This is a genomic window from Belliella calami, from assembly GCF_022549695.1.
Lineage (GTDB): Bacteria > Bacteroidota > Bacteroidia > Cytophagales > Cyclobacteriaceae > Belliella > Belliella calami.
On record NZ_JAKZGS010000013.1, the window covers coordinates 8,841 to 124,183 of the forward strand.

91 protein-coding genes and 3 tRNA genes (1 of these 94 only partly in view) are annotated in these 115,343 nt (G+C 35.6%); 36 read left to right on the plus strand and 58 right to left on the minus strand.

Features of this window, described 5'->3' with window-relative positions:
* Positions 1-1,482: 1,482 nt before the first annotated feature.
* Both MM236_RS14210 and MM236_RS14215 read right to left on the minus strand, forming a co-directional pair.
* Positions 1,483-1,998 (minus strand): DUF2911 domain-containing protein, encoded by a 516-nt coding sequence (locus MM236_RS14210; RefSeq protein ID WP_241275655.1) that lies wholly within the window; start codon positions 1,996-1,998, stop codon positions 1,483-1,485.
* Positions 1,999-2,096: 98 nt separating this feature from the next.
* Positions 2,097-3,242 (minus strand): Gfo/Idh/MocA family protein, encoded by a 1,146-nt coding sequence (locus MM236_RS14215; RefSeq protein WP_241275656.1) that lies wholly within the window; start codon positions 3,240-3,242, stop codon positions 2,097-2,099.
* Positions 3,243-3,549: 307 nt separating this feature from the next.
* On the opposite strand from MM236_RS14215, the gene MM236_RS14220 reads away from it, so the two are divergent.
* Together MM236_RS14220 and MM236_RS14225 are read left to right on the plus strand one after the other, a co-directional pair.
* Entirely contained in the window at positions 3,550-4,008 is a 459-nt protein-coding gene (locus MM236_RS14220) for a (2Fe-2S)-binding protein (RefSeq protein ID WP_241275657.1), read from the plus strand.
* 2 nt (positions 4,009-4,010) lie between these two features.
* Positions 4,011-6,173 (plus strand): molybdopterin cofactor-binding domain-containing protein, encoded by a 2,163-nt coding sequence (locus tag MM236_RS14225; RefSeq protein ID WP_241275658.1) that lies wholly within the window; start codon positions 4,011-4,013, stop codon positions 6,171-6,173.
* Positions 6,174-6,398: 225 nt separating this feature from the next.
* Here MM236_RS14225 and MM236_RS14230 read toward each other — a convergent pair whose 3' ends face one another.
* A complete protein-coding gene (locus MM236_RS14230) occupies positions 6,399-6,749 on the minus strand; it encodes a hypothetical protein (protein ID WP_241275659.1) in 351 nt (116 codons plus the stop codon).
* A 307-nt stretch (positions 6,750-7,056) separates the two neighbouring features.
* Here MM236_RS14230 and MM236_RS14235 point away from each other — a divergent pair, with 307 nt between their 5' ends.
* A complete protein-coding gene (locus MM236_RS14235; RefSeq protein ID WP_241275660.1) occupies positions 7,057-8,196 on the plus strand; it encodes a cysteine desulfurase family protein in 1,140 nt (379 codons plus the stop codon).
* 147 nt (positions 8,197-8,343) lie between these two features.
* Here the strand turns inward: MM236_RS14235 and MM236_RS14240 are convergent, their stop codons facing one another.
* Complete coding sequence (locus MM236_RS14240) at positions 8,344-9,567, minus strand: serine hydrolase domain-containing protein (protein WP_241275661.1); 1,224 nt, start codon at positions 9,565-9,567, stop codon at positions 8,344-8,346.
* A 169-nt stretch (positions 9,568-9,736) separates the two neighbouring features.
* Between MM236_RS14240 and MM236_RS14245 the strand changes: the two genes are divergently transcribed.
* The 4 genes from MM236_RS14245 to MM236_RS14260 all read left to right on the plus strand — a co-directional run bounded on the left by MM236_RS14245 (position 9,737) and on the right by MM236_RS14260 (position 14,441).
* The gene (locus MM236_RS14245; protein WP_241275662.1) at positions 9,737-10,978 is read left to right on the plus strand and encodes a protoporphyrinogen/coproporphyrinogen oxidase; all 1,242 of its coding nucleotides are present in this window, start codon (positions 9,737-9,739) and stop codon (positions 10,976-10,978) included.
* Positions 10,979-12,361 (plus strand): NmrA family NAD(P)-binding protein, encoded by a 1,383-nt coding sequence (locus MM236_RS14250; RefSeq protein WP_241275663.1) that lies wholly within the window; start codon positions 10,979-10,981, stop codon positions 12,359-12,361.
* 72 nt (positions 12,362-12,433) lie between these two features.
* Positions 12,434-13,390: an aldo/keto reductase gene (locus MM236_RS14255; RefSeq protein WP_241275664.1), complete on the plus strand. Its 957-nt coding sequence runs from the start codon at positions 12,434-12,436 to the stop codon at positions 13,388-13,390.
* Positions 13,391-13,502: 112 nt separating this feature from the next.
* On the plus strand, positions 13,503-14,441 hold the full coding sequence (locus MM236_RS14260; protein ID WP_241275665.1) for a YihY/virulence factor BrkB family protein: 939 nt from the start codon (positions 13,503-13,505) through the stop codon (positions 14,439-14,441).
* 186 nt (positions 14,442-14,627) lie between these two features.
* Here the strand turns inward: MM236_RS14260 and MM236_RS14265 are convergent, their stop codons facing one another.
* From MM236_RS14265 to smc, 7 genes are all read right to left on the minus strand, one after another.
* A complete protein-coding gene (locus MM236_RS14265; RefSeq protein ID WP_241275666.1) occupies positions 14,628-16,361 on the minus strand; it encodes a phospho-sugar mutase in 1,734 nt (577 codons plus the stop codon).
* Positions 16,362-16,711: 350 nt separating this feature from the next.
* On the minus strand, positions 16,712-17,806 hold the full coding sequence (hppD, locus tag MM236_RS14270) for a 4-hydroxyphenylpyruvate dioxygenase (RefSeq protein ID WP_241275667.1): 1,095 nt from the start codon (positions 17,804-17,806) through the stop codon (positions 16,712-16,714).
* Positions 17,807-18,081: 275 nt separating this feature from the next.
* Entirely contained in the window at positions 18,082-19,092 is a 1,011-nt protein-coding gene (locus MM236_RS14275; protein ID WP_241275668.1) for a 1-acyl-sn-glycerol-3-phosphate acyltransferase, read from the minus strand.
* A gap of 29 nt (positions 19,093-19,121) precedes the next feature.
* Positions 19,122-20,018 carry a bile acid:sodium symporter family protein gene (locus MM236_RS14280; RefSeq protein WP_241275669.1) on the minus strand — a complete coding sequence of 299 codons (897 nt, stop codon included), beginning with the start codon at positions 20,016-20,018 and terminating at the stop codon, positions 19,122-19,124.
* 68 nt (positions 20,019-20,086) lie between these two features.
* Positions 20,087-20,740 carry a hypothetical protein gene (locus MM236_RS14285; protein WP_241275670.1) on the minus strand — a complete coding sequence of 218 codons (654 nt, stop codon included), beginning with the start codon at positions 20,738-20,740 and terminating at the stop codon, positions 20,087-20,089.
* 149 nt (positions 20,741-20,889) lie between these two features.
* Positions 20,890-22,299, minus strand: a complete 1,410-nt coding sequence (locus MM236_RS14290; RefSeq protein WP_241275671.1) for a TlpA family protein disulfide reductase — start codon at positions 22,297-22,299, stop codon at positions 20,890-20,892.
* A gap of 251 nt (positions 22,300-22,550) precedes the next feature.
* Complete coding sequence (gene smc / locus MM236_RS14295) at positions 22,551-26,090, minus strand: chromosome segregation protein SMC (RefSeq protein WP_241275672.1); 3,540 nt, start codon at positions 26,088-26,090, stop codon at positions 22,551-22,553.
* 70 nt (positions 26,091-26,160) lie between these two features.
* Here smc and MM236_RS14300 point away from each other — a divergent pair, with 70 nt between their 5' ends.
* The 5 genes from MM236_RS14300 (at position 26,161) to MM236_RS14320 (ending at position 29,906) form a co-directional block, all read left to right on the plus strand.
* Positions 26,161-26,712 (plus strand): hypothetical protein, encoded by a 552-nt coding sequence (locus MM236_RS14300; protein WP_241275673.1) that lies wholly within the window; start codon positions 26,161-26,163, stop codon positions 26,710-26,712.
* A 91-nt stretch (positions 26,713-26,803) separates the two neighbouring features.
* Positions 26,804-27,304, plus strand: a complete 501-nt coding sequence (locus tag MM236_RS14305; RefSeq protein ID WP_241275674.1) for a QcrA and Rieske domain-containing protein — start codon at positions 26,804-26,806, stop codon at positions 27,302-27,304.
* On the plus strand, positions 27,304-27,852 hold the full coding sequence (locus MM236_RS14310; protein WP_241275675.1) for a YceI family protein: 549 nt from the start codon (positions 27,304-27,306) through the stop codon (positions 27,850-27,852). Before MM236_RS14305 ends, MM236_RS14310 begins: the two co-directional genes overlap by 1 nt.
* Before the next feature lie 3 nt (positions 27,853-27,855).
* Positions 27,856-28,719 carry a DUF5777 family beta-barrel protein gene (locus MM236_RS14315; protein WP_241275676.1) on the plus strand — a complete coding sequence of 288 codons (864 nt, stop codon included), beginning with the start codon at positions 27,856-27,858 and terminating at the stop codon, positions 28,717-28,719.
* A 269-nt stretch (positions 28,720-28,988) separates the two neighbouring features.
* Complete coding sequence (locus tag MM236_RS14320) at positions 28,989-29,906, plus strand: helix-turn-helix transcriptional regulator (RefSeq protein ID WP_241275677.1); 918 nt, start codon at positions 28,989-28,991, stop codon at positions 29,904-29,906.
* Between the two features lie 399 nt (positions 29,907-30,305).
* Here the strand turns inward: MM236_RS14320 and MM236_RS14325 are convergent, their stop codons facing one another.
* From MM236_RS14325 to MM236_RS14440, 24 genes are all read right to left on the minus strand, one after another.
* A complete protein-coding gene (locus MM236_RS14325) occupies positions 30,306-30,683 on the minus strand; it encodes a GxxExxY protein (protein ID WP_241275678.1) in 378 nt (125 codons plus the stop codon).
* Between the two features lie 625 nt (positions 30,684-31,308).
* Positions 31,309-35,223 (minus strand): phage tail protein, encoded by a 3,915-nt coding sequence (locus MM236_RS14330; RefSeq protein ID WP_241275679.1) that lies wholly within the window; start codon positions 35,221-35,223, stop codon positions 31,309-31,311.
* 7 nt (positions 35,224-35,230) lie between these two features.
* Positions 35,231-36,694, minus strand: a complete 1,464-nt coding sequence (locus tag MM236_RS14335) for a contractile injection system tape measure protein (RefSeq protein WP_241275680.1) — start codon at positions 36,692-36,694, stop codon at positions 35,231-35,233.
* On the minus strand, positions 36,691-40,674 hold the full coding sequence (locus MM236_RS14340; RefSeq protein ID WP_241275681.1) for a hypothetical protein: 3,984 nt from the start codon (positions 40,672-40,674) through the stop codon (positions 36,691-36,693). The genes MM236_RS14335 and MM236_RS14340 overlap by 4 nt, the downstream gene beginning before the upstream one ends.
* Positions 40,675-40,692: 18 nt before the next feature.
* Entirely contained in the window at positions 40,693-43,338 is a 2,646-nt protein-coding gene (locus tag MM236_RS14345; RefSeq protein ID WP_241275682.1) for a baseplate wedge protein, read from the minus strand.
* Positions 43,339-43,342: 4 nt separating this feature from the next.
* Complete coding sequence (locus MM236_RS14350) at positions 43,343-46,510, minus strand: baseplate J/gp47 family protein (protein WP_241275683.1); 3,168 nt, start codon at positions 46,508-46,510, stop codon at positions 43,343-43,345.
* 7 nt (positions 46,511-46,517) lie between these two features.
* Positions 46,518-46,928, minus strand: a complete 411-nt coding sequence (locus MM236_RS14355; protein ID WP_241275684.1) for a GPW/gp25 family protein — start codon at positions 46,926-46,928, stop codon at positions 46,518-46,520.
* A gap of 2 nt (positions 46,929-46,930) precedes the next feature.
* A complete protein-coding gene (locus MM236_RS14360) occupies positions 46,931-47,221 on the minus strand; it encodes a PAAR domain-containing protein (RefSeq protein WP_241275685.1) in 291 nt (96 codons plus the stop codon).
* Between the two features lie 11 nt (positions 47,222-47,232).
* Entirely contained in the window at positions 47,233-48,975 is a 1,743-nt protein-coding gene (vgrG, locus tag MM236_RS14365) for a type VI secretion system tip protein VgrG (protein WP_241275686.1), read from the minus strand.
* Positions 48,972-49,637 (minus strand): CIS tube protein, encoded by a 666-nt coding sequence (locus MM236_RS14370; protein WP_241275687.1) that lies wholly within the window; start codon positions 49,635-49,637, stop codon positions 48,972-48,974. The genes vgrG and MM236_RS14370 overlap by 4 nt, the downstream gene beginning before the upstream one ends.
* 26 nt (positions 49,638-49,663) lie before the next feature.
* Positions 49,664-49,816, minus strand: a complete 153-nt coding sequence (locus MM236_RS14375; protein ID WP_241275688.1) for a DUF5908 family protein — start codon at positions 49,814-49,816, stop codon at positions 49,664-49,666.
* 3 nt (positions 49,817-49,819) lie between these two features.
* Entirely contained in the window at positions 49,820-50,260 is a 441-nt protein-coding gene (locus MM236_RS14380; protein WP_241275689.1) for a phage tail protein, read from the minus strand.
* Positions 50,261-50,262: 2 nt separating this feature from the next.
* Positions 50,263-50,691 carry a phage tail protein gene (locus MM236_RS14385; RefSeq protein WP_241275690.1) on the minus strand — a complete coding sequence of 143 codons (429 nt, stop codon included), beginning with the start codon at positions 50,689-50,691 and terminating at the stop codon, positions 50,263-50,265.
* A 28-nt stretch (positions 50,692-50,719) separates the two neighbouring features.
* A complete protein-coding gene (locus tag MM236_RS14390; RefSeq protein WP_241275691.1) occupies positions 50,720-52,708 on the minus strand; it encodes a phage tail sheath family protein in 1,989 nt (662 codons plus the stop codon).
* A 14-nt stretch (positions 52,709-52,722) separates the two neighbouring features.
* Positions 52,723-53,538: a hypothetical protein gene (locus tag MM236_RS14395; RefSeq protein ID WP_241275692.1), complete on the minus strand. Its 816-nt coding sequence runs from the start codon at positions 53,536-53,538 to the stop codon at positions 52,723-52,725.
* Between the two features lie 12 nt (positions 53,539-53,550).
* A complete protein-coding gene (locus tag MM236_RS14400) occupies positions 53,551-54,123 on the minus strand; it encodes a Pvc16 family protein (protein WP_241275693.1) in 573 nt (190 codons plus the stop codon).
* Positions 54,124-54,135: 12 nt separating this feature from the next.
* Positions 54,136-55,431, minus strand: a complete 1,296-nt coding sequence (locus MM236_RS14405; protein WP_241275694.1) for an ATP-binding protein — start codon at positions 55,429-55,431, stop codon at positions 54,136-54,138.
* A gap of 551 nt (positions 55,432-55,982) precedes the next feature.
* Entirely contained in the window at positions 55,983-57,494 is a 1,512-nt protein-coding gene (locus MM236_RS14410) for a DUF4301 family protein (RefSeq protein WP_241275695.1), read from the minus strand.
* A gap of 234 nt (positions 57,495-57,728) precedes the next feature.
* A complete protein-coding gene (locus MM236_RS14415) occupies positions 57,729-58,592 on the minus strand; it encodes a 5-oxoprolinase subunit C family protein (protein ID WP_241275696.1) in 864 nt (287 codons plus the stop codon).
* Positions 58,585-59,295: a 5-oxoprolinase subunit PxpB gene (pxpB, locus tag MM236_RS14420; protein ID WP_241275697.1), complete on the minus strand. Its 711-nt coding sequence runs from the start codon at positions 59,293-59,295 to the stop codon at positions 58,585-58,587. The genes MM236_RS14415 and pxpB overlap by 8 nt, the downstream gene beginning before the upstream one ends.
* 4 nt (positions 59,296-59,299) lie before the next feature.
* Positions 59,300-60,028 (minus strand): 5-oxoprolinase subunit PxpA, encoded by a 729-nt coding sequence (gene pxpA / locus MM236_RS14425; protein WP_241275698.1) that lies wholly within the window; start codon positions 60,026-60,028, stop codon positions 59,300-59,302.
* A gap of 35 nt (positions 60,029-60,063) precedes the next feature.
* The gene (locus tag MM236_RS14430; protein ID WP_241275699.1) at positions 60,064-60,981 is read right to left on the minus strand and encodes a carbohydrate kinase family protein; all 918 of its coding nucleotides are present in this window, start codon (positions 60,979-60,981) and stop codon (positions 60,064-60,066) included.
* 2 nt (positions 60,982-60,983) lie between these two features.
* Positions 60,984-62,156, minus strand: coding sequence for a glycoside hydrolase 100 family protein (locus MM236_RS14435; RefSeq protein WP_241275700.1), 1,173 nt, complete (start codon positions 62,154-62,156; stop codon positions 60,984-60,986).
* Complete coding sequence (locus MM236_RS14440; protein ID WP_241275701.1) at positions 62,141-63,730, minus strand: sodium:solute symporter; 1,590 nt, start codon at positions 63,728-63,730, stop codon at positions 62,141-62,143. Before MM236_RS14440 ends, MM236_RS14435 begins: the two co-directional genes overlap by 16 nt.
* A 418-nt stretch (positions 63,731-64,148) precedes the next feature.
* Here MM236_RS14440 and MM236_RS14445 point away from each other — a divergent pair, with 418 nt between their 5' ends.
* Both MM236_RS14445 and MM236_RS14450 read left to right on the plus strand, forming a co-directional pair.
* Entirely contained in the window at positions 64,149-65,186 is a 1,038-nt protein-coding gene (locus MM236_RS14445; protein ID WP_241275702.1) for a LacI family DNA-binding transcriptional regulator, read from the plus strand.
* Between the two features lie 324 nt (positions 65,187-65,510).
* Positions 65,511-65,723: a hypothetical protein gene (locus tag MM236_RS14450; RefSeq protein WP_241275703.1), complete on the plus strand. Its 213-nt coding sequence runs from the start codon at positions 65,511-65,513 to the stop codon at positions 65,721-65,723.
* A gap of 493 nt (positions 65,724-66,216) precedes the next feature.
* Here the strand turns inward: MM236_RS14450 and MM236_RS14455 are convergent, their stop codons facing one another.
* The 8 genes from MM236_RS14455 to MM236_RS14490 all read right to left on the minus strand — a co-directional run bounded on the left by MM236_RS14455 (position 66,217) and on the right by MM236_RS14490 (position 77,152).
* Positions 66,217-66,627, minus strand: a complete 411-nt coding sequence (locus tag MM236_RS14455; RefSeq protein ID WP_241275704.1) for an HNH/ENDO VII family nuclease — start codon at positions 66,625-66,627, stop codon at positions 66,217-66,219.
* Between the two features lie 28 nt (positions 66,628-66,655).
* Positions 66,656-67,240 carry a hypothetical protein gene (locus tag MM236_RS14460; RefSeq protein WP_241275705.1) on the minus strand — a complete coding sequence of 195 codons (585 nt, stop codon included), beginning with the start codon at positions 67,238-67,240 and terminating at the stop codon, positions 66,656-66,658.
* Complete coding sequence (locus tag MM236_RS14465; protein WP_241275706.1) at positions 67,209-69,203, minus strand: dynamin family protein; 1,995 nt, start codon at positions 69,201-69,203, stop codon at positions 67,209-67,211. The genes MM236_RS14460 and MM236_RS14465 overlap by 32 nt, the downstream gene beginning before the upstream one ends.
* Positions 69,196-70,959: a dynamin family protein gene (locus MM236_RS14470; RefSeq protein ID WP_241275707.1), complete on the minus strand. Its 1,764-nt coding sequence runs from the start codon at positions 70,957-70,959 to the stop codon at positions 69,196-69,198. Before MM236_RS14470 ends, MM236_RS14465 begins: the two co-directional genes overlap by 8 nt.
* Positions 70,960-70,961: 2 nt before the next feature.
* Positions 70,962-72,827, minus strand: coding sequence for a dynamin family protein (locus MM236_RS14475; protein WP_241275708.1), 1,866 nt, complete (start codon positions 72,825-72,827; stop codon positions 70,962-70,964).
* 23 nt (positions 72,828-72,850) lie between these two features.
* On the minus strand, positions 72,851-73,075 hold the full coding sequence (locus MM236_RS14480; protein ID WP_255742733.1) for a DUF6140 family protein: 225 nt from the start codon (positions 73,073-73,075) through the stop codon (positions 72,851-72,853).
* Between the two features lie 344 nt (positions 73,076-73,419).
* Positions 73,420-76,428: a sensor histidine kinase gene (locus MM236_RS14485; RefSeq protein ID WP_241275709.1), complete on the minus strand. Its 3,009-nt coding sequence runs from the start codon at positions 76,426-76,428 to the stop codon at positions 73,420-73,422.
* Complete coding sequence (locus tag MM236_RS14490) at positions 76,421-77,152, minus strand: LytR/AlgR family response regulator transcription factor (RefSeq protein WP_241275710.1); 732 nt, start codon at positions 77,150-77,152, stop codon at positions 76,421-76,423. The genes MM236_RS14485 and MM236_RS14490 overlap by 8 nt, the downstream gene beginning before the upstream one ends.
* Before the next feature lie 264 nt (positions 77,153-77,416).
* Here MM236_RS14490 and MM236_RS14495 point away from each other — a divergent pair, with 264 nt between their 5' ends.
* The 3 genes from MM236_RS14495 (at position 77,417) to MM236_RS14505 (ending at position 81,355) form a co-directional block, all read left to right on the plus strand.
* On the plus strand, positions 77,417-78,229 hold the full coding sequence (locus MM236_RS14495; RefSeq protein ID WP_241275711.1) for a hypothetical protein: 813 nt from the start codon (positions 77,417-77,419) through the stop codon (positions 78,227-78,229).
* A 350-nt stretch (positions 78,230-78,579) separates the two neighbouring features.
* A complete protein-coding gene (locus MM236_RS14500; RefSeq protein WP_241275712.1) occupies positions 78,580-80,385 on the plus strand; it encodes a TrkH family potassium uptake protein in 1,806 nt (601 codons plus the stop codon).
* A 283-nt stretch (positions 80,386-80,668) separates the two neighbouring features.
* Positions 80,669-81,355: a potassium channel family protein gene (locus MM236_RS14505; protein WP_241275713.1), complete on the plus strand. Its 687-nt coding sequence runs from the start codon at positions 80,669-80,671 to the stop codon at positions 81,353-81,355.
* A gap of 71 nt (positions 81,356-81,426) precedes the next feature.
* Here MM236_RS14505 and MM236_RS14510 read toward each other — a convergent pair whose 3' ends face one another.
* Positions 81,427-81,855: a hypothetical protein gene (locus MM236_RS14510; protein WP_241275714.1), complete on the minus strand. Its 429-nt coding sequence runs from the start codon at positions 81,853-81,855 to the stop codon at positions 81,427-81,429.
* Between the two features lie 88 nt (positions 81,856-81,943).
* Positions 81,944-82,180: a hypothetical protein gene (locus tag MM236_RS14515; protein WP_241275715.1), complete on the minus strand. Its 237-nt coding sequence runs from the start codon at positions 82,178-82,180 to the stop codon at positions 81,944-81,946.
* Between the two features lie 557 nt (positions 82,181-82,737).
* On the opposite strand from MM236_RS14515, the gene egtB reads away from it, so the two are divergent.
* The 4 genes from egtB to MM236_RS14535 all read left to right on the plus strand — a co-directional run bounded on the left by egtB (position 82,738) and on the right by MM236_RS14535 (position 86,471).
* On the plus strand, positions 82,738-83,892 hold the full coding sequence (egtB, locus tag MM236_RS14520; RefSeq protein ID WP_241275716.1) for an ergothioneine biosynthesis protein EgtB: 1,155 nt from the start codon (positions 82,738-82,740) through the stop codon (positions 83,890-83,892).
* Between the two features lie 4 nt (positions 83,893-83,896).
* Positions 83,897-84,823 carry an L-histidine N(alpha)-methyltransferase gene (gene egtD, locus MM236_RS14525; protein WP_241275717.1) on the plus strand — a complete coding sequence of 309 codons (927 nt, stop codon included), beginning with the start codon at positions 83,897-83,899 and terminating at the stop codon, positions 84,821-84,823.
* Positions 84,824-85,193: 370 nt separating this feature from the next.
* Complete coding sequence (locus MM236_RS14530; protein WP_241275718.1) at positions 85,194-85,772, plus strand: nitroreductase family protein; 579 nt, start codon at positions 85,194-85,196, stop codon at positions 85,770-85,772.
* A gap of 138 nt (positions 85,773-85,910) precedes the next feature.
* Positions 85,911-86,471, plus strand: coding sequence for a type 1 glutamine amidotransferase domain-containing protein (locus MM236_RS14535; protein WP_241275719.1), 561 nt, complete (start codon positions 85,911-85,913; stop codon positions 86,469-86,471).
* A gap of 176 nt (positions 86,472-86,647) precedes the next feature.
* On the opposite strand, the gene MM236_RS14540 is transcribed toward MM236_RS14535, so the two are convergent.
* Positions 86,648-86,998, minus strand: a complete 351-nt coding sequence (locus MM236_RS14540) for a hypothetical protein (RefSeq protein ID WP_241275720.1) — start codon at positions 86,996-86,998, stop codon at positions 86,648-86,650.
* A gap of 350 nt (positions 86,999-87,348) precedes the next feature.
* Between MM236_RS14540 and MM236_RS14545 the strand changes: the two genes are divergently transcribed.
* Complete coding sequence (locus MM236_RS14545) at positions 87,349-88,509, plus strand: DUF4221 family protein (protein WP_241275721.1); 1,161 nt, start codon at positions 87,349-87,351, stop codon at positions 88,507-88,509.
* A 190-nt stretch (positions 88,510-88,699) separates the two neighbouring features.
* Here MM236_RS14545 and mnmE read toward each other — a convergent pair whose 3' ends face one another.
* The 3 genes from mnmE to MM236_RS14560 all read right to left on the minus strand — a co-directional run bounded on the left by mnmE (position 88,700) and on the right by MM236_RS14560 (position 91,433).
* Positions 88,700-90,079, minus strand: coding sequence for a tRNA uridine-5-carboxymethylaminomethyl(34) synthesis GTPase MnmE (gene mnmE / locus MM236_RS14550; protein WP_241275722.1), 1,380 nt, complete (start codon positions 90,077-90,079; stop codon positions 88,700-88,702).
* A 2-nt stretch (positions 90,080-90,081) separates the two neighbouring features.
* A complete protein-coding gene (locus MM236_RS14555; RefSeq protein WP_241275723.1) occupies positions 90,082-90,531 on the minus strand; it encodes a thioredoxin family protein in 450 nt (149 codons plus the stop codon).
* 239 nt (positions 90,532-90,770) lie between these two features.
* Positions 90,771-91,433, minus strand: a complete 663-nt coding sequence (locus tag MM236_RS14560; RefSeq protein WP_241275724.1) for a metal-dependent transcriptional regulator — start codon at positions 91,431-91,433, stop codon at positions 90,771-90,773.
* A 376-nt stretch (positions 91,434-91,809) separates the two neighbouring features.
* Here MM236_RS14560 and MM236_RS14565 point away from each other — a divergent pair, with 376 nt between their 5' ends.
* Positions 91,810-92,292: a hypothetical protein gene (locus MM236_RS14565; RefSeq protein WP_241275725.1), complete on the plus strand. Its 483-nt coding sequence runs from the start codon at positions 91,810-91,812 to the stop codon at positions 92,290-92,292.
* Positions 92,293-92,383: 91 nt separating this feature from the next.
* On the opposite strand, the gene MM236_RS14570 is transcribed toward MM236_RS14565, so the two are convergent.
* Complete coding sequence (locus MM236_RS14570; RefSeq protein ID WP_241275726.1) at positions 92,384-93,508, minus strand: glycosyltransferase; 1,125 nt, start codon at positions 93,506-93,508, stop codon at positions 92,384-92,386.
* Between the two features lie 36 nt (positions 93,509-93,544).
* Between MM236_RS14570 and MM236_RS14575 the strand changes: the two genes are divergently transcribed.
* Both MM236_RS14575 and MM236_RS14580 read left to right on the plus strand, forming a co-directional pair.
* A complete protein-coding gene (locus MM236_RS14575; RefSeq protein ID WP_241275727.1) occupies positions 93,545-94,360 on the plus strand; it encodes a 2,3,4,5-tetrahydropyridine-2,6-dicarboxylate N-succinyltransferase in 816 nt (271 codons plus the stop codon).
* A 21-nt stretch (positions 94,361-94,381) separates the two neighbouring features.
* A complete protein-coding gene (locus MM236_RS14580; RefSeq protein WP_241275728.1) occupies positions 94,382-94,981 on the plus strand; it encodes a tetratricopeptide repeat protein in 600 nt (199 codons plus the stop codon).
* 64 nt (positions 94,982-95,045) lie between these two features.
* On the opposite strand, the gene MM236_RS14585 is transcribed toward MM236_RS14580, so the two are convergent.
* Complete coding sequence (locus tag MM236_RS14585) at positions 95,046-95,792, minus strand: molecular chaperone DnaJ (protein ID WP_241275729.1); 747 nt, start codon at positions 95,790-95,792, stop codon at positions 95,046-95,048.
* 546 nt (positions 95,793-96,338) lie between these two features.
* On the opposite strand from MM236_RS14585, the gene MM236_RS14590 reads away from it, so the two are divergent.
* The 3 genes from MM236_RS14590 to MM236_RS14600 all read left to right on the plus strand — a co-directional run bounded on the left by MM236_RS14590 (position 96,339) and on the right by MM236_RS14600 (position 99,093).
* Positions 96,339-97,454: a Gfo/Idh/MocA family protein gene (locus MM236_RS14590; RefSeq protein WP_241275730.1), complete on the plus strand. Its 1,116-nt coding sequence runs from the start codon at positions 96,339-96,341 to the stop codon at positions 97,452-97,454.
* A gap of 72 nt (positions 97,455-97,526) precedes the next feature.
* Complete coding sequence (locus MM236_RS14595) at positions 97,527-98,750, plus strand: BaiN/RdsA family NAD(P)/FAD-dependent oxidoreductase (RefSeq protein ID WP_241275731.1); 1,224 nt, start codon at positions 97,527-97,529, stop codon at positions 98,748-98,750.
* On the plus strand, positions 98,743-99,093 hold the full coding sequence (locus tag MM236_RS14600) for a hypothetical protein (protein WP_241275732.1): 351 nt from the start codon (positions 98,743-98,745) through the stop codon (positions 99,091-99,093). Before MM236_RS14595 ends, MM236_RS14600 begins: the two co-directional genes overlap by 8 nt.
* Positions 99,094-99,166: 73 nt before the next feature.
* On the opposite strand, the gene gap is transcribed toward MM236_RS14600, so the two are convergent.
* Positions 99,167-100,171, minus strand: coding sequence for a type I glyceraldehyde-3-phosphate dehydrogenase (gene gap / locus MM236_RS14605; RefSeq protein WP_241275733.1), 1,005 nt, complete (start codon positions 100,169-100,171; stop codon positions 99,167-99,169).
* A gap of 672 nt (positions 100,172-100,843) precedes the next feature.
* On the opposite strand from gap, the gene MM236_RS14610 reads away from it, so the two are divergent.
* Both MM236_RS14610 and MM236_RS14615 read left to right on the plus strand, forming a co-directional pair.
* Positions 100,844-100,915: transfer RNA gene (locus tag MM236_RS14610), tRNA-Glu, on the plus strand.
* Positions 100,916-100,943: 28 nt separating this feature from the next.
* Positions 100,944-101,015 (plus strand) — tRNA-Glu (locus MM236_RS14615).
* Positions 101,016-101,149: 134 nt separating this feature from the next.
* Here MM236_RS14615 and MM236_RS14620 read toward each other — a convergent pair.
* Positions 101,150-103,354, minus strand: coding sequence for a B12-binding domain-containing radical SAM protein (locus MM236_RS14620; RefSeq protein ID WP_241275734.1), 2,205 nt, complete (start codon positions 103,352-103,354; stop codon positions 101,150-101,152).
* Positions 103,355-103,531: 177 nt separating this feature from the next.
* On the opposite strand from MM236_RS14620, the gene MM236_RS14625 reads away from it, so the two are divergent.
* A complete protein-coding gene (locus tag MM236_RS14625; RefSeq protein WP_241275735.1) occupies positions 103,532-104,290 on the plus strand; it encodes a 3-keto-disaccharide hydrolase in 759 nt (252 codons plus the stop codon).
* On the opposite strand, the gene MM236_RS14630 is transcribed toward MM236_RS14625, so the two are convergent.
* The gene (locus MM236_RS14630; protein WP_241275736.1) at positions 104,291-104,899 is read right to left on the minus strand and encodes a nucleotidyltransferase family protein; all 609 of its coding nucleotides are present in this window, start codon (positions 104,897-104,899) and stop codon (positions 104,291-104,293) included.
* Positions 104,892-106,013 (minus strand): XdhC family protein, encoded by a 1,122-nt coding sequence (locus MM236_RS14635; RefSeq protein ID WP_241275737.1) that lies wholly within the window; start codon positions 106,011-106,013, stop codon positions 104,892-104,894. The genes MM236_RS14630 and MM236_RS14635 overlap by 8 nt, the downstream gene beginning before the upstream one ends.
* Positions 106,014-106,241: 228 nt before the next feature.
* On the opposite strand from MM236_RS14635, the gene MM236_RS14640 reads away from it, so the two are divergent.
* The 4 genes from MM236_RS14640 (at position 106,242) to MM236_RS14655 (ending at position 111,416) form a co-directional block, all read left to right on the plus strand.
* Complete coding sequence (locus tag MM236_RS14640) at positions 106,242-106,700, plus strand: cold-shock protein (protein ID WP_241275738.1); 459 nt, start codon at positions 106,242-106,244, stop codon at positions 106,698-106,700.
* The gene (locus tag MM236_RS14645; RefSeq protein ID WP_241275739.1) at positions 106,697-107,179 is read left to right on the plus strand and encodes a hypothetical protein; all 483 of its coding nucleotides are present in this window, start codon (positions 106,697-106,699) and stop codon (positions 107,177-107,179) included. Before MM236_RS14640 ends, MM236_RS14645 begins: the two co-directional genes overlap by 4 nt.
* 189 nt (positions 107,180-107,368) lie before the next feature.
* Positions 107,369-109,564, plus strand: coding sequence for a S9 family peptidase (locus tag MM236_RS14650; RefSeq protein ID WP_241275740.1), 2,196 nt, complete (start codon positions 107,369-107,371; stop codon positions 109,562-109,564).
* Positions 109,565-109,760: 196 nt separating this feature from the next.
* On the plus strand, positions 109,761-111,416 hold the full coding sequence (locus MM236_RS14655) for a M1 family metallopeptidase (protein WP_241275741.1): 1,656 nt from the start codon (positions 109,761-109,763) through the stop codon (positions 111,414-111,416).
* A gap of 612 nt (positions 111,417-112,028) precedes the next feature.
* Here MM236_RS14655 and MM236_RS14660 read toward each other — a convergent pair.
* From MM236_RS14660 to MM236_RS14670, 3 genes are all read right to left on the minus strand, one after another.
* Positions 112,029-112,101: transfer RNA gene (locus MM236_RS14660), tRNA-Thr, on the minus strand.
* Positions 112,102-112,228: 127 nt separating this feature from the next.
* Positions 112,229-114,145 (minus strand): DUF349 domain-containing protein, encoded by a 1,917-nt coding sequence (locus MM236_RS14665; RefSeq protein WP_241275742.1) that lies wholly within the window; start codon positions 114,143-114,145, stop codon positions 112,229-112,231.
* Between the two features lie 51 nt (positions 114,146-114,196).
* Positions 114,197-114,766, minus strand: a complete 570-nt coding sequence (locus MM236_RS14670) for a YqgE/AlgH family protein (RefSeq protein WP_241275743.1) — start codon at positions 114,764-114,766, stop codon at positions 114,197-114,199.
* A gap of 153 nt (positions 114,767-114,919) precedes the next feature.
* Between MM236_RS14670 and pdxH the strand changes: the two genes are divergently transcribed.
* Positions 114,920-115,343, plus strand: partial view of a pyridoxamine 5'-phosphate oxidase gene (gene pdxH / locus MM236_RS14675; protein WP_241275744.1) — the 5' portion only. The gene runs 212 nt beyond the window's last position; the window shows 424 of its 636 coding nt (coding positions 1-424); it begins with the start codon at positions 114,920-114,922; its stop codon lies off the right edge, out of view.

Here is a 115,343-nt window from a genome sequence, read left to right on the forward strand (position 1 = left end):
TTCGCAAAGGGGGGATTGTTATTCATTTTATTATATAAATCTTTGCGTATCTCAGCGTTCCCTTGCTGATAAAATAACTAATAAGGTTTTGCCGCTAAGTAACGCGAGGGTTCGCAAAGGGGGGGGGGTTATTCATTTTATTTTAAAAATCTTTGCGTACCTCAGCGTTCCCTTGCGGCTAAAACAGCTAAGAAGGTTTTGCCGCTAAGTGGCGCAAGGATTCGCAAAGGGGGAATTGTTATTCATATTTTTTAAAAATCTTTGCGTACCTCAGCGTTCCCTTGCGGCTAAAATAACTAATAAGGTTTTGCCGCTAAGTGACGCAAGGGATCGGAAAGGGGGAATTGTTATTCATTTTATTTAAAAATCTTTGTGTACCTCAGCGTTCCCTTGCGGCTAAAATAACTAAGAAGGTTTTGCCGCTAAGTGACGGAAGGATTCATAAAGAGGGAATTGTTATTCATTTTATTATATAAATCTTTGCGTATCTCAGCGTTCCCTTGCTGATAAAATAACTAATAAGGTTTTGCCGCTAAGTAACGCGAGGGTTCGCAAAGGGGGGATTGTTATTCATTTTATTATATAAATCTTTGCGTATCTCAGCGTTCCCTTGCTGATAAAATAACTAATAAGGTTTTGCCGCTAAGTAACGCGAGGGTTCGCAAAGGGGGGGGGGGTTATTCATTTTATTTTAAAAATCTTTGCGTACCTCAGCGTTCCCTTGCGGCTAAAACAGCTAAGAAGGTTTTGCCGCTAAGTGACGCAAGGGTTCGCAAAGGGGGAATTGTCATTCATTTTATTATAAAAATCTTTGCGTACCTCAGCTTTCCCTTTCGGCTAAAACAGCTAAGAAGGTTTTTGCCGCTAAGTGACGCAAGGGTACGCAATGGGGAAATTATTAATCACATTATTTTTAAAATCTTAGCGTACCTCAGCGTTCCCTTGCGGCTAAAACAGCTAAAAAGGTTTTGCCACTAAGTAACGCGAGGGTTCGCAAAGGGGGAATTGTTATTCATTTTATTTAAAAATCTTTGCGTACCTCAGCGTTCCCTTGCGGCTAAAATAACTAAGAAGGTTTTGCCGCTAAGTGACGCAAGGGATCGCAAAGGGGGAATTGTTATTCATATTTTTTAAAGAATCTTAGCGTACCTCAGCGTTCCCTTGCGGCTAAAACAGCTAAGAAGGTTTTGCCACTAAGTAACGCGAGGGTTCGCAAAGGGGGGATTGTTATTCATTTTATTATATAAATCTTTGCGTACCTCAGCGTTCCCTTGCGGCTAAAATAACTAAGAAGGTTTTGCCGATAAGTGCCGCTAGGATTCGCAAAGGGGGGATTGTTATTCGTTTTATTTTAAAAATCTTAGGTAATTCAAAACCACTTTGCGGCAACAAAATCTCTAAGATTTTAATTGCCGCAAAGTAATTCAAGCTTTTATAGATTTGTAAGTTTTCAATTTTAATTTAAATTTTCAAAATTGACTATTATTCAACCCTTGCAGCTGCTCTTCCATATTCCCAACGAACTTCGAAGCCTCCTTCAGTCACTTCGTATACCAATCTTTCTTCCATTTTAGAACTTTGTCCAGATGGAACACTTACTCGTAAAGCATCTTCTGCATCGTCATAAGAATAAGAGCCCCATTGTTTTGCTACTTTATTGAAGATGAAAGTAGATTCCATTTCTCCTGGAATTACAAAGAAACTGTATTTTCCTGCAGGTAAATCCTTACCTTGGATTTTGACATCTTTGCTAAATTCAATCGTGGTAGCGTCATTTGCTCCTGCTCTCCATACCTGACCTAAAGGTACCAAATCACCCCAGATGGTTCTGCCTTTCACAGCTGGGCTGCTATAGTTGATGGTGATTTTTGAACCATTGATTTCCCCTTCGGCTGTTTTTGCTGGACTAGGCTTTTCATCTTGCGCATTTGCAAAAAGACATACTGTAGCAAACAATAAGGTCAACAAGCCAAATTTTTTAAAGATTGATCTTTTCATATAATTTATTTGAGTTTATAATGAGTTATTTAAACTGTTGAAATTTAGTCTGTTTTATTATTTATAACAAGATAAAATTTCACACTTCATATTTGATCTCATATTTTCACCCAAATTTGCTTTCTGTGGCTTTCAATAATCCTTTCACAAATCAAAAGTTCTCTAAGTCCATCTTTGAAAGTTGGGAAAGTTGGCGCTGATGGTTGTTTTCCTTCTCTTACAGCAGCATATACTTCTTTGAACATTTGTTTTGAGGTATCAGGAAATCCTTCGTTGTGCCCGCCGGGAAAACTTATCAATCTTGCCGCTTCTGTAGAAAAAAGAGCAGGATCTTTCATCAAATGCTGATTTGCTGATTCTCTCTTTCCAATCCACATTTCGTTTGGTTTTTCTGAACACCATTCAAAATTTGATTTACTTCCAGCGATCTCTATGTTTAGGCGGTTTTTTCTTCCAGCATTTACTTGGGACACTGTTACAGAACCTTTGTTTCCATTGTCAAATCTCAAAAGAACTGTAGCGTGATCCTCCGTATTGATTGGAACCTCTGCATAATCAGATGGACTGAGCATCTTGCCTGAGTAAGTTTCAATTGGTTTCAAGGGCTTCAACCTTGTCTTATGCACTGTAGAGAAATCAGCTAAAACTTCAGTTATTTTCAACCCCGTCACATACTCAGTCAAGTCCAGCAAATGTGATCCTATATCAGCTATTGCTCTAGAGTCTCCAGATTTATCAGGCTCCAATCTCCAGTTATAATCAGTTTGCAAAAATAACCAATCCTGAAGATAAGAACCCATAATGCTATAAATATCACCCAATTCACCATTTTCTCGCATGGTCTTCATTTGTCTCACCATCGGGTAATAGCGGAGATTGAAATGCACGGCATTCACGAGACCTTTTTCTTCGGCTAATGCTACAAGCTCTTCTGCTTCTTCAATCTTTGTTGCAAGTGGTTTTTCACAAACTACATGCTTGCCTGCTAACAAAGCCGCTTTAGATTGGGAGTAATGAAGAAAATTTGGCGTACAAATATGGACTACATCTATTTCAGGATTTTGAAGCATTTCTTCAAAAGTATATGCATTTGGAATTCCAAGAATGGCTGCTTTTTCTCTTGCCAAATCAATATTGACCTCACAAAGAGCAACTACTTCAATGTTTGGCAATCTTCTCAATGCTTCCAGATGAGCTGGCCCTATAAATCCAGTACCAACGATTGCAGCTTGTATTTTTTTCATATTAAGGTTTGATAGTTTGTAAATTGAATTGATTTTAAAAAATAAATATAAGCCAAGTTCTTTTTTTAACCTTTAAATCTCCACATTTTCTTCAACCAGCGATTAATTTCAATAGATAATTTTAGAAGATTAAAATAGACATGGGATAAGAGATTAAGAAGTTACAGTCGATTATTAAATTTATAAGGCTTTCCATTTAAATTTCAATACTGCGGTTTATAAAAAAAAACGGCAACAAAATATGAACTGGCTTAGTTTGAAAATTATAATTGCTTAAATTGATATACTGAATAAATCAAAATAAACTATGGCAAACTATAATCTCCGAATAAACGGTAAGAAGTATGAAGTAGATGTAGAAGAGGACACCCCTTTGCTATGGGTGCTGCGAGATCATCTTGGACTAGTTGGAACCAAATACTCCTGTGGCATAGCACAATGTGGAGCTTGTACAGTTCATATCAATGGAGAAGCTACATTTTCTTGCGTTCTGCCTGTTTCGAGTATAGGAGATGATAAAGTGACTACGATAGAAGGACTCTCAGAAGATGGAGATCATCCTGTACAAAATGCATGGAACGAGATAGATGTAGCACAATGTGGCTATTGCCAAGCTGGTCAAATCATGAATGCAGCTTCATTTTTGAATAAAAACCCGAAGCCGACATTAGACGAAATAGATGACGCCATGAATAGGAATATTTGTCGTTGCGGTACCTATCATAAAATCAGAGAAGCAGTTGCCTTAGCTACAAAAACTAAATAACCATGGCAGATATATCAAAAACAAACAGACGTGATTTCCTTAAGTTGGCAGCTACTGCGACTGGAGGATTGTTTATTGGTTTCTATTGGTCGGGCTGTGATTCACCAAAGATGCAAGTTCTTAGCAATGAAGAAATACTTGCAAAAGTTACAGATTTCAACAGTTTTCTCTCTATCACACCCGATGGCGATATAGTCATCTATTCACCGAATCCCGAATTGGGACAAAATATAAAAACATCATTTCCGATGGTGGTTGCAGAGGAATTGGATGCAGATTGGGCAAGGGTCAGGGTTTTGCAAGCTAATTTGGATACTGATAAATTTGAAAGACAGTTGACGGGTGGATCAGGTGCGATGCCTCATTCTTGGGAAAGATTGAGAAAAGCTGGTGCAACAGCAAGAGATCTTCTTTTGACTGCTGCGGCAACACGTTTAGAAGTAGATAAAAATTCACTCACTACAGAAAAAGGGGTGATTTACCATAAATCAAGTGGTAAAAAACTTAATTATGGGGAAGTGGTCCTAGATGCAGCACAGTTGGAAGCTCCTGAAGAAGTGATTTTCAAGGATCCAAAGGATTTCAAAATCATAGGAACTCCAATCAAAAATGTGGACAATAAGGACATTTTTACTGGGAAACCACTTTTCGGATTGGATTTTTACAGAGAAGGTATGCTTCATGCAATGGTACAAAGACCACCTTTTGGCATGAAAATCAAATCTGTAGATGATTCAGAAGCGCGTAATGTTTCAGGAATCCAAGAGGTATTTGTATATGATAATAATGTTGCACTTGTTGGATCCTCTACTTGGCCGATAATGAAAGCCAAAAAGCTCCTGAAAATCTCATATGAACCTGAAGGGAATGTAGAAAGCACAGCCGATCACGATCGCATTTTCAAAGAACTCTTGGATTCCAAAGATGCAAGAGTGATGCGTGAGGATGGTAATGTGGAAGTTGCATTCAAAAATGCATCAAAAGTTATCACGAGTGAGTACCAGTGCCCATTTTTATCCCATTCACCAATGGAGCCGATGAATTTTTTCGCCCACGTAAAAGAAGATCATGTGGAGCTAATAGGTCCTACACAGACTCCAGATTCAGCTCGAGTACAAACGGCGGATTTATTGGGTATTCCAAAAGAAAATATTAGTGTAGAAATAACAAGACTTGGTGGTGGATTTGGTAGAAGATTGAGAGCTGATTATGTATTAGAAGCTGTGCAAATTTCCAAAAAGATGAATGCTCCAGTGAAGGTGACATGGAGTAGGGAAGATGATATGACCGGTGGAGCTTATAGGCCTGCGGTTAGGTATAGATTTTCTGCAGCTTTGGATGTAGAGGGAAATATGATAGGTTACAAACTCAGAGGGGTAGGTATGAATGCCGGAAACTCTGTAAGGCAGGACAATTTCCCTTCAGGAGCGGTTGAAAACGTCTTGATCGAAAATGTCAATTATGAATCTTCGGTAACAACCAATGCTTGGAGAGCGCCTATTACTAATTTCTTGGCTTATGCTGAACAATCATTCTTAGACGAAGTTGCACATGAAGTTCAAAAAGATCCTGTTAAGTTTAGATTAGACCTTTTACAAAAAGCAAAAAGCTCACCTGTAGGGTCGGTAAACTATGATGTGGATAGAATGATCGGAGTGATTAAAGATGTGGCTGAAAAGTCAAATTGGGGTAAAAATAGCAATGTAAAACAAGGATTCTCAGTTTACTTTTCCCACAGATCTTATGTCGCTCAGGTAGCTAATATAGAAATGGAAAACAATCAGCCAGTTCTCAAAAAAATCATCGCAACTACTGACTGTGGTATCGTAGTCAACCCAACTGGAGCAAACCACCAAGTAAGAGGTGGGATAGTAGATGGGATGGGGCATGCGATGTTTGGAAACCTGACATTCGAAAATGGACTTCCAAAACAGAAAAACTTTGATTCATACAGGCTGATAAGGATGAAGGAAGTTCCTGAGGTTGAATTGCATTATGTAGATAGTGGCTATGACCCAACAGGTTTGGGAGAACCAGCTTTACCACCTACTGGAGGAGCTATTGCTAATGCAATTTTTGCAGCTACAGGCAGAAGACTAAGAAGTCAGCCTTTTGTAGAGCAAAAAGAGTATTCAGATATGAATTTGGAGATTAGGAGAGGTTAAGTGATACTTTAGGTGAGTACCAAGAGATATAAAGCTAGATGCAAAATAAAAAAGTGATACCACAGAGTCATATCGAATAAAGTAAAATGTCTATCCGCATTTTTACGGAACAATCTACTCAAGTTCGATATGACTTTGTAAAAAAAGAAGGATATCGAAGGTCTTCTAGATGAAGATTGATAATAGATTTCTTTGAGATAGAAAAAAATACCAATTATTTCTATTTCAAATTTCATCCATTCCTCTTTCGGGAAAAAATGGCCCAATTAACTTGATTTCATTTTTCTCTTTTGAAATCTCAAAATTAATCTGAATTTCGTCTCTTTTCGTGTCGTGGATATTCAGACATGCATTGTAATGAACTAAATCAAAGTCTAATTTGAACTTACCATGGTTTTCATCGAGAAAATCTATATTATCTTTCAATCTTGCATTCTCTGCCAATGCGCCTTCCTTTTTGAAGTAATAAGAAAGAAAAATCCCAAGTTCCTTGTGCTCTCGTTCTAAAATAATTTTGAGTTCTTGTTCTTTTATAATTTTACCAGATTCTAATTTGAAAATCCAAGTTTCTTGCATAATTCGGAATTGTTTGATTTTTTTACTGAAATTTGAAGTAAATATTTGTTGGAGATTAAATTTAAAACAGTGCACTTATCAGAATAATTCAATGCTGAATTTTTATAAACATTGAATTGAATGAACTTCTATTTAATAGTATTCTACCAGGATATTAAGTCAAAAAAATTTTAGGATAAACTTTGCAATTTATAGACTAAAATGAAAACTTAAGCACTTTAAGAATAACACAATATAAGTGAGTCAATAAAAATTTTTAAAACTCATTAATTCTCAAATACAATTATCCAAATATTAAACTATTCAAATGAATTATCCGATTTACCTTGATTATAATGCTACAACTCCTTGTTCAGATGAAGTAGTAAGTGCGATGATTCCATATTTTTCTCATCACTATGGAAATGCAGCAAGCAAAAGTCATCCTTTTGGTTGGATGGCTGAAAATGCTGTTGAACATGCAAGGGAATGTATTGCATCAATGATAGGTGCGAGAACAAAAGAGATTATCTTTACCTCTGGTGCTACTGAAGCCATCAATCTTGCAATAAAAGGGGTTTTTGATCACTATGGAGATGAAAGACAGCATTTTATCTCTTGTCAAACAGAACATAAAGCCGTAATTGACACCCTAAAAAGTATAGAAGAAAGAGGAGCAGAGATTACTTTTTTGCCCGTAGATTCTCAAGGACAAATTGATTTGATTGAACTAGAGTCAAGTATTAGGCCATATACGAAAATGATAGCTTTGATGTGGGCTAACAATGAAACTGGTTTAATTCATCCTATCGATAAGATTGCAAAAATAGCAGAGAAGCATCAGGTAATATTTTTCACAGATGCTGTTCAAGCTGCAGGAAAGTTGCCAATCAATGTTTCTGGAATCCATATGCTGGCACTATCCGGACATAAAATTTACGGACCGAAAGGGGTAGGTGCACTTTACATTAGACATAATCATGAACTACCGAAACCTGTTTCACAAATAGTTGGAGGCGGTCATGAAAAAGGTTTTCGAAGTGGCACACTCAATGTGCCTTCCATTGTAGGATTTGGTAAAGCCGCTGAATTAGCAGATAGTCATTTTAAAGAACGTTTTGAAAAAATTGGAAGTTTAAGGAATCATTTAGAAAAGGGTATATTGGAAATTGAAGGAACGACTTTGAACAGTGGTCAAACAAATAGGTTGAACAACGTTTCCAATATTTCATTTCAGGGAATTGAAGGAGAAGACTTGCTTCGTGAACTTAATCGTGAAGTTGCAGTGAGCTCAGGTTCAGCTTGTACCAGCATTTCTCCAAAGCCATCTCATGTATTGGCTGCAATGGGAATTGATTCTGATTTGGCAAGAGCATCAGTTCGATTTAGCATAGGAAAAACAACTACCAAAGAAGAAATTAATAGTGTCATTTCCATCGTCAAAGAAGTAGTAGGAAGATTAAAGTGATATATTTCATAATCAAAAACACGGCACAGTTGTAGAATTTCACAGAAAATAAATTGGCTAACCTAAGATTCAAAATCCAATACAAAAGACAAGTTTTTCCAATCTTACAATCTACCATGAAGAACAAGTATTTTCATTCTCAAAGACTCAAATCTTCCCAATAGCCTTCAGAACAATTTCAATCAATTCAGCTTTTTTGCTATTTTCGATCCATCTAGTTACGATCACAAGATCATTTTCTGGATCAACATAAATCATGTTAGTCCCAGCACCAAGATGAAAGAAAGCTGACTCTGGAGCAGCTGGAATTTCTTTTTTGTCTGTGTTGAGAAAATAATTCATAAATCCATAATTTGTTTGAACAGCAGTAGGAGTAAGTGATTTTTCTATCCATGACTTAGAAATTATTTGATTCCCATTCCAATTTCCCATGTTTAAAGTCAAATAGCCAAACCTTGCTTGATCGTATGCAGAAATAAACATTCCACCTCCCCAATGGGATCCTCCGCTTACAGCTTGCATAATTTGTCCATCGATGATCACAAAAGAATTTTCATAGCCTGTCCATCTCCAAGTTGGTGATGCGCCAATTTTATCCATTACATATTCTTTTAAAACTACCGGAAGAGGTTTTCTCCAGACATTCATAGTTGCAAGTGCGAGAACGTTCACTCTTGTGTCGTTGTATTTGTAAACTGTACCTGGTTCATTTCTTTCTCTATCCAGCCAAGTAGAAGAATTCCCTTGTGGACGATCTGCCCAGTCAGGTTTCCCCCAAAGAGTTCCTTCCCAATTTGAAGTTTGGCGGAGAAGATGTTCCCAAGTAATTTTCTTGTTGTGATCTGAATCAAAAAGCTCAAAGACATCTTCACTATTTACATGATCAGCTTTGTTCATCAAAATTTTGTAGGGATCATAGGGTATAATTGGCGCCATGTATGGATAGACTAAATCTTTTTCATTTTTTATCAATCCCTGATCCACAGCCAAACCAACAGTTGTGGAAAGAATACTTTTGGCAACGCTAAATGTTAGGTCTACACGCCTTGGGTCTCCCCATTCTGCTATGACATAACCTTTGTAGATCACCAATCCCGTAGCAGATCCTCTTTCTTTCATGGGGCCGATAGGGAATCCAAAAGGTTCACGTCCAAAAGCACTTTGATAATGTGCCATTTTCAGGTTTTTATCAGCATTGCTCTCTGTATTAATCGCAAAATCAATGGCTTCTTTTAATAGCTCATGATCAACTTTTAGTTCTGAAGGCTCTTTTTTGATCCAAGAATCGGTATCAGGAAAGTACCTTTTTTGTGAAAAACTATAGAAGGAAACGAATAGAAAGAAGGCGAGTAGGAAGGACTTTGATTTCATATAGAAGCGTTTGAAATGAAATTTAGATGGAAAAGGAACATCATCAAAAGATTTTTACAGGATAATCCAGATATGAGTTTAATTGGTAAGATTTAAAACTTAATTTAGAATTGCGAAACAATTTGAGTTGAATTTGGTCTATTTGTTAAACAACAGCAGAAAAAAAAGTATGAAAGTTATTGTTATTGGAGCCGGCATATCTGGACTTATCGCTGCTTATGAACTAGAGCGAGCTGGGATTAGTCCAATTTTATTGGAAGCATCAGATAGAGTTGGAGGAAAAGTTACGACTGATGAAGTAGATGGATTTTTATTGGATAGAGGTTTTCAGGTTCTCCTCACAGCCTATCCTGAGGCCAAAAGGTATTTGGATTTTGAACTGTTAAAGCTTAAGAAATTTGATCCTGGAGCAATAATTTTGAATCCAGGGAATTCATTTACCATTCAAGATCCGATGAGACAGCCAACGGCGATTTTGGGTATGGCTTTTTCTCCTGTAGGTACTTTATTTGACAAACTGAAGATTTTCAAGCTCAATAGGGAATTGAAGAAAAAAACAATTGATGAGATTTTTGAGTCACAAAATATCTCTACAATTTCATATCTCAAGGAATACGGGTTTTCGGACAAAATTATCGAGAATTTTTTCAAGCCATTTTTCAAAGGTATTTTTCTGGAAAACGAGTTGAGCACATCTTCAAGGATGTTTCAATTTGTTTTCAAAATGTTTGGAGAAGGCTTTGCTGCAATTCCTGAAGGTGGGATGAAGATGATTTCAGAACAATTGAAGGAAAAATTACAGCAAACAGATTTAAGGTTAAATACAGCTGTTAAAAAGATTGAAGGCCATCAAGTAGTATTGGAAAATGGGGAAATTCTTCAAGCTGACAAAATCATCATAGCCAGCCGTCCAGATAAGATTTTGGCACAAATGCAAGGGCAATTGAAGCCATACAGATCTGTTTATAATATGTATTTTTCTCTTGAGAAATCTTTTTTGGCAAGACCGATTATTGGTTTGATTCCTGATGATAAGTTTCTGATTAATAACTTGGTATTTATGACTGATTTAAGTAAAGTCTACAGTAAAAATGGAAAAGCTTTACTGTCTGTTTCGGTTGTAAAAAATGTAGAAACACCCGCAAGTCTGGAAAAATTGGTAAGTGTAGAGTTGGAAGCGCTTTCCGGAATCAGCTCAGAATATTTTAAGCATATCAAGACCTATAAAATCAATGAAGCTTTACCAGATGTAGATGATATGAAATCAAATTTACCCTTTACAAATTCAAAAATTTACGATCATATATTTCTTGCAGGGGATTATTTGCTAAATGGCTCTATCAATGCAGCAATGACTTCGGGAAGAAAAGCTGTAGAAGCAATGTTACTCACCACACAAGATAGACACTAATTGAAAAAGACAATCGCAATAGCGGGAGCAGGGGGCTACGTAGGAAGATGGTTTATCAACCAATTCAAAGATAAATACAATATCATTGCACTAAGTCGAAGAGAAGCCATTTCCAATCCTGATCCCGGAGTGGAATGGAGAAGTGTAGAATTGTATTCTATCACATCTACAATCGAAGCCTTGAAGGGTGTTGATTATGCTATTTATTTGATTCACTCTATGAGTGCTTCCACAAGGTTGAATCAAGGGAGTTTTGAAGATACAGATTTATTGTTGGCAGATAATTTCTCAAGGGCAGCTGAGAGCAATGGGATCAAACAAATCATCTACTTGGGAGGAATTCTCCCTAAAGAAGTCGAGGAAGTCGAGATGTCCAAACATTTACGGAGTAGGCTAGAAGTAGAGCAAACATTGGGGCAGCGGGGAATTCCTGTGACAGCGCTACGTGCGGGAATTGTGGTAGGTCCAGGTGGATCTTCTTTTCAGATGATTTACAATTTGGTCAAACGCCTGCCTGTCTTGGTTTGTCCAAAGTGGACACTCTCCAATACCCAGGCCATTTCTTTGAGGGATACACTGACTATCATCGACACTTGTATTGGAAATGAAGAAGTCTATGGAAAATCCTTCGAAATTGGAAATCCTGAATTGCTGACCTATAAATCTATGCTAGAGCAAACGGCAGAGATCATGAAGGTGAAACGACTCGTATTTTCGGTTCCAGTTTTTTCTGTCGGTTTCTCAAAATTGTGGGTGAGTTTTTTTGGAAAAAGTCCCAAAACACTTGTTTACCCACTTGTAGAAAGTTTGAAACATACCTTGACGGTTGGAAAAGATTTGGAATTTAATGTTAGGGAAATAGACTACTTAAGTTACAAGGAAAGTGTCGCAATCGCGATTGATCCGACGATTTCTCTTCCACCACTACCTAAATTCAAAAATAAACAAGAAGTCAAAAATACTGTACGGAGTATACAAAGGATGCCCAATACAAGACATCACAGTGCGCTTTGGATTGCAAATAGATACAAGATTTGGTTGCCATTTTTCTTCAGGTTTTTGATTAGGGCTCAGGCAAACGAGAAAGGTGATATTAGTTTTCACTTGTTGAATATCGAAAAGCCGATGCTACAGCTAACTTGGATACCTGATAGAAGTGATATTAAAAGACAACTTTTTTATATTACAGGAGGATGGTTGGTAAAGCGGTTCGATTATGGATGGTTGGAATTTAGAGAGGTATTAGGCGGAAAATTTATGATTTCGGCAATTCATGAATTTGTACCACGGCTTCCGTGGCTTCTTTACATCAATACGCAAGCGAGGGCACATTTATTCGTGATGAATAATTTCAAGAAATATCTTGTAAAATTTAAAGATTAGAAGTTTGGGCTATCCCAACCAAACATTTCGTAAATTACAGAAGATTTAACCCAATTTTGATTAAATATAAATATGAAAACTTTGACTTTCAATAATGGTGATAAAATACCAGTCTTAGGTTTAGGAACGTGGAAATCTAAGCCAGGAGAAGTTTATCAAGCCGTATTATGGGCGATTGAGGCAGGATATAGGCATATTGATTGTGCAGCAATATATAATAATGAAAAAGAAGTCGGTGCAGCATTGAAAAAAGCAATGACTGATGGATTGGTAAAAAGGGAAGATCTTTTTGTTACTTCAAAGCTCTGGAATGATTGTCATAGAAAAGAGGATGTCAAAAAAGGTTTTCTAAAGAGTTTATCGGATTTACAGTTGGATTATGTCGATTTATATTTAATTCATTGGCCTATCAGTTTCAAAAAAGGAGTAGGCTTTGCAGAGAACAGAGAGCAATATTTCACTTACTCAGATGTGCCTTTGAGCCAAACCTGGCAAGGAATGCAAGGTCTGAAATCTGAAGGATTGACCAAACATATTGGCATGTCCAATTTCAATATTTCAAAGTTAAAAGAAGTATTGGCAATAGGTGGGGATGGTCCTGAAATGAATCAAGTAGAAATGCACCCTTTTCTGAGGCAAGAAAAGCTTGTTGAGTTTTGTAAATCAAACAATATTTTGATGACTGCTTATTCACCTCTTGGTTCAGGAGATAGGTCAACATCTTCAAAAAAAGCAGACGAGCCAAAGTTATTTGAGAATGAAATCATTTTATCGATTGCCTCAAAATACGAAGTAAATCCTGCAGCAGTATTAATAGCCTTTTCTACAAATAGAGACATAGCTGTTATTCCAAAATCAGTTAATCAGGAAAGAATAATCCAAAATTTCCATTCTGGAAATTTGATACTTGATAAAGGAGATTTGGATCAATTGTTGCAAATAAAAGATCAATATAGATTTATTGACGGGACTTTTTTCACTGGTACGAAAAGTCCCTATACATTGAGTGATCTTTGGGAATCAGATTGATTTTTGAATTTATCGATTGAAATTTTTCAATAGGAAATCAATCATTCTATTGTAGAAACAAGGAAAGTTTAGGCTCGCCGACATGTAACTTTCAATTAAGGACCAAAATATTATGATCAAAAAACTAAAAAAGCTTACCTTTTTTCAAATTATCATTGACAGTGTAAAGGATTTTGGAAAAAGTGATTCCATGAGTTTTGCGGCAAGTACCGCATTTTATACAATTTTTAGTATGCCTGCTTTATTAATTATAATATTGAATATAGGCACTGCATTCTATCAAGAATCAGAAATTCAGGAGGAAATTATTCTTCAAGTGGAAAATCTTGCAGGAAAAGAAAGTGCTGCGACTTTAGCAGACATTATGTCCAATTTCACGATGCAAAGTGAGGGAGTTTTGTCAAATTTTATCGCATTTGGAATACTTGCATTTAGTGCCACAACTGTTTTTGTGAGTTTACAGAATGCTATAAACCATATATGGCACATTAAGGCAAAACCTGAAAAAGGACTTTTGAAATTTGCAATTAATAGACTTTTAAGTTTTTCTATGGTTGCATCTATAGGGTTTATCTTATTGGTTTCACTCGTTTTGGACGCATTGATTATTGTGATTTTCAATTATTTCAGTGAATTCCTTGAGTCGATTGCCGTAATACTTGCTTCGGTCGGCCATATAATTATTGCCCAAGGAATCTTGGTGGCTGTATTTGCATTGATGTACAAAATCCTTCCAGATGCCAAAGTTAGATGGAAAGACACATGGACAGGTGCATTTGTCACAATGCTGCTCTTTGCATTGGGCAAGTATCTGATCGGGATATACATGGGGAATTCAAATCTTGGATCTGCTTATGGCACCGCAGGATCACTTGTAGTGTTATTGATTTGGGTTTATTACTCAGTGGTAATTTTCTTATTTGGAGCACAAATAACCTATTATATCGCTGAAAAAGTAGGGAAAGGTGTTATTCCTTATCCTCAGGCTGTTAAAGTTGAATTAAGAGAAATATCCCAAGAGGATGGATCTGAAAAACCCGTAGATAGGTAATTAAGCTAGTATCCAAAAAAAGGATCTTAGTATTTCCGAGTTTACTGAAAATCAGTTTCAATTCGAAATTACTAAGATCCTTTCCTATGATCAGCTATTTTATAGAAACAAAAAACTTCCAGATTTTATCCTATCTGATTCTTTTAATAAAAAGAGAATCAACTAAATCTAAAAAGTTTGAGGATTTTAGCTGAAAAATGTCATCAAACCTTGAATTTTCTTGTCCAATGATTCTTCAACAGCTCTATATGCGTCACGATTTGGAAGCTTTTCATTTACAGAGAAGTAGTATTTGATTTTAGGTTCTGTACCGGATGGTCGTGCAGAAATTTTGCTACCATCTTCCAAATAAAACTGAATCACATTTGATTTATCCATCTCCAATACTGACTCTGTATTGTTTTTTAGATCAAATACTTTACTTTCTTTTACATCAACTATTTTGACAACTTTCACACCGTTGATTTCACTTGGTTTATCATTACGATATCCAGCCATCAAAGCTTGAATTTGCTCAGCCCCATCTTTACCTTTTTTAGTAACAGAGATCAGGTGCTCTTTGTAAAATCCATATTCCATATAGATTTCGGCTAACACATCTTGTACAGATTGACCTTTGGTCTTATAATATGCTACCAATTCGGCAAAAATTGCTGCAGCTGAATTTGCATCTTTGTCTCTTACAAAGTCACCAACCATGTAGCCATAGCTTTCTTCCCCACCAGCGATAAATTGCTTTTTACCTTCCAATTCTTTGATAATTGCAGCAATATTTTTGAATCCGGTAAGGACATTGTAACAAATCACATTGAATCCAGCACAAATTTCATTGATCAATTCAGTGGTCACAATGGTATTGACCATAAACTGATCTCCTGTTAATTTTCCATGCTCCCTCCATTTGCTCAACAAATAATAGGTGATCAGTGAACCTCCTTGGTTTCCATTCAATAGTTCGAATCCACCATTTCCATCAGGAACGCACGCTGCATACCTATCGCCGTCAGGATCACAAGCCAAGACCAATTCAGCATTTACTTTCTTACCCAATTCAATCGCCATGTTTAGCGCTTCTTTTTCTTCGGGATTAGGATAAATAACTGTAGGGAAATTTCCATCAGGTTCTGCTTGTTCTTTGACAATATGAATGTTTTCAAAACCATAAATCTTCAATGCAGCAGGTACAGTTTTTCCAGATGCTCCATGGATAGGGGAGAACACGATTGGCATATCTTTCTGCAACATGATTTCGTTCGGTGAAAGACTCATTTTTTTGACTTCATTGAGATATACGAAATCAAAATCAGTTTCAATAAATTCTATCAATGCGTCATTTTTGTTCCAATTGACATCATCTACTGAAGTGATTTTTTGTACTTCTGCAATGATATTTACGTCATGAGGAGCGACTACTTGACCTCCATCTGACCAATATGCTTTATAACCATTGTATTCCTTAGGGTTGTGAGAAGCTGTTACCATCACACCACTTTTACACCCAAAATGACGAATGGCAAAAGAAAGCATTGGCGTAGGCCTCATTTCTCGATAATATTTTACCTTGATACCATTAGCTGTAAAGACATTTGCCGTAGTGTCTGCAAACAAGGTGTTATTAATTCGACAATCGTGTGTTATTGCAACTGAGATCACTTCGCCAGGAAAGCATTTCAAAAGGTAGTTAGCCAGTCCTTGTGTAGCCATTGCTATGGTATAGACATTCATTCTATTGGATCCTACACCCATGACACCTCTCAATCCACCTGTGCCAAACTCCAAATCTCTATAGAAGGAATCTATCAATTCTGTATGGTCAGGCGATGCCAGCAACGCTTGGATATCTGATTTGCTTTTTGCATCAATATTACTGTTTAGCCAAGACTCTGCTTTGGCGATGATCATTGGATCTGTATTTGTCATTTTTGGAAAAAGTTTGAATGAATTTTAAATTTAGAAATTATAGCAGGAATGTAAAAGGTTTAAATGAATTTAACTTAGAAAAATAGCTTTTCTTACTAAGAGACATTCAAAATGAGATTCGAGACAAGAGGCAGAAGGCAAAAATTAGAAAAGCAAGACTTGCACTGAAAAGTCTGTTCCGTATCCTTATTGGAAGGCTTATGACATTATAATCTCAAACAAACATCCCTCAGCGTCTTTGCTCACTCCTTTGTCTGAAACAAACACCAAACAAAACTCAACATCCTTTACACCTTCTCAACCTTTGTGAGAAAAAAAACTCCGAGAAAAAATCCCCGGAGTTTATCATTTTACAAATTGCCTCTCAACTCTTGTTCTCTTTCTATAGCTTCAAACAGCGCTTTGAAATTACCTTTGCCAAAAGATTTTGCACCTTTTCTTTGAATGATCTCGAAAAATAGGGTAGGCCTATCCTGAATCGGTTTTGTGAAGATTTGGAGCAAATAACCTTCATCATCCCTGTCTACAAGGATATTGAGGTCTTTCAGAGGTTGGAGATCTTCATCGATTTCACCAACTCTGTCCAACAAATCATCATAATACGAGCTAGGTACTTCCAAGAACTCAACGCCTCTTTTTCTCAATTCGGTTACTGTATGGACAATATCATCGGTTGCAATAGCCATATGTTGCACACCAGCACCATTGTAAAAATCAAGGTATTCCTCTATTTGTGATTTTTTCTTTCCTTCAGCAGGTTCATTAATCGGAAATTTGATATAGCCATTTCCGTTGGAGACTACTTTGGACATCAATGCAGAATACTCAGTAGAGATATCATTGTCATCAAATGTGATCAACAATTTGAAACCCATGACATCTTCATAGAATTTCACCCATTTGTTCATCTCACCCCAGCCTACGTTTCCAACACAATGGTCGATGTATTTCAGGCCGATTGATGTGGGTTTATATTCGCTTTTTCTAGGTTTATATCCAGGTAGGAAGATACCTTTGTAATTTTTTCTTTCCACAAAAGTGTGGATAGTTTCTCCATATGTTCTGATTGATGCTATTTTGACTTCACCATTTTCATCAGAAATTATTTGTGGTTCTGAATAGGATTCAGCACCTCTGGAGGTTGTTTCTTTCCATGATTTTTCTGCATCATCTACCCAAAGAGCCAGTACTTTGACTCCGTCACCATGTTTTTTGATATGGTCAGCGATTGGGTGATCTTGGTGAAGCGGTGATGTTAACACAAGTCTGATTTTGTCCTGTTTCAAAACATAAGAAGCTCTGTCTTTGATGCCAGTCTCTGGACCTGCATAAGCGATCAGCTCATAGCCAAAAGCATATTGATAATAAAGTGCTGATTGCTTTGCGTTTCCTACATATAACTCGATGTAGTCTGTCCCTAACAATGGGAGAAAATCTTGTTCCATTTTTCTAAGAATTTGGGTTTATACTAATACTACAAAGATAAAAAAATATACTTAGGAGTGGGGGAATCTATTTAAAGATTAGAAAATTTCAAGATTGGAAAATTGGCTGGCGCAACGATCTAAGATCGCTTTAATCTCTTTGTACATTATACTTTGTACTTCGTACAGATTTAAGATTAGAAAATTTCAAGATTGGAAAATTGGCTGACGCAACGATCTAAGATCGCTCTAATCTCTATGTAAATTATACTTTTTACTTTGATCTTCGTAAACTTTTAAGCTTGTCCATTTTTGTTTGTAAATAGGAATAAGATGGCTAAAAACAAATAGGTTATAGCCCAGTCTTGATGGCCAATAGCAGTCAGTGAAAAATAAACTGTTGCGTACCAAACTGGAAGTCCTACCAAACCTATGACAAACTTAAAAGTTGCAATAAATGCAATATCCTTTACCTTGGGAGACATCCACAACCAAATCCAGTAGATTGGAAGGTGAAAAAGTTTCATAAGTTTGTTTCGCAGATATGGTTTTTTCACCTTCTTTGATGGCTGTTCAATACTTGTTTTTTGATTCAAAAAACCTGAAACAGCTTGTGGTGAAGTGATGTCAATTTTATGGTCAATCAGTGATTGTAAATCTTTATGATAGCTATGTTCTGGTATTTCTACAATCAATGGTGCAAGTGAGGCAGAGGTAGTTTTAATCAATGCGTCATGATTGGGGAAATATACTTTTGGGTCAATCACTTTCCCAAAGCTGATTCGAACATTCGTTCCAGAATGATTGTGATTGCTATAATTGATAGCGACTGGAAGTATTACCAAATCCAAGGCGTCATTTTTTTCAAGCGCTTGAAATGCAATTCGAGAGAACCCTTTTTTCAAAGATCTCAAGTTTCTTAAGGTGCTATGACTCCCTTCTCCAAAGATCAACATTGTTCCTTTTTTCAACAGAACATTCACACTTTTGTCAAAAGTGACCTGATTTTTCTCCATGTTTTTGACCCCGTCCCTTACTCGATAGATTGGAAACATTTGGATAAAATCTAAAAGCTTGGCAACAAATGGACTTCCAAAGACTGAAGCTCTTGTCAAAAAATATGGTTTTAAGCCTGCATGCGTGGCCAAGAGTAGAGGGTCAATCAATGCATTTTGGTGATTGCTAACAATTAATACAGCTTTTCCTTTTGGGATGTTACTCTTTCCTTCTACATATATTTTTTTATAATATATGTTTAGTGCAATTTTGACAATTATCCTCAGAAATTCGTTGACAATATATTTCATGTATTAAAGATGATGATCTGTAGATGGATTTATATTGAATTCTTCCATAGAAACGCAATACTCATTCCTGAAATGATGTGCCAAATTCCCCACCATGCAGCAATAATAGCCATTCCTCCCAAACCATCAAAATAGGTGAATATCAAAACTAAACCTAATCCTGAGTTTTGTATTCCTGTCTCTATAGTTAATGTCTTGGTATCGGGCAAGTTGAGCTTGAAAAATTTTGCCAAAGAGTACCCAGAAAAAAGAGCCAAGAAATTATGCCCTAATACCCAAAGGAAAATCAATCCAATAAACTGGATAAATAGCTGGTAGTTACCAAAAAATGCTATCCCAACAAATCCTGCAAAAATCAAAATACTTAATGGTTTAAGGATTTTGGTCGCTTTATTACTCCAAGTCGGGAATTTTTTATTTATCAGGATTCCTAGAATCAATGGAACTCCAAGAATGAGTGCTACAGTTTGGAAAATGTCTAAGTATTCGAGGTTGATTTCCCGAAGAATCTTTGCTGTAGGATCGTAAATACTAGACCAAAACTTAAAGTTGAATGGGGTAAGAAATATAGAGAAAAGGGTAGAAAAGGCTGTCAAGCTTACAGAAAGTGCCGAATTTCCTTTTGCTAGGTGGCTTATAAAATTGGAGACATTTCCACCTGGACAAGCTGCCACCAAAAACATCCCTAAAGCTACAGATGGCGGAGGTTGAATAATCAATATGAATATCCACGTCAAAAATGGAAGAAAAAGGAACTGACTTAGAATTCCTGCAAGGAATGATTTTGGCTCTTTCCATATTGCAGTGAAATCAGAAACCCTGAGATCCAAGGCAACCCCAAACATAATGACAGCCAGTGAAATATTCAAAAGCAAAAGGGAATCCTGATTAAAATTCAGGGTGCTATTATCAAGAGCTTCAAGCATAATTTTATTTCAAATCAGGCTCCCAAGATACTGCTTAACTTGTATATGACAAAAAGAAGTATCACCGATTAAAATCTAAACCCAATACCTGTAGATACATTTATTCTATCTAAACTTTCTTTCATACCAGAATAAAAATATTGATATTCCAAATTGCTGATTATTGTCCATTTTTTTGCAAAATTATATCTTAGGCTTATTCCAGCATCTACTGAGAGATTGTAGTAATTGAATTCATTCTTGAATTTTCCATTACCATAACCATAATCTACTTCATGTGACGAACCAAAATATGAACGTCCAAACCTACTTTTCAAGTCAATTGTCAATTCTTCATTTAGATAGATAGAATACATTGGACCAACCATAATTCCACCGTAGTTTACTATTAAATTTTCATTGTATTTTGAAATTACATAAGCTCCACCTTGCCATCTAAGGTTGAGCCCAATTCCTTTCCAAATATCATATCCAGCATCTATCAAGTTAAGATTGAGTCCAAATGTACCTGGTCTAATAGCTAAAGCTGGGCGGAAAGAATCTGTGCTATTGCCATAACTTGGAGTATTTACAACATCATTTACAACCCTGTACTCACTACCCACATAAATTGATGTACCCAAACTGATTCCAATAAATCCTTTTTTGAATTTGATAGTTTCTTGGCTAAACAACTGATTTGTAAGCAATATTAAACTAAGTAGAAGTAGCGTTTTTTTCATAAATGATCTTTAAAATTTTACCGAAAATCTACCACAAAAATTTTATAGAAAAATGCATTGACCTAAAATTTTTTTCATAAAAAATAAGGGGAAAAGTTTTAAAGCTTTTCCCCTTTGCTAGTTAATGTTTTAAATATTAAGAGTTTCTATTAGAGATGTTTATCAACAGTTTCTCTGATTTTCCCAGATGGTCTATCAGCAGATGGATCTAGGACTTTTCCTTCTTTGTCCAAAAGTAGAAATCTTGGGATTGCATTCACCATAAAATGTTGTGCGATTTCAGATCTCCAAGCGTTTTCTGTGAACCACTGCAATCCTTCCATATTTTTGGCTTTGACCATTTTTTCCCAAGGTTCTTTACTATCATCAATAGACACCGTCAAAAATGAAATGTCCTTATCTTTGTATTCCTCTTTCATCTTGTCCCAATGTGGGTGCTCAGCGATGCAAGGTCCACACCAAGTTGCCCAAATATCTATATACACCAAATTTCCTTTCAAATCGCTCAGTTTCACTTCATCTCCTTCCATATTCACAAAATTGAAATCAGGCACTTCCTGTCCAGGCATGATTGGATCCCATTTTTGCTTGATGGCTTCAAGTTTTGATTGAAGTTTTGGACTTTGGTTTTCAGCTATAAACTTGTCATAGGAAGATTTGACATGAACAGGACCTCTGTATTCTAAGTTAGATTTGATGTAATCAAACAAAAACTGATCTTTGACTTCTTGGTTTTGTAGCAAGCTGTCCATCGCCATAAATCTCGCTTTTTCATATCCCTCTGAGCTTTTTGCTAGTGTTGTATCTTGCTTCATTATTTCGCTTACCGTGTCACCTATTCTACGGTCTATCAATGCTTTGTAGGATCCTGACTTCAGCAAATCTGATCTGTTTAGATCCAATGCAGCAATTTTTGTTTTCACTTCCTCTTTCGGAAAATCAACAGAATCTTGACTAACCTTATTGACATATGCGTGATACATAGGATATTGACTATCCAAAAGTAATGGCTGATATTCGATGTAAGCTTCTTCTAATTTTACAAATTCTTCATCAATTCCTTCTTTTTGGTTAAGATCTTCCAATTGTGAAGTAAGCGTAGCAAAGAATTCATTCTTTTTTGCAAAATAAGCCTCTTTATCCAACTTCATCAATTCCATCATGTTGCCCATTCCACTGTCCCTGTAGAGTTTATCCTTCTCGAAAATAAAAGTGTTTTCAGAAACATGATCTCCGTGAAGTTTAAATGAATTTTTGAAATCTTCAGAGTCAACTTCAACAAATACACTGTCTCCGGGACTTAAAAATAGACTAAAACCTTCGCGACCTGCTCTTACCGAATAATTTTCGGATGATTCTGCATCAAATTCAAGTTGAAAACTTCCATCTTCAGATACTGAAGTCTTTGCAATCTCTTGATCTTGATAAATGTTAATCTCTTTTACTTCTGTATTTAATAATTTACCAGCAATAATGACTTTAGGGTTGAAAACTTCTTCTTTTCCGCAACTAAAAATCAAAAATGTCAAGGCCATCATTAATATTGAATGCTTTTTCATAGTGTTAGGTATTAAGATGAGTTAATTTTGGTTTAAAATTTAACCAGTAAATGTTAAAAATCATAATTATTATTGGTTTTTAACAAATTCTGGAATTAATGGTGAAAATTCATAGGATTACCTGATTAGAAGCAAGGGTTAAAGTCAAAAGTCAAATTCATGAAGAATTCGCCAACCTTCTGCTCTCATTTTATTGGATGGATTTTTTTTAGAATAACATTTCGCTTGGGTGAACCCTTAAATATGCTAACTTAAACCAATTCTCTCAAATCAACTGGTACAACTCTGGAAACGCCAGCTTCAATCATCGTGATTCCATAAATAATATCCGTACTTGCCATGGTGCGTTTATTATGGGTGACAATGATAAATTGTGACTCTTTCGAGAAAGTTTGTATGATATTGTTGAACTTATCAATGTTTGCGTCATCCAACGGTGCATCCACTTCGTCAAAAATACAAAATGGCGCAGGCTTCAATAGATAAATTGAAAATAGGAGTGAAGTGGCTGTCAAAGTTTTTTCACCACCCGAAAGTTGGTTGATTGTCAAAGGTCTTTTGCCTTTTGGCTTTGCCATAATCTCAATTGGACTCTCCAATGGATTATCTGGATCTACTAGTTTCAAGTCGCAATCATCTTCCTCAGTAAACAAAGACCTGAACACTTTGACGAAATTCTCCTTGATTTTCCCAAAAGCATCCAAAAACGTCTCTTTTGCTACCTGATCGATTTCTTTGATTGTTTCCATCAATGAATTTTTGGCTTTTACCAAATCTTCTTTTTGAGCAGTGATAAAAGTATGCCTTCCTTTGATTTCATCATACGCTTCCATTGCCATTGGATTGATTGGGCCAATCTTATCGAGTCTTTCTTTACATTTCTGCACAATCTGACGGATTTCGGAATCATCCAAACTCAAGTACGTTTCGTCCACCTCAGGATTTTCTTCCATCAAGCTGTCCAAGTCTATCTCAAACTCAACGCTCAATCGTTCTTTCATACTATTAAGTTTCAGCTTGACTTCATTGAGTGCATTGTGCAGTTCTTGGATAATGGTATCCATACTTTCCTTACTCTTCTGCAGTTCCCTGATCTGCTTATCAGCCGTATCTATTTCTCCCCTTGAAGCATAATATTCCTTTTCTGCTTCATTTACTCCCTTTTCTATGCTTTCTTTTTCTGTATATAGCTCAATCAATTCATCATCTTTGATTTCATTATTATCAAGCAATGACCTGATTTCCTGATCTATTGAACTGTGTTCAACTTGAGATTTTTCAATTCTTTCTTTACTACCTTCGAAAGCACTTCTTTTGAACTCTATTTCTTGCTCAAGACTTGTGACTCTATTGAGGTGCTGATGATAAAGAATATTTTCTTGATTGAACGCGGCTGATTTTTGTGAGAGGCTCTCAGATTCACCTTGAAGTTGCTCTGTCAAGGTTTCTAATTCTATTTCCAAATATTCAAATTTCGCCTTTTCATTTTCCAATTGGGGAATGATCTGTGAAAGACTTTCTTGCAATTCTTCTATTCTATCGAGAATATCCTCTTTTTTATTGGCATTAGAAGAAAGCATTTCACTGAGCTGCTCTTTCTTCGTTCTAATCGAAACATACTCCTGATTTATTTCATTGATTTCCAGTTGTAATGCTTCTATTTTTGATTTATACGAAACCTCCTTCAACTTTAGAAGATCGCTTATTTTTTTATCAAGATTTGATCTTGTGGAGCTTACTTTTTTGTTGAGTTCTTTAATTTCTTTTTCCAGTTTCTCCAAGTTCTTGGCTCTACCGATTCTTTTTCCTTCAAACAATCCCACTGATCCACCCGAAATACTGAATTTCCTTTTAGTGAATTTGCCGCTTTCAGTAATGAATATTGCATTGTGGTCTTCTGGAAAGTCATGGTACTCACCTTTGACGATATAGACATCATCAAGGATGAAACTGATAAGTTTGGCGTATTTTTCATCAAACTCAATGATTTCAGTTGCTGCTATAGCATTTGAAAAAAGCTTGTTTTGGGACGCTTGAAACCTGTCAAAATGCTCCAGAACAAAGAAATTAGCCTTACCTCTTGCTGCATCACTTAGAAGGTTGACAGCCATAATGGCTTGGTCTTGTGTATCGACTACATAATAGTTCATGTAACCTTCCAGATAGTTTTCTATCGTCACTCTATATCTTTCATCAGTTGTCAAAATATCAGAAAGCAGGGGAGTGTCTTTGCCCCAATTTGAGTTCTTCTTTAAGAATTTGATCGCTTCTGGAAATCCTTCCAAATTCTCTACAAGTGATTTGGTTAGGTTAAATTCATTTTGTTTTGCATCTAATTTTCGTGAAGTTTGAGTGACTTCCTCACGGATCATTTCGATGACTTTATTATGATCTTCGATTTTTTGGTTTTGATCTTCTTCCTTGGCTTTGATTTTGGCCAATTCTGATGATTTATTGTCCAAATCTTCTTTTAGCAAATGTAGTTTATCTTCAAAATCCGCCAAATTTGCTTCTTGGCTATTATCATCTGAAGCAGTTTTTTCCAATTCTTGCTTCAGTGTTGATAGTTGGATTTGCTTGATCTCCTGATCTTTGGATAGCTGATAGACAGCATCCTTTTTGATGGAAAAATCTTTGCTTATCTCTTTTTGTTTTTCCTGAATGGAAGTTTGTGAGTTCTTTTGGTTTTCAAATGCTTCCCGCAATTGTTCCACAGTTACTTCTTTTTCAGCAAGCAGCTTATTGGCACTATCCAGCTCTTGTTCCAATGACCTGATACTGAATCCTGCACGATCATTTGACTTTCGGTCAGTATCGATTTGTTCTCTCAGTTTTTGGGCGCGATCTTCAAGAAACCTTAACCTTTCATTCTTTATCTTTTTGTCAGATTCAAATTGACGGATTTTGTTCACATGATCATTGAGCGTCTTTTGTCTAGAGGAAAGTAGTTTTTCCTTTTGGAGCAAATCTGCCTTGCTAAATTCCAAAAATGCTTCTTTTTCAGAAACTTTGGCATTGATCATGACTTTGTTGTCACTCTCTGATTCAATTTTTTTACTGAGTTCTATCAGAGTATCGCTGTGTTTTGCTACAGATTTTTTTGCTAAGTTGATACTTGCTTCTTTGTATTCCTGCTTGATTTCAAAGTATTTGGCAGTTTGCTTAGCTTGTTTTTCTAGGCTTTTGAGGTTTTTTTCGATTTCAAAAAGTACATCTTCCACACGATCAAGATCGCCATCGGTATCTTCTAGTTTCCTTAGTGTTTCTTTTTTTCTAGCCTTAAATTTTGAGATTCCAGCCGCTTCCTCAAATAGATCCCTTCTTGAATTATTTTTGTCATTCAATAATTCCTCGATCATTTTCAATTCAATAATCGCATAACTATTGGAATTGATCCCTGTGTCCATGAAAAGGTTGGTGATATCCTTAAGCCTACAAGCGATACCATTCAGCAAATATTCACTTTCACCGCTTCTGTAGTACCTTCTTGTAATCGTGACATGGGTATATTCTGTAGGAAGAAGGTTTTTTGTGTTTTCAAAAGTCAATGAAACTTCCGCCAAATTAGTTGGTTTCCTATTTTTTGTTCCATTAAAAATAACATTCTCCATCTTATCAGATCGGAGCATTCTAGATTTTTGCTCACCCAAAACCCAGCGAATAGCATCGACTACATTGGATTTTCCACACCCGTTAGGACCTACCACACCAGTAATTCCTTTGTCGAAGTGGATGACCATACGATCACCAAAACTTTTGAAGCCTTTTATCTCTAGCTTACTTAATAGCATGCTTTATTCGGATTAATTGTGAACAAGAAACAAATTTATAACTATATTAGAATCATCAAAAAGAAAAATCGTGGACGCAGGTAATATAATTTATATAGTAGCAGTAATCATTTACTTTATTTACACCGCTGTAAAGAAGGGGAAAAAGAATGAAGATGTCAATTTGCCAGATCAAGTTCCTAATGAAGATACAGGACAAAGACCTGTTTCTTTTGAGGATCTTCTAAAGGAAATAAGAGGAGGTCAAAAAGAAAGAGAGAGAGATTTGGAACATTCTGGGCAAGGTACTGTCATAGAAGAGAGAAAATGGTCAAAACCTGTAATGTCTCCAGAACCCGAAAAATATGTAACCAGTGCTGATAAACTACGGAAAAATCAACCTGAAAATGACAAGTATGGAGATTATTCAGGTTCTATTTCAAGTAATGAAGTTCCAAAGTTGAAAACACTCGATGAGCAAGTAAGTATCAATTCTTCCCTAACAGGATTGAAAGTAAGTGAATCAAGAACTTCCAAAAGGAAATCGACAAAGAATAATCGGTATCAAAAAATGCTCTCAAATCCAAAATCAGTAAGAGATGCAATTATTTTAAGTGAAATTCTGAATAAAAAACATTTTTAATTTTTTGTTTAACATTTTCATTTAAACTTTCCACAATATTTTTTGTTGAAGTTTGTAATCCGAAGCAAACTTTAAACTCGTAATTGGGGACATGGAAGAAATAAATACAAACAAAATAGGCAATCTTTCGGTACAAAGAAGAGATTTCCTTAAAAAAACAGGCTCTTTGGCAGTAATGTCCATGTTTGGAGTTGGATTTTTTACTTCATGCGCAAGTGATGATGATACCAATCCATCTGGAAACAATCCAAATCAACCAACTCCTTCAGAAGGAATTACTGTAAACAGTGATTCTGTAGTTATAGATTTAACAAAAGTTTCAAATCTTAACAATGCAGGAGGATGGATTTTGATCACGTCAGCAAGAATGCTTGTTGTAAACACAGGAAATGGATTCAGTTCTTTGACGTCAGTTTGTACTCATTCGAATTGTGATAGGAACTGGGCACTAAACAATGATCAATTTATATGTTCATGTCATGGCTCTAGATTTACTACGGCTGGGGCTGTAGTCCAAGGTCCCGCTACAAGACCATTGGCATCTTTCTCCAATAGCAGGTCAGGTGATATACTTACCATAAATAGAGGATAATGAAAAACCAAATCGTTTTTTTCTTTTTCCTTTTTGTACTTACAATTTCAAGGGAAGCTTTTGCACAAGTGTATAAGACTGAAGGTGGTAATGTGGAGTTCTTTTCGAAAGCTCCCTTGAATGAGTTTACAGGAAAATCTGATAAACTCAATGGATTGATTGATCTTGAAAAAAATGATCTAGATTTTTTTATTGATCTAAATACATTGAAAACTGGCATTGGGCTTCGGGATCGACATATGAGGGAGAATTACCTTGAAACGAAGAAGTACCCCTTTGCAGAATTTGTTGGAAAGATAAATGAAAAGGTATCACTCAAATCAGGTGAAAGCAAGGACGTAATAGCGGTTGGTACATTCAAAATACATGGTGTAGAAAAGCAAATTAAAGTACCAGGTAAAATCACGGCTATTTCAAGCAATGAAATCAAACTAGAAGCAAGTTTCAAAGTTTTGTTGTCAGATTATAAAATTGAAATACCAAAAGTTGTTTTCTATGAACTGGCAGAAGAGCAAACAGTGAGCATTTCGACAACACTTAAAAAATAGGTTATGAAGATAAGATTTATACTAATGATGTTTTTTCTTTCTCAGCCAATAATGGCACAGTTGGAAAGGAAATTGGCCAATGAAACCCAAGAGGTAGATTTGATTTTTCATGCACCTAGACATATTAATTTGCTTACAGTAGAACCACTGGATAAGAAAACCTTGCACTTTGCAATTATGCACACTTTTGGGCCTTTGAATGGAGGAGTTCAAAATCTATTTGGCTTGGACAATGGTGCGAATATTCAATTTAGTTTTGAATATGCATTAGGAGAAGATTTTTCATTGGGTGCATCAAGATCTAGTAGAGATAAGTTTTACAATCTTTATGGAAGATATCATCTTTTGAAGCAAACACAAGACGATGCCATGCCCATTTCCCTTTCAATGATGGGAGGTGCCGGTGTAAATACATCTGATTATACTTTTCTACAAACCGAAAACCCAAGCTTTAGTGAAAGAACAAGTTTCGCAGCTCAGCTGATGATGGCTAGAAAATTCAGCGATAAATTAAGTGTGCAGGTTTCGCCAATGATGGCATACTTTACAGACCCAAATCCAATATTTTTTATCGAAGGAGATCAAAATTTATATCTGGCAGTAGGTCTCAGTGGGAAATATAAAATTACAGGAAGATCTTCCTTAACTTTTCAGTATATCCCGAATCTAAATAATGATCTAAGAAACAATGTGGGGGTAGGCATTGATGTAGAAGCTGGTGGACACGTATTTCAAATGTACTTTGTAACATCCCAAGCACTCAACGAGCAATACCTCCTTGCGGCAGGAAATGGAAGAATTGGAGAAGAATTCAGAATTGGATTCAATGTGAATCGAGTTTTTGCCACGGGAAGGAAGAGAAGATAATTAAATTTTAGTGGAATGAGTTATTGGTTGATTGGGTGATTTGGTAATTAATTTATTAGGGTATTGAGTTATTGGTTGAATGGGTGATTAGGTTATTGAGTGATTAGGTTATTGGTTGATTGAGTAATTTTTTTATGTGGTAAATCTTGGTACTTGGTACATTGCTTTAGAAGCATTGCTTTTTTTCAAGTAGCAAGAATTCAATTAGGAATTGAGATCTATGGGAATTTAGATTTTTTAAAAGTATCTTTTGGCTTTAAAATTTACCTATGGCACAATCATCCCAAGTAGAACAACAGAAGATCCTCAGAATATTTAAGTTAATCAATTTGCTTAGAAGCAATATCGGGAAGCCTGTTCACAAGCTTGCAGAGACTTTGGGTACTGATACACGTACAATCTATAGATATTTCAAATTGTTGGAAGCACTTGGTTTTCAGATTGAAAAAAAACATTCGAAATTTAGAATAATTGATAGAGTTGAAAATCCTGATGATTATAATTTGGGGACTTTTTCAGAGGAGGAGATAAATTTTGTTGGCAATCTGATCAAAAAACAACCGAAGAAAAATCTTCTTAAAGATTCTATTCTTCAAAAAATCACTTTAAGATCTGACTTTCAAAAAAGTGTAAATCAATTGTTTAATGCAAATCTAGGGAGGTTTGTAGATTTGATTGTAAATGCCATCAAGGGAAAAAATCAAGTGATACTAAAGGATTACTACGCACCCAGCAGTGATTCTATTTTGGATAGATTAGTAGAACCAGTTTCATTCAACAAAAATTTTGATGCCATCCATGCTTTTGAGATAGAAAGTAAAATGATGAAAGTTTTCAAAATAGAGCGAATTGGTGAGATTCAACTGACCAGTACCAATTTTGAATTTGAGGCACTGCATGAACCCTTAGAGCAAGGGTTATTTGGGTTTTCGGGAAAGAATAATTTCCATATTCATTTGAGATTAAGCAAGCGGGCGTATCAACTGATGATGGAAGAATATCCCGATGCAAAGCCTTTCGTGTACACCAAAAACCGCAATCAGTATTTCTTCGAAGGTGACATTCCACAACTCCCTGGAATCGCAAGATTTATTTTAGGATTACCAGGAGAAATAGCTGTGATAGAAGGAGAGGAGCTAAAAGAATATTTGGAAGTGCAGATTGGAAAGATGAAGTATTGGCTGTGAGTTTTTGAACCGCAGAGGCGCAGAGGACGCAGAGGGTTAACTTTGCGTCTTTTGCGTCTTTGCGGTTTATCTTTTCAAAAAGCAGCAAAGAATTCCTTATAAGCAACTCGTTATAAATTATTTATTTCCTTTTTAAAATATCTAAATTTGAACCGCAGAGGCGCAGAGGACGCAGAGAAGGTTAACTTTGCGTCCTTTGCGTCTTTGCGGTTTATCTTTTCAAAAAGCAGCAAAGAATTCCTTATAAGCAACTCGTTATAAATTATTAATTTCCTTTTTAAAATATCTAAATTTGAACCGCAGAGGCGCAGAGGACGGAGAATGTTTACTTTGCGTCCTTTGCGCCATTGCGGTTTATCTTTTCAAAAAGCAGCAAGAAATTACTTTATAAGTTACTGGTTATAAATTATTAACTATCCTTTTTAAACCATCAATTACCCTTACGCTGTTAAAGTTTATAAGCAATCCAAGCTTCAAGTCCTTTAATCTCAAATAAGTTAAAATCTGTGCTGTGTGAATATCGGCAAGAGCATCAACAGCTTTGATTTCTATAATGACCTTATTTTCTACTAATATGTCTATTCTATAACCAGCATTTAATTGCACCTCTTTATAAATTACAGGAAGCGTTACTTGAGTTTGAATATTCAATCCTAGTTGCCTCAGTTCATAGGCCAAACATACTTCATAACTGCTTTCTAATAAACCAGGTCCTAACTGTTTATGTACTTCTATAGCAGCACCAACTATTTTTTGTGAAATTTCATTTTCGGTCATAATTTATTTTTTTGAACCGCAGAGGCGCAAAGGACGCAGAGGGATTTCTTTTCGAACTCTGTGTCTGTGCAGTTATATTTTTATTTGAATCAGAGAAATTTTTTTACAATCATTATTTACCGCAAAGGCGCAAAGGACGCAGAGGGATTTCTTTTCGAACTCTGTGTCTGTGCAGTTATATTTTTATTTGAATCAGAGAAATTATTTTACAATCATTATTTACCGCAGAGGCGCAAAGGACGCAGAGGGATTTCTTTTCGAACTCTGTGTCTGTGCAGTTATATTTTTATTTGAATCAGAGAAATTATTTTACAATCATTATTTACCGCAAAGGAGCAGAGGACGCAGAGGGATTTCTTTTCGAACTCTTTGTCTGCGCAGTTATATTTTTATTTGAATCAGAGAAATTATTTTACAATCATTATTTACCGCAAAGGAACAGAGGACGCAGAGGGATTTCTTTTCGAACTCTTTGTCTCTGTTGTAATTTATTCCTTAATTAAAGTTTTTCTCTGCATAATTTAGAAAAACAAAGCTGTTAAATCAAAAAGTCATTATTTTGAAATCAATGCAAAGGTATAATTAGATGTGATTCTTTTTGGTCTATGAGATTTACTTAAAGATGTTATACCCCTCTGTTTTTACTTATAAATTCCTCAACCGATTTTTCATAATCTTCATCTTTACCTATTTTTTCATTTATTCCATATTGTGGAGAGTGGTAATCAACTCTTACAAATTGACCAGGTAGATCTTTTAGATCTTTATTTATGTTTGCTTGCATTTCATTTTTCAAATCTAATTCGATATTTGGATTTTGAGGATCTGGATTTTGGCTATCAAATTTTTCAGTAAGGAGCTTTTGAAGATTTGAAGCTCTTATAAAGTTCCTTTCTTCAATATATGCAGATATTTTTAGGTTGTAAGGCATATTCCTAGGAAGTCTTAATGCCATCAAATTCTCTTTACTCAACATTATTTGCCTATTGTATTTAGGAGAAGATGGATAAATATTCAATGCTGCATTTCTTCCTGAGCCACCAAATCTGTCACCAACCAAATGCGCATTATCAAAACCTCCGCCAGCTGAATCTGTTGCTCCACGGGGAATGCCGTTTTCTTTGAATCTTAAATCCTTTCCTTCAACTATTCTGTTTTGGATTTGGGTAGGTACCTCTTTAGAAATCTCATCAAACCTGACTTTCACTTCAAAGCACGGTCCTTCTTCTCCTCTAGATGTTTTGGTTTTGTATTGGGCCTTGAATACCTTACCTTCCTTAGAAACCGAGATCGTCTCTGGAATATAATTTCTATGATATCCTTCTTCAGCCACTACCAGCTTATTATCTACAATTGCTAATTTTTCATAGCCTTTATCCGCCATGTTTGCTCCTCTCATAATCAAGATGCATGGGATTCCGCCCACAACTCTTTCTTGGGTAAAATAAACTTTTTTCCCTTCAACAAGATTTCCTTCACCATTTACTGCATTCGAAAAACTTTGGGAAAGGCCACCATTATTTTCATCAAATATCACCTTCTTAAGATACATATCTAACAATGGTAAGCCATTTGGATTACTGGTGCTATCTCCATCTGTTTTTGAACCTGGTTCAGTTGTTCCATCACTTCCTTTCCAGTCGTATTTCCATTCTTTACCTTCAAGCCTCGGAGTAATTGACTTAAATACTGGATGTTGGGCTTTTGTTTTTCTGGCTACTTCTTGAACTTGATCAATTGTCAACTTACCATCACCATCTCTATCTTGGCGCTTATCTTCTTCAATTAGGAATTTTTCACCATCAGCTATTTTTTTGTCTTTCTCCGGATCATTCTTTGAATCTTTATCTCCTCCAAACCCTAATCTCTTCAAGAAGCTCTTACCCAATTCCTTAATCTTCATCCAAAGTTTTGTAATTGATTTTGCGACTCTTTCTTGAATTTTGGTGATGATGGCGACTACTTTGTTGGCGAGATCTCCGATTCCTAGAAGGTTTGCCAAGAACCCAATTACCAAAGGAATGGCTCTGGCAAGTGCGCCTTCTATGGCGTTGGCTACTGCTGTGATGCTTCCTGATGCTACAGCTCTTACGCTTTCCACAAATGCACTGACCAATTCTATAATCTGTGCCGCTTTTTGAACAAAGAATGTGACCACATCTATGATTGCCATCGCAGCTTTGATAAATGCACCAACAGGAGATAGCAAACCAAGGAGCCACTTGATACCAGCGCCAATGATAGTGTCTCGGATCATGGTCTTGATTCCTTCGATCACCAGTTCTTTGAGGTCATTGAACTGCTCTTTGATGTATTCCCAAAGTCCAGTCAGGCCTTCATTCTTCAAAATCATGATGATTTCAAAGCCAGTTTCGAATGCCTTCATCACTGGCTCACCGATTACCTTGACTCCAATAGCCCTGACTCTGTCCCATGTGAATCCAAGGATTTGACTTGCCAAAGAGAAGATTCCTTTCAGGGAGAATATGTCCTCTGGCATTTGGATTCCAACATTTCCCATGGCTCCTGTGAGCCAACCTATCAATCCTGCCTGAAGGTGAGTGAGAATGTTTTTCCCGAAGTTTTCCAATCCCAAAGCTATACCACTGAATAAGTTTTTCAAGAAACCAATTGGATCTTCAATGATGGTATTTACGACATCCGCAATAGCACTCAAAAGATTCAGGAACATATCCTTCAGTGCAATGATGACTCCAATTACTTCACCAATGGCATCCATAGCCATATCTATCAAACCTCGATTCTCAGCTTGCATTTCTTCAATACGGGCATCTACTTCCTGCAAACTTTCCATGTATTGCGCAGCTAGACTATCTACCAATGCTGTTTGTTTTTCATTGACACTGTCATCTAGGCTATCAAATTGACTTTGGATAGTTTCGGCAGCTTCTGTACCGATACTTTGTAAGTTTTCAGGCAATTCTGCTACATATTTCGCAATTTCATTTCGCCCTTCCTGAATGGTGTTCTTAGCTAGATTGAGTTCATTGGCTACTTTTTCCGCTATAGGATCGAGAGCCTTGTCTATGTAATCTATGTAAACTTGTCTTCCTTCAGTGAAAAAATCATTGACTTCATCAGGCATGCCAGCCAGCTTATCATAGCCCCACCTCAAAGCTCCATCAGCCCCACTGTATCTTTCTGCTTTATATGCGCGCATTTTTCTATCCACATATTGCTCAAATAGTTGCTTCGCTTTGGTAGCGGCTTCGGTGAACATCTGCGTGACTTTTTCTTCCAAAGTATGGAGAATGCCTTCCACTTTGGCTTTTGTCTTTTCATAAATCGCATTGATGTCAGCTGCAATCCTTGTTCTTTCAGCGGAATCATTTGCACCTGTTTGCTCTTGTGTCTGTGCCAATCCTTCGAAAGAAGCTTGCCTGTCTCCATGCATCTCTTGAAGCTGGCTTTGACTGATATTTTCGGCAGATTCTGCCGTAGCACCTAGGGTGGATTGCTCTCCAGCTCTAAATTGGTCAGGAGCTGAGTCGGCATGTTCTCGAACTGATTCGGTGCTATTTAAAGCATTTGTGAAACTAGGTTCATTTGCATTTGCAAGTTGCTGTTCACTGATATTATTGCTCTCCATCTGTTGCTCTACTTCCTGAACATTGTCTTGAAGTGGAGTGCTCACCTGACCCTCTGGTCTTGGGCTTGGCATTGATCGATTTGCAGAGATGCTCGCTGGAGTTTCACCGATATTTGGATCAGGGATTTCTTCGATTTCACGCGCTACAACTGCATCCACAGCCGGTTCAGCTTCGCTTGTTGCTGCTATTGGCCCAGCTGATTGTTCTTGCTCTTGGTTTACTTGTGAAGTAGCGTTATTTTGAATTTCTGAGAGGTTGTTGTGCTGATCAAATTCTGTAGCTTCTTCGGCATTTGCAGGTAGCTGCATCTGCACAATCTGAGCCATCAAGGCTGCTTTGAAACCAGCTGCATCAAATTCATTAGGCTCTTGGGCAGCCATCGCTTCAACCTGACTTGTTTGGGCAGCACCCATACTTTCGTTTGCTGCGATAGGAGCAGCTCTTTGGGCTCTTTGAGATTCTACTTCAGGATTTTCATGTTGGGAAGTCTGTGTTGCAACTTGCTCACTGGCATTGACTAGCGCGTTGAAAGATGGGTCTTCATAAGGAGAGCTTGGATAGGAAATAGCTTCTTCATTTGAAGTTTCAAGGGCTTGACCTTCAGTATTTGATTCGCCTTGCAAAACTTCCATTTCTGGAATTTCTACAGTTGGTTGGTTTGTATTTTCTGAGGAAGAACTTGCTGCTTCTGAAGTAGGAGAGGAATTTGCTTTACCACTTGATGCATCAGATTCGGTAGCAGGAAAAAGGGAATCTTGGAGCAAAAATGAATTGGATGTATCATCCAAGAGCGAATCTTGATCCAAATTCATTGAGTTTTCAGACCATATAGGTTTTGAATCGATCAATGACTGACTTTCCTTATTTGGAGAATTAGTTGACCGATTTTTAGTTTTTGGTTTTTCTATATGGCTTGCTACAACTGACATTTTTTATTTACCAATGAACAAATAGGCTATTCTTCAACCAAGGAAACTTTACGATTGTAAGATTCCAGGGCAATGATTCAAGTAGAATATCTTGAGACATTCTCTTGATCGTTAATCTTTTACTTTCTAATTCAAGTTTTCCTTCTCTTATGAAAAACATCTCTCTCAAACCCTCAGGTGATGTGTTTTTTAATTTCCCCCAATGACCTATTGCAGCCATCAAAAGACTATTTGCTTCCTCCTTTATATTCGTTTCTAATTCAAAAAATCTATCAACCGCAAAATCTATTGGAACACCACATAGGAATTTTTCAAACAACAAACTATTCTCATATGCATAGGTTTTTCCAGTTGAGAGATAATGCAACGAATGAATTACGAGGTCATAATTTTCTTTTGGAATTCTATTTTTCTGATCTAAAACACCGATGTTTTTATAGAAATTAAGGAGAAAAGGATGGATGATAATCAATCCTGCATTTTCAATATAAATTGTTGCTTGTTTTTCAGTTGCTTTTTTCTCCTCAATTTTTTCTTTTGGTTTTTCTTTGACTCTACTTTTGTTTTCACTTTTGAAAAATTCAAAATACTCTTTTTCTCGTAACCTCGGGTTGAAAAGTTGCTGAAAAATTACAAAGTCAGTTAACTTTAGTAAGGATGAATTTGGACTGAAAGAATTGTCTTGTGCATTATTGCCTATAAAAGATAGTGACTTTATCAATCTTATGAATTCCTTGTACTCAAGTGTTATGAAATCTGGAATGATATCGTTTAAAATTGCTGTTGATTTGAGAGGAAAAAACCAAGATTTATAAAATACGAATGCCCAAACCAAAACTCTATTTTTTGATTGAGTTTGCTTTAAGATTGTTTTGCTTTCTAATGAAGAAAATGCAGTTTCTTGACCAAAAGTCAAAATTTGAAGTAACAACTCATTTTCAATCTGTTTGATGAATCTTAGAAAGGTTTTAGGATTCTTTTGGAAGGTGATTTTTAATTGTGAAATCAACTTCTTTTGGGAGGTTTTTGGATTTTTAATTTTCAAAAACAGCCTTAATTCCGTATCCAAATTATAATTTCTTGGCGCAAACCATGGTAGGGAGCCATTTGACAGAAAGTATATCAATATTTCAATAAAGCTATTTGAAGTTTCAGCTATCGGCTTTTTTAAATCAATTTTAGAAAGGATTAGTTGGTCTAGCTTTCTTTTCAATTCTGTTTCAAGCTGTGCTTCATTAAACCCAAAAACAGTTTTATTTGTGATCAGACTTTTGAGATCAATCTCAAGTTCAGCATTATTTATCCTTAAATTTCCTTTAAACTTATAATTGAGTAGAATCTTTTCTAGAAGGGGTAGGACATGTTTGTATACAAACAGCTCTGCATCCTTCATAATTTGTTTTGAAGTTAATTTGGACTGATACTGTAAGTCAATTGCCAATTTTTCAACAATGATCCTCTCTTCTTTCATCCCAGTTCTTTTAGAATAGAAAGAAGCCTACGTAAATGGATGATCAAAATATCGGCTTTATCATTTGCTCCATTTTTTATTCTGAATTCAATTAACTCTTCGATTAGATTTCGCAATGCAAGCAACATCTTAGTGTATTCAGGGTTTTTGAGATGGTTTTCAAGGGTATTGAAAAGCATATTAAATGCCCATGACATTTCTTCCAAAACTTTCCCATCAATGCACGTTATCATGGCATATACCATTTCCATGCTTATTTTATAAACTTCAAAAATCAATTCTTTTTGATTATTGAATTTTTCATCAAACAGTCTGCTATTCAAACTCTCAAAAGTGTATCGGATCATATCAAAATTCCCCAAATTATTGCCTTTAATATGATTATCTGGGTCCTTTTCAAAATCTTGTACAACTTGATTTAGGAAGCTTAGATCATTTTCAATGGTTTCTCTTATCGGTGATCTACCCACTAGTCTTGCAAGCCTTGATTTCGAATCCTTGATCTGACCTAGGGCCTTGGAAGAACAATCACCTTCTTGTTTTCCCATATGTTCAAATGTTATTTCATTGGTCAAATTTCCACATTTGGTCTGAACAGTTAAGGTCACTAAATTTGATCCTGGAGCAATGTCAGTGATTTCTAATTTTTCGGAAGTTTCAGCAGCGATTTTACTTTTGTTAAACATCCATGAAAATTTCTCTGATTGGATATTTGACGTAATTACATGAATGTTTTGATCTGGATAAAATTTATGGTAAAGCTCCAAAACATCTTTCTTGATTATGGTAATACTCTGGCTCGAAACTTCATCATTGATAATAAACGTAATTGGGATATCATAGGAATTGAAAGCAGCGGTTACAGTGAGTTCGTTGCCACTGATGTTTAATCCAGGATAGGATTTTTCAAGTTTAATTTCTGTGCTTTTTGGAGTTAATGTGAATGGAATAGAAGCTGTAGCGTCAGCATCTTTGCAAATAGAAGGTTCAATACTAAATCGAACAGATTCTTCTTCGGCAATTGGAGTGATTGATATTTGTGCTTTTTCTTCTCCACAAGCAGTCACAACTACCAAAGAAACGATAATTTCTTTTTGGAATTCTTTCTCTATTACAAGGGTTTCTGAGCTTTTACTTTTAAATTCCTCTTCATTTATCGTCCATTGGAATTTTTCCGAAAATACATTTGATTTGACAACATGGGATTTTTCCTCTTTAACATATTCGTAACTAAGTTCAAGTGTTCCTTTTTGAAGAATAGTGATTGATTTTTCAAGTAACTTCCCTTTTGACTGAAACTGAATTGGGATCTCAAAATCCTTAAAGCTCGAATCTATGATGAGTGTATTTTCTTTGATCACAATTCCTTCATACGCTCTAACTGTGGCAATTTCAGCATCTTCCGGAATGATTTCAAATGGAACTTTAACAGTTTCTTTATCTTGCTTACAGATCGTAGATTCTATATCAAACTGAACGTCTTTTTTGTTTTCGATAGGTGGCGTGACCATAAATGCAATCGGAGCATTTTTGGAGCAGCAAATATAGGGGAGGGCAAAATCCGCAATAACCCTATTGGTTTTGGGATTGTAGAGCAAAACAAAAGTACCTGCATTTGGCACACCGGCCATATGTTCCATACCTGGATGCTTGGCTACAAAATTTGTAAAGCTGGAATCTTCTAATACTCTCTTTTTTCTAGAAATTGTTTCTTGGAATATCACTTTCAAAAAATCACCAGCGCAACAATTCTCTTTCAACCTATTTAATATAGCTAAATAATGGTCTTCAAAATCCTTTTTGACATAATTATTTCCTGCGTCATTGATAGTTTCTGAAATGAAATTAAATGCTTCATTGGTCAATTTGCATAAGTTTTCCAATGCAGCTTCAAAAGCCCCAAGTTTAGCTTCGTTGATTGAATTGATATTTGTTGGAAATTCCTTATTCAAAGTTTGAATAGCTGCCATCAGCTTGGTAGGGAAGGTAACTCTCATTTCCTTATCTACACCAGCCCAATTTTTCAAATCTGGTATTACACTGACTAGCTGACCTTCATAAATGGCGACTAAATCATGGAATGAATAATTTCCTTTTACCTCATTGAAAGACTCGAATCCCTTTCCTATGTCTTCTGCTCCTTTTGTAATTGGGAAATAAGAAGTAGGTTGTTTGTAATAATGAACTTCTTCAATTACATCAAGTTTTCTAGTACCTGCAATGTTGACTACATTGTATAAATCAGCGTTTGATATACTTTCTTTTCTTGATTCTTCTTTCAGTTTTTCAGATTTAACCTCAGTTGTTTTTGCCTTTTCAATACTGGAAGTCATCCCATAAATATCCCGAAATGAACCAACTGGATTTTCGTATACACTACTCACAAAAGTTTCTCTTATAAAATAGTCCCTAATATGATTATGGCCACCATTTGCTTTTGTGCTGAAACCTGTCAAAAATGTAGTTGCTGTTTGAAGTAAGCAAATCTGTTGTGCCCTCCAAGCAGATAGATTTGTCTGAAGATCTTGAAATAAAACCGGGAAATCATTTAAATCCAAATCCTTCATTTCCATTTCAGAATTGAGGCAGATCACATCGAAATTCAATCCATATTCTACCTTTTTCTTAAGGATAGCATCCAATGCGGTAGCCCAGTTTAAATCAAAAGCTCCTTCAATTCTGAAGAAATCATGGCAAGAAAGGTCAAAACCTAAGTTTTTTTCACTATTGATTTCTTGTTGCTCACTTTCAGTTGTTCCAAATTTCCAGTTTTTTCTTATTTGAGAATCATCTTGATAATATGTTGGTATTGCTTTATCACTGAGTTTACCACAAAGTTTAGATGCCCGAATCTGTATATCGTTATTTCTTTTTCCATTAAAATTCTTTAGCAAGGCATCAAACCTGTTTAACAACAATTTAATTTTACCCTTGATGTTTTGGTCATTTGCCAAAGCTGAAGATTTGTAAAAATTGTGCCTTAAAGAATCATCATCCAAAGACCCCAGTATGATGTGTTTTGGAAATGATTCAATATTATGGTTGCAAATAGAATCTATTTTAAGTGTCAAATCTTTGATTTCATCATAAGTAGCCAATAAGTCAAGCAAAAAATCATAGTTGTATTGAGCATTTGGGAAAGATTTTGGAACAAAAATGTCTCTAACTTTCAAAGATAAAGGCAAATCAAAACCAAGTTCGTTACTTAAAACTTCAAATAATTCTTTGCAAGCTTGATTGAATATAAGTCTAGCGTTTGTAGCTATATCATTGTATTTTTCCAAATAAATGGACTCTTTTTGAATAAGCGTAGGAGCAATCACTCTTTCGATTTTTACATTTTTTCCTGAGAGCTCTTTGATATTTCTAAATTGTTTGAAAATAGTGTCATTTTTTAGAACAGCTTTATCTACATTTTCTTTATCTATCAAAAAATAACGAAGTCTAGAAATCTCAGGAATTCCCTGGCTATCACAATCAGATTCGTTGCAGACATCATAAGGTTTTGTATAATTTTCCAGATATAGAACGACTACATAATTATTGATTTTGATTTCTGATATATTTTTTGAAGATGGAAAACTCTTGGCTTCTTCTTCTGTGAGCAATTCCAAAATTGGGATGTATGATTCCTTTGATTCCATAAATGGTTCATAATGAACCTTGTGATTACTGAAAGGTAAATAGGCTACGAAATCAACATTCTGAATAGCTATAGGTGATTTTTTTGAATTTGAGCTTTTATTTCTAAGCTTGATCAAATCTCCATCTGTAGTCAAAGCAGTACCTTGACTTATGGTCAAAACAGAATCGGAACCAGAAACTTCCATGCCACAGACAATACCAGCACCCGTAAGGGCAAGTCTAGATAACCTGTCTTGATTGTCCAGATATTGTACAAGCAGATTGAGCTGTGCTGCTGTCAAAAGCTGATTATCTGCAAAAGATTTATAGTCTGAAGTGATATTTTGAAGTTTCATGACTTGATGGTTAAAATTTTAAATATTGGTTCTACCAAGAATAATTTTTCCTTCAATCTCATTAGAATCGCAATCATGCAATTGACCAGGGAGGTAGAAATTATTCAGGTTATTTATAGCTTTGATGAGTAGAGGCAAGGAGTCTTGTTTGCCATTGGTTTTTTCTATCAGGAATTTCCTGAGATTTTCTTCAAATTGAAGCAAATCGTTATTGCTATCTTCGACAGTGTTTTTTCTATGACCAACCCAGCATATTTTAGCCAAAATATGGGCTGGAATTTCTTTACGAATCAGGTCTTCGGCAAATCTCCTGAAATTGATATCTGAAAATCTTTGGGTATAACCTGGAAGAACAATACTAAGTCTAAATGTATAAGGGTCGGCATTACATCCTTGACCACAATCATCAGCACAAATAGGAAGATAATAGTTTTCATCTTTCTGATTTTTACCCTCAGGAAGCATAAGCACATGTTCTATTAAGTGAATTCCTTCATCTGAAAATTCTTTCACAAAAAATTCTATTGTCTCCAACACTGCATCCCTCACTTTATCAATAGAATTGAAAAATCGGTACTGACGGGCAATTATTCTTTTTGGATCACTGAAAGATTTAATGTTTGGGTTGATGATATTGAAAGAATACTTTCCAGAATCTGATTTTACAATTTCGATTACGTTGACTGTTTTTCTTTTGAAATTCGTGTTTTTGATATTTGAGATTGCTATTTTGTCTGTGTTTATGGCTTTGTAAACACTCTGATACATTTCTCTTTCAGCTGCCCGATATGTGTTGTAATTTTCTGTAGCAGTAAGAACGATCTGGTTTTCACTGTTTATTATTCTCCATCGGTACTCACTGGCATTGACTTTATAGATTTCTACAAATTTTTCAGTGATGGTTTCCCTTCTGTATGAATTTCCTTCAGCCATTTTGATTCCCAAAAGGCCAGCAATTCTATTCTCCAAGCCAGACACATTCGAGCTGTTCCATATTGTCTGATCTGTTTGTTTGTAATAGTTGAAAGCTGATGCTCTGCGACTGCTTATATGGTCGTAATTTTCCAAAAATGCCTGCTTGTTGTCATGAACAATTTCCTCTGACGCATCGCCATATATACTTTTCATAAGAAAAGCATAGTTTCCGAAGTTTTCTGAAAATCTAGCAATCAAATGATCCTTGATCTTGGAATTTCTTACTTCTTGATCATCAAAATTTTGGAGTAAATCTTTTGGATCAAAAGTTTTAAAATCTATAATCAAATCCTCTATTCCTTTGATATCAGCAACTGTTTGGGAAAAATAGCTATTGGAAAGTCCTCCTGAAATTGAAAGCTGATCTTTTACATTTTCAAGATGTTTGAAATAACTTGCCAAAATTTGATCGAAAAAAAGTAAATACGTCTTCAATTGTTTTGCTTGGGCGTGCCTGAAACGGGGTTGATTCTTCGAAAGCCCATGATTGCCGATCCCATAATTTTCAGGAAAATTATGAGTGATACTTTGATAATTCCCAATTTTGAAATTATTCCCTTTGGGAAAAGAAAGGGTATTGTTAGCTGCTGTTATTTCTAGATTATTAGCTATACTTTGCATCAAAATCTTCCTGTAATTTTGGATTTTTTGGGAATCCATATTAATTGGAAGACCTTGCTTTTTGAAGGAAAAGACACTCTTGCCTTTACACAAAATCGGCTTGTGGTTGGCTTTGATACAAAGGTTCCAAAGGTCATCTTGCTCTTGTTTATCGTTGCAAAAACTAATGCTCATATCATTGATCAAGATTACACCTTCTACTTTGAGTATGATATTCATCAAATCACTCATTCGAACCTCTGATCTCAATTCATTTTTTCTAAGCTCTTCATCGATAATAAACCCATGTTTCAAAAGAGGACCCTCAAAAATCGCTTCTGTTCCATATCCTTTAGCTGTCATTTCTGCCAAAGAATGGAATCTTACCTTTGGTGAAAAATAGTTTTCAATTGCCAAAAGTATTTTCGCATTGATTAGGTTTTCATCTGCTTGTGGATTGATTTCAATATCAGCACAAATTCTAATTTCTTGTTTTTCCACCGTTTTGATCTCAATAAGGTCCTCACAGAGATTTCTGTTGGCATGATAAGTCTTTCTAATTTGTTCAATCAATGGCTTTGGATTGACCACATCATCGGCAAAATCCACCCAAAGTGTATGCAATCCCTTGATCTGAGTATCCCTGCGTAATTCTCTAGGTACATCTTCAAAAGCTTTTGCCAAGAGATTGACTTTTGCATCCCGACAGTTGATAAATAGTTTTTTGGAAAAAGGCCTCAAAAAGCAATTATTGATCTTGAGAGGGTCAATATCCAAGAAAAGTTTTCTGTAATCGAGTGCAGTCAAAGCTTGATTACTCATAATCCTATGTGCTTCAAAAAACTGATCTCCACCTTTATCAGAATTCAATAAATCTTGAATAGGCATGCTAATCCTTAGTCCCAAATCAGTAATGGCGTAGCACAATATCTCAAGCGTAGTAATGCCAGGATCATGGGTGTTATAATCCGTCCAAAGTTTTCGGCCAAACTGCTCGATATATTCTATTCCCTTTTTCTTGAGGAAATCAAAGTCTAGATCATCTTGGGTCTGTATATTTTTTGATATTTTGAGATCTGGAATAGCCATACTTTTATACTTTTGAACAATTATCAATGGACGGAGATACCAAATGAGATTCATCACTCACGATAATATTACTTGGGGAAGTTGCCCTTACAGCGTTCTCTATTGGCTTGTTGTCAAGCCTCAATTCAAGCTTTGATATGTAGTCTATATAATTCAGATTTTCAATGAAGTATAAAATCTGACTTTTATGGAATTCTTTGTTAAAATTGAGTAAAACATTGTTTTCAAAAGCCCATGGAGAAAGAAAATTCGTTATGTCTTTTTTGAGTTGATTTTGATAAAAATTAAAATCCAATCCTTGATGAATCTTTATATTTACCGTTACGCTTAGCTTTTCATATTCAGGATTGATTACATGGATTTCCATGGCAGGGCTGATGAATTTGCTAACAAAAATTTTTATTTCCTCGAGCTTTCCACTACTTACCCTTGGGTAGACTATCTTCTCCGTATCAATCTGCTTAATGCTCGGAACAACTACGATTGTAACATGACCCGGAGCATTGAAGCAGGTGGGTCTTGTATGATTGAGGCACTTGACAAGAATCAAATCTGGAAACGCTTCTAAAATCAAATGTTCATAATCCCATTGGGTTACAGCTCTATTTTTATGTCTGAGCCTTTCAGAAACTCTTCTGTAAAAATCGCTGTCATTTTCCAGTCCTCTACCTCCGAAACTAGCATATGGCTGACTTACACTTTTAAATTGAGAAACTCTTTTTTCAAATTTGGAAATCACACCATTTTCTAATCTCCCAGGAAGGTGGGTAGCTTGAAATGAATCTAAAGCTTGAAGCCTGACTGCTTGTGAATGGATATTTATACAACGGCAAACGGCATCATGCGCTCCCAAAAGCTGAGCTCTAATCCATAATAAGTCAGGAGCAAACGAAGTATTATTTGTATTGATTACAGATGGTAGCTCAATTTTGACTATTCCAGTTCTCAGAAAATTTGATGTTTCATTCAACAAAATGGATTCCTTAGGTAAATCTTGCCAAGTATTGTTACTTAATATCGCCCATTGAATTGGTTCCATATCCACAGAAAGTGGGTTTTCTGTGCCTTCATCCAATTGAAAAAGAAGTGATAGAATATCACGAGGCTTGGCATTTTCTAGACCAATAAACAAAAAGCCATCTTGGTGATATTGAGAACTCAATAGACACTTATTATCTTGATCCCCAAATCCAAAAGGATGGATATGAATAATTCTATTCATCTCTGAATTATTGGAAAAATCAACTTCGGCGGAATACGAAAGGGTTAAGTCTGCTCCAAGAGGAGTGTAGGGTTCATTGGGGATGATTTTGTCATCTTTATCAGAAGTCAACACCATTGCATAGATTTTAGGAAAAATCTCATGGAGAAATGACTGCTGAAGATTTACCCTAACTTTGGCATTTGGAATTTTGTCAATTTGATTTGTTAAGATGCAAGCAAATGAGAAATTGTTGTCTTCACCAGGATTGAACAGGATTGAATTTGAATTTGATTGATTGCCAATAGCTATACCATTTTGGATAATTTCATATTTGTATTTGAAATAGGAATTTCCATTTACAATCTGATTTTCACTTTGTGTTTGAGCTACTGACGCTTCTGGTTGTTCGATTTTTTTGTTTGCCTTTCTACTTCTTAGCCTCAATAAATTCCGTTTTTGTTCAGAAGTAGCCTCAATTTCCTTTTTATCTAAGTCATTTAGCAACTTGATAGTAAGGTCATTGAATTTGTAGGCTGACATTTGATGTAAAATAAAAATATTGGAAGATATATTGCTTTTGGCTTCTTCTACATAAGTTTCATAGTGTTCGAAAAAATCTTCAGGTGTATTTTTCCAGTCAAATTTCAATTCAACCCTAGTACATTTTTTGCCAAACGCCTCAGGATATGAGAAGCTGAAGCTTGATCCCTTGAAAGGTCTGGTAGTAAATGGGTAAAAGGGCTTTTGCGGGTTTAAGATGGTTTGATCATTTTCTAAGTGAATGTTTTTGACTCCTTCTACAGTTACTTGGATTTTTAGATTTTTGAGTTCGTTGGTATTCAATTCTTGAAAAATTTCATAGCCCACTGGGGAGGAAGTATCAAATATGAATTTTATGGATGGAAAAGAATTAAGCTTGTCAAATATTAAATCATCGGATAAAAATGGCGCTATAGGAGGGAAGCTACTCGCAAATTCAATCTTCAATGCAAATGGATTGGTCAAATCACCAACTTTACTTAGATGTAAATTATCTACTTGAGTCCATTCTTTTTCTGTTGTTATATAGATTTCGGTAAATAAAATAAACTGATCAAAACTGAATTTTATATCAGATGCAAAAGAAAAAGTTAAAATAATTGTTCTTTTACCTTCATTCAAATGGAGAATATTGGATGATACAACAAAGCCAATTGTTGGATTTCCAGACTGAACATCATTTGTATCAGCGTTTCCAAATGTCCACCAACTTTGTTTCTTCTTTAACGTTTCGCTTTGACCATCATTTTCATCCAATAAAATTGATTGTTTGATTTTTTTTCTTTTTCGATCGTGGTAAATGTTTTTGATGGATTTTACAGCAATTGAATTGATACTACTTTCTTCAGGATTAACATATAAAAGTGGTTTTCCATCTTTATTCTTTCCTGCATTGAAGCGTGTTTGTGCTTCAATTCTTTGGTTTAGGGCATTTTTTGCCAATTCCAAGATCACATAAACACTATCAGATGATGGAGGTAATTTTTCCATTTTCAGTACTTCAGTGTAGTAGAAGTCCAAGTGCTTTTTAGTCAGTTGATTGAATTTACTTCTACTTGTTTCGAGAACATTCAAAAATGAAACAAATAAAGTCAAATGTGGAGAGAGCTCTCCGTTGATTTGGTACTGACTAATGATTGACCTAAGTTGAGTTTTGGTTTCCTCCAAATCAAAATTGCTCTGATAAATTAACTTAGAAGGGTTTAAATCAAATTCTTGAAAAAACTTATCCCAGTTTCCTTCAATTTCATTGTTGTTATTATAGAAATTTAATTTTTGGGCAAAGTTGTAGGCAAATAAAATCCAATCCTCTACACCAAAGCCCATAAGCTCAAGTTGATCAGGATCAAGATCTTTTCTGTAACGGCTAGACTGACTACTTCCGTTTCGTTTCAAAATGCTCAATATTTTGCTATCGCTACTGCTCATATTTGCCTTAGATTTCTATTCCTTCATCTTTATAATAAGGGAAAACCTTATTCTTTCTTGAATTTGTAGCTCTGACGAGATACTCTACATCGATAATGATCTTCCCATTGATGATGTCATCCTCGTAGATATCGATTTTCTGCACTTCTATCCTTGGTTCGTAGTACAGAATTGCCGTTTTGATCAAATCAGACACATAAGTTATCAAAGTCCTGTCAAGTGGGTTGAATAACAATTCCTCCAAATTGCATCCAAAATTGGGATGCATGATTCGCTCGCCTTGTTTGGTAGAAAGTAAGATTTCTAAACTACTGTCTATGTCTTCCTCACCACTCAGCATTTTAAGCGAGCCAGATCGGTTATTGAATGTAGGTGGGAAAGACCATCCTCGTCCCAAAAACGGCTTGTTATCATCCATGATTATCCAATTAATACTGTAAACTCACCCAATACGATAGTGCCACCATGCGCTGTACTATCACCCAATCGAGCAGCTGGCATTCCTCCGATCAAGACTGTGGCCGAACCCGCTACTATGCTATCTGGTGGCCCAGTACAAGTAGCCATGTCACCAACTCTCGCTGCTGGCATGCCACCAATCAAGACTGTTGGCTCTCCAGGTGGAAGAATAGGGCCTCCCACATGCGGGACAGTTCCTGTTACCATAGGACAAACATGCATGTCATTGATTCTAGCTGCTGGCATTCCCATTTGAATCTTGTTTAATTGATTTGAACAATACTTCCTTTGACTACTGTTGAGGCACTGCTACTGATTTCAGCACCGCCGCTGCCTTCGACTGTGAGTTGTGCACTTGCTTTGCCTGTCACATTCGTCCCTTCGATATTTATGTCTCCTGACGCTTTGATTTGAAGGTCTTTACCTGATATGATCTGAATTCCATCCGCGTCTAAGATGATTTGGTTGTTGTTTTCATCTTCAATGGATATATTTTGGGCATCTTCATCCAGTATAATTTTTTTTCCTCCTGGACTTTCTATCGTGATTGCCTTGGTTTCATCATTGAAAGTAATTTTCAACTCACTCCGAGTTATAATTCCTTTCTCGTGATTATCATCATTTGCAGTTATGGGGGCTGGTTTGGCACTGCTATGCAATCCTCCTAATACAATTGGTTGGTTTGGATCTTCATTCAAAAAGCCAACAACCACCTCGTCACCAATTTCAGGCCTGAAGAATACACCTCTGCTTTCACCTGCATCTAGGGAAGAAACTCTACACCAAACACCTTCATCTTCAGCGTTGATAATGGGTATTTTGACTAAAATCTTATCTTCTCCATCGGGATCTTCCAACTGGCTTACTAAGCCAATTTGCAAGCCTTTGACAGCCGGAAGTAGGGAAGAAGCTGGCGATGAATGGATTGGATAGGTCTCTGAAAACCATTCTGGATTCAATCCAAACTGTACATCAACAGTCCAGTTGCCATCATTAATTTGATGGAAAACACCAGAAACCCACGCTTTTCCAGAAAATCTTTCTCCCAAACCTTCGAGTTCTATGCAGGTGTTTGGAAGGACATCTGGAATTCCTTGGAATTTCACTCTTCCCCTTACTTTTGAAAGGGATTGATAAAGCATGGTGGCTTCAGTCCAATCTTGCAAAAGTTCGTCAGGAATATTTCCACCATTTTTTAATTCGAGTTTTTCCAAACCTATGACATTTGCCAAGTCTGAATTGCTGAAATTTCCATGAAGGGAAAGGTTTTCAAGCTCTTTTTCTACTTCAATAATTTCTTGTCTAGGACCATCCCAAGTTTGTGCAGTGATTTTTTTAAATTGATTTCTAGCATCCATTTCTGCATCAAAATCAAGAATGTTTGCTCCATAGGTTACCTTTTGGATTATATCTGCATCCACATCAGGAGCAGACACTTTGATCTCTCCATCAGACACAAAACACAATTTTCCACAAGCTTGAGCTCTTGATACTAGAAAATCCCAATCCGTACTGTCGTATTGCACCAATTTTTTATTCGAAAAATTTGTTGAGGCAACTTCAGAAGTCAAAGAATAATTGGAAAGTATAGCTTCGATAGCATCGCTATCGCTCATGTCATGAAATGTCTTGGACTTTTTGCCTACAGTCAATTTGACTGCTTGGTCTTTGCATTCTACAATCAATAACGAGGATGTTCCCTTGACTTTGATCTGATGCTTGATGATGATGCCTTTGAATATTACAGCTTCATCTTTGTGGTATCCAGCGGAAATTTCAATCTGTTTTCCAGGCATCATTTCCTGCATATTGCTCAATTCAAAATCCCTCATAGCGGGATCACCATCAGAAAATATAAGCTTCGCCATCGGAATTCTATTGACCTCTTTGTGGACAGTGACATTCAGCAGCTGAAATACACTCGACAGTTCTGTTCCATCGATAGCAACAGTGACTGTAACCAAATCTGCACTTCTACTTGTATTGATGGTTTCGGAATTACTCATTTACTTAACTTTTCTATTGGTGGAAAATAGATTTGTGTTCCAACTTTCAGACCTCTAAAATCATAGATCCTATTCGCTTTAGCTACTTCCAAATAGTACTTGGAGTCTCCATAGATTCGATTTGTCATCAAGGGCAGTGTATCTCCGTGCTTGACCTCTCTGAAATGGGTCAAGTCTGGAGACTGATTATTTTCCAAAGCCACTCTCAAATTGTCCTCTACAAAACCAGTTACTGCAAGACTAGCTGTTGCTCTTAGCGGTGTTCCATCTGCCCTGAACAGCTTGAAGTTGATATCCAGACTGCTTAATACACCTTTGAAAAGCAAAGAACCCCAGGCAATCTTCAGGTAGTTTGGCCGATGCTGATCACCTTGATAATCGAATGTGACTTTCTTGAAATGCTCAATGTCATCGATTATGCCATTGGGATCGGCTGGACTGTCTTTGATGGCGCCAGTTCTGTCGAAAAGAAACTCAAATGTCAGCTCTTGGGGAAGGATTTTGTTAAACCTCGGAGGTGTGCTGCTTGTTCCTGGAGCTTGATCTTCATTTTGTACCGTAGTATAATTGAAAGAGTAACTTTCAGGATTGACAAGTGCTGTATAGGTTCCATCTGGAACTTCATTTTTGAATTCCTCATCGCTAAAAGCTTTGATGAACATTTTTTTTAATGAACCAGAATTTACCATCACCTTTCTTTTTTACGTTCTAAAGTTTCCAAAACAGCTTCTACTACTTCCTGAACCATTTCTCCATTAGAGTTGGCTCCTTTTGATTTTGGCTTTTCTTTTTCAGGAGACACATTGATTTTGATGTGTAGTTCTCTGATTTCTATAGGCATACACTACTTGATCACTTTGAAATAATTATACTTGAGTTCCAAGGACTCCATCATTACTTTACTTTCCATCGCATTGAATTCATCAACTTCCCATTTGACAGGGATTGCATTGGCAACAGACCAACTTAAAAGTGGCTCGTGATTTTCATTGAGAAGTTTGATTGTCAAATCAATAGGTTTGAATTCAAAATCTTCAATAGCTTTTTTGCACCAATCTATAAGTTTGGAATCAATGACAATTCCCCGCTTTAGGACGAGATTTGAATACTTGCTTTTGACAGGTAAAGTATGCTTGAACCTATTTTCACCTCCTTCTGCTAGTTCTTCTACATCAAGTTCTGCTGTCAGCCCAGAAACTGACTGAAACTGCATATCAAATTCTTGGGCAGTAATACCCGAAAATTCTACATTGAAATGAAAGCTGACAGGAGGGTAGTAGGTCATGATTATTCGTTGTTGATGGTAAGTCCTTCATGTACCAATTCCATGGATTCGATTGCGACTTCGTTGCCATCAGCTTTCAAATCGGTGGATTGGATTTTTGTAGGCCAGGCATTTTTCACTTGCCAAACTACTACAGGTTCATGTTCCTCATTGAGTAGCGAAATCGTGATATCACGTCGCTCTACTTTGTTCATGGAGATAGTTTTATACCAAGCAAAATATTCATTGTCAGAAGCAAAAGTTCCTCTTTTTAAGGTGATGTTGGCTTCTTTTTTCAACCCTGGCATTTTTATTTTGCCATATTCTTTGCTGGCGCCATGTCTGTACTCAATGACTTCTGTTTCTAAATCTAGACCTGAGACTTCTGTAAAGCCTATTTTTGTTCCACCCCATTCTACAGAGAAATGAAACTTGGATAAAGGATAGCTCATTTGAATTATGTTTAAATGAATTTAATGATTATGATTCCTGCATTTTGTGGGAGAAATTCAAAACGATGAATTCAGCTGGCCTGACAACAGCCATTCCTATTTCGACGATCATGTAACCGTTGAGGACATCCATAGAAGTCATCGTCTGGCCAAGACCGATTTTGACATAAAATGCATCGTCAGGCGTAGCTCCCGCAAGTGCTCCAGCCCTCCATTGAAGAGTAAGGAAATTTTCGATCATTGCACGGACTTTCACCCAAGTGTTTGCATCATTTGGTTCGAATACGAATTGCTCAGTTGCTTTTTTGATGGATTCTTCAGCCATATTAAAAAACCTCCTTACAGGCACATATCTCCATTCATTGTCATTGCCTGCAAGTGTACGGGCACCCCACACCATAATTCCTTTTCCAGTAAATGGGCGAATGGCATTGATGGATTTCCCAGCTACTGTATCTACATTTAATCCATCTTGAATTTGTCTGTCTATCAATGTAGTTACATCAGCTACGCTGTTAAGAGATACATTTGCAGGAGCTTTCCATACACCTCTTTCGCTATCTACTGTTGCATAGACACCAGCAATGGCAGCACTTGGAGGAAGTGTTAAATATTCTTTGGAAACAGCGACAAAAATATTTTTTAATGCAGGAATAGCATTTACCGCTGAACCTTCAGTAGTACTGATCATGTTTTTGGCAGTGCTGGTAATTAAATCAACTGATGATCTTAAGACTGGCCAAAAACCAATTGTAGAGTTTACATGAGGCATGATTCTTTCGGCATCTGTATCACCAATTCCAAAATAGGAAACTGATGAAGTATCATCTGCACTTAAGTCTAAACCAGAAGCAGAACTTACCACCACTGTTTGTGCCAATGTAGCATCTGCTGGAGTACTATCAAAAATCATTTTTCTGATTTCAGAAACAATGTGATGAATAGATCCACTATCTTCAGATTCCTCTAGCTCGGAAACCAAGTAATCAAACAAATTCCCTTGACCTGAATTGTTTCTTATGGTAATATTTTCGAGATCACCTACTTCTATGGTATCTCTGATCATATCAATCACTTGAAGATAGAAATTCAACAAGTTTTGGAGATTAGCCCTGGAAGGTGTCGCTCGCAAAGTAGCCCCCAATCTTTCATGTCTTGCATCCAAAGAGGAGAAATTTGCTGTTTTGATTACACTTATAGAATTTTCAATTTCATCAAGGTCATCTATCAGATTGTCTAGGTTATTGGCTATTTGCTTTGCATTTGTATCTTGAATCAAACCTTCAAGTGACACTAATGACCCTCCGGAGGTAATGCTTCCCTTGATGTTTCTGTAAGAAATTTCCCTTGGCAATTTTGCTTTTACCCATGGAGTATACGCAGCACCATATTTTAGAAAATTCATTCCAATACCATTTCTGAAATTCTCCACGATCACAGGGTAGTCATCTCCTGAATTTTCTTTCAAATCAAAAATGCATACTCTGTCTTGAAGGTCGTTACATTGCCTTAGCATGGCCGTGTGCAATGCATTCATGTCTCCTTGATCCATCATGGCAGCATCAGGAGATAGAAGTATTGTGGGTTCGTCTTGTTTCTTGATAGCAGCCAAACCTCTTAGAAGTCCAGGGCTATTTACTCCATCTCCATTCACTATAGCATCTCCATATTTTCCTACAGAGACGATATAGCACGGACCGCCACCATTTGCATAAAAAAGTCTGAGGGCTTCATACATGTAATAATTATCTTCAATATCGACCGTAGCTACTTCATTTGTGGCATTCAGATCTATCGAATTTACGTTTACTTCTGGAGCTCCACCGAAATAGGTAACATAGTCGAGCACAGAAGTGATCCGGGTAGGTTTGTTCAATAAATCATCATTATTGACCTTTTTTGCCTTTTCGGTATATCCTATAAATGCAGGAATAGCCGTTTCTACTTGTGCCACGGATGGAGGAAATTTTGAAATTTCCCGCACATAGACACCTGGGGTTTTATACGTACTTGCCATAGACTATTGGTTTTTTAAATGTTGATAAATATTTCTGAAAATGCTTGGTTGCCTTCTAAGGTTATTTTTGAATTATTAGGGTTTGGAAACTCCACCTCATAATCATCAAAATCCACTAAATGCTCTTCTGTGATTGGTATGAAGCCATTTTTCGTGAGCGGCAAAGATTGAACTGTGGTCAATTCAGCTCCGGACTTTAGGATATATTTCCAGAAAGTAGCTCTATTTCGAAAACGTATGGTGAAATTTTGGCTTGGTCTGAGTTTGCCATCACCTTCTAAGAGACTCAGTTGATCATAAATTGATTTGCTTGCTATTGAGATAACTCCAATACATTTATTGGGGAGTATTTTTCCTTCTTTTAAATTGTTGATTAGTATTTCTTTACTTACTAAGTGAAGGTCACTGATAGGATTATCATCTAGAGTTGCCAATTCTGGCAAATATTCCAAAAGAGGATGATTTGTGAGCATCAAATAATTCTGATTGTCCAAAGAAAGTGAGGTATAGTTTAAAAATTCAGCGTCATTCAGGATAAGATAAAATTGGAAAAATTCAGTTGGTGCAATCTCAATAAGTGAATTATGATCTTCATCAACTTTTCCAATTATTGTATAATTGGACATGGACTGCTTGGTAATCAGTCTGTGATTGATAATCATTTTTGCTGTCTGAGAAGTAGGTTTTAAAGTCAAAAAAGAACTGAAATCATACTGCTGCAACCTTTTGGATTTCTCGTCTTCAGTGGCATCAATGTAACTTGATTGACCTTTGTTCAGAAAGTAATCGTGGAAAATATGAAAGTCAAAAATCGTTCGATATGTAAACATATTGCTTAAGATCTATTTTGTTTTCAATATTATATCTCTGACAATTCCAGATTGAGATTGAGGCTTTCTCATCTCAAGCTGCAATACGCTCACTTTATAGATCGCAGAAAGAATCTGCTTTCCACCGATTGTACCCCAGATTTGATTCAATTCATCAAATGATGGGCTATACAGTTCTACTGTAAATTTGAAATCCCCAAGGTTTCTTAACTCTTCACTATCTCTGTTGAAATGTGTGTTTTTATCTGTAAAGACTCTCTTTGATTGGAAGAATTCTATAATGAAAGAAAGGTTCTTCAGTGCATTGTCATACCCTGTGAAATTGCTACAGAACATTACAAATAGGTTTAATGGGACTTTCTTATTCATCTGTTGCATCCTCGTACCCACAGGAACCACATTTGGGATATTCTTCAAAGTGGATTCTTGCATCATGTGGAGAAGAGAGACAACCACTTTGTCAGCATTTCCTTCAGCATCGAGTTGGCTGATATGGTTTATATCTACAATTCCTGATTGCTCAGTCATTTCACTAAAAGCATTGCTTAAGTCAGATGAGAGAATATGGATTGTTTCGTATAGCATGGTTTTTATTGACTAGATGATTTTACCTTCCTTTTTATATTCCCTTTTGATACCGCTGATCAAGGTCTTCGTTTTGATTTCTTTTTCTTTTTGAGACAAAGACTGTAGTCCAGCGTAATGCACGATATTGATGATGTTTGCTCCATTGAGTTCATATTTTTTTGCCACTTCCTCCAAAATCTCATCGTTTTCAAAAGGCAGTTCCTCAGGCATTGATTTTTGCCAGATCTTTAATCTTTCTGGAACTTTAGGCATTTCGAATTCAATGATGGAATTGAATCTTCTTGTAAATGCACTATCAATATTTCCTTTATAATTCGATGCTAGGATAACTAAGCCATTATGGCTTTCGATTTTTTGTAATAGATAGGATACTTCTTGGTTTGCATATTTATCATGTGCATCTTTTACATTTGTTCTTTTTCCAAAAATTGCATCAGCTTCATCAAAAAATAAAATCCAATCCCGCTCTTTTGCTTCATCAAATAGCAGAGAAAGGTTTTTCTCCGTTTCACCAATATACTTTGAGATTACTTGAGACAAATCAATTCTATACACATCCTTACTTGTATGTCTGCCTAGTAGGGAGGCGGTAAGGGTTTTGCCTGTTCCAGATGGTCCGTAAAATAAGGCTACATATCCTTGCTTGATTTTTTTTCCGAAGGACTTGTCTTTGAGTAATTTATCATTGTAAGTTAGCCAAATCTGAATTTCCTTGATTTGATTCGAAGTGGTATTACTGATCACCAAATCAGACCATTCAAGCCGAGTCTCTAATAACTGAGCAGGGAACTTGTTGCTTAAGACAGGTTTATATTTCTTGCCTAAAATGAAGAGCTCCAAATACTCTTTTGTCATCAACATGACTTCGCTAGTATATGGCTCGTCAGCTGATGAATTTGAGTTAGAAATTATATTTTTCTTAAAAAATAAATGGCTTTCATCCAATAACCTAAAGTACTCCATTCTCGCCTGAAAATCTTCACCTGCAAGCAAAAATAAAAGTAGTTCTGCATTGGGAAGAATTCCTCGATGGTTTTTTCCCTTTACACCGCCCATGAATGGATTATCTGAATTTTGAGTATAAGATTCCTTGAATACTGTCATCAAAAAATTGGGGTTGATAAATGGGATCATCGTTAAAAGAAGAAAAATTACTTCCTCGACAGAAAGCTTGTTTTCAGAAATAAAGTCATCTAAATCCTGACTTCCTGACTTCTTAAACGTAGAACTGATTTTCAATTTTGGATTTTTGATCCTAAAATTGAATATGTCCTTCAAAAATTGATTTACATAATTAACATCCATATATGATGTATTAGAATTTTAAGAAAATATTTGAGCAACACTCAAAAAGCAATATTCCAAAATCATCTTTTGTGATGAACCGAAATTGATTGGAAAAGCGATAACCTCGAGCTGGGATTCGAGGACCAGAAGCTTACAGTGCCTGAACTTTCACTGTCTGAAGCATATAGACAAATCCCTAGGAAGGATTATGTTAGTTATTGTTTAAACACAAAAATTGCAAAATGAAACATTAGTAGCAGATCAAAACAATCAACTAATAATCAAGATTCATTATTCAAATAAAAATTGAAATTCCTAAAATTATAATTAGGATATCTTGTGGTTCACTAGAAAACAAAATTAATTTTTGTATATCAAATATACGTATGAAATTATTTATAAAAAAAATGGTATCTAATATTTTATGCTTTTTTCCCAAATTAAAGTAAAGAAAGCAATTTACTATTTAAGTTATTTGCTTGACCAATAACTGATCCGCTAATAACTATGAACAGCAAGTCTATTATTTTAGAACTAATTGACTTGCTGTTCATGAATTTATCAACTTTTTACTGATGTTCGTCTCTTAATAGATCATTTACCGTTTTCACTGGATTGAATGTAATCAGGGGAACTTCTACGAAAATTGTATTCCAACCTGCCATTGCTCCATTCCAAAGACCTGGTAGCTCTTGTGCTTTGAGTGTTCTGCCACTTTTTGATTTTTCTGTAACAAATCCAGTTTTCATATCCCTGAATTCAAGTAGATTGAATTTCTTTCCTTTGTAATCCTTGATAGCGCAAACCAAGTCGACCGGATTAAAGTGAGTGGATGATTGCATGATTTCTTTTTGAAGGGAATCATCTAAGTCAATCTGTGCAGTCTCTGCAATCTGCAATGATAAAGAGCCATTTTTATCTTGTACCCAAAACGGACCTCCACCTGGTTCGCCTGTATTCTTTACCATTCCACAAACCCTGATAGGTCTATTGAGCTTTTGATACAAAAATCTTCCTTTCTCTTTAGAATCAAAATTAGAGTAGTCTTCAGGAAGTTTTCCTCCAAGAATTTCTATGATTGCGGATTCGCCTGATGCAATGTTATGGTCAGAATAGTCATTTTCCAATTTTTCCAAAGCTTCGAACACAATTTCCTGAATTTCCAAAAGCAATGAACCAATCGCTATCTTGTAGTTTTTTGTAGCATCTTTTAATCTATCTGGAACCACGTTATCAATATTTTTGATGAAAATCAGATCTCCATTTATTTCATTCAGGTTTTCCAAAAGGGCTCCATGACCAGCAGGTCTAAATAGAATCGTTCCATCTTCTTCTACAAATGGATTGTTGTCCATATCCACAGCGATCGTATCAGTTGATTTTTTTTGTTGGGAATAGCTGATTTCAAACTTTACCTTAAACTGTTCTTCCAAAGGATTTTGAATTCTTGAAACCTCTTCCTTGAACTTTGATTCATGTTCAGGAGATACAGTGAAATGCAGCCTTACAGTATTGTCTTTTCCAACAGCATACATGATTCCTTCTATGAAATGCTCATAGGTAGGGGTTCTGTTATGATCCTTATATTGATGGAATTTCAAAAGACCTTTTGGCAATACGCCATATCCCAAACCTTCTTCATCCAAGAGAGCTGCAACAATTTCCTTGTAGTTTTTTGATTCGAGCGCATTTTCAATACTTGAGCCTTTTTTTTTCAGGACTTCCTGAAGGTCTCCGTAAAATGCAAATTTGTTGATTTGATCGATAAACTTTTTCGTAAATGGACTTTTTTCCAAATCGCCATCTCCATCAAGGAAAGCAAAGAGATCTTTGAACATTCTAGATGCTGCACCACTTGCTGGCACAAACTTCACTATCTCAATTTTTGAGGCTTTTCCTCCATAAGTTTGCCCGTAATTGAAAATTTCTTCGGGAGTCAACTGCCTGATCCCATCTCCGATTTTTGCAGCTGAAACAATAGGCAAAAAAGGGAATCCGCTTTGAAAATTACTGATTTGTACTTGTGCATCTTCCAAGGACATGCCTTGTTCTAAAATTTGATTTTTGATTTGTGGATCCATGCTCCGGTTTTTAGGTTTATGAAAGCTTTAATATAGAAATATATTTTTGCTATTGGAAAAATTAATCAGGATTCAGTGTAATATTCTAAAATTGAGAGAATACCATTAAATGCAGAATGAAATAGCAATCCATAAAAGAAACCAAATCGAAGTCTAACAATACCTGTAAGGAATCCCCCAATCAGTTGAGGCAGGAAGACGATGGGGAAAATATACCATGGAAGGATTTGTGGATCAAATTATACTAAACTTTACTTTTTCACCAAAATTTTTCTGTGAAATAATATTGATTGCTTGATCAGAAAGTTGAAAAACTCTGGGGTAGCCACCTGTGACTTGTGCATCTCGCATCAACACAATCAGTTTTCCTGAAGGAGTGAGTTGTACTGTGCCTGGATAAACTGGTGAAGTAAGAATCTCCTTAAGCTGATTGGAAACATTCCCTTCCAACTGAATTCCCATTCGATTTGAGACAGGAGAAATTTTAAATTCAGAATTCATAAGCAAACTTTGTTGTTCCAAAGTCAAGTCTTTCCATTCAGGTCCTTTATAGACCTCGATTTCCTTGCCTTTAAACCAAGAGCCGTCTAGTTTTGGATGGGAAAAATGATCCGAATGGTATTTTTCTTCTGAAAGGTAACAAATAGAATCTCCTTTTTTCAACCGTGATTGCGAACTAATACCTGGATACCAACTTCTACTTTCCATGAAAATTGGTGTTTCCAAACCTCCTTCCAAAGCCATGTAAAGCCATTGTCCTCGAAAGAATTTACCAATTTTGATTTCATCATCACAAGCTATATTTACTATTTGTCCAAGTTGAATAGGTTTACCGTTGTGAAATATTTCTGCCAAAGCACCTGTAAACACGATTCTTGTAGGCATTTCAAAAACCATTGAAGGACCAGAGATTCCAATTTCCAATGCAGCTGCTTCCTTTTGATTTCTTAAGAGGACATTTCCTTGCATAAGAGAAAATTGATCCATAGCACCTGAATAGGGCACACCATATTCCGCAAAACCAAATCTTCCCTGATCTTGAACAGTACTTAAACCACCAGCTTTGAGAAAATGTATGTATGCAGTCGTCTTAAGCATATTCCAATTCATAATTGCCCGCAAGGAGCTGGTTGGAAATAGACTTAAACTCATCTTGATCAATTTGGTAAAATTGAATAAAATCTCCTTGTTTTGCGATGGTTGGAATTGGTTTTTGAGGATCGAATAGCGTCAAAGGAGTTCTCCCAACTACGTGCCAACCACCTGGACTGTCCATTGAGTAAATCCCCGTTTGTCGGCCTCCTATGGCTACAGAACCCTTTGGAATCATCAAGTCAGGAGTCGATTTTCTTGGGCTGTGCAACTTTGGATCCAAGCCACCCAAGTACATAAATCCTGGTAAAAAACCATAAAAAAACAGTCTATACTTCTTTGAAGAATGTAACTCTACTAATTCTGAGACGGATAGCTTTTTGGATTTAGCCAGATTTTCCATATCAACACCATATTCACCTTGATAACAAACTGGGATTTTGAAAACCTTTGGTTCAAAGTGTTGTATATCGGTTTTCAAATTTTCTAATTCATTCCAAATGATCGACCATTGTTCTTTCTTTATGTCTTGATCAAACAATACGGAAAGTGAATTAAAACCAATTCTAATTTCAAGTACACAATCTCCATGATGTTGCTCCAAGTAATTTTTATACCTCAACTGATCCTGCAAGATTTCATCCGAAATTTCCTCTGGCCAGTTGATTTCTAAAACATTGGGTTGTATCTGAAAAAAGCGCTTTTCCATAGTTTTAAGCAGAAAATTGGGAGTTGATCATTTTTAAGATTTCCAATGCGTTAGGATTGTCTCCATGGATACAAAGTGTGTCAGCCTTTATTTTGACTTTCTTTCCAGAGATTGTTTTGATCGATTGATCGAGGATCATAGATTTCACATGTTCATAAACATCATCTACATTAGTTAAAAGTGCCATAGGGTGATTTCTTGAAACCAATGACAAATCATCCTTATAACTTCTGTCTGCAAAGATTTCAAAGGCAACTTTTACTCCAAATTTTGGTGCAAGAAGTGAAATGATGGATTTGGGAGGGCAATAGAGTAATTGATCAGGGAAATTTGCTTGCATCAATTTCAAAAATAGGATAGCGAGCCTTTCATCTCTTGCCAATTCGTTGTAAAGAGCTCCATGCGGTTTGATGTGATGGATATGCAAATCTAGAGAGTTACAAGCATTTTTGAAAACTTCAAGTTGGGAAGTCAACGAGTTTATGAGCTCTGTATCCTTCAGGTCCATTTTCACCCGACCAAAGTTCATGACATCAGGATAGGAGGGATGGGCACCTATTTTCACATGATGTTTCATTGCTAGCTGAAGGGAACTCTTGATGCTTGAAGCATCTCCATAATGTCCACCACAGGCAATATTACAACTCGCAAGAAAAGGCATCAACAGAGAGTCATTGGGCATACCTTCACCCAAATCACAGTTAATGTCGATTGCCATTTTAATCTTGCTCATCTGCTCAAAGTTAGCTTTTTTGAGCAAAATCAAAGCTATTTCAAAGTAACTTTTTGGGGAAGTGGGCCATCTATTGAAAGTTTGTAGGCTGCCATTTTTGAGGCTAATTTCACACATTGAACCCAATCATCTCCATCCAACCATGCGGATAAAAATCCAGCCCAGTATGCATCTCCCGCGCCCGTGGCGTCACCGACTACTTTTACCTCATCAGCAGGAACGATAATACTTTCATTGTTTTCCAATCGAAGATGACTACCTTCTTTTCCTTTTGTAAAACAGATGATTTTTGCTCCCCAATTTTTAAAAATATCAATCGCTTTTGTTTCTTCTATTTCTTTTTGAAATATTCGATTGCAGTCATCCTGACTGACCTTCACAAATGGAGACAAAGAGCAATATTCTTTGATCACCGTAATAGCCTCTTCATGATCTGGCCAAATAGTAGGTGCATAATTTAAATCTATACTTAACTGAATACCAAATTTATAAGCTCTTTTTGCTCCTTCGATGATTGAGTATTGGGCTGGCTGTTTGCTCAAGGCAAAACAAGTGGTATGGTAAAGCCTCGTTTTGTGAAGATAGTCATCCGGAATATCTTCTGGAAAAATAAAATGATCAGCTTCCCTATATGCTATGAAATCAGGTGTACCATGAGATCGGGAGAGTAAAACCAAGCTTGTGGGAAATTCTTTTCGCTCTTTGACACCCGAGGTAGAAAGTCCAAGTTTGTTCAATTCATGGATCAAGTATTCACCCATGCCATCTTTGCCAACACTCGCGATCAGATGGACATTTTTACCTAGCCTTTTGAGATTTGCTCCAAGGTTAGCCGGGCTTCCACCTTGAAATCTTCTAAATGAATGGGTTCTGAAAATTTCATCTCTGACTTCATGCCCTATAAGGTCCACCAGAAGTTCCCCAACTACGATGATGTCGATTTCTTTATTCATTTTTAATCTAGTAGGTAAAAGCCTTTGCTAATTGTGTTACTAAGTATAATTTGTCCCGCAGCGCTCCAAGTGCAAGCATGCACACCGCATGGCGACAATGTTTGCCCATGAAAGCATTCATTGAACCCCCAGTTATCTTTGCTGTTTAGTGTAATGATTTCATTCAAAATATCTTCAGCAGGTTTTTTTCCTGCTGAAATATAGTTTGCCACCCCCCAAAAACCATTCACCATCGGCCACACACCTCCATTATGAAACTCATGGGGTATATTCCTAAATTCAAATCGATAATTTTGTTTCAATAGATTGAAATCAGGATTATCCGAGTCGATGGTTGGATAAAATGCCGGAATCAATGGTGTATTTCTATCTGTAGCCCAAGAAAGACAAGCTTGAGGATCTGGATGGATTTTGAAAATCATAGCCAAAGCATTTCCCAAACCATCAAAGTAATCTTGGTATCCGGCTGGATTGAAAGAAGCAGGTAGATAAGATTTTTTGGAAAAGTTACTCAGCAGGTTTTTTTTTGCTGTTTGATGTATTCCTGCATGCTTCCATTTATCAGAAATGTCAAAATTTTGAAGAATGGCCAGCTTTACAAATTCTGCTTTTTCTGACCATTGTTGATTTTGAAGTAAATCTCCCGATAATTTCAAAGCAGCGTAGCGCAATACTTGGTCATAAAGTACATAACCACTTAAGATGTATTCATCTGCCCAATCGCCAGCTAGAGGTACATAAATAAGGTCTTTGTTGTTATATTCCCATGCTTGATAAAGTTGGTGGATTTTGTCTATATTCTTCTTATAGCGATTTAGGAGCATTTTATCCCCAGTATATTTGGAGTATAGACAAAGTCCAATAATCCACCAACTTCCTGTATCTGCTCTTCCTGCAAGTCCGCCAAAACTTACTTCATTTGTTGTCAACTTTACATTTGAAGGAATATGTCCTTGAGGACTGATAGCATCTCCTAGGGTGATCAAAGTGTCTCTGAAAGTAGCAATCAAATCTTCTTCACGAGAAGCCAAAGCAGCGATACCAGTAATCACACCGTCTCTTGCCCATACTCTTTGGTAGTTATCTTTCTTCAATGCCGATGCGAGGAAACCTTTATTATGGGAAGATTTTCTAATTAATTCCAGTGCTTTTTCATTTGCTATCTGTATATCCATACGATGATAAATGTGATGATCAATAAAAAGATTGATAGGATTCTATAATTTTTGTACCAAGGCATGCCTTTAAGAGAGGCTGTCTCATCAGTGTAAATCTTATTGTTCCAAGTATAATCTGCTACAGCTTCTGTACTAGGTGGTGTACCGTTGATACTAGCTATCACATAGACCATTGAACAGAATACGAACAGTAATGGTGCTGTATGTAAGAAATGCCACTGACTGATTCCAATTTCAGGCATAAATACTTTTAAAATAATCAACACAACAGCAACCAAAAAACCAGATATCAAACTATAAAACGATCCGTCAGCATTACCTTTTTTCCAAAACATGCCCCAAATAAATACAACGACAACCGGTGGAGCTATCAAACCTACTACCATTTGTAGGTATTTGAAAAGTGAGTCAAATTTCTCAATCTGAGGTGTCCATGCTGCTGCCAATAATACCAAGATTACTGTAGCAAACTGTCCCACTCTGACCAAATGCTTGCTGTTCAAACCAGGTTTTAAATTCTTCACAAAATCCATAGTAATAAGAGTAGATGCTGAATTTAAGGTGGCACTGATGCTTGATGACATCGCTGCCAATAAACCCGCCATCAATAAACCTACTAGTCCTGCTGGCAACAAATCAAAAACCAAAGTAGGGAACACGGTGTCAGGATTTTCCAAATTTGGGTAAAGTACCCGAGCCATTGTGCCGGGGAATACCATGAAAAATAAAACTGGCAATTTCAACAATCCTGCAAAAAGCGCTCCCCATCTACCGTGATTCAGATCCTTTGCCGTCAAAACCCTTTGAACCATAAACTGATTGTTTGCCCAAAAATAGAATCCCAATAAAGGAACGCCAAACAATAATCCTGTCCATGGGACAGAAGGGTCATCCATAGGTCGGATCAAACTCACCATTTCTGAAGGAGTCACTGCCATGACATTTTCCCAACCTCCCACAGCCTGATAGGTGACATAAGTCAAAATCAATGAACCTGCAAACAAGAGTATAGCTTGGACTACTTCAGTGTGTACCACAGACGAAAGTCCTCCAGGGATTGTATATGCTGCTGCTGCAAAAGCCAAAATCAAAATAATCACAGTCATGCTTATATCTGGAAATACCAATTTCAATATCAAACTTCCTGCATAAAGCCCTGCGGCAGTTTCTATCAAAATATTTCCAACCAATGTAATAAATGAAAAATAATATCTGCTCCTTCTGTCATACCTTCTTTCCAGAAATTCAGGCATGGTAAAGACGCCAGATCTTAGATAAAAAGGAAGAAAAAAGATGCTGAAAAATACTAAGATGACTGCTGCCATCCATTCATAATTGTAAACAGAAATACCAGTACTGTAAGCATCTCCAGCGAGTCCGATCAATGTGGTACTTGAAATATTGGCTGCAAATAACGAAATGCCGACAATCGGCCAAGTCATGCTTCTACCTGCAAGGAAATAATCCTCAGAGTTTTGCCTTTTTGAATGATAGAGTCCGTAGAAGATCATTCCGATCAAATAGACAACCATAATCAAAAGATCAAGGTTGTTGATTAAATCTTTATTCATGCAGTGTTCATTTTGGGTAAATTGGTTGATCGCTAGAAGTTCCTTTTGTGAAAATTCATTGGGCGAAATAAAAACATATGAAAAGTAAAAGAAAAAATAATTATATCGCAAGGCCAAAATTTTCGCAAAGGATTGTGCAACCGTTTGCGGTAAATTTATTTAAAACCTGTCTTAATAATATTGTGATAATCGGTAATGCCACCAGGAAGTACATTTTAATTAGAAATCATATTTTGTAATTTTAGATTTATCAAAATACATCACCTGATTCTACTAAAACTCATAATTAACCTAAAGGCAATTGAACTTTTTTTTAAATAATTTTAGATTTAAACATATATTTAATTGGTTTTTGACGTATTTGATTGTTTGAGAAAAGAACAAGGGCAAATGCAATAAATCCATATTTACTTGTACCATGAATGAAAAGAAGAAATTAACATTAAAAGATATAGGAAGGGAGTTAGGAATATCAGTTTCGACAGTTTCAAGAGCGCTCAAAGAGCATCCTGATATTGCGCAAGAAACTATCAAACTGGTCAAAGATTATGCAGAATCAAATAACTATGTTCCAAATTTACTTGCGGTAAATTTCCGTAAAAATAGGACATTCAATATAGGTCTGATAGTACCAGAGTTGGTACATCATTTTTTTTCAACAGTAATTAGTGGTGCAATTTCAGAGGCCAATAATCAAGGGTATAATCTTATGGTTTCTCAATCTAATGATATACTTAAAGACGAGGTTTTGGCAAGTCGAGCTATGCTCAATAGCAGTGTGGATGGTTTGTTGATTTCTATTTCCAATGAAACCCATGAAGGGAAACATATTTTGGAGTTTTTAGAAAAAGGAAAACCTGTGGTGCAATTTGACAAGATCACAGAAAAACTTCCCACACCAAAAGTAATTGTGGATGATAAGGATGGCGCATCCGCAGCTGTCAAGCATTTGATAGAGGAGGGGTTTACCAAAATTGCCCATATAAGAGGTCGTGAAGATGTGAAAAATGCATCAGAAAGATGTGAAGGATACAAAAATGCATTAAAAGTCGCAGGCCTAGAAAACCATGATTACTGGATCAAAACCTGCATCAAAATTTCAGAACAAGAAGGTTATGATTTTACAAAAGAGCTGATGGAAGGGGAGAACCCACCAAATGGGATTTTTTGTATTACTGATTTGGTAGCTTTGGGATCCATGCGCTATCTCAAGGAAAATGGGTATGCTATTCCAAAAGAAGTTGGAATTATGGGTTTTAGCAATTGGATGCTTTCTTCTGTAGTCTCTCCTCGATTGAGTTCTGTAGAGCAACATGGATTTCAGATGGGAGTAGAATCAACTAAACTGCTTTTGGAAATGATCAAAAAACAAGACGTAGAAAGTATTCAAACAGTTGAATTAAAAACTGAATTGATTGTAAGAGAATCTTCTCGGATGTCAAATTCTGAAATGTAAATCCTATAAAACAGAATTTTATTACAAATACTTACAATAGTATATGAGTATCCGCAATGTTGCACGTTGGCTCAGAAGAGGCACTATGTGTTGCGGATTCTCGTCAACAGACAACTGTCAACTGTCAATAGAACCTCTAATCATTTATCAAACATTCTATTGATTGGCTACGTGCAATCAAGCGGATAGACATACAATAGTAATATTGAATTCATACCAGCAAAAGAATTGATTTGTAAACAGTAAATTTTACGGAAATTAATGTTTAGAATTATTTTTCATTCCCCTATAAATATTAACTTTGTCCAGCCCTAGAAATTACTTATGGAAACACTATTTTCACTTGTTTTGCTGACAGCAATTTATGGACTTGCATTTCTGTCAATTATGCCAGAAAGGTATATCAAAAAGTTAAGTCCATCATATCACCACAAGCATTTACCTGAATACAAAAAGTTTGCTCTTGGAGGATCAATATTTCTTTGTTTTTTGGTAGGTTATATCTGCGCTTCGGCTATGCTTTACTTTTTTATATAAGGAATTCTTTTTCATCATCATACCGATCCTCTAGATAAATAATGTCAATCTTAGAAGTTCCTAAATATTCAATAGAGTTGTAATACTTGAATATGAATATCCGCAATGTTGCACGTTAGGTAAGAAGAAACTTTGTAAGTTGCGGATACTCGTTAGCAAATTTTACGCCGTGGCGTAAATCACAGTACCCAGTCAACAGAACCATGAATCGTTCATCCGACAATCTATTGTTTGGCTGCGTGCAAGAAAGCTGATAGGCATATGATAGAAATAGGAGAGTAGACTTTCAGTGTAGGATCGCAAATATTAACAAAAGATAATTTTATAATTTTTGGATATTTTCGTTTTGGTTCAATTGGGACAAAATGAGAAATCAAGAAGTTGACTTTGATTCAAAAAAAATCCTGAATACAAAAAGTATTCAGGAAAAAATGAAGATTTAAAAGTAAACGATAAACCTGTAGATTCTTAGTGTAGATATTAGCTAAGATTTTTACCCTTTTACCAAGAGCCTGACATTTTTTTCAATAGCGGCTTTGGCATTTTTGATATTCTCCATGGCAAGCTTGCCATCAATACCATGTTTTTGGAGATTGCCTGAAATCGCAAACCAGATTTCTGGATTTGTTTTTCCTTTGGATTGATTGATGGATCGAAGGGTTACAGCGACATTTTCAGGGCAGTTGACAACTTTGGCGATCTGCTCATCAGTCAGCAAATGCTTGTAGGTAGAATGTACCCATTCAGAACCATAGATATGTTCATAATCATAAGGATCCCCACCAATCATTGTTTGACCAGTGTAGCAATCTTTATAAAGTGCCCATCCATTGCCTCTTTTCAAGGCCTCTCGATGCATGGCAGCTTTCACAAGGTTGAAGACTTTATCAATTTCGGTTCGCATGTAGGGGCGGAGGGGGTTCATTTATAAACTATGATTTCAAAAATTCTAATTCACTTTCAATTTGTTTAAAAACCATTTGGTATTTTTCATAAGAAAGTTTATCTAATTCGTAATCAATTCTAGCCTCCTCTAAAGCTTCTTTTTTACCTAAAAAACTATAGTAATCTTGGGCTAAAATAAAGGCTTCAGAATTACTAAGGTCATTATTTGGTTTTAATACTTTTAACAAGTTACTCTTAATGTATCCATAAACCAATTGGGATTCATCAAAAGATAACCCTAATTCATAAGGACCTGATATTCTTTCGCTTTTGGTATTTGAAACTTTATCTTCAGAAAGGTTCAAGTCAAAATAAAAATTCAAATAGTTTCTTTTGTAATAATTTTTTTCTTCATTTTTTAGTTTTTCAAAATATAAAGTGATTTTCTCTTTTCCTTCATTGCTAAAAGAAGCAGAAGAAAAATCTTTGTTTTTGGAATCTACTTTTTCTGAATGCTTACTTTTTCTGTATAAATAAATTCCTCCAAGCACTACTGTCCCAATTGCAATTCCGATGGCTAAATTCATTACTATTTCATTTTCATCCATTTGTTGTGATCTTTTTAAATTCATGTTCAAACTTTTCTAATTCGATATGCAATGATTTTATTTCCTCAATTATTTTTTTTCTTTCAGATACATGTTCGCCATCTAATTCAATTATTTCAGAATATGATTTTTTCATTTCATATAAATGTTTATTGATCACTTCGGTATATTTTTCAAAAAAATCATTGAGTTTATTTGAAAATTTGACAGGTAAAGTTTCTATCAATTGCGTTTTGATATTATTAGATAGGCTTTTAATAGCATTATAAATAGTTCCGTCAAAACCATCCATTCTAATATTAAAAATATTTACTTTTGCACCTTTTTCTAATAACGATTTATCACTTAAGGAACTAAAAGAAAATTCTTTTATTAACTCTTGTACAGAAATTAATTTCGGTACGAAATATCTTATTTTTTCAGGTTTTAAAATTTTGGAAACTTTTGACAGGTCGTCCTCAAATTTTTCTAAGAGGATATTCGCCTCTTTATCAATACGTAATTCAAATAGTTGCTCTTGAAGAGCGAAAAAACCTTTCTCTAAATGATCTTTATATTGCCATTCAACATATTTTCTCGAATTTTTTGCGCCTTCAATAGATTCGAGTGACCTTTTTGTATTCTTTTCAACTTCATCAAGCATAGATCGAATATGCTTTAAAATACTGGTTTCAAGTTTAGTGTTAAAGTTATCTCTTTCTTCTTTAAAGGCAATCTGAAATTTGTCAATTTCCGCTAATGTCTCATCTATTTCCTTTTTTTTCTCTTCAAGCTCTTCACTACTTTTACTGATATTTCTTTCAAAATCTTCCTTCTTATTTAAAGCAATTTTGATAGAATTAATCTTTGTTTTTCCTAAATCACCAATAATTTGTTCTCCTTTGTTTAAAATAGAAATACCTTTTCCTTCCATTAAGTGAGATTTAATCCCATTAATTAAATCTGGTATGTACCCTTCTTTTTCTATAAAATCACCGTTTAAGTCATTCAACCTATCATAATGATATTCTTCATCTTCAGTAAGGCCTATCCCCTCCTTAATTTTGTAATTTAGCAGTGCTGCATAGGTAGAAATTGGATATACTTTTGATCCATTTGAAAATAGTTTTCTATTTTGAAGCTCAGGATCATTTTTGATTGATTGCTCTACATAATTGACAGCACTTTGGTAGTCTCCTGAAGTGTCTGCTTTGGTTATCACAAACATGATTTTATCAGAAGGTACAGAACTTAAGTGTATATCAATGAAGTCATAGTCAGCACTTGATAAAGGTTGTCCTGTATAGAATAAGTAAATGACTGCACTTGATTTACTAATCCAATCAGTTGTAACTTTCGACCTTAGTTCATTACTATCATTTATCCCAGGAGTATCCACGAAAACCACTCCTTTACATAATTCATTATTTACCTTTATATCAACACATTTGACAAAAGGAGTAAAAACACCAGGTTTCGTTACATAATTCTCTAATTCATTTAAAGAAATTCCATTCTCAACTTTATTCTCAAGGTGGATAAAGCTATCCTTATATATCCCTTTTAAAGCTGAGTTATTAACATCTTTTTTTAAAAACTTCTCAAAGTAGGTGGTTGACTCTCCTGAGTCTTCATCTTTTAACTTTAAATTTTTTAACTCTTCCCATTCTGATTTACTATAATATGTCACTTCTGCTTCTGTCTTTTCACCGTATCGAATAGTGCTTAGTTTAGCTGTCCAAGGCGTATCGTCTGCAGGAAGAATTGTTTTTTCAGCAAATAATAAAAAATTTAAAAGGCTTGATTTTCCAGCATTAATTTGACCACATACGCTAATTGTAAAATGTTCATCATTTAAATCTTTGATAATTTCATTTATTTTCTCCTTTGTGTATTCTTTCCCATTCGCTGTTGAAGGGGCAAAACCCAAATTAACCATATGGTTTAATTTGTTATTTATTGAATTCTTCTTCTCCAAGAATTCTTTAAAAATATTTAGATCATTCATAATTTTTTAGATTTTTAATTAACTCAATGTTTTCTGTTAGTTCCATAATAAATTCTTCATGTTTTTTTATCTGATAAAAATATGCTCCATAAAAATCATCATTTAAAAAATAATGTGTCAGTCTAGAGACCAACTCTAAAGGAGAAGTGTAAAAAAAATCTTCAATTATAGATTTTTTTACGTTTTCTCTATTTGAGATCTCGTCAATATATTGATTACCAGCTGTTATTGCAATAGTTATAGAGGTTTGACTCAAAACATTATAACAAAGATTTTTTAAATAGTAAAAGCTGTAGCTTTCCTCTGAAAATAATATTGAATCTGATTTTATTGATAGTTTTTGTAATAAGTCAGAGTATTTTTCAAAAATCCTAGTTAAATAAATTTCAAATTTTTCAATAAGTTCTTTTTCAAGAACTTCTATTTCTATGTTTTTTATTTTTAATGAGTCGGTGCTAGAAAACCAGCCATTTTCATTGTGAAATTCAAAAAACTTTGAAAAAAGGTTACTATAAAATTCATTCCCGAAATAAACTTCGAAAACACTTTGTTGAATTTCTTCTACATTTTTAAATAATTCTTCCTCACTTTCTTTTAATCTATGGAGTTCTGATTCATAATCCTTTAGTAAATTACTCTGATCCCTAAGAAGGGTTTCTATTTTTTCTCTTGCTTTGTAAATTAAGTTTTCTAATTCATCATTGTAAAGTGATTCAAATATTGATCTAAGTTCATACCGCAAATTTTCAAGTTGAATGGAAAGAAGAGAATGATATTGTTGAAATCCATTTTGATTAAAATTTTTAATATCAAAATTATTTTCTCCGATAGATAGCTCATTCTCTTTAAATTTGATAGAAATCTCTTTAAAATTTGACTCTTGATTTGATAATATTTCTTCTATCAACGAAGACCATGTTTCTCTTATTTTTTTTTGTCCCTTTGTGCTTTCAAAGACTTTTTTTGAAGAATATAGGAAAACCTCCTCAAAGGGATACCTCGATTTTAGATCTAATAAAATTTTCTCTCTGGCACTAGGGGGTTTTAAATCAATCTTATTTATTATTGCAATAATCTTGGTGTCCTTTCCTAAATCATTTATCAATTCCATTTCATCAGCATCTCCAGTTTTGTTGGCATCAAAAAGCCATAGTAAAACATCTAATTCAGGAATCATTGATTTTGTTAACTCATCATCTTCTTTACTGGTAGAGGAAAATCCTGGAGTGTCAATTAGGGTAAACCTTTCTAAAAAAAAGCTAGGATATTCAACTTTAAAATACTTTATGTCAGATAATGTTTTTTTTATTTCGCTTGAATTTTGGTTTTCAATGCTGCCATGAACACTGTACTCTTTATATTCAGGTAGGGTTATTTCATCAATTTGTTCATCTTTAAAGACTTTAAATAGTCTAAGTCTTTTTCCATAAATAAGTTTTGTGATTTTAGCCGTAGTGGGCATTAAATCAGTACCTAACAAATCCTCTCCTATAAGACTATTCAGAAAAGATGATTTTCCTGTACTAAATGATCCGACAACCCCAATTTGTAAATTTATATTGCCAAGATTTGCATCCTTTACTTTTGCTTCAAGACTTATCCTTTTGTCATGAATTTGTAAGTAAGTATTTTGAATTTCTTTTATTTTTTCATCAGAAACCTTACTACTTAAAACCAATTCTGTTCTGTGTAGGTAATTTTCAATTTCCTGAAGCTCTCCTGTATTTATTTGAATGGTTTTTAATACCTTACTCATTTTTAAATAGATTTAAGTTGAATCAAATCCTGATATATATCTCTTGCCTTCTTTTCATTTAAATAATTTTTTTCGTCTCTATTTTTACGTAATGTGTCTAGAGCTTCAATTTTTGAATTAAGTGGCATTTTGAAATATTCTTCAACATGATCATTTGCCTTATTTTTTATAGTACTATAGGTTTTCGTGACAATTAAATTAGCCTTAGACCTCAACTCTCTTCTTAATTTGTCTGTTTGTGTATTTTTATTATACGCGTTTGCGGCATGTTCAAACAAGTTTACCTTTTCAATAATAAGTGTTGTAGCTTTTAAAAATCCTCCACCAATTCTTAGAGCTTTTTGCTTTCCACTTAATTCATGCCAGGCTTTAGTTTGAATTGGAGCTGAGTTTGAGACCAGACTTTTAGATGTAGGTGCGTCTGTTTTTTGATTACCATCCATGGGCTGAGAGGAGGATGTTTTTGATTCAATATTTTTAGATTCATTTGGCTCCCCATTGCTTCCACCAGAAGTCTGTATTAAATAACCAGCAGCAAACTCTGCAACGTTTAAAGCTCCTTGAGCTGGAAAAACAACTGCAATAAGACCTGACATTGCAAGTTTTGAGTACTCTTGCCCCCTTTGAAATTTTGAGCCTATTTTTGAAGATATAGTTGATATGGTTTTAGCTAATTCAGTATCTTCTATCGTTGAAATTTCAAAGTTTTCAAAATCTGGAAGATTATTTATCAAGTTCATCTGAATCTCCTGAAACATATCAGCAATATTTTCTGCATAAGGCTCTTTTTGGATGAATTTCTCAATTAATTCGTCGACATATTGATCGGCAATATCTGTGGCTTCCTCAATTGCCTTATCCTCCATTTTCTTGATAGAGTTGAAAAATGATTTTTCGGCCATTTCTAGCTGATTAATCTCATTCCTTAATTCTTTAATTCTTTCACTTAACCCTTCATCGTCTTTATCAAGATTATCCTTAATTTCTTCTAAAACATTAATTAATGAATCCTTGATTTCTAATAAAAATTCTTTTTCTCTCTGCTCCTTAATACCAGCCTTCATTAAAGGCAATTCCTCAATAATTATTTTTTCAATCTGCTCGATACCAGATTTTTTATACAATTCTTGGTCACCAGAATTATTTGCTTTAATAGCATTTAAAGCCGAAACTTCATAGATTTTTGGAGAATCGACAATGATACTTACTGACTGAGTAAATTCCTCAATTAATTTTTTTCTTTCCGAAGGGGCTTTGGTATCAGCAAAATTTAAAACAAAGAAAAGTTTGTTCTTTATTTCATCTGGATATTGGTTAATAAACTCTGTGAGGCTTTTTGAGATACTTCCCATATTTATGTTTACAACCAAAAAAGCAACATCAACCATTGGAATATAACCGTATGTCACATCTGAATGCGTTTCGTTTATGGATGAAACACCTGGAGTGTCAATAATCAATGTATCGTCACTAATTAATTCTGAATCAGGAACTGAAATTTTCAACATTCTATCTGCTCCGGATTTTTGAACTTCATCTACTAAATCAGATGGTGAGATTTCAGTGATTTTATCTTCCCCATCAATTCTTTCCGCAACTTCAAACTTGTATTCTGCACCTTTTTGTAATTCTGTAATTATAGCTGTCGTGGGCTTATCAAAAGTTGGCAAAAAGTTTTTTCTCATTAATGCATTAACTAAAGTACTTTTACCTGCAGAAAACTCTCCTAAAAATGCAACTTTAACTTTATAGTCTGAATTTTTATATTCAAGAATTTTTTTCTTCAAAGATTCAATTTGAAATTTTTCTATGATCTTTAAAAGTTCGTTTTTGATTTCGATTAGATTTGTGTTTTTAGATTCTATCATTGTTTTATTTTTTTGTAAATACCCTACCCAACCTTCACCACATCCAAATGTGCTGAATTTACTGCATTGGCTTTGCGGATATCTACATCGTACATCCGTTTGAAAGCATCGACTACGCGTTCACCTCTTTCGTGATTGAGTGGGTAGTGGGCTGCGTGATCCATGACCACATCTACTGACATGCCTTTTATAAGACGAACGCCGTTGCGGAACATGGGATTTTTTACAGTAACTTTAAATAGGGCCATGGGTTGGTGGTTTTATAATTTCAAATATATTTTATTCATCCATCTGATGTGGATACAATGTACAATCGCTAGCATATTTTGGATAAGTGCACTTATTTCGATGATATCCGTATTGTTTCTTGTATGCAAAAGTAATCTTCAACTATGCCAAGGCATGTCTGAGGGTAGGTATGAAGTCAAAAAAATTAAATTAATTCTATAATTTCATTTAGGTAAGAATGGCAGGTTTTCGACTTACCTAAGGCTTGGATTTTGTTTGAAAAGGAAGGGTATAAGAATGATTGCACCTGTCAGGTTTCGCCTTTTTACTAAACAGCATTAAGTTAACTTATTGAATAGATTTTTTATCTAAATGGTATTTCAATTTCAACCTTTGTTCCTGAATCAACTGTAGTGCTAAAGGTGACATATTCTTTTTCTTTGCCCTTGATCAAGGATACACGGCGATTTACTAAATCTATTCCTTTGGAATCGTGAAGTGGGTTTTTCTTAACCTTTTGCATTCCGACACCATTGTCCTTTACAGTACAGACTAAAGTATCGAAATCCATGGCTTTAAGATAGATACTCAAGGTTGGATTAGGATGGTTGTGTGAAAAAGCATGAATAAATACATTCTCTATAATCGGCTGAATAAGCATAGGTGGGACGCTTACTTTGTCTATTTCGATACTAGGGTCAATTTCTACGGACCAATTGATGTGTCCACCTTTTCGCTCATTCTCAATTTCTATATATGTTTGCAGATAAGTCCACTCCTCACTTAGTTTTATGTAGGGTTTTGAGCTGTTTTTGAGCGTTTTGCGAATTAGAATTGAGAATTTACCTATAAACTCATTCGCTTTGTCTATGTCTCCTGTTAAGATGTAATACTGTATTGAATTGATTGCATTGAAGATAAAATGTGGGTTCATCTGACTTCGAAGAGCTTCCAATTCTGTTTCTGCAAGTTGCCTTTGGATTTTTTGTTCAGAAGCTTTTTGATCATTCAACTTTTTCATTCTGGCTCTATAGGACACGAATGAAATAGCAAAAATGCTGACCATGAATAGAACTATGATCCATGGATTTTGATAAAATGGTCTTAGAATTTGTAGTTTGAGCAAAGTTGTAACGGTATTTTTTCCCGAAAATTGATCATATACCTCGACTTCAATCGAATAGTTTCCAGCTGGCAAATACGATAGAAATATCTGGGGTTCTGAGCTGTAGGGACTCCATTCATCTTCCATAAGCAACCTATACCGGTAAAGCAATTTTTCCGGAAATTTATGACCTACTGGTTTGAATTTTAGTAGAAGTGTATTTTCCCCAGATGGGAGTTTCAACTGATCATGCTTGAGAACAAACCATGAAAAATTTTCCTCGCCAATAGGTTTTTGATTGATAGAAACCTGGGAGATAGATAATTGAAATTTCACAGATTCAGCTTGAAGTATTTTTGGAAGATCTAGGACGTAATATCCTGAATTTGTGCCTATATATAGAAGTTCATTATCCACTTTTGCAGTTTTAAAAAGCATGTGGGACAAGCCTTGTTCATCATCCAAGACCCTCACATTTCCATTATGGTATATGTTGAGACCTTTTTCTGTTCCTATGAGAATATGATCTTGATAGCTTTCCAAAAACAAAACTGTTTTACCGACTATTTGACTTCTTTCAATGGTATCCTGTATTTCAAATGTTCCTTTGTCTTCGGCTATGTAAATAGCGTCAAATTCTGTAGCCAAAACCAACTTACCATCTCTAGTGATATGCATTTGTTTGATTTTGGAAAGTGGCAGTTCTGCTGTGTATTTGTATGAATGGAATTCTGAACCATTCCAATGAAACAAGCCTTCAAAAACTGAAGAAAAATACGTCTTATCCTTAGCACGAATCACTTTGCTGACTGTAGTTGGGATATTTTTGTTTTGTTCGAATGAAAAATATTCATAATCCATTTTGCTAACATCATTATAAATACGAACTCCTCCATAAGGATTCGTCTCTATAAATTTACCATCAGGAGTAAAACCTATTTTGTAGGAATGTATGGGTAAATAATTCAGAAAATCACCTTTTTCACTTAACTCAAATATGCCAATATTGCTACAAATCCAGTAATTTCCATCATTCGATTGCATTTCATAAAATAGGATCTCGTCAATTCCTGTTTCAAAATCCAATTCAAAAAAGTCGTCTTCATGTTTTGGTAATTGGTGTTTGCGAGACTTTACATAGTTTTCTGATACTCGCTTAAAATTATGTCTTTCTATGATTTTTATAAGTTCACTTTCCTGCGTGAATATGGAAAATCCATCTTGATGCAGAATAGCTTTTTGATTGTTTTCAAAAGATAAATCCAAAATTTCTTTATCTCCAAATGGATGATAAATGATGTCTTGATTGATACTGACAGCATAAACTCCATTATCAAGTGACCCAAGGTAAATAACCTCTTTATCAGCGCTATATACAATCGAGTTTATTGATTTCGAATCAATATCAAATGTGGTGGATAGGTTTTCAAATTGTTGATCCTTGTATAAATAAGCACCGCCATTGTTCGCATAGATTCCCCATGCTGCCATGTATATTGCCTTTTGGTCAATGCTTAGATAATCCCAAACGATAGACTTACCGAAAGTATTTTTAGGTTTTTCTCCAGCAATAAAATCATCGAGCAAAAATTCATCTACAAAGCCTTTGTTACTTGAATAAACTTTGCCTCCGATTTTTTTCATAGCATAGATGAAGCTATGTTCATTTACAAGATTGATGTTCGGATTAGCTTCATTAGGATCAAAACTATAAACTCCCATTCCATAAGTGGAATAGAAAATAATCCCTTCATGCTCAAAAAAACCAGATACATAGCTTTGAGGACTATTCAAGACAGAGTTTTCTATTGATGTGATTTTTTCTGTATCAATATCTATGATTGAGATTCCATTTTCTGTACCTACAAAAATTTTGTTTTGGTAAGGGTAGAAATGTCTGATTCGGGAATCTATCAAGCCATTGTCTAAGGGAAAAGAAGTGAATTTTTCTCCATCAAATTTTGTGATACCTCCACCATAGCTTCCAAACCACATTTGGCCTTTGCTATCTTCTGTGATTGCCCAGCAGCTTCCATGGGCAAGGCCATCATCCGTATAGAAGTTTTGAAAATTTCCATTTTCTTTCAACGAAACGCCATGTTCTGTTCCAACCCAAAGAAAACCTCTGGAGTCAATAAAAAGTGACCTTACGGCATTGTTTGCCAATCCATCCAAAGTAGTATGATGGATTAATGGAAATTGCTGACTGATTGACCAAAAGGGCAGGAGTAAGCAGATTATAGCCAAATAGAATCCTTTTTTACTCAAAACTCTTCAATAATTTTGATTTGAATCTTGTAGAAACTGAGATAAATTCCTTGTTTTTAAGCCTTAGCATACTATCCGATTTATCGAACTCCTCAATGAAATTGATGTTGACTATATGTGATTGGCTTACTTTGAGAAAGCTTTGATCTTCCAAAAAGCATTCATATTTTTTTAGGTTTTTGCTGGATATGAATTTTTTAGAATCATTAATTACCACATTTGTATAGCTTCCATTTGCTTCGAAATAGACTATATCATTTTTATTTACAATACGATCACTTTTTTGGGAAGTCAGTTTTATAATTCCTCTATTCAAAAATGAGGGAACTTCTGAAACTTTCTTACCTATCGAAGATTTAGGTTTTTGCTTTTTTTGAAAGTTGAGCAGTGTTTTTTTAAATTCATCAGGATCAATAGGTTTCAATAAGTAATCAACTGGCTGGTGTTTAAAGGCTCTTTTCATATGATCTTCGTATGCAGTGCTAAAAATGACTGAAAAATCAACATCAATGAGCTCTTCCAAAAGTTCAAATCCGTTTTTTTGCGGCATTTGAATATCCAAGAATACCAAATCTGGATCATATTTCTGAATTTCCACAAATGCATCGTCTGCAGAAAAACATTTTGCTACAATTTCGAACTTGCCCGGAAAAAATTTCTTTATGCTTTCACTTAGAATTTCTTGGGCGTGCAGTTCATCATCCACTATGATTACTTTATACATTTTTTTATATAAGTCTGATTAGTAACAACTTTTAGTTAATTAATTTCCTAATGATCGTAAATAAACTAAATATTACAAGTCAATTTCTAACAAAAGTAGAAGGAAATAATCTGTTTAAGGTAAAAATTCAAACAACAATCATAATGGAAATATATGGATTGAAATCAATAGTTGAAACAATAGGTTAATAAAATTTCCTTCGTTATTCGAAAACTTAATTTTTATTTTCCGTTAAGTTAATTAAGATTTTAAAAACCAAGAACTATGTCGAACTACCTGAAAAAGTACTTACCCTTGTTTTTTTTACTCCCTTTTCTTTTTAGTTGTACTACGCATTACATTTCTCAATGGCAAAATTATGATGAAGAAAGTACATTGGCAGATGATGGAACAGTGATGATAAAAAATGATACAATTGGTGTTTCCCACGCCTTCAACAATCAAGATGGCACTGTTCTAGTCCGTATTGAAAATTATTCACAAACCCCTATTCTCATTAACTTGACCAAGTCAGCTCTAACTATCAATGGGAAAACTTTTGGCTATGTAGATGGGAAATCAACCATCAGTGGTTGGCTAGATACTTTTGGATCGGCTAATGGAGGTCAAGTTGGATCCTTTGGTGGAGAGATTGTAGGAAAACCCAATACTTTGTTTGTACCGCCACTTTCCTATGTGGAAGGCTCTTTTGCTAACATCCAACCAGAAGTCAGAAATATAGTTGGAAATAGATTTATTGGAAATCAGACATACTATCCTTTGTTCAATTATCCGATCAATACAAACCTTGTTTTCTATGAAGACTCAAAATCTCCCATGAAGCTCAATAGCTTTATCAATTACTCCTTAATCGATTCCAATAACAATCCAATTATCACAAAAACTGTAAACCAAAATTTCTATTTGTCAGGTTTTTTTAAAGTAAGAAATATGGGACAAAAAGAGCTAAATCAAAATTTACTCACTCGTGAAGATCTGGGAAGTTACAGCATTACAAAAGGACAAGGAGCGGGTCTTATTCTGTTCTTAGGTGGGTTGATTGGTTTGGCTGCTATTGCTGCAGATGTGGAAGAATGAATAAATAATAAATATATAAGTAGTAGCACTGAATCCATACTTTTTATTCTTGCTTAAATTTAGGTAAAAGATAAACATAATTCAGTGCTACTTTTCAGAATATGAGTATCCGCAATGCTGTACGTTGGCTCAGAAGAGGTATTATGTGTTGAGGATTCTTCTCACCGGACATCTGCCAAAAGTCAACATCATTTATTAAACATTCTATTGATTGGCTACTTGAAAATAAGCGGATACACATATTACAAAATTAATCTTTCGGAAAACATACTTGGTCAAGAAAGGATTTCATCAAAAAAAATCTTTTGTCTATCTGTTCTATTTAATACCTTTCGAATTCTAATATGAATATGGAAAGTAAATTTTTCAAAAGTCCAGATGAAAGGATCTTAAAGATCCGGAAATTGTTTGAACTGAATAATAGCATTATTCAAGTCATTAGCACGCTAGCTTTTGGGATCCTGGTGTTTGACCTTGGGTTTAGGGATGAGGTACATTCAGGAGTAGTTGGCAAAATCTATTTTATGCTACTGTTGCTTTTGTCTTTGGGATATACTATCAGGTTATTCTCCAAATCCGAGAAATTCAAAATGTCTAGATACATTGTCGAGATTGGTATCATCCTTTTTTTGGTTTTTGCTTCTTTGGTCAATTTTCAAGTCCTAGAATTGGAAAGTACAGTGACTGTCGGAAACCTTCAGATTAAAGCATTTTTTGTGAATTTGCTTGTATTTATTCTTTTCCTAATAGAATTGAGCAAGCTAAGCCTTGTAGCCAATCAGTTGAAAATCCATCCAGCAATGGTATTTATACTTAGTTTCTTGTTGGTGATTTTGCTTGGCACTGGCTTGTTGTCATTGCCAAATGCTACAGTAAATGGAATCAGTTTGATTGATGCATTATTTACTTCAACTTCGGCAGTCTGTGTGACAGGACTTATCGTTTTGGATACATCCTCTGATTTCACTTTTCTCGGACAGTTTATCATAATGATCCTTTTTCAGGTTGGAGGATTGGGAATGATGACATTTACTTCCTTCTTCGGTTTCTTTTTCAAAGGGTCGTATTCACTACAAAATCAACTGTTTCTAAAAGATTACATCAATGAAGAAAACATAGGTGCGATAAATTCCACCTTGCTCAAAATTATACTTTTTACACTACTGACGGAAGGTGTTGCGGCACTGCTAATCTCTTCGGTGATAGACAGCAATTTATTTGAAAATAGGGGAGATCAGTTGTTTTTCTCTGTATTTCATGCAATTTCCGGATTTTGTAATGCCGGTTTTTCTACTTTGGGGGATGGGCTATATGAAGTTGGATTTAGAGAAGAATACACAGTACATTTGATTATTGCCTTTGCCATAATTTTAGGCGGTATAGGATTTCCGGTTGTTTTGGGATATTATAATTATTTCAAACATGTGGTGATTGGAACCAAGAGAATGATTACAGGAGAAGAAGAATACAAACATGCCCCAAGGGTAGCCAATGTGAATATCAGGTTGATAGTATATACCACAGGAATTCTATTGGTGCTAGGATTTGTTACTTATTGGATTTATGAAGCAGATAATACACTTAAAGGATTGTCTGGATATGGAAAATTTGTTACAGCCTTCTTTGGATCTGTGACTCCAAGAACAGCTGGCTTCAATACTGTTGACATGTCGGCTTTGGCTATGCCCACGGTATTGATATACCTCATCTTGATGTGGATCGGTGCTTCACCCGGTTCTACAGGTGGTGGATTGAAAACAAGTACGATTGCAGTAGCGGTATTGAATGCTGTGAGTATTGCGAAAGGAAAAAATCGGGTAGAAATATTCAAAAGACAGATCAGCAATGAAACATTGAGAAAAGCATTTGCCGTTATCTTGCTTTCATTTTTGGTCATCGGATTGGGTGTCTTTCTTGTTTTGCTTTTTGATCCAGAATTGACTTTGATCAGTGTGGCATTTGAAATATTCTCAGCATTCTCCACTGTGGGGCTGAGTCTTGGTATCACAGGAGACCTGTCCACTGGCAGTAAGATTGTCGTTTCAATCATCATGTTTTTGGGAAGGGTTGGTACATTGACAGTTTTGGTAGCCATGATTCAAAAAGCGAGGACATTAAGATACAAATATCCAGAAGAGGGAGTATTTATCACATAAGAAAAAAGCGATACGGATATACGGAACTTTGCCACTAACTAAAAAAAGCCTGATTTAGCTTAGATCCGATATTAATTGATATTTGATACTCATAGATATTAAACATTAACAAGCAATCAACTTTGGAATTAAAGCTACTGGCAAAGAAGCGTATAATCATAAAAAGCGATTATGGAATCGAGCATTACAAGTACGTCCAACATTGGGATGATTATTTGTCAAGACATATACCATAGTCTGCCCCAGGTAATCGGGGTGATCTGTAAAAATAAATTGTAAACACATGAAATACATCATTGTAGGATTGGGGAATTTTGGTGGCCATTTGGCTGCAAGATTGACATCGTATGGACATGAAGTCATAGGAGTGGATAGTAGTGAAGACAAAGTAGATGCTGTAAAAGACAAAATCACCCACGCTGTGGTGATGGATGCAACGGACATTCAAGCCGTCAAAAACCTGCCTTGCAAAGAAGCAGATGCTGTGATAATCGCAATAGGAGAAGATTTTGGTGCATCAATTATGGTAACAGCAATCTTTAAACAGCTGAAAATAAAAAGACTTATTAGTAGATCCATCAATAAAGTACATGAAACGGTAATCAAAGCTATTGGAGTGGATGAAATCCTTCATCCAGAAGAAGACTCTGCAGAAAGAATGGCCAAAAGCTTGCAGATGAAAGGCGTCATAGATTCTCTAAATGTATCTGAAGAATACAACATCATTGAAGTCGAAACACCCAAAAGATATATAGGATTAACTGTCTCCGATACAAAAATAAGGCAAGATTACAATATCAATATATTGACTCTAATCAAGATAGAAGAAAAACCGAATATTTTTGGTGTCAAATCTAAATCTAAAAAGGTAACGGGAGTAGTTACTCCAGATACAGTTATAGAGGAAGGGGATATTCTTTTATTGTTTGGCCACATCAAGGATATCAATACGATCTTGAATATGGAGTAATAAAAAAGTAGAAAATAAGCGAATGAAAACAATACCTCAACCAGAAAGTTCCATTCGCTCATTTTTTCAAATCAATTAACATCATAATCTTCTTGGCGATTACCATCTTTGTCGAAAGTCACAGGTGTGATTTTCTTGTCATGACGAAAAAGAATTTCATAGTAAGTTTTGTTGTCTTTTTCGTACTCCCTTGAGTCTACAATCATTTGATTCTTCATGGTAGAATCACCCTTGATGATGGTATAGATGTTTGAAGGAATGTTTTTGACTATTTCATCATGTTTAGCCATCAGGCCAGTTGTATCCTCCATATCTGTAGTATCCCTGATTCCTTCATTTTCAATTCGCAATGCTTCATCGCTTCTGTCTCCATATATACTTTCATCTTCCGCGTATTCTGCTTCTGTGGTTCTGTTTTCACAAGATATAAATGCGCTGGCAAGTGCAAAACACATCGCCAGTCCCAATAAGGTTTTAATTTTTTTGTGTGTTGATTTCATAATTTTATTTTTTAAAGTGATAGAAAAAGAGGGGAGGGAAGCACATAAGTCAACCATCCCCTCATATTTTTAGTTAAAATACTGAATTCTATTCTTCCTTATCTGAACCTTCAGTTTTTACTATTTTATTGTAAACCCCCATCAAAAGGAATGGAGCTGCCCACTGTCCTACAAACAAGGCATCTTTACCTCTTCCCATTATTTTTAGCGTCAAGGAAACCGCCATTGTAGACAATGAAGTCCACAGAAAAACGTCTGATGGGATTTGTGCTGTTCTTTTTTCGATTGTCTTAGCCACTTGGCCTTCTTTACGGTGCTCTTGCATAATGTTTTATTAATGTTTTAAATTTTTTTTGTTATATAGTTGATATGTTTGATTGTCCAAAAGCTATTCCTAAAATAAAAAATCATCTACATTGTACATCAATTCATTATTTCAAGCGATATAGAAAGGTTGAGGTGGATTCATTCATTTTCAATTTGTCATTTTTTTTTCCCAATGTGAGGGTCTTTTAACCAATTGGGGGAAAATAAATATGATGATTCCTAGAATAAATTATCAAATTTAATAATCAATAGAAACATAAACCCTTTTGGAAACAAATTATAAAAAGTAAAATTGGATCTATGAAAATTTATCATAAAAACACACTGATTATGAGAATAGTTAGCCTCTAAATGAAGAAATTGAAACTCAGATTCGTAAAGATTTATTAAAGTGAAAAATCACCTAAAAATCATAAATTGCCATAATTAAACCTGAATTAGCGAATCTAAAAATATCACTTTTATCATCCGAGATAGTGGAAGTAAATGCGGTTTTTAGGACTAGTTTTAAAGCTGGCTTGTAGTTTGAAAAGTGAAAAAGTGAAATTTTGGATTATGAAAAAGAACATAGAGTTAAAAATCCGGTTTGAATTGGTGAGAGAGCAGACAGAACGGATTTGTGCACCATTGGAAATAGAAGACTATATCGTCCAACCGATGGCTAATGTCTCCCCACCAAAATGGCATATTGGACATACTACTTGGTTTTTTGAGGAGTTCTTACTCAAAAAGTACAACAAGGATTACAAAGTGTTTCACAAAGATTTCTCATTTATTTTCAATAGTTATTACAATAATGTTGGAGAACGGGTAGAAAGACCAAACAGAGGTTTCTTGAGCAGACCTCCTGTCAGAGAGGTAATAAAGTACCGTCAATATGTGACCCAAAAATGTGTGGAACTCTTGGAATCTTCACCCTCTGATGAAGTTCTTGACATATTTGAAATTGGAATCAACCATGAACAGCAGCATCAAGAACTTTTGGTATATGATATCAAATATATCTTGGGTACTCAGCCTTTGCTTCCTGTGTATGGAAAGGAATTTACAACACAAGAAGAAACTAAAACTGGATTTTTCAGCTTCAAAGCTGGATTATATGAAATAGGAGCTAAGGATTTGGGATTTACATATGACAATGAACATGGACGACATCAGGTCTATCTTCAGGATTTTGAAATTTCAAAAAGTTTGGTATCTAATGGTGAATACCTTGAGTTCATAAAAGCAGGAGCTTACAAAGATTTCAATTTATGGCTTTCAGAAGGATGGGATTTTATTCAAAATGAAAAAATTGATGCTCCATTGTATTGGAAGTTAATAAATGGGGAATGGTATAATTACACCCTGATTGGATTTGAAAAAGTGACTGTGGAAGCTCCAGTACAGCATGTGAGCTTTTATGAGGCACAAGCATTTGCAACTTGGAAAGGAATGAGACTTCCCACTGAATTTGAATGGGAATGCGCAGCAGAAAAGTTGAATTGGGGTCAATTATGGGAATGGACCAACAGCGCCTATTTGCCATATCCTGGCTACCAAAAAGCGCCCGGTGCACTTGGCGAGTATAATGGAAAATTCATGTCAAATCAAAATGTTCTAAGGGGAAGCTCAGTGGCAACCCCAACAGGACACAGTCGAAAAACATACAGAAACTTCTTTCATGCATCCAGTAGATGGTTGTATTCAGGTATTAGATTAAGTAAATAACTTTATGGATAAATTTCTTAAAGACGTGATTGCCGGTCTCAGTTCAGAGCAAAAAGCTATTCCTTCGATGTATTTTTATGATGAAATGGGTTCTAAGATTTTTCAGGAAATAATGGGTTTGGAAGAATACTATTTGCCAGCCTGTGAAGTCGAAATCCTCAATAACAGAGCTGAATCAATTATGGCACAAATCTCTTTTGCTTCAATTGATATTATTGAATTGGGAGCTGGAGATGGTTCCAAAATGATTTCATTTCTTGAGCGCTTCCATAAAAAAATGAAATCAGTAACATATATTCCCATGGATATTTCACCTGAAATTTTGGAAGTAAACAAAAAATTAATCCTTAATCAAATACCAGATTTAGAAATTATTACGATTCCCGGAGACTATTCTTTGACTTCTAGTCAATTGGCAAAAAGAGAGAATCCAAAGCTAATTTTGTTTATGGGTAGTAATATTGGCAACTATACAATAAATGAAGCCAAGGAATTTATGCGTTTTGTCAATGACATAATGAAAGTAGGTGATTTTTTTTTGATGGGAGTGGACCTTAAAAAGAATCCACATACTATACGCAAAGCCTACAATGATAGTAAAGGAGTCACAAGACGCTTCAATCTTAACTTGCTGGAAAGGATCAATCGAGAATTGAAGGGTGATTTTGATATTGATTCGTTTGGCCATTATGGAACATACAATCCCATCAATGGTGAAGCACTAAGTTTCTTATTCAGTGAAAAAAATCAGCATGTAAAAATTGGAGACCAAGTCTTCAAATTCGATAAGTATGAAACCATCCGTACAGAAATTTCCAGGAAGTATAGCTTAAAGGAACTAGATTCAATTGGGAAAGAAACAGGGTTTGAATGGGACAAACACTTTTTGGATAGTAAGGAGTATTTTTCACTCAGCCTCTTTAGAAAGTGATTTTTGAATTATCCGAGGAAAATTAGAAAAACATGAGCTAGTCATCATTGAAATCGTAATGAGCTAATGTTTAAATTTTTGTGACAATATTTACCAAGTTCTTGGGATTATAAATCGAAATTCAATACAAAAACTTCTGCTTCATTGAACTATTTGCTGTTTGTAACTAGCAAGTTCATCCATTCTTTCAAAAATTTTGAATCTTTTGTATATCACCAATTAATTACATTTTATAACATCTAATAATCAAATTACCTAAAATTATATAAAACTACTTTAAAATAGTGTAATGTCGCTACTTAGATTTCTTTATACCTTTGAATAACAAGGCTAGAGTAAGATTTTTTAATTCAACATAAAAGATATAATCATGGAAACTACAACTGTAAATGAATTGATGATGGAGCGATGGATTCCACGGATCCAAAATCCACAGGATATTACCAAAAATGAAATAGATACTATTTTTAAAGCAGGTAGACAAATTGCCAACAGGTTTGGAAAAAACCCATGGACATTTTTATTGGTAAAAAAAGGTGGTGAAAGCTATCAGAAGTTGCTTCACTGCATGGATGGATTCAATCGCAAATGGGCTAGCAAAGCACCATATCTTGGGATAGCACTTTATAAAAAAAGTCCTGAAACTACTCTAACCGAGAGAAACCAAAATTTTTATGATACAGGTGCTTTTATGGCTAAAGCCTCAGAAGTAGCAACAGATATGGGAGTTTTCATCCATCAGATGGCAGGCTTTTCTGAGAGTATGTTCGAAGAGGAGTTTATTGACCAAAAAAACTACAATCCAATTAACATTTTCGCTTTGGGAAGGGTAGGTAGTAATTTCGAAACTGAAGAAAAAACCAATAGGTCGGAGGTGTTCTATCCTTCTAGGAAAATGCTGAAAAATATCCGTCCCATGATTATTGAAAAAGCTATTGCTTTGAGGTGATTGTCAGAAAATTGTACATGGGACAGAGTCAAATGATCTTGTAATTCTATTGAAAACAGTATTTTATTAGTACCTATCGATGCAGTTCGTGAATTGAAAGATAAAATCATTATTTCAAAAAAATAAATTTGAAGAGAAATGGAAAATTTGAAAAACAAAAAAGTCGCAATATTAGCTACAGATGGGTTTGAGCAATCTGAGCTTTCAAGTCCACTAGAAAACTTGAAGAAATTAGGAGTGAAAGTTGACATTGTAGCTCCAAAACCAGGAAAAATCAAAGGATGGAAAGACGGGAATTGGGCTGATAGCTTTGAGGTTGATAAATCTATAGATGATGTATCTGCTATGGATTATGATGCTTTAGTTCTTCCAGGTGGTACGCTAAATCCTGATAAATTGAGGGCTAATGAAAAAGCAATCAATTTCATTAAATCCTTTTTTGACGAGAAGAAAACTGTAGCAGCAATCTGTCATGGGCCACAGTTGTTGATCAATGCGGAGGTTGTTGAGAACAGAAAGTTAACATCTTTTCATTCAATTAAATTGGATTTAATCAATGCAGGTGCCAAATGGGTTGACCAAGAAGTCGTTGAAGATCAAGGCCTAATCACTTCCAGAACGCCCGAAGACCTGCCAGCTTTCAACAAAAGATTAATTGAGGTTTTGGGTAAAGCTGAGACCAATTCTTTTGACCAATAATTAAGCTTTCTCGGGAACATAAAACTATTTTGGATTCATTTCAAGGAAAATAGAAAATGATTCTCCATAATTCCATACTGCAATGTTTCAATTCCTGATCTTGGTGTTTTGAACAAAGGTACTTGAATTAAAAAAAATCCATTTTTAAGTAAAATAAAATTTAAAATTGGTACTATCTAAATTTTAAAAGGATCTCCTGATGCAGCTGAAATGATACATATCAAATGAAGTATTAAACCAGGTACAATAAAAAGAAAATAGCCTAATACCACGAATAAAAACCACGCTATTCCAGTGCCAACATCACCTTTATACATTTGACCAGCTCCTGGAATAATGAAACTTAATAATGCAGCTATTCCAGGACTCCATCTCCTTCCATAATTTTGAGGCATGATAAATTGAGTATTTTGTTGGCGAGCTGCTCTGACCTGATTGTCAAGGATCTCTCCGCAATGCTTACACTTAATTGCTTCACTGTAAATTTCTTCTGCACAATAAGGGCATTTTTTAAAAGTAGATTCCATTTATTTGAATTAAATAGTTTTGAATTTTAAGCTGTTTGTCAGTCTACAACTATATGTCGCTTTAAACATAGGGATTTAAAATCAAATAAAAAACACCTATTAAAAGGTATGTTTGCAAAAAAAAAGTTTCTACAATAAAGGAGTAGTTAAATTTTTCTGCTTCCGAAATGAGTCCTTGTATATGTTTGTATTGATAAATAGCCAGTAAGAAACCTACTTTTTGAAATTTGTCCAGCCTCAACAGGGTTTCTATACTAACAAGTATGATCTTAAAATGGCAAATACTCGCAAATATGTTAAATTTAGTTAACCCTACAGAATTCACTTACCAAATTACTTATTTTTGAAATATGCATTCATTAAAGAATAATTGTTTAGTTTATTCAAGTGTATTTTCTGCGGGATTAATTTTTCTCTCTTCTTGCGGAAATGAAGCTGCGAAGGAGGATCAAACAACCATTAGATATTCCATAGATACAGTTTCCATCGACTCCAAGGATGAAATTTTGTTTTTACAACGAGATTTGTACACATCAGATTATTCTGAACAAGACGGCATGCTCTATAATCTAAACGATAAAACCAACCATGTCGAACAAATCAACCTCAACAGCTTAGCTATCGAAAAAATGATTCCTTTCGAACGAGAGGGGCCCAATGGTACAGGATTTTGGACTTCTGACCTCAAGAGTGCATCCGATCAGCGGCTTTTTTTTGGAGGAGAACGTTCAGGAATATACACGCTTGGAGGCAAGTTGCAGCAAATATTCAATTGGTCTGATATTGATAAAGAGAAAGGTGGAATATTGGATGAAGAAAGAGTTCATTATCAAGTGGTGAACCCCAACTTTCCAAAGCAGGTTTTTGCTATTGTTGTGAATGACCAAACTAATTCAGTTTCTCTTAGACAACTTAAGACCTCAGATGATTTCATTCAATCCTACAATATTGACCCGAATGAAAACTACAAGACCTATACTTTAGGAGATTTAACCAATTATAACAATTGGGATCCATATTTATATATTAAAAGTACTCAGGATCATATCATTGTCTCCCACGAGTTTGCGAATGATTTTTATGTTTTGTATCCAGCCAAAGACTCTTTGGTTTCAATATCATACCAATCCTCACTCTTTGAATCAAAAGTAAAACCCACAACTGAGGGAGATTTGATTAACTCAACTAAGGATCGAAAAAATGCACTAAAAAGCTATCGGAGTCAAATCGCATATGGTCCATTTGCATATAACAATAAAAATAGACATCATGTGAGACTGTCTGCCTCTATAATATATGGAGAAAAAGAGCGTGAAGGTTATTTGCTTCCTGAAATTGAAAGTAGCACACTTTATATTTCAATATTTGATAAAAACTTCAATCATATCCTAGATTCAGAAATTCCTGAGCTAAAAAAAACTGGAATCCCAAAGTATTTTATCAGGGAGGGAGCAATTTGGTTATACTTAAATTTGGATGATGAATTGAATTTTATCCGAATTAAATTTTAAGCCACCTCCTAAAAACAGTTTAAAGTCATTAAGCTGCTACACTTTATCTTTCCATACGATTCTACTTTCAATCAATCAAACATTAAAAGCATATTAATCTACCACAACAAAAACCCTTAACAGCGCTAAATAATGGAAGAGTTTTTAAACTTGAAAACTTTCAAGCATGACACTTCGCATTCAAAGATTTTTACTTCCCGATACAAAACTTACTGAATATATTATCTAAAAGGTCATCGGTTGTGATTTCGCCTGTGATTTCACCGAGATAGTGTAGGGATCTTCGGATGTCCATCGCCAGAAAGTCATTGGTGATTTCATTGTCTAGGCCTTCTAATACATCAAGTAAAGATTGGCGTGTTTTCACCAAAGAATCATAATGCCTGATGTTTGTAACGATGGTGTTGCCAGTACGGAATTTATCCATATTGACTAATTCCAAAACTCTATTTTTCAAGGCATCCAAATTTTCTTTCTGCCCTGCAGATATAAAAATAGTATCAGGATGATTTTTCTTTAATTCACTGATAAATTGTGGATTACCCTTATCAATCTTATTGGCTACTTTAACAAAAGGAACACTTAGATTTTCGAGCTTGTTGATATCTCTATTGATCTCAATCATATCCGTATCTCCCAAATCAAAAAGATAAAGAATCAATGAAGCGGTCTTCATTTTCTCCTGCGTTCTGCTGACACCAATCGATTCGATCACGTCAGTAGTTTCTCTTAGACCAGCAGTATCTATGAATCTAAATATCACCCCGCCAATATTGATTTCATCTTCGATAAAATCACGGGTGGTACCAGCGATATCCGATACTATAGCTTTTTCTTCATTGAGTAAGGCATTGAGAAGGGTAGATTTTCCTGCATTTGGTTTCCCAGCTATGACTGTTGGCACACCGTTTTTGATGACATTTCCCAAGTCAAAACTCCCGATCAACTGCTCCACAACGCGAAGCAATTTTTCAACTAGAATTCTTAAATCATCTCTACTGGCAAATTCTACATCCTCTTCGGTGAAGTCCAATTCTAACTCTATCATGGAAGCAAAGTGGATCAATTCGGCTCTCAGCTTTGAGATTTCTCCACTAAAACCACCTCGCATTTGGTTAAGCGCTGCTTGATGGGAAGTTTCTGAATCTGCATGTATCAAATCTGCAACAGCTTCTGCCTGTGCCAAATCAAATTGACCATTTAAGAAAGCTCTTTGGGTGAATTCTCCTGGTTTGGCTGGTCTCGCGCCTTTTCTAACCAACAGTTTGATTACTTGATTTACTATATAGGATGAACCGTGAGTGGAAATTTCCACTGCATTTTCCTTTGTAAATGATTTGGGAGCTACAAAAAGAGATACCAAAACCTCATCGATTATCTTTTCCCCGTCTCTAATTGTTCCAAAATGAATGGTGTGGGATTCTTGTTTTTCAAGATTTTTTCCTTTGAAGACTTGATTACAAATTTTAATTGCATCCTTGCCAGATAATCTTATGACTGCGATGGCTCCAACTCCCTGAGGTGTAGCCAAAGCGACAATGGTATCTTCTTTTTCGTGTAAACTGAACATGCTTATTTCGTAAAACGCTTCACTATTCCTTCCAAACCTTCGATAAATGGTGCAGGCTGTCTGTAGCCTGGCAATTGGGTAATGTTTTCCATCGTTGCGTCCATTATCACAAAGTTAGGGTAGGAGGTGACCCGCATTGTCTTTGCCATACTTGCTTCGGAATATTCCTTGCCTTTGAAAGTGAATTTTTGGTCATCCCTTTCAGCATGCAATTTCACTGCATAAAAATTTTCATTCACATAGGCAATTACCTTTTCATCGGTGAAAGTTTCTTTATCCATCTTTTTACACCAACCACACCAATCGGTATAAACATCCACCAAGATCATTTTGGGGCTTTCTTGCGTTGCTTTAGAAGCTTCATCAAAAGTCAGCCAATTGATTTTTTCTTGGGCATAAGTAGAGATGGACAATATAAGTCCAAGGAATAAGAGTGCACTATATCTTTTCATAATTCAAATTTATAAAATTCCATCCAATCACCCTTCAAAACCCATACCTATTGCAGTAAGTTCATACTTCAATGTACAAAGTATCATGTATTAGATACGAACGAAGTATATGCTCAACTTTATTAGGTCATGATTTAATTAAAGATTAAGCTCAAGTTTTCCCTAATCTTGTATTCTTCCAATCTTCCAATTCCTAATCACCCCATATATTTCCCAATTTAAAATCTAAATTTAAAATACTACACCATTACCAAAATATTTGCTGCGACATCCTTGGACATAAAGATGGTTTTTTTGTTGTCAACAAGGATTTCTATGGAACCATCAAATTCTACTTTTTCCAACACTTTTATCCTTGCTCCTATATATGCTCCAACCTTGTCCAAGTATCTCAAAAATGCAGCACTACTATCTTTAACAGCCACGATCTGACCTGTGCCATTGATGTCGATTTCATTGATCGGTAGGCGAGGGCGGGAGCGGACATCTCCATACTCATCGGGGATAGGATCGCCATGAGGATCAAACTTTGGAAACCCCAAATACTCGTCCAATCGCTGAATCAAAATGGTCGATTGTACATGCTCTAATTCATCTGCTACCTCTGCTACTTCATCCCATGCAAAGCGTAATTTTTCTACCAAAAACACTTCCCATAATCTTTGCTTTCGGATGGTTCTCAAAGCAAATTTTTTGCCCTCTTCTGTAATATGAACCCCATAATATTTTCGGTATTCTATCACTTCTTTTTCCCCCAGCTTCCGAAGCATATCACTCACGGAAGCTGGCTTGGTTTTCATTTCAGCTGAGATATCATTTGTCGATACACCTTTCTTTCCGGCCTCTGACAGCTGATAGATTGCCTTCAAATAATTCTCCTCTGCGTGTGTCAATTTTATCATTCGACTTTTCTGTTTAAAACGCAAATATAGACTTTTAGTTGACACTAAAAAATAATTTATCCTAACCTAAAACTCGTGTGGATAAGTCAATTTCAAATGTGTTTAGTGATTTAGGTATATCTAAATAAATATTTAGTACAGACTTTAAAAATACATTAAAGATTGATTTATAGGTTTTTAAGTAAATTAAAAAATGCTCGAAAATCCAAAATCATCAAAATCAATAGAGTTTTCTCTTTTCAATGATTAGTTTCCAAAATGGGGTGAAAGTGGATAAGTTTTTTGATGCTTGTGGATAAGCTTTTGACACTTCTTAAAATTGAATTTTCTCTGCTATTGATAATTTAGTTTTTTGGTTTATTTTTATGGAAAAAATATGAAAAAAATACTCCTTTTACTCTTTACACTAGTTTTTGCTTTTAGTGTTCAGGCACAACAAACCGCAGGTTATACTGAAGGGTTGCTTAGCTTTGGAAACGGTGAATTTTTCCAAAATGGAATGCGTATCAAAATGGCTGATGCCATACGAATTACCCAAGTAAATGAAGAAGCTAATGAGCTTGTCAGAAAAGCTAGAACCAACAAAGTGGTAGGGGATATTATGGGTTACTCTGGTTCCTTTGCAATCGGATGGGGAATCGGTGGTGCAATAGCAGGTGCTCCAATTGAATGGGGTTGGATAGGCGCAGGTGCTGGCTTGATTGGACTTGATCTTTTATTCCAAAATTCTTTCAGTAAAAAAGCCCAGCTTGCTACTGAAGTATTTAATGCAAACATGCCTTATGGATCAATGAAAACACCGGTTGAATTGGCAATTGGAGTACAAAAAAATGGCTTTGGACTTGCACTTAATTTTTGATTGCAAAAGAATAATCCCTGACTTGAAAGCATTAATTCTTTCAGGGGGCCTTTTTAAATATACACAACCGATAGAAATGGTTTTATTTCAATCAGTCTTTCAATAAATAGGTTAGTAATTCCTTTAACTTCTCTTCTTCCTTACTTTTCCAATAAGGAAACTTATCCATTCCGTGAGTATAAAACTCCTTTTTTAGTATTTTTTCTATTTCCACTTTAGCATACTCAGGTTCAAAAAAATTAACGGATAAGCCTGCTCCATATCTATTTGTAATCCTTTCCCAATTCATATTTGGTGAAAAAATAAATGGTTTACCCATAGCCAAAGATTCATACAATTTACTCGGGATTTTTGGATGGATACTTGGCAGCTGATGATATGGCAGCAACACTATATCGCATTCATTATAGGATCTCAATATCTCTTTATAATCGATCGGAGATGGAGAAATTTCCAATCTGATTTGCGGGATTTTAGAAGCGATTTCTTCGATCCTTTTTCCATATTCAGCAATAGTGACGTGGCCAATAATTTTGAGTTTGTAAGTTGGTTTATTTTTGACAAGTTCCCCAAACCAAAGCATGGCATCTACAATCCCATACACCTTTGTTAGTGTACCTGAAATCAGGAATTCCAATGGTTGATCGGTGTCAAATTTGACAGTTTGTATCTTCTTGATTTTTCCAAAAAACTTGTTCTCAAGAACGACAAAGTTTTTAATTGTTGGCATTTCTTCTTGATAACAAGCCTCAGCAAAAATACATTTATCAATAAACGGTTTGCTTATATTTTGAACTGTTCTAACCCAAGAAATAGCCAACCATTTCTTCCATCCTGAGATCGTTTTGTTTTCTTTAATATTGAGTTCATAGTTTTCCTGAACATCATAAACGAGTCGGTATTTCAAAAAAAATTTCATCAAAACAGCTGCCGGCAAAAGTTCATAAGTAGTGATGATTAAAACCTCTGGTTTGATCTTTTTAAGGATTGATATAAAATTAATTGAAACAAAAAGCCTTCTTGGATTGTCTCTATTACTGTCAAAAAGCGTAAAAAAGTCTATATCTTCTTCGCTAGGGACATTTTTTAATGAAAATCCTATGATGTTAAGGTGGTATTTATTTGTTTCACGCAATGAAAGGCCAAGGCGGTAAAAACTACGTGCATCATGGAGTGGTTTTAGGATAGAAGCAATGGCAATCTTTGGCTTATTCATCACAAAAATTAAATTAAAGCGAAACTAATAAAAAATATGGATTTACAGACAATCATCGAAAATGCATGGGACAACAGGGAGCTGTTGAAAGAAAAAGATGTGGAAATAGCAATCAAATCTGTTATTTCAGATTTGGATGTTGGAAAACTGAGAGTTGCCGAACCACTTGAAGATGGATCTTGGAAAGTCAATGACTGGATCAAAAAGGCCGTCATTCTATATTTCCCTATTCAAAAAATGCAGACAATAGAAGTTGGTCCATTTGAATTCCATGATAAAATGGCTTTAAAGACCAACTATGCCAAGCAAGGTGTTCGTGTAGTACCACATGCAGTTGCAAGATATGGTGCTTACCTAGCTTCTGGTGTGGTGATGATGCCTTCTTATGTCAATATTGGTGCATTTGTTGACAGTGGCACGATGGTTGATACTTGGGCTACTGTTGGTTCATGCGCTCAAATCGGCAAAAATGTACATTTAAGTGGTGGTGTTGGTATTGGTGGTGTTTTGGAACCGGTTCAGGCAGCACCTGTTATTATCGAAGATGGTGCTTTTATTGGTTCCCGAGCGATCATAGTAGAAGGAGTCAGGATTGGTAAAGAGGCAGTAGTAGGAGCAGGAGTTACCCTTACAGCCAGCTCAAAAATCATTGACGTGACTGGGGCAGAGCCTGTAGAATACAAAGGTTATGTACCACCAAGATCAGTAGTCATTCCAGGATCATTGACAAAAAAATTCCCTGCTGGAGATTTTCAAGTTCCTTGTGCTTTGATCATTGGTCAGAGAAAAGCTTCTACAGATTTGAAGACTTCATTAAATGACGCCTTGCGTGAAAACAACGTAGCGGTTTAAATACTATTTTCAAAAAAGATTATGCGTACTCAAATTCGATTTTACTCAAGCCTATTATTATTAATTACCCTATTTGCATGCGGGAGTGCCTCCAATGATGGCGATGATTTGTATGCATCTGGAGAATATGAAGAAGCTATCAAAGCATATGACAAATTTCTTTCTACCAATCCCAAAAATGTGAAAGCCATTTACAATAGAGGGCGCTCACATGAAGAACTTGGAAATACAGAATTAGCGGAAAAAGATTTTATTACTGCTTTGGAGTATGATGCGAACAATGTCCAAGTGATGCTCAGCTTATCTAACCATTTCCAAAAGCAGAAAAATCATAGTTCAGCTTTATTATATGCTGACCGTGCAGTAGAAATTTCTGGAGCACCTGCAATGGCATATTTTATGAAAGCTAGAGCTTTGCATCAATTGGGAAACACGGAAGAAGCATTAAAGGAGTACAATGCAGCTATCAAGATGGATAAAGATTTTGGTCAGGCGTATTACAACAGAGGCTTGCTAAAATTGGCTACAGATAAGAAAAAGTCAGGCTGTGAAGACTTGAATCTAGCATTAAAGTTAGATTATGTTCAGGCTTCAGATGCAATCGAAAAGTACTGTAAATAATTTGTCATAATATCACAAACAAAAAAGAGGAGCTCAATAGCTCCTCTTTTTTTTGCTCAAATATTCAATGATGACTTTTCATCCTATTGAACAAAAATGAAAGATGTCTAGGATTCTCATCTTTATGATCGCAGACTTTATCGGATTGCAAACGACCACTTCCTTGACAGGTTCTGCAAGCACTGGTTTCCAATTTACTCCCTTCACAGGTAGGACATGTCAACCTTCCTTGCCCAGAGCACCTTTCACATTCAAAATACTCTATGATATTGAATACATTCCTTTTGGTTATTAAGCCCGATCCTACGCATTTACTACAACCAACTATCCCTTTTGCCTTACAATATCCACAATCTTGTTCCAAATGCTTTGAACCTTCACAAGTAAAGCACTCTTGAAATCTATATCCTCTTCTATCACACAATTCACAGGCCTTGATTGCATTCAATGGTATATTCAATAATTCTTCCAAAGCTTTTGCCCTTTCATAATTATCTCCTTTGAAGCCATTCAACTCCAAGTATTTATTTAGGAAGTTGGCACTATTATCATATTGCTTTAACTCATAAAGCGTTTCCGCAAAGTAATAGGGCATTTCAGGAGGAATAGGTAGGTTGGAATCAATAATCTGCCTAAAAAATATGTTGGCTTTTTCATAATTACCATTTTCCATTTCTTTCATTGCATTATTCATCAATCTGGATGATCCACCCAAACTTGGTTGAACTTGTGCATTTGCTGAATTGAAACAAAACATTAAAGAAATCAGAAAAATAAGCTTTTGACTAAATTGAATTGGATTTAATATCATGGGTTTAATTTGACTATTGAACTCACAAATTAATCAGGTTTGATTCATTAATCAATATTTAGATTATAAAAACTAAATATCTACCTAAATTCTATAGCAATTTTATAAGTAAGCATGATATAGTTTCTGATATTTGAAGTAAAATAGGAAAAAGCAATATTTATCATCATTCTATTTATAAGATATTATTAAATATGTATATACGCTTTCTTGCCACTAACCATTTTAAATATGCCTAGAAGAAGATCTATCAAATCATTTGACTGTTGACAGCCGACTATTAACGATTTGATCTTGCCTTATTAATTTTTTTACTGGCAAAGTTGCGGATAACCATTTTATCAAAATATCCAAAATGATTTAGGTGAGAATAGAATAATTTTTTAAATTAATAGATCTAAGTCCTGAAAGATATATTTAAATCATCTCCTTTTCTTTGTAAGCTATTGCTTATTGAATCATAAAATCACTGATGTTCAATACCTTAATTGTAAATTTCAAAAAAAATATAAAAACATCGTAAGTTTTAATTTTAAATAATAGTCCATGAAATCAAGACGTAAGTTTCTACAACATATTAGTGCAGGCGTTATCCCTATTGCATTTGGCTTTACCCCTGAATCTTTACTTTTCAATCCAGATAACTCCCAAAATGATAAAACACTGCGTGTAGCCCTGATGGGATTGGGAAGCTATGCAAATAGGGTGGCAGATGCAATGAAAGACTCGAAGCGAGCTAAAGTTGTGGGTGTGATTAGCGGAACTCCTTCAAAAATTCCTGAATGGCAAAAACGATTTGACATCCCAGATAAGAATTGTTATAACTACGAAAATTTTGACGCTATAAAGGACAATAAAGATATCGATGCGGTATATATAATCACTCCAAACGCACAGCATCACAATCAATGTCTTCGTGTCGCAGCTGCTGGAAAACATGTGATCTGTGAAAAACCAATGGCAATAAATGCAAAGGAAGGAAGGGAAATGGTTGAGGCATGTGAAAAAGCTGGCGTCAAGCTATTGATAGGATATAGAATGCATTTTGAGGCCAATACGTTGGAAATAGTTAAAATGAGAAATGCAGGAGAATTTGGAGACATTAAATTCTTTCAAGGATTGAGTGGATTTAAAATAGGCGACCCCAATCAATGGAGGCTTGATCCAAAGTTGGCTGGTGGTGGTGCTTTGATGGATATTGGAATATATGCGGTAAATGGAACAAGGTATATGGTGGGTGAGGAACCTATCTGGGTGACGGCTCAAGAAACCAAAACTGACGCTTCAAAATTTCGGGAAGGCGTCGATGAAACCATCACATTTCAGCTAGGCTTCGAAAGTGGGGTGGTTGCTTCTTGTTTGTCCACCTACAATATGAATAATTTGGATAAGTTTTTCCTTAATGGGTCAAAGGGTTTTGCAGAGATGCAGCCATCGACTGGTTATGGTCCTATTCGGAGTGCTACACACAAAGGCAGGCTAGACATGCCTCATACAACGCACCAAACTACCCAAATGGATGAAATGGCTAAAATTATATTTGACAATAAGGTCCCAATAATTCCCGTTGATGGCAAAGAAGGGCTGAAGGATATAATTATCCTAGATGCCATTTACGAAGCTGTCCGGACGGGATCCAAAGTGGATTTAAACTTGACCTAAATTTGTCAATTAAAAAAATGATTCCATTTCTAGCAAAAATACTTAATCTTTGCATAATAATTGAAAAATTAAATGCTAAAGATAGGAGTCATAGGAGCAGGGGCTGCGGGTTATTTTGCTGCCATTAATGCAGCTACCAAAAACACAAGTGTTACAATTTTCGAAAAAACATCCAAATCCTTGGCAAAAGTAAAAGTCTCTGGTGGTGGAAGATGTAATGTGACACATGCTGCTTTTGAAATTGCAAAGCTTGTAAAAAACTATCCTAGGGGCGAAAAATTTCTTAAAAAAACATTCAAGCACTTTGCCGTTGGAGATACCGTAAATTGGTTCGAATCAAGAGGAGTAAAACTCAAACGTGAAGCTGATGGAAGAATGTTTCCAGTTTCAGATGATTCAGAATCAATTATACAAGCTTTAGTCAACGAAGCAAATCAAAATGGAGTATATGTCCGATATAACTTTTCGATAGACAAAATCGAATATTCAAACAATCAATTTACTGTTTACTCGAAGGAAAACAGGGAGATTTTTGATAGGCTAATCATTTGCATAGGAGGCTCACCAAAATTAACTGGCTTTAAGTTTATTCATGATCTAGGTCATAAGGTCTCCGATCCAATTCCATCACTTTTCACTTTCAACACTCCCTACGAATCGATTCGCGAACTAATGGGAATATCCTTACCAGATTCTCATATTAAATTAGAAGGAACAAAACTCGCCTATCAAGGGCCATTGCTTATCACGCACTGGGGCTTGAGCGGTCCTGCAGTGCTAAAGCTATCAGCTTTCGGAGCACCTTGGCTCTATGACCAAAAATACAATGCCAAAGCTCACATAAGATGGAATACACTCTGGACAGAGCACGATTTGCAAATTAATATTGGCAAATATAAATCTGAGCATCCAAAAAAGAAGATCAAATCAAACCCTCTTTTTGGCTTACCAGGTAGATTATGGGAGCATCTTGTGGAAAAGTCGGAAATTGATCCTCTATTACTTTGGCATGAAATTTCAAAAAAGAACCTTAATAAATTAATACAAAATCTTTTTTGTTATATTGTATCCATTGAAGGAAAAACGACCTTCAAAGAAGAATTTGTAACAGCTGGAGGTGTGAAATTAGAAGAAGTAAATCCAGAAACCATGGAAAGCAACTTGTTTCCAGGTTTGTTTTTCGCTGGTGAAGTTCTCGATATTGATGGAATTACAGGCGGATTCAATTTTCAAGCAGCTTGGTCGACAGGTTATTTAGCAGGAATAAACTCCATTAAAACAAAAAGTGATGTATAAAATCCCTCCAATAAATTTGGAAAGAATAGAAGAAATGGCAGATGGAGATGCTGAGTTCAGGGCTGAACTGATATTGGCTATTCACACTTCACTGATAGAGTTAAAAGAAAAATACCTTGAAGGCGCACAGAATGAAAGTACTGAAACGATTCATCTTATAAGGCACAAAGTAAAGCCGACTTTGATGCTGTTTGAGTTAGAAAGATTGAGATTATCGATTCAAAATGGCAAAGAAATAATAGAAGAAAAAGGCTTCAAAGAAGATTTTTTGCTTCATCTAGATGATTTTCTAGATACTTGGCAGGAAGTGTTCGATTTTGTATCTGAAGAATTGAACAAATAATGGACTATTGAAAACCTATTCTAACAAGAAATAGATAGAAGTGCATACATCAAATATTTTCGCTTTCATTATTTCATTTAATCAGGTTTACTTTCAATACCAAATCAACAAGTCGATTGGCATAGCCTGATTCATTATCATACCATCCAACTATTTTTACCAAATTACCTTTGGCTGAGGTTAAACCTGAGTCAAAAATACAGGAATGTGGATTTCCTATAATGTCAATAGAAACAATCGGATCCTTTGTGTATTCCACTATCCCTTTCATTCTTCCCTTTGATTCTTTTTCAAAAACAGCATTGATTTCTTCGGCCGAAGTTTCTTTTTCCAAAATCACAATCAAATCTGTCAGCGAGCCGTCTGGAACAGGAACACGCATAGCTGATGCTTCTATTTTTCCTTTTACCTCAGGCAAAACAATTTCCATAGCCAAAGCAGCATGCGTAGTGGTAGGGATAATTGAGTATGCTGCAGCTCTTGCTCGTCTCAGATCTCTATGTGGTGCATCATGTAGATTCTGATCATTGGTATAGGAATGTACCGTAGATACATATCCTTTGTCAATCCCAAAATGCTCATGTAGAATTTTCACCATGGGAGCCAAGCAATTTGTGGTACAGGAAGCATTTGAGATTATTTTTTCTTCACCTGTTAATATATCATCATTTACTCCTAGCACAATTGTTGGAATCTCCTTACTTTTTGAAGGTGCTGTGATGATGACTTTCTTTGCTCCAGCAGCAAGGTGTGCTGACGCACCTTCTTTGTCGGTAAATTTACCAGTAGATTCCAATACAATATCCACATTCATTTCTTTCCAAGGGATCTGAGATGGATCTTTCTCTGCAAAAATTTTAATCAGTTTTCCGTTAATCAATAAATCACCATTTACCTCTTCTACATTGTGATGGTATTTGCCATGAATCGAATCGTATTGCAACAAATGGGCTAGGGTAGTAGGGTCTGTCAAGTCATTTACAGCAACCAACTCAATATCTTCTTGTTCCAGTAGTAATTTGATGGTAAGCCTACCAATCCGACCGCAACCATTTACAGCAACTCTCTTTTTAATCATTTCAGGTATTTGATTTTAAAATGCGAAGTTAATAAACCAGTCGTTTATTAACTACAAAAGCATAAAGCAATGGATTTTTCTTTTTTAAAATGGTAAATATGTTCGAAGTGCCAAGTATGGAGTACCATGTCCAACAAAACATGATTTCCCAATATGAGTATCCGCAATGTTGCACGTTGGCTAAGAAGAGGTTTTATGTCATTGCGGATCTCGTCACTTGACAACTGTCAACAGTCAACAGAACACACAAATCGTTCATCCGACAATCTATTGTTTGGCTACGTGCAATAAAGCGGATACACATATTTCCCAATCACCAAATCCGCAACTCTTATAAAGAGGTGCAAATTTTAGCAACTTAATTACCCGATAAATAAATAAGTGAAAATGGTAAAGAGTTTATAAGTTTAAACAAAAAATAAGCTGCCATCTATTAAATCAATAACTATTTAACTTAATCAACCAATAACGGTCTAAAACCGATTATGCTGAATAATTCCCAAAATCACCCTACAAACCAAGAACCTTTAAAAGGGTGTTGAAATTTTTTTCGCTAATATTCAAGGTTTTGGCATCCATTACCAAATATTTTTTGGTGAGGTTTTGCATTGTGAATTTAACCCTCTATATTTGCATCACCTTACGGAAAAGAGGTTAATTCGATTCTAAAATGGTCCGTTCGTCTAGGGGTTAGGACGTATCCCTTTCACGGATAAAACACGGGTTCGATTCCCGTACGGACTACTAATCAATTAACCTTTTTTCTATTTATGGTCCGTTCGTCTAGGGGTTAGGACGTATCCCTTTCACGGATAAAACACGGGTTCGATTCCCGTACGGACTACTACAAATTGATGTTTTTCATCATTCTGACCGCAAGAAAAGTTTGTTTCAAACGAATCTGCGCGATGAATTTGTTTTATGGTTGTTAGTGGTTAAAGTGAGTAAAAACCTGGTCTTCTAGACCAGGTTTTTTATTTATACCACCAACAAGCCTGCATCATGCAATTCAAACCATAACTTTTCCTGAAACAATTTTTCAACATTTCCCAAGCCTGCTTCTTTGTATGATTCTTCAAATTGGGAGAATGTCATTTCCTTTTCCGAAGTTTTGAGACGCATTTCTTCCAAAACTTTAATCAACCATCTTCCCTCTTTGGTGTTGACTTTTATTTCTGCTTCCTGAACTTTGTTTTCCACATATAATACTACTCCTTCTACTACTTTACCTTTTTTACTGAAAGTAGTTCTTTTCAACTCGGGTTTATTCCCAAGCCAAATCATTTTTGATGTTGGCCTGTAGCCGTTGGAAGAAGAATCAGTTATTGATTTATATATAAAACTAGGTGAAACTGATGTCCTTGGAATTTTAAAATCAAACCATTCTTGCAATGGAAAATCAAAACAGATTCCATGCATATAATTGAATAAGGCTTTCTTCAATCCTGCACTGAACATCTCGTGCTCTGTTCCTTCAGGATCTTCATGACTGAGGTCATTGTCAGCAAATAAACCTTTCTCAGGCCCAACTTTCACTACCCTAAATTTCGATGGATCAATGCCAATAGGAGCGTGGGAAGTCATCGCAAAAAGATGCCAGAATCCCGATTGGATCACATTATTCTCAAATAGCTGACGAACCATCTCCAAGCTGTCTATTGTCTCTTGTGCTGTCTGGGTTGGAAATCCATACATCAAGTATGCATGTACCATTATTCCGGACTCTGTAAAATGATGCGCTACTCTTGCTACCTGCGCAACATTGACACCTTTTTGCATCATTTCCAAAAGCCTATCCGAAGCTACTTCCAAACCTCCTGAAACGGCAATACAACCAGAGGCTTTCAACAACCTACAAAGATCATATGTAAACCTTTCTTCAAATCGGATATTAGTCCACCAAGTGATTTTTAAGTTTCTTCGAATTATCTCAATGGCCATCTCTCGCATCAAAGCAGGAGGGGCAGCTTCATCCACAAAGTGAAATCCAGTTTGCCCAGTCTGCTCTATCAATTCTTCTATTCTATCACAAATCAAGGAAGCAGATACTGGCTCGTAGTTTTTGATATAATCCAAAGAAATATCACAAAAAGAGCATTTTCTCCAATAACAACCATGCGCCATCGTCAATTTATTCCATCTGCCATCAGACCAAAGTCTATGCATGGGATTGACTATTTCGATTACTGACAAATACTTGTCCAATGGCAATCCCCTATAATCAGGAGTTCCTGTCTTGCTAAAAGGAACATCGCTTTCCCTCGATCCATTGCAATAGACTACCTCCTGATCGATCAAAGTAAATGTGCGCTTCAAATCCTTGAGTTGTCGACTTCCGTCAAAATACTCCAGCAAATTCGTCAATGGTCTTTCACCATCATCCAATGTGATAAAATCAACATATTCAAATACCCTCGGTTCTTTCAATGAGCGAAGTTCAGTATTTGGATAGCCGCCACCCATGACTACTTTGATCTGTGGATGATACTTTTTGATATACTGACCACATCTGAGTGATCCATATAGATTGCCTGGAAAAGGTACTGAAAGGCAGATAGCATGAGGGTTTGACTCCTGAATTGCCTTTTCCAACTCTTCAAATAAATATTCATCTACAAAGGATGGACTTCCCTGCAAGGTATCATGCAAGGGGTCAAAAGATACAGCTGATCTTCCCAATCTCTCTGCATATCTACTAAATCCAAAATTCGAATCCAGCGCTTCTTGGATCAAATCACTCAAGTCCTCTAGATACAAAGTTGCTAAATGTCTTGCTTTGTCTTGGATTCCCATAGTGCCAAAAGCCCAATCCATTTCGTCCAAAAGTTCAAACCTTGAAGCTTGTGGAAGAAAATCACCATCACAGATATTGTATGCAATGGTAGGATTTCTAAATTGAAGAAAATTAATGACCGGTGTGATGGTATGAAGATAGTCTTCTTGAAGCTTTACTATCCTTTGACTATTTTGAGAAAGGTTCTTAACATCTTGTTTTTCAATTTTTTGAAATAATTCAGTTAATCCTTTTTTTGAAAATATCCTCAGTATGACATTTAAACCAAGGTCGTATTGAAAAGAAGTTCTTCCCAACAAATTGAGATAGCCTTTGATGTATGCAGTAGCAGGATAGGGGGTGTTGAGTTGGGTAAATGGGGGAGTAAGAAGAAGAATTGATTTTGACACAGGTATGAAATTTTCTCAAATTTCGCTAAATTCTCCGATTATTGTACGGTATCCATCAGGTCTTTCTCAATTTTTGTCTAAATATCTCGAATATCCTGTCAAAAATACTTCCCCTGCTTTCGATTTGACAAATATTGCTTTAATTTGGAGGAAACATTTTATCCAAAAACAAAACCTATGAAAACCTTTAAAAAAATTTTAATCATCATCATTTTTATTTGTTCCACTTCTGCATCTTTTGGACAACAAAAAGACATAAAACTACCACCAGAAGCAACTGAGTTTTGGGACCCTATTCCAAGAAAAGTAAGTCCTGGTAAGCAAAATCACGAAGCTCCAAGTGATGCCATTGTTTTATTTGATGGTTCTAATCTTGATAAATTCGTAAGTGCAAAAGATGAAAGCAACGCCTCTTGGAAAGTGGAAAACGGAATAATGACCGTTTCCCCACAAAAAGGTGACATCAAAACAAAAGACGCTTTCGGAGATATGCAGCTGCATATCGAGTGGGCTTCCCCAACAGTTGTGAAAGGTGAAGGTCAAGGACGAGGAAATTCTGGAGTATTAATAATGGGATTGTATGAAGTCCAAGTTTTGGATTCTTATGAAAGTAGAACCTACTCTAATGGCCAAGCAGCAAGTTTGTATAAACAATATCCTCCATTGGTAAATGCGACAAAAGCGCCTGGCGAATGGAATACTTATGATATTTTCTTTACAGCACCTAGATTCAACAAAGACGGGATGTTGACGGCTCCTGCAAAAGTAACTGTAATCCACAACGGAATATTGGTTCAAAATGCTGTTGAACTAAAAGGACCAACGGAATATATCGGAATCCCGAATTACAGAGCACACGAGGAAGAATTACCATTTGTACTCCAAGACCATGGAGATTTGGTGAGTTTTAGAAACATTTGGGTAAGAAGACTTTAATCAAGTCTTCTTACTTATTAATTTCCTGTAATCTTCAATGGTATCTATATCGATTGACCCTTGTTCAAAATTGATAATTCCACAATCATCTTGATACTTATATATTACCTTTTTTGCACCCTCAGTAGAGCTCAATTTCAATAAGTTATCAAAGTGTTTTTTTGTAAACAAAGCAGGTACTCCCAATGTATCACCATATTTACAAGCAATAATATTCTTTTCAGAATGAGACTGCAAGTTAATCATAGAATCAATCAATTTGGAATTCACGAAAGGTTGATCACAAAGCATAATGATCACTTGATCCAATTTTGCTATTTCATTTAATTTTTTCAATCCAACTTGCATGCTACTAGCCATTCCATTTTCCCAATATTCATTGACCGATACATATATTGAACTAAAGTCAATTTGAGATTTTATTTCATCCATTTTAGCACCAAGCACAATCACTACATGATCTGCTGAGGATTCTTTGCCTACATTGATCGCATTTTGGAGTAAATTGATTCCATTGAATTCCAAAAGCTGTTTTGCTATTCCAAGTCTTGAAGAATTCCCAGCAGCAAGAATAACAATCCCCGTTGATGGTTTTTGGACTTTATTCATGAATGGAACCTGTTTTTTCTCTCAAGTAAATTGGCTTTTTCTGTGAAAGAACAGATTTGATTTCGGCAATAATAGCCAAAGCGATTTCCTCTGAGTTCTCAGCCCCTAAATCAAGCCCAGTAGGTCCGAAAATATTCTCTATTCCAATTCCAATTCCATTTTCTACCAATTTGATGCTCTCGAATAGTTTTTCAGATTTTTTCTTAGGCCCCAATATTCCAATATATGGCAAAGAAGAATTGAGAAGTTTCTCCAGAACAATTCTATCATAATCAAAATTATGCGTCATTAACAAAGCAACTGTTCTTCCATCAATTTCTAATTTTTCGACCACCTCGGATGCAGGCCCAACGACAATTTCAGAAACCGTCGGAAACCTATCTTTGGTCGCATACTGTTTTCTTCCATCGATAAGAATGATTTTCCAACCCAAAATATCGGCTATTTTACTTAATGGAATTGTGTCATTGCCAGCTCCAAAAAGCAATACCTGAACAGGTGGGTTTATTTTTTCATAAAACACATAAAAATCATTCTCTTGATGATTGTAAGCAACTATTTCTGAATCTACTGAAGTACTTCTACTTTTAATTTCTTCCAAAATCAATTCTTCTACAGAAGAATTTTGAATATTGAAATTGCTTAAAACTTGATTTTCCCTAGATAAAAATGAAGTACCTATTTGTCTCTCACGAGAATTTTTCAGTGAAAAAACCGTAACCAAAGAAGATGGTAGTCTTTTTTCAAATGCCAATTCAAGCAGGAGAACTGGGTTCAATTCATTTTGATAATCAATAGGTTCTATCAAAATATGTATTATGCCATTACAACCTAGTCCGATTCCAAACTTTTGATCATCTTCGTCAGTAGTATCATAAGTAACGATCATTGATTGATTTTGAAAAATCACAGCTTGGGCTTTTCGCAAAGCATCACCCTCTAAGCATCCACCACTAATGGCTCCGGTCAACTCCCCATTTTCCCCAACAAGCATTCTAGCACCTGGCCTTCTATAAGCTGAACCATCCACTTTTACGACAGTGGCGAGAGCAGCTTTAAGGTTGGCATTTTTGTATTTGTAGTAAGTGTCTACAATCAATTGGAATTCCTTCATTCTGCAAAATTTATAAATTAAAATACCAAACTAACAAAATTTGGAATTATAGAACCGAATATTTTTAAAAAGCTCAAAATTAAGATGGAAACTGGAACTATAAAAAATTAAAGAATAGACCTCTAAATGTAACAAAGCCATATTCTTATGAAAAATTTATTGAAAATTTTGAAAATACTTATTAAAATAAAATAGGAATTCTTCAAAAAAACTTGGTATTTTGTAAATATGGCAAAATCAAGAGAAACCTTTAACAAGAAAGAGAAGGAAAAATTAAGACAAAAAAAGAAACAGGAAAAGGTAGATAAGAAAGAAGCACGTAAATCAAATGATAAATCAACAGATTTTGAAGATATGATTGCTTATGTGGATGAATTCGGAAATATCACCTCAACACCACCTGATCCTACCAAGAAAAGAAAAGAGATCGATGTAGATAGTATCGAAATCGGCGTTTCTAAAACCATAGAAACTGAAGACGATGGTGCAGGTAGGAAAGGAAAAGTTACTTTTTTCAATGATTCTAAAGGCTACGGCTTTATCAAAGACGAACAGACGCAAGAAAGTATTTTCGTGCATGTAAATGGTTGCATAGACCAAATACAAGAAAATGATAAAGTTACTTTTGAAACAGAAAAAACAGCAAAAGGACTAAGCGCTATACAAGTGAAGTTAGTTGAAAAATGAAAATTGCCAGTCTAGCTGAAATCAAAAAAGAATTGAAGTTCCTCAATGAAAAGGAGCTTCATGAATTGATCCTTGATCTAAGTAAGTTTAGTACTGATAACAAAGCATATTTATTTTTCAAACTCTTTGAAAAAGAGAATCCTAGGATATTTGTCGAAATGGTTAAAGAGGAATTGGAACTCGAATTTGAGAAAGCCAATACCAGAAATTACCATTTCGCCAAAAAGTCCGCACAATTGATCCGAAGAAAACTCAACAAAAACCTTAAACTTAGCAAAGACAAAACAGCTCAAATCGAACTGATTATATTTTTTTGTGATAAATTAAAGGAATACGGTTACCTACAATTCCGACATCCTGTTATCGAAAACCTCTTTCAAACTCAAATAGGCAAAGCGAAAAAGCTTGTTGAAAAACTGCATGAAGATCTGCAATATGACTATTTGCAATTATTGGAAGAGCTTCCAGAAGTAAGATAGAGAATTTAGCTGCGACTGCTGTCTCCAGACTAAAGTCAACAGCACTTACAACAATTTTTAAAGTCTATTCTTAATCTACTTGCATAATTATGGATACTCAATAACCATTTTCTAATACTATCTATCCCAAAATACACCCGATAATTTAAATCTTAAGGTTTAGAAAAATAAATTTTAGTATTTTCCCATATGAAAATCATTAAAAATTTATTGAAATTCTCAGTCCTGATTTGCCTTTTATTTTGTCTTAAAGAAGGTTTTTCACAAAATATCATTTGGCATCACAACGATTTAAATTATTTCAAATTAGAAGAAAATCAAATCATAAGATATGAGCTTCCCGGTAATGAAAGAGAGGTCTTTTTGAATTCGGAAAAACTCACACCGTTAGGATCAAATGTCTCTTTAACAGTCAGGGACTTTGCTATTTCGAAAGATGAAAATTCGATTTTGATCTATACAAATACCAAGAAAGTATGGAGACTAGATACCCAAGGTGACTATTGGATATACGATGTAGGTAATGATTTGCTAAGAAAAATAGGAGAGAGTCTCCCTGAATCGAGTCTTCGATTTGCCAAAATAGACCCTACCAGTAAAAACATTGCTTACGTCAGTGGGTCAAACTTATATTATGAGTCAATTTCAGATGGAAAAATCACACAGTTGACCCATGATGGAAATAGGAAGCTTATCAATGGAACATTTGATTGGGCTTATGAAGAAGAATTTGCCTGTAGAGATGGATTTCAATGGAGCCCAGATGGTAAGCTCATTTCTTTTTGGCAAATCAATGCAGAGAAGATTAGGGATTTTTATATGGTGAACAATACAGACTCAGTCTACTCCCAAGTAATCCCTGTAGAATACCCAAAAGTAGGTTATTCACCTTCACCAGCCAAAATTGGAGTGATTGACTTGGAGAGCGAAAAGTTGGACTGGTTACCAATCCCAGGAGATCCAGCCCAACACTATTTGCCAAGAATGGAGTGGAATTCGGCAAATACGCTTTTAGTACAACAATTGAATCGGAAACAAAATGAAAGCAAGATATTTAAAATCAGTATTCCTGACTTGAGCGTAGTTACAATACACAAAGAAACAGACCCTGCATGGATTGATGTGCTATCCAGTTGGGATAATGTATATGGATTGACTTTCAGACATGAGTTCAAGTGGATCAATAAAGGAAAGGAATTTCTATGGATGAGTGAGAAAGATGGTTGGAAACACATCTATCGGATCGATATGGACGGCAAAGAGAAGTTGATCACCAAAGGAGCTTTTGATGTTATGAATTTACTTGGTGTGGACCAAGAAGAAAATTGGATCTATTTCCATGCTTCTCCAGAAAATGCAACACAGAAATATCTATACAGAACAAGAATCGATGGTAAAGGCAAACTGGAAAAAGTAACTCCTGAGGGCTTGGAAGGGCTTCATCATTACGAATTTTCCCCAAATGCAGCCTACGCTATACATCAGTTTCAAAACAACTACACCCAGCCAATTCGAGAATGGATCAGCTTACCAAAGCATGAAGTATTAAACCAAAAAGAAAGCATTTCCCAAAACATCGCTTCAAAACAGCACGAAAAAAAGGTGGAATTCTTTCAAATTTCTATCGATGACAAGGTTACAATGGATGGCTGGATGGTCAAGCCTAATGATTTTGACAAATCCAAAAAGTACCCTGTCGTATTCTATGTCTATACAGAGCCATGGGGAGCCAATGTAAAGGATGGATTTGGGTCAAGCAACAATCGATTGTATGATGGAGATATGGCAGAAGATGGTTATATCTATATCAGCATTGACAACAGAGGAACTCCAGTACCAAAAGGTAGGGAATGGAGAAAGAGTATCTATAGAAAAGTCGGCCAACTGAATATATCAGATCAGGCTGCTGCTGCCAAACAAATTGCAGAATGGGACTTTGTCGATCCCGATAGGATAGCCGTTTGGGGCTGGAGTGGGGGAGGCTCAGCTACTTTAAACCTTTTGTTCCAATATCCCGAGATTTATAAAACAGGTATTGCCATAGCAGCTGTTGCTGACCAATTGACATATGACAATATCTATCAGGAAAGGTATATGGGGCTTCCCCAAGAAAATCTACAGGATTTTATAGATGGATCTCCAGTGACCCACGCAAGAAATCTTAAAGGAAACTTACTCTATATCCACGGAACAGGAGATGATAACGTACATTATGCCAATGCGGATATTCTTGTCAATGAATTGATAAAGCACGGGAAGTTGTTTCAAATAATGCCTTATCCCAATAGGAGCCATTCCATTTCAGAAGGATCGGGGACAACTGCACACTTGAGAAAACTGTTCACTGATTATCTGAAAAAGCATTGTCCTCCAGGTGGGATTTAATTGATTATCCGTAAACCTTTCAGGTTTTCTTAACGCTTAGTTAGTTTTAAAGTTAAAACTGGGTGAAACTTGGACGATTTGCTTTCTATGACACAACTATAAATAATAAGTTACAACATGATCGTCAACAATTGACAGTCAACAGGACGCATACCACTCGTTATATTCTGGTTAAAAAAATTCCAAAAAATATTCCATGTCTCTATTCAAATCAAACACATTTAAGCTGACGCTTTTGCTTTTAGCAATCATCTCATTTATTTCTGAAAGCCAAGCTCAGGAAAGGATTTCCCGTGCCGATACCTTAAGGGGAAGTGTCACTCCGGAAAGGGTTTGGTGGGATTTGAACTACTACCATTTGGATATTGAAGTAAAGCCTGAATCAAAATCTATAATTGGCACAAATACAGTAAGATATCTTGTGAAAAAAGAGCATCAGGTTTTGCAAATTGATCTCCAGGAACCTATGGAAATCACACAAGTGAAGCAAGATGGCAAAAGCTTGGAAGTGAAAAAAGATGGTGCTGCACATTTCGTCCAACTTCAAAAAAAACAAGTAGCAGGCGAGTATGAATCGATTGAAATCAGCTATGAAGGTCAACCCAAAGAAGCCATTAGACCACCTTGGGATGGCGGGTTGACATGGTCAAAAGACGAGAATGAGAATTGGTTTATTGCGAATTCAAATCAAGGAATAGGATCCAGCGTCTGGTGGCCAAGCAAAGACCATCCTGCTGATGAAGCAGATAGCATCTTGATAAGTGTCAAAGTCCCAAAGCACCTGATGAATGTATCCAATGGGCAACTGAGGAGAGTAGAAGAAGATGATTTGACCAAAACATATCACTGGTTTGTAAGCAATCCGATAAATGGATATGGTGTAAATATCAATATTGGTGACTATGTACATTTTGATGAAATTTATCAAGGGGAAAAAGGCCCTTTGAAAATGGATTATTATCCTTTGAGTTATAATTTGAAGAAAGCCAAGAAGCAATTCAAAGACGCAACCAGAATGATGGAAGCATTTGAGCATTGGTTTGGGCCATATCCATTTTATGAAGATGGTTTCAAGTTGGTAGAAGCACCATATTTGGGCATGGAGCACCAAAGCTCAGTCACTTATGGTAACGGCTATGAAAATGGATACAGGGGAACTGATCTGAGTGGAACTGGATGGGGATTGAAGTTTGATTTTATCATCATCCATGAATCCGGGCACGAATGGTTTGCCAATAATATCACATACAAAGATGTAGCGGACATGTGGATTCATGAAAGCTTCACAAATTACTCTGAGAGTCTGTTTGTAGAGTATCATTACGGCAAAAAAGCCGGTCAGGAGTATGTTAGAGGTACCAGAAGCAAAATTGCAAACAAAATTCCGATCATTGGAATCTATGGCGTAAATAGACAAGGTTCCGGCGACATGTATTCCAAGGGAGGAAATATGCTGAATACCCTTCGGGAAATACTCAATGATGATGATCGCTGGAGAAATATTCTGCGAGGTTTGAATGAGGAGTTTTACCATCAGACTGTTACTACAGAGCAAATCGAACGCTATATCATCGAAAAATCCGGATTGGATTTGGAGAGTTTCTTTGACCAATATCTAAGGAATATCTCCATACCAACATTCGAATATTACTATGATCAAGAAAACACGCTTCATTATCGTTGGGCCAATTGCATTGCATCATTCAATATCCCTGTAGATGTTCAGATAGGGAAAAAGAAAGTACGACTAGCAGCAGACACACAATGGTCGGAATATAAAGTTGGCAAAAATCTTCCAGTAAGGCTAAATCCAAATTACTATGTTGGAGCTTTTAATTTGACGGGGAATTGATTGAAGTATTTGTTGAGCTACTCTATAGTTTTATAAAAGACACATAATTGTTATATAATTTATATTATGTTAAATAGAATTAACAAATATCCCCTCACCTTATCTTAAATCTACTTATTTCTATTTATTGGCTCATTTTGATTTTGCTAGTCATTATTTTATTAAGCATTAGGGACAAGACTGAGTCCTGAAGCTATAAAATCTATAGTCTATAAGAAGCGTTACTATCGCTTGGCTCACTTAAAAAACTTAAGGAAATTAACTCAGATTAAGCTATACAATAGTCTTGCATGCGAAATTGTTAGCATACACTACAAGATTTCAAATTCTTGGCATTTATACTACTTATTCAATTGGAAGCTTCACAAAGCTATTATAATGTCTAGGAAGGAAAACATTTCCTTTGAGGTAGTCCTTTTCATCCAATTGATTTTATTAAAAAAACGGAGTATTTAAATCTCCCAACTTATAGGACTGCTCGCTAAATATCTATGGCTAAATTTTGAACCTCCCCAGATTTTAAGTCTGATCCCCCAAATCCCGTTTTGATTAATTCCAAAAAAGTAAAATGGCTTAAAAACAAAAAAGGATAACGTTTCCGTTATCCTTTTGAGCCTCTTATCGGGATCGAACCAATGACCTACTGATTACAAGTCAGTTGCTCTACCAGCTGAGCTAAAGAGGCCTTTTTTGTATCTTTTAGAGCTGTTTTGCCCTTAAGACTCTGCAAATATAGTAGGTTAATTTTTACCTCCAAAACTCATTTGAAAAAAAAATAGGGAGATTAAACTATCTCCCTATTTATGAGTCAATTAAAATTCTCTAATAATTGAAAGTTTTTTCTTTAGCTTATCAATTTCTTGTTCTGCCTTTCTGATTTTGTCATCAAACTGGTCTTTTAGCTTGTCGGCAGTCTTGGAAGCAGCAAAAAACTCCAAGTTATTTTTCCACAATGTAATGTTATTTTCCAAATCTGATATTTGCTTTCTGATTCCGTGCTCTTTTTTATTGAGGACTCTATTGCCATTCGGGTCAGATTGAAGCTTGTTCAGGTTTAGTCTAAACAGAAACTCATCTTTGTTTCCACCTTGGATTCCTAGCTTTTCGACATATTGGTCTACCGCTTCGTTGAACTTGGCCAAGACTTCTTTCATATTCTTTCTTGGTACAAATCCAATTTCATTAAACTGTAGGATTTTCGCTTCTAAACTTTCTTCGGATAGATTTTCAGAATCTGCTGCTTTGGTAATTTCATCTATCAGGGTAAGTTTTGTCTTTAGGTTTTCATCAAACTCTTTGTTGACAGCCTTGTTTGCATTTCTTCTATTCTCAAAGAAGGTATCACAAGCTTTCTTGAATCGGCTATACAAATCATCACGAACCTTCTCAGGTGTCGGCCCGAGGTTTCTCCACTCCTGCTGCAGTGAAATCAGTTTGTTGGCTGTATCTTGCCACTCAGTACTCTCAATCAATCCCTCTGCTTGGGAGATCAATTCCTCAGCTTTGTTCTTGTTCGTCAACCTCACTTCATCCAATTCTTTGAAGAATTGGTTTTTGTTTTGGAAAAAATGTTTAAATGAACTCCAGAACTTCTTATTGATTTCCTTGCCCATTTCTTTTGGAACTGGACCTACAGCTTCCCACTCTTTCTGAATTGCCAAAACCTCTTTGGTCTTCACATTCCACTCTTTTATTTTTGAGGCACTGAAATCTTTGTATTCATCAAGTTTGATGATCAACTTTTCCTTCAGTTCCAAATTATCTTTATAAACTTCCTTTTGACTATCGTAATATTCCTTACGTCTATCATAGACCGCATCAGAAGCAGTTTTGAACCTATTCCAGAGACTTTCTTGCTCATCCCTTGGTACGGGGCCAATATGCTTGAACTCCTCATGCAGATCATTCAGCGACTTGATCGCTTCATTAAGATCTTCCACTTTGACCAATTCCTCTGCTTTTTCACAGATTTCCGTTTTATGCTCCAGATTCTTTTTGCGATCCAATTCTTTCAGCTCAAAATAGATACTTCTATTATCATAGAATCTATCCATCAAGGCATTATAGGAAGCCCATAGATTTTTGTTTTGAGCAGACGGAACTTGTCCTATTTTTTTCCATTCTTCTTGGATTGATTTGATTGCATTGATGCTTAGTGTAGTCTCTTCACCATCCACCAAATCTCGCAATCTATCCAAAATGGCATTTTTTGCCGTTAGGTTTCTTTCTTTTTGTTTTTCCTGGTCTTTGAAAAATTCTGATTTTTTGACTTTGAAATCGTGGATCAAGACATAAAATTCGGAATCTAAAGTTGATTTTTTGAATTGAAAATCATCTTCTTCTCCCCCATCAGCTAAAAACTGCTGTAGCGCCTCATCTTTTTCTTTGTGAAAGTATTCATCAAAGTGTGATTTGATTTCATTTATTTTGGAATCCGATTTCGCAAAATTCGCCGAAGCCAAAACATTTTTTAAAGCTGTCAATAACTCTTCTTTGGACAGTGAGGTATAATCTATCTCCTCTTCAGGTTCTCCCTCATCTTGATTCAATTCCTCATCTTCAACATCTAATTTAGAATCCTGACTTACTTCGTTGGAAGTATCTTCAGTAACTTCCACTGTGGATTCCTGAATTGCTTCGTTTGAAATCTCTTCACTACCCTGTGCTTCTTGATTTTGAGTTGCTTGGGTCACCTTGTCCTCATCGGACATTTCTTTGTCTGTGCTCATAATATAATCAGTACTTTTGAAAAACTGTTAAAACAAAAGTAACAAAATTGTTTAATTTAATCTTGGGTCTATCGGATAATTTGCCAATACCTGATATTCTCCACCCATATTTTTCAATATAACCCTCCATAATTCTTCTGGAGATGAGTTTAAGATGTAATTTGTATAAGTTGAATCACTTACGATCCAAGTTTTTTCATCAATTTCACTCTTTAATTGTCCTTCTGACCAACCTGAGTAACCTATGAAAAAACGGATTTTACCCAAATCAATTTCAGATAGTTTCAACTTACTTACCAATTGTTCAAAATTTCCTCCCCACCAAAGTTGATCTCCCAATTTGATACTTCCCTCCAGCAATTGTTCACCATAGTATATATAGTGAAGGGTGTTTTGCTCCACAGGACCTCCTACATATACTTCGCAGTCCAAAAAATTCAGCTCGTCTATCAACTCCCCCAACTTCAATATTGAAAGCTTGTTCAACACTAGTCCAAAAGCTCCATTCTCGTTGTTTTCACACAACAATACTACCGATCTTACAAAATTTTCATCTTGCAAAAATGGCTCTGATATCAATAAATGTCCAGATTTTGGATCTACACTAGGGTTTTCTTCCATGAAAAATCATTTTTGTTTCATCGATTTCAATATAAATCTAAATTTTTTAAATGCAATAAGATTAGTAATTTTATCCATTAAATGTGAGATAAAATAACAAACACATAACTCTTTTGGAGTTTCCAAGTTAAGCATCTAAATATCAAAAAAACAATGAAAATATCAGACATAAGAATTGAATATTCCCTCAAATCCTTAACTATAAATGAGGTTTTAGACGATCCTTTACAACAGTTTGAAGTTTGGTTTACAGAAGCTTTGGCTTCGGAAGTGATGGAGCCAAATGCAATGAATATCGCTACAATAAGACCTGATGGCACGCCAAACTCAAGAATCGTCTTATTGAAAGGAATAGATAAAGGGCTGATTTTTTTCACAAACTACGAAAGCTCAAAGGGTAAAGAACTTGAATATAACCCAAACATAGCGGTTACATTTTTTTGGCCAGAACTTGAGCGGCAAGTGAGGTTTTCTGGAAAAGTAGAAAAAGTCAGTGAAAAAGACTCTGATGAATATTTTTTCTCAAGACCATTTTCCTCCCAAATTGGTGCATGGGTATCTCCACAAAGTTCCGAAA

What these genes read in the sequence shown, in the direction of transcription:
- MM236_RS14210 (WP_241275655.1), bottom strand. Translation starts at nt 1,998, where the DNA reads ATGAAAAGATCAATCTTTAAAAAATTTGGCTTGTTGACCTTATTGTTT.
- MM236_RS14215 (WP_241275656.1), bottom strand. Translation starts at nt 3,242, where the DNA reads ATGAAAAAAATACAAGCTGCAATCGTTGGTACTGGATTTATAGGGCCA.
- MM236_RS14220 (WP_241275657.1), top strand. Translation starts at nt 3,550, where the DNA reads ATGGCAAACTATAATCTCCGAATAAACGGTAAGAAGTATGAAGTAGAT.
- MM236_RS14225 (WP_241275658.1), top strand. Translation starts at nt 4,011, where the DNA reads ATGGCAGATATATCAAAAACAAACAGACGTGATTTCCTTAAGTTGGCA.
- MM236_RS14230 (WP_241275659.1), bottom strand. Translation starts at nt 6,749, where the DNA reads ATGCAAGAAACTTGGATTTTCAAATTAGAATCTGGTAAAATTATAAAA.
- MM236_RS14235 (WP_241275660.1), top strand. Translation starts at nt 7,057, where the DNA reads ATGAATTATCCGATTTACCTTGATTATAATGCTACAACTCCTTGTTCA.
- MM236_RS14240 (WP_241275661.1), bottom strand. Translation starts at nt 9,567, where the DNA reads ATGAAATCAAAGTCCTTCCTACTCGCCTTCTTTCTATTCGTTTCCTTC.
- MM236_RS14245 (WP_241275662.1), top strand. Translation starts at nt 9,737, where the DNA reads ATGAAAGTTATTGTTATTGGAGCCGGCATATCTGGACTTATCGCTGCT.
- MM236_RS14255 (WP_241275664.1), top strand. Translation starts at nt 12,434, where the DNA reads ATGAAAACTTTGACTTTCAATAATGGTGATAAAATACCAGTCTTAGGT.
- MM236_RS14260 (WP_241275665.1), top strand. Translation starts at nt 13,503, where the DNA reads ATGATCAAAAAACTAAAAAAGCTTACCTTTTTTCAAATTATCATTGAC.
- MM236_RS14265 (WP_241275666.1), bottom strand. Translation starts at nt 16,361, where the DNA reads ATGACAAATACAGATCCAATGATCATCGCCAAAGCAGAGTCTTGGCTA.
- hppD (WP_241275667.1), bottom strand. Translation starts at nt 17,806, where the DNA reads ATGGAACAAGATTTTCTCCCATTGTTAGGGACAGACTACATCGAGTTA.
- MM236_RS14275 (WP_241275668.1), bottom strand. Translation starts at nt 19,092, where the DNA reads ATGAAATATATTGTCAACGAATTTCTGAGGATAATTGTCAAAATTGCA.
- MM236_RS14280 (WP_241275669.1), bottom strand. Translation starts at nt 20,018, where the DNA reads ATGCTTGAAGCTCTTGATAATAGCACCCTGAATTTTAATCAGGATTCC.
- MM236_RS14285 (WP_241275670.1), bottom strand. Translation starts at nt 20,740, where the DNA reads ATGAAAAAAACGCTACTTCTACTTAGTTTAATATTGCTTACAAATCAG.
- MM236_RS14290 (WP_241275671.1), bottom strand. Translation starts at nt 22,299, where the DNA reads ATGAAAAAGCATTCAATATTAATGATGGCCTTGACATTTTTGATTTTT.
- smc (WP_241275672.1), bottom strand. Translation starts at nt 26,090, where the DNA reads ATGCTATTAAGTAAGCTAGAGATAAAAGGCTTCAAAAGTTTTGGTGAT.
- MM236_RS14305 (WP_241275674.1), top strand. Translation starts at nt 26,804, where the DNA reads ATGGAAGAAATAAATACAAACAAAATAGGCAATCTTTCGGTACAAAGA.
- MM236_RS14310 (WP_241275675.1), top strand. Translation starts at nt 27,304, where the DNA reads ATGAAAAACCAAATCGTTTTTTTCTTTTTCCTTTTTGTACTTACAATT.
- MM236_RS14315 (WP_241275676.1), top strand. Translation starts at nt 27,856, where the DNA reads ATGAAGATAAGATTTATACTAATGATGTTTTTTCTTTCTCAGCCAATA.
- MM236_RS14320 (WP_241275677.1), top strand. Translation starts at nt 28,989, where the DNA reads ATGGCACAATCATCCCAAGTAGAACAACAGAAGATCCTCAGAATATTT.
- MM236_RS14325 (WP_241275678.1), bottom strand. Translation starts at nt 30,683, where the DNA reads ATGACCGAAAATGAAATTTCACAAAAAATAGTTGGTGCTGCTATAGAA.
- MM236_RS14330 (WP_241275679.1), bottom strand. Translation starts at nt 35,223, where the DNA reads ATGTCAGTTGTAGCAAGCCATATAGAAAAACCAAAAACTAAAAATCGG.
- MM236_RS14335 (WP_241275680.1), bottom strand. Translation starts at nt 36,694, where the DNA reads ATGAAAGAAGAGAGGATCATTGTTGAAAAATTGGCAATTGACTTACAG.
- MM236_RS14340 (WP_241275681.1), bottom strand. Translation starts at nt 40,674, where the DNA reads ATGAAACTTCAAAATATCACTTCAGACTATAAATCTTTTGCAGATAAT.
- MM236_RS14345 (WP_241275682.1), bottom strand. Translation starts at nt 43,338, where the DNA reads ATGGCTATTCCAGATCTCAAAATATCAAAAAATATACAGACCCAAGAT.
- MM236_RS14350 (WP_241275683.1), bottom strand. Translation starts at nt 46,510, where the DNA reads ATGAGCAGTAGCGATAGCAAAATATTGAGCATTTTGAAACGAAACGGA.
- MM236_RS14355 (WP_241275684.1), bottom strand. Translation starts at nt 46,928, where the DNA reads ATGGATGATAACAAGCCGTTTTTGGGACGAGGATGGTCTTTCCCACCT.
- MM236_RS14360 (WP_241275685.1), bottom strand. Translation starts at nt 47,221, where the DNA reads ATGGGAATGCCAGCAGCTAGAATCAATGACATGCATGTTTGTCCTATG.
- vgrG (WP_241275686.1), bottom strand. Translation starts at nt 48,975, where the DNA reads ATGAGTAATTCCGAAACCATCAATACAAGTAGAAGTGCAGATTTGGTT.
- MM236_RS14370 (WP_241275687.1), bottom strand. Translation starts at nt 49,637, where the DNA reads ATGTTCATCAAAGCTTTTAGCGATGAGGAATTCAAAAATGAAGTTCCA.
- MM236_RS14375 (WP_241275688.1), bottom strand. Translation starts at nt 49,816, where the DNA reads ATGCCTATAGAAATCAGAGAACTACACATCAAAATCAATGTGTCTCCT.
- MM236_RS14380 (WP_241275689.1), bottom strand. Translation starts at nt 50,260, where the DNA reads ATGACCTACTACCCTCCTGTCAGCTTTCATTTCAATGTAGAATTTTCG.
- MM236_RS14385 (WP_241275690.1), bottom strand. Translation starts at nt 50,691, where the DNA reads ATGAGCTATCCTTTATCCAAGTTTCATTTCTCTGTAGAATGGGGTGGA.
- MM236_RS14390 (WP_241275691.1), bottom strand. Translation starts at nt 52,708, where the DNA reads ATGGCAAGTACGTATAAAACCCCAGGTGTCTATGTGCGGGAAATTTCA.
- MM236_RS14395 (WP_241275692.1), bottom strand. Translation starts at nt 53,538, where the DNA reads ATGTTTACATATCGAACGATTTTTGACTTTCATATTTTCCACGATTAC.
- MM236_RS14400 (WP_241275693.1), bottom strand. Translation starts at nt 54,123, where the DNA reads ATGCTATACGAAACAATCCATATTCTCTCATCTGACTTAAGCAATGCT.
- MM236_RS14405 (WP_241275694.1), bottom strand. Translation starts at nt 55,431, where the DNA reads ATGGATGTTAATTATGTAAATCAATTTTTGAAGGACATATTCAATTTT.
- MM236_RS14410 (WP_241275695.1), bottom strand. Translation starts at nt 57,494, where the DNA reads ATGGATCCACAAATCAAAAATCAAATTTTAGAACAAGGCATGTCCTTG.
- MM236_RS14415 (WP_241275696.1), bottom strand. Translation starts at nt 58,592, where the DNA reads ATGCTTAAGACGACTGCATACATACATTTTCTCAAAGCTGGTGGTTTA.
- pxpB (WP_241275697.1), bottom strand. Translation starts at nt 59,295, where the DNA reads ATGGAAAAGCGCTTTTTTCAGATACAACCCAATGTTTTAGAAATCAAC.
- pxpA (WP_241275698.1), bottom strand. Translation starts at nt 60,028, where the DNA reads ATGAGCAAGATTAAAATGGCAATCGACATTAACTGTGATTTGGGTGAA.
- MM236_RS14430 (WP_241275699.1), bottom strand. Translation starts at nt 60,981, where the DNA reads ATGAATAAAGAAATCGACATCATCGTAGTTGGGGAACTTCTGGTGGAC.
- MM236_RS14435 (WP_241275700.1), bottom strand. Translation starts at nt 62,156, where the DNA reads ATGGATATACAGATAGCAAATGAAAAAGCACTGGAATTAATTAGAAAA.
- MM236_RS14440 (WP_241275701.1), bottom strand. Translation starts at nt 63,730, where the DNA reads ATGAATAAAGATTTAATCAACAACCTTGATCTTTTGATTATGGTTGTC.
- MM236_RS14445 (WP_241275702.1), top strand. Translation starts at nt 64,149, where the DNA reads ATGAATGAAAAGAAGAAATTAACATTAAAAGATATAGGAAGGGAGTTA.
- MM236_RS14450 (WP_241275703.1), top strand. Translation starts at nt 65,511, where the DNA reads ATGGAAACACTATTTTCACTTGTTTTGCTGACAGCAATTTATGGACTT.
- MM236_RS14455 (WP_241275704.1), bottom strand. Translation starts at nt 66,627, where the DNA reads ATGCGAACCGAAATTGATAAAGTCTTCAACCTTGTGAAAGCTGCCATG.
- MM236_RS14460 (WP_241275705.1), bottom strand. Translation starts at nt 67,240, where the DNA reads ATGAATTTAAAAAGATCACAACAAATGGATGAAAATGAAATAGTAATG.
- MM236_RS14465 (WP_241275706.1), bottom strand. Translation starts at nt 69,203, where the DNA reads ATGAATGATCTAAATATTTTTAAAGAATTCTTGGAGAAGAAGAATTCA.
- MM236_RS14470 (WP_241275707.1), bottom strand. Translation starts at nt 70,959, where the DNA reads ATGAGTAAGGTATTAAAAACCATTCAAATAAATACAGGAGAGCTTCAG.
- MM236_RS14475 (WP_241275708.1), bottom strand. Translation starts at nt 72,827, where the DNA reads ATGATAGAATCTAAAAACACAAATCTAATCGAAATCAAAAACGAACTT.
- MM236_RS14480 (WP_255742733.1), bottom strand. Translation starts at nt 73,075, where the DNA reads ATGGCCCTATTTAAAGTTACTGTAAAAAATCCCATGTTCCGCAACGGC.
- MM236_RS14490 (WP_241275710.1), bottom strand. Translation starts at nt 77,152, where the DNA reads ATGTATAAAGTAATCATAGTGGATGATGAACTGCACGCCCAAGAAATT.
- MM236_RS14495 (WP_241275711.1), top strand. Translation starts at nt 77,417, where the DNA reads ATGTCGAACTACCTGAAAAAGTACTTACCCTTGTTTTTTTTACTCCCT.
- MM236_RS14500 (WP_241275712.1), top strand. Translation starts at nt 78,580, where the DNA reads ATGGAAAGTAAATTTTTCAAAAGTCCAGATGAAAGGATCTTAAAGATC.
- MM236_RS14505 (WP_241275713.1), top strand. Translation starts at nt 80,669, where the DNA reads ATGAAATACATCATTGTAGGATTGGGGAATTTTGGTGGCCATTTGGCT.
- MM236_RS14510 (WP_241275714.1), bottom strand. Translation starts at nt 81,855, where the DNA reads ATGAAATCAACACACAAAAAAATTAAAACCTTATTGGGACTGGCGATG.
- MM236_RS14515 (WP_241275715.1), bottom strand. Translation starts at nt 82,180, where the DNA reads ATGCAAGAGCACCGTAAAGAAGGCCAAGTGGCTAAGACAATCGAAAAA.
- egtB (WP_241275716.1), top strand. Translation starts at nt 82,738, where the DNA reads ATGAAAAAGAACATAGAGTTAAAAATCCGGTTTGAATTGGTGAGAGAG.
- egtD (WP_241275717.1), top strand. Translation starts at nt 83,897, where the DNA reads ATGGATAAATTTCTTAAAGACGTGATTGCCGGTCTCAGTTCAGAGCAA.
- MM236_RS14530 (WP_241275718.1), top strand. Translation starts at nt 85,194, where the DNA reads ATGGAAACTACAACTGTAAATGAATTGATGATGGAGCGATGGATTCCA.
- MM236_RS14535 (WP_241275719.1), top strand. Translation starts at nt 85,911, where the DNA reads ATGGAAAATTTGAAAAACAAAAAAGTCGCAATATTAGCTACAGATGGG.
- MM236_RS14540 (WP_241275720.1), bottom strand. Translation starts at nt 86,998, where the DNA reads ATGGAATCTACTTTTAAAAAATGCCCTTATTGTGCAGAAGAAATTTAC.
- MM236_RS14545 (WP_241275721.1), top strand. Translation starts at nt 87,349, where the DNA reads ATGCATTCATTAAAGAATAATTGTTTAGTTTATTCAAGTGTATTTTCT.
- mnmE (WP_241275722.1), bottom strand. Translation starts at nt 90,079, where the DNA reads ATGTTCAGTTTACACGAAAAAGAAGATACCATTGTCGCTTTGGCTACA.
- MM236_RS14555 (WP_241275723.1), bottom strand. Translation starts at nt 90,531, where the DNA reads ATGAAAAGATATAGTGCACTCTTATTCCTTGGACTTATATTGTCCATC.
- MM236_RS14560 (WP_241275724.1), bottom strand. Translation starts at nt 91,433, where the DNA reads ATGATAAAATTGACACACGCAGAGGAGAATTATTTGAAGGCAATCTAT.
- MM236_RS14565 (WP_241275725.1), top strand. Translation starts at nt 91,810, where the DNA reads ATGAAAAAAATACTCCTTTTACTCTTTACACTAGTTTTTGCTTTTAGT.
- MM236_RS14570 (WP_241275726.1), bottom strand. Translation starts at nt 93,508, where the DNA reads ATGAATAAGCCAAAGATTGCCATTGCTTCTATCCTAAAACCACTCCAT.
- MM236_RS14575 (WP_241275727.1), top strand. Translation starts at nt 93,545, where the DNA reads ATGGATTTACAGACAATCATCGAAAATGCATGGGACAACAGGGAGCTG.
- MM236_RS14580 (WP_241275728.1), top strand. Translation starts at nt 94,382, where the DNA reads ATGCGTACTCAAATTCGATTTTACTCAAGCCTATTATTATTAATTACC.
- MM236_RS14585 (WP_241275729.1), bottom strand. Translation starts at nt 95,792, where the DNA reads ATGATATTAAATCCAATTCAATTTAGTCAAAAGCTTATTTTTCTGATT.
- MM236_RS14590 (WP_241275730.1), top strand. Translation starts at nt 96,339, where the DNA reads ATGAAATCAAGACGTAAGTTTCTACAACATATTAGTGCAGGCGTTATC.
- MM236_RS14595 (WP_241275731.1), top strand. Translation starts at nt 97,527, where the DNA reads ATGCTAAAGATAGGAGTCATAGGAGCAGGGGCTGCGGGTTATTTTGCT.
- MM236_RS14600 (WP_241275732.1), top strand. Translation starts at nt 98,743, where the DNA reads ATGTATAAAATCCCTCCAATAAATTTGGAAAGAATAGAAGAAATGGCA.
- gap (WP_241275733.1), bottom strand. Translation starts at nt 100,171, where the DNA reads ATGATTAAAAAGAGAGTTGCTGTAAATGGTTGCGGTCGGATTGGTAGG.
- MM236_RS14625 (WP_241275735.1), top strand. Translation starts at nt 103,532, where the DNA reads ATGAAAACCTTTAAAAAAATTTTAATCATCATCATTTTTATTTGTTCC.
- MM236_RS14630 (WP_241275736.1), bottom strand. Translation starts at nt 104,899, where the DNA reads ATGAATAAAGTCCAAAAACCATCAACGGGGATTGTTATTCTTGCTGCT.
- MM236_RS14635 (WP_241275737.1), bottom strand. Translation starts at nt 106,013, where the DNA reads ATGAAGGAATTCCAATTGATTGTAGACACTTACTACAAATACAAAAAT.
- MM236_RS14640 (WP_241275738.1), top strand. Translation starts at nt 106,242, where the DNA reads ATGGCAAAATCAAGAGAAACCTTTAACAAGAAAGAGAAGGAAAAATTA.
- MM236_RS14645 (WP_241275739.1), top strand. Translation starts at nt 106,697, where the DNA reads ATGAAAATTGCCAGTCTAGCTGAAATCAAAAAAGAATTGAAGTTCCTC.
- MM236_RS14650 (WP_241275740.1), top strand. Translation starts at nt 107,369, where the DNA reads ATGAAAATCATTAAAAATTTATTGAAATTCTCAGTCCTGATTTGCCTT.
- MM236_RS14655 (WP_241275741.1), top strand. Translation starts at nt 109,761, where the DNA reads ATGTCTCTATTCAAATCAAACACATTTAAGCTGACGCTTTTGCTTTTA.
- MM236_RS14665 (WP_241275742.1), bottom strand. Translation starts at nt 114,145, where the DNA reads ATGAGCACAGACAAAGAAATGTCCGATGAGGACAAGGTGACCCAAGCA.
- MM236_RS14670 (WP_241275743.1), bottom strand. Translation starts at nt 114,766, where the DNA reads ATGGAAGAAAACCCTAGTGTAGATCCAAAATCTGGACATTTATTGATA.